Source organism: Moorella humiferrea (genome assembly GCF_039233145.1).
GTDB lineage: Bacteria > Bacillota > DSM-521 > Neomoorellales > Neomoorellaceae > Neomoorella > Neomoorella humiferrea.
The window spans coordinates 1-112520 of record NZ_CP136419.1 but is presented as its reverse complement, the minus strand read 5'-3'; the positions used below and the strand labels follow the sequence as shown (position 1 = coordinate 112520).

At 53.5% G+C, this 112520-nt stretch carries 118 protein-coding genes, 8 tRNA genes, 1 other RNA gene, 2 riboswitches and 1 other annotated feature (1 of these 130 running past the window's edge); of the genes, 16 read left to right on the top strand and 111 right to left on the bottom strand.

The genetic code is table 11. The annotated features are described in order from the left end of the window. Both MHFGQ_RS00635 and MHFGQ_RS00630 read right to left on the bottom strand, forming a co-directional pair. Window positions 1-645 carry the 5' portion of a phosphosulfolactate synthase gene (locus MHFGQ_RS00635; protein WP_245907815.1) on the bottom strand. The gene continues 228 nt to the left of window position 1, outside the view, so 645 of the gene's 873 nt are visible here — the first part of the coding sequence; its start codon is at window positions 643-645; its stop codon lies beyond the left edge, outside the window. A gap of 121 nt (window positions 646-766) precedes the next feature. Then, on the bottom strand, window positions 767-1045 hold the full coding sequence (locus MHFGQ_RS00630) for a YqhV family protein (RefSeq protein WP_106005045.1): 279 nt from the start codon (window positions 1043-1045) through the stop codon (window positions 767-769). Between the two features lie 76 nt (window positions 1046-1121). Between MHFGQ_RS00630 and MHFGQ_RS00625 the strand changes: the two genes are divergently transcribed. Next, entirely contained in the window at window positions 1122-2336 is a 1215-nt protein-coding gene (locus MHFGQ_RS00625) for an MFS transporter (protein ID WP_106005044.1), read from the top strand. A gap of 39 nt (window positions 2337-2375) precedes the next feature. On the opposite strand, the gene phoU is transcribed toward MHFGQ_RS00625, so the two are convergent. The 12 genes from phoU to MHFGQ_RS00565 all read right to left on the bottom strand — a co-directional run bounded on the left by phoU (window position 2376) and on the right by MHFGQ_RS00565 (window position 14422). Beyond that, window positions 2376-3056: a phosphate signaling complex protein PhoU gene (gene phoU, locus MHFGQ_RS00620; protein ID WP_106005043.1), complete on the bottom strand. Its 681-nt coding sequence runs from the start codon at window positions 3054-3056 to the stop codon at window positions 2376-2378. A gap of 20 nt (window positions 3057-3076) precedes the next feature. Continuing rightward, window positions 3077-3835: a phosphate ABC transporter ATP-binding protein PstB gene (pstB, locus tag MHFGQ_RS00615; RefSeq protein ID WP_106005042.1), complete on the bottom strand. Its 759-nt coding sequence runs from the start codon at window positions 3833-3835 to the stop codon at window positions 3077-3079. A gap of 101 nt (window positions 3836-3936) precedes the next feature. Next, window positions 3937-5133: a dihydropteroate synthase gene (gene folP, locus MHFGQ_RS00610; protein ID WP_106005041.1), complete on the bottom strand. Its 1197-nt coding sequence runs from the start codon at window positions 5131-5133 to the stop codon at window positions 3937-3939. Window positions 5134-5232: 99 nt separating this feature from the next. Then, window positions 5233-6903 (bottom strand): formate--tetrahydrofolate ligase, encoded by a 1671-nt coding sequence (locus MHFGQ_RS00605; protein WP_170066223.1) that lies wholly within the window; start codon window positions 6901-6903, stop codon window positions 5233-5235. 231 nt (window positions 6904-7134) lie between these two features. Beyond that, complete coding sequence (locus MHFGQ_RS00600; protein WP_106005039.1) at window positions 7135-7644, bottom strand: transcription repressor NadR; 510 nt, start codon at window positions 7642-7644, stop codon at window positions 7135-7137. 52 nt (window positions 7645-7696) lie between these two features. Next, window positions 7697-8116 carry a nucleoside-diphosphate kinase gene (ndk, locus tag MHFGQ_RS00595; RefSeq protein ID WP_170066212.1) on the bottom strand — a complete coding sequence of 140 codons (420 nt, stop codon included), beginning with the start codon at window positions 8114-8116 and terminating at the stop codon, window positions 7697-7699. Continuing rightward, window positions 8116-10053, bottom strand: coding sequence for an ATP-dependent zinc metalloprotease FtsH (ftsH, locus tag MHFGQ_RS00590; protein WP_106005037.1), 1938 nt, complete (start codon window positions 10051-10053; stop codon window positions 8116-8118). The genes ndk and ftsH overlap by 1 nt, the downstream gene beginning before the upstream one ends. A gap of 89 nt (window positions 10054-10142) precedes the next feature. After that, window positions 10143-11513, bottom strand: a complete 1371-nt coding sequence (tilS, locus tag MHFGQ_RS00585) for a tRNA lysidine(34) synthetase TilS (protein WP_106005036.1) — start codon at window positions 11511-11513, stop codon at window positions 10143-10145. 97 nt (window positions 11514-11610) lie between these two features. Then, window positions 11611-13635, bottom strand: coding sequence for a SpoIIE family protein phosphatase (locus MHFGQ_RS00580; protein WP_106005035.1), 2025 nt, complete (start codon window positions 13633-13635; stop codon window positions 11611-11613). 139 nt (window positions 13636-13774) lie between these two features. Next, window positions 13775-13849, bottom strand: a tRNA-Glu gene (locus tag MHFGQ_RS00575). Window positions 13850-13856: 7 nt separating this feature from the next. Continuing rightward, window positions 13857-13933: transfer RNA gene (locus MHFGQ_RS00570), tRNA-Met, on the bottom strand. A 57-nt stretch (window positions 13934-13990) separates the two neighbouring features. Next, window positions 13991-14422 carry a DMT family transporter gene (locus tag MHFGQ_RS00565; RefSeq protein ID WP_106005034.1) on the bottom strand — a complete coding sequence of 144 codons (432 nt, stop codon included), beginning with the start codon at window positions 14420-14422 and terminating at the stop codon, window positions 13991-13993. Window positions 14423-14573: 151 nt separating this feature from the next. On the opposite strand from MHFGQ_RS00565, the gene MHFGQ_RS00560 reads away from it, so the two are divergent. Then, window positions 14574-15509 (top strand): L,D-transpeptidase family protein, encoded by a 936-nt coding sequence (locus tag MHFGQ_RS00560; RefSeq protein ID WP_170066211.1) that lies wholly within the window; start codon window positions 14574-14576, stop codon window positions 15507-15509. Here MHFGQ_RS00560 and MHFGQ_RS00555 read toward each other — a convergent pair. The 17 genes from MHFGQ_RS00555 to MHFGQ_RS00475 form a co-directional block, all read right to left on the bottom strand. Continuing rightward, the gene (locus MHFGQ_RS00555; RefSeq protein ID WP_106005033.1) at window positions 15484-15885 is read right to left on the bottom strand and encodes a hypothetical protein; all 402 of its coding nucleotides are present in this window, start codon (window positions 15883-15885) and stop codon (window positions 15484-15486) included. The two genes, MHFGQ_RS00560 and MHFGQ_RS00555, sit on opposite strands and share 26 nt — an antisense overlap. Continuing rightward, the gene (locus MHFGQ_RS00550) at window positions 15864-16784 is read right to left on the bottom strand and encodes a phosphatase (RefSeq protein WP_106005032.1); all 921 of its coding nucleotides are present in this window, start codon (window positions 16782-16784) and stop codon (window positions 15864-15866) included. Before MHFGQ_RS00550 ends, MHFGQ_RS00555 begins: the two co-directional genes overlap by 22 nt. A gap of 45 nt (window positions 16785-16829) precedes the next feature. After that, window positions 16830-17225 (bottom strand): S1 RNA-binding domain-containing protein, encoded by a 396-nt coding sequence (locus MHFGQ_RS00545; protein WP_106005031.1) that lies wholly within the window; start codon window positions 17223-17225, stop codon window positions 16830-16832. A gap of 84 nt (window positions 17226-17309) precedes the next feature. Continuing rightward, window positions 17310-17654, bottom strand: a complete 345-nt coding sequence (locus MHFGQ_RS00540; RefSeq protein ID WP_106005030.1) for an FtsB family cell division protein — start codon at window positions 17652-17654, stop codon at window positions 17310-17312. Then, a complete protein-coding gene (locus tag MHFGQ_RS00535; RefSeq protein ID WP_106005029.1) occupies window positions 17647-17871 on the bottom strand; it encodes an RNA polymerase sigma factor in 225 nt (74 codons plus the stop codon). The genes MHFGQ_RS00540 and MHFGQ_RS00535 overlap by 8 nt, the downstream gene beginning before the upstream one ends. A gap of 104 nt (window positions 17872-17975) precedes the next feature. After that, window positions 17976-18413 (bottom strand): spore cortex biosynthesis protein YabQ, encoded by a 438-nt coding sequence (yabQ, locus tag MHFGQ_RS00530; protein WP_106005028.1) that lies wholly within the window; start codon window positions 18411-18413, stop codon window positions 17976-17978. Then, complete coding sequence (gene yabP, locus MHFGQ_RS00525) at window positions 18410-18676, bottom strand: sporulation protein YabP (RefSeq protein WP_106005027.1); 267 nt, start codon at window positions 18674-18676, stop codon at window positions 18410-18412. Before yabP ends, yabQ begins: the two co-directional genes overlap by 4 nt. A gap of 71 nt (window positions 18677-18747) precedes the next feature. Beyond that, entirely contained in the window at window positions 18748-19671 is a 924-nt protein-coding gene (locus MHFGQ_RS00520) for a SpoIID/LytB domain-containing protein (protein ID WP_106005026.1), read from the bottom strand. A 53-nt stretch (window positions 19672-19724) separates the two neighbouring features. Further along, complete coding sequence (locus MHFGQ_RS00515) at window positions 19725-19994, bottom strand: RNA-binding S4 domain-containing protein (protein WP_106005025.1); 270 nt, start codon at window positions 19992-19994, stop codon at window positions 19725-19727. Window positions 19995-20047: 53 nt separating this feature from the next. After that, window positions 20048-20323 (bottom strand): HU family DNA-binding protein, encoded by a 276-nt coding sequence (locus MHFGQ_RS00510; protein WP_106005024.1) that lies wholly within the window; start codon window positions 20321-20323, stop codon window positions 20048-20050. 69 nt (window positions 20324-20392) lie between these two features. Then, the gene (gene mazG, locus MHFGQ_RS00505; RefSeq protein WP_106005023.1) at window positions 20393-21865 is read right to left on the bottom strand and encodes a nucleoside triphosphate pyrophosphohydrolase; all 1473 of its coding nucleotides are present in this window, start codon (window positions 21863-21865) and stop codon (window positions 20393-20395) included. A gap of 83 nt (window positions 21866-21948) precedes the next feature. After that, window positions 21949-22500 (bottom strand): stage V sporulation protein T, encoded by a 552-nt coding sequence (spoVT, locus tag MHFGQ_RS00500; RefSeq protein ID WP_106005022.1) that lies wholly within the window; start codon window positions 22498-22500, stop codon window positions 21949-21951. Between the two features lie 154 nt (window positions 22501-22654). Then, on the bottom strand, window positions 22655-23527 hold the full coding sequence (locus tag MHFGQ_RS00495; RefSeq protein WP_106005021.1) for a mechanosensitive ion channel family protein: 873 nt from the start codon (window positions 23525-23527) through the stop codon (window positions 22655-22657). A gap of 15 nt (window positions 23528-23542) precedes the next feature. Further along, window positions 23543-27094, bottom strand: coding sequence for a transcription-repair coupling factor (gene mfd / locus MHFGQ_RS00490; protein WP_106005020.1), 3552 nt, complete (start codon window positions 27092-27094; stop codon window positions 23543-23545). 141 nt (window positions 27095-27235) lie between these two features. Then, window positions 27236-27661 (bottom strand): hypothetical protein, encoded by a 426-nt coding sequence (locus MHFGQ_RS00485; RefSeq protein ID WP_106005019.1) that lies wholly within the window; start codon window positions 27659-27661, stop codon window positions 27236-27238. Further along, on the bottom strand, window positions 27658-28227 hold the full coding sequence (gene pth / locus MHFGQ_RS00480; protein ID WP_245907817.1) for an aminoacyl-tRNA hydrolase: 570 nt from the start codon (window positions 28225-28227) through the stop codon (window positions 27658-27660). The genes MHFGQ_RS00485 and pth overlap by 4 nt, the downstream gene beginning before the upstream one ends. A gap of 34 nt (window positions 28228-28261) precedes the next feature. Then, window positions 28262-28879, bottom strand: a complete 618-nt coding sequence (locus MHFGQ_RS00475) for a 50S ribosomal protein L25/general stress protein Ctc (RefSeq protein WP_106005017.1) — start codon at window positions 28877-28879, stop codon at window positions 28262-28264. Between the two features lie 101 nt (window positions 28880-28980). Here MHFGQ_RS00475 and MHFGQ_RS00470 point away from each other — a divergent pair, with 101 nt between their 5' ends. Beyond that, on the top strand, window positions 28981-29640 hold the full coding sequence (locus MHFGQ_RS00470; protein ID WP_106005016.1) for a PRC-barrel domain-containing protein: 660 nt from the start codon (window positions 28981-28983) through the stop codon (window positions 29638-29640). Here MHFGQ_RS00470 and MHFGQ_RS00465 read toward each other — a convergent pair. The 5 genes from MHFGQ_RS00465 to ispE all read right to left on the bottom strand — a co-directional run bounded on the left by MHFGQ_RS00465 (window position 29637) and on the right by ispE (window position 34430). After that, complete coding sequence (locus MHFGQ_RS00465) at window positions 29637-30584, bottom strand: ribose-phosphate diphosphokinase (RefSeq protein ID WP_170066210.1); 948 nt, start codon at window positions 30582-30584, stop codon at window positions 29637-29639. The two genes, MHFGQ_RS00470 and MHFGQ_RS00465, sit on opposite strands and share 4 nt — an antisense overlap. 76 nt (window positions 30585-30660) lie before the next feature. Next, a complete protein-coding gene (glmU, locus tag MHFGQ_RS00460) occupies window positions 30661-32028 on the bottom strand; it encodes a bifunctional UDP-N-acetylglucosamine diphosphorylase/glucosamine-1-phosphate N-acetyltransferase GlmU (protein ID WP_106005014.1) in 1368 nt (455 codons plus the stop codon). Window positions 32029-32052: 24 nt separating this feature from the next. Next, a complete protein-coding gene (locus tag MHFGQ_RS00455) occupies window positions 32053-32796 on the bottom strand; it encodes a nucleotidyltransferase family protein (RefSeq protein WP_106005013.1) in 744 nt (247 codons plus the stop codon). A 12-nt stretch (window positions 32797-32808) separates the two neighbouring features. Continuing rightward, window positions 32809-33507 carry an FCD domain-containing protein gene (locus MHFGQ_RS00450; protein ID WP_106005094.1) on the bottom strand — a complete coding sequence of 233 codons (699 nt, stop codon included), beginning with the start codon at window positions 33505-33507 and terminating at the stop codon, window positions 32809-32811. Between the two features lie 65 nt (window positions 33508-33572). Then, complete coding sequence (gene ispE, locus MHFGQ_RS00445) at window positions 33573-34430, bottom strand: 4-(cytidine 5'-diphospho)-2-C-methyl-D-erythritol kinase (protein WP_106005012.1); 858 nt, start codon at window positions 34428-34430, stop codon at window positions 33573-33575. Between the two features lie 96 nt (window positions 34431-34526). On the opposite strand from ispE, the gene MHFGQ_RS00440 reads away from it, so the two are divergent. After that, entirely contained in the window at window positions 34527-34805 is a 279-nt protein-coding gene (locus MHFGQ_RS00440; RefSeq protein WP_106005011.1) for a late competence development ComFB family protein, read from the top strand. 3 nt (window positions 34806-34808) lie between these two features. On the opposite strand, the gene MHFGQ_RS00435 is transcribed toward MHFGQ_RS00440, so the two are convergent. The 5 genes from MHFGQ_RS00435 to MHFGQ_RS00415 form a co-directional block, all read right to left on the bottom strand. Further along, on the bottom strand, window positions 34809-35498 hold the full coding sequence (locus MHFGQ_RS00435) for a response regulator (RefSeq protein ID WP_422392993.1): 690 nt from the start codon (window positions 35496-35498) through the stop codon (window positions 34809-34811). A 62-nt stretch (window positions 35499-35560) separates the two neighbouring features. Next, window positions 35561-36628 (bottom strand): ABC transporter ATP-binding protein, encoded by a 1068-nt coding sequence (locus tag MHFGQ_RS00430; protein ID WP_106005009.1) that lies wholly within the window; start codon window positions 36626-36628, stop codon window positions 35561-35563. Window positions 36629-36646: 18 nt separating this feature from the next. Next, on the bottom strand, window positions 36647-37366 hold the full coding sequence (locus MHFGQ_RS00425; RefSeq protein WP_106005093.1) for an ABC transporter permease: 720 nt from the start codon (window positions 37364-37366) through the stop codon (window positions 36647-36649). 12 nt (window positions 37367-37378) lie between these two features. After that, window positions 37379-38302: a substrate-binding domain-containing protein gene (locus MHFGQ_RS00420; protein ID WP_106005008.1), complete on the bottom strand. Its 924-nt coding sequence runs from the start codon at window positions 38300-38302 to the stop codon at window positions 37379-37381. A gap of 58 nt (window positions 38303-38360) precedes the next feature. Next, entirely contained in the window at window positions 38361-38690 is a 330-nt protein-coding gene (locus MHFGQ_RS00415) for a winged helix-turn-helix domain-containing protein (RefSeq protein ID WP_106005007.1), read from the bottom strand. Between the two features lie 204 nt (window positions 38691-38894). Here MHFGQ_RS00415 and MHFGQ_RS00410 point away from each other — a divergent pair, with 204 nt between their 5' ends. The 6 genes from MHFGQ_RS00410 to MHFGQ_RS00385 all read left to right on the top strand — a co-directional run bounded on the left by MHFGQ_RS00410 (window position 38895) and on the right by MHFGQ_RS00385 (window position 47053). Next, entirely contained in the window at window positions 38895-40172 is a 1278-nt protein-coding gene (locus MHFGQ_RS00410) for a DUF4829 domain-containing protein (protein ID WP_106005006.1), read from the top strand. 133 nt (window positions 40173-40305) lie between these two features. Continuing rightward, window positions 40306-43824, top strand: a complete 3519-nt coding sequence (gene nifJ / locus MHFGQ_RS00405) for a pyruvate:ferredoxin (flavodoxin) oxidoreductase (protein WP_106005005.1) — start codon at window positions 40306-40308, stop codon at window positions 43822-43824. 141 nt (window positions 43825-43965) lie between these two features. Then, window positions 43966-44694: a glycosyltransferase gene (locus MHFGQ_RS00400; RefSeq protein WP_106005004.1), complete on the top strand. Its 729-nt coding sequence runs from the start codon at window positions 43966-43968 to the stop codon at window positions 44692-44694. Window positions 44695-44731: 37 nt separating this feature from the next. Further along, entirely contained in the window at window positions 44732-45193 is a 462-nt protein-coding gene (locus tag MHFGQ_RS00395) for a hypothetical protein (protein ID WP_106005003.1), read from the top strand. Window positions 45194-45254: 61 nt separating this feature from the next. Continuing rightward, on the top strand, window positions 45255-46373 hold the full coding sequence (locus MHFGQ_RS00390) for a glycosyltransferase family 4 protein (protein WP_106005002.1): 1119 nt from the start codon (window positions 45255-45257) through the stop codon (window positions 46371-46373). 23 nt (window positions 46374-46396) lie between these two features. Then, window positions 46397-47053 (top strand): hypothetical protein, encoded by a 657-nt coding sequence (locus MHFGQ_RS00385; protein WP_106005001.1) that lies wholly within the window; start codon window positions 46397-46399, stop codon window positions 47051-47053. Here the strand turns inward: MHFGQ_RS00385 and MHFGQ_RS00380 are convergent. From MHFGQ_RS00380 to yabG, 14 genes are all read right to left on the bottom strand, one after another. Next, entirely contained in the window at window positions 46974-47996 is a 1023-nt protein-coding gene (locus tag MHFGQ_RS00380; protein WP_106005000.1) for a 3-hydroxyacyl-CoA dehydrogenase family protein, read from the bottom strand. The two genes, MHFGQ_RS00385 and MHFGQ_RS00380, sit on opposite strands and share 80 nt — an antisense overlap. A 123-nt stretch (window positions 47997-48119) precedes the next feature. Beyond that, complete coding sequence (locus MHFGQ_RS00375; protein ID WP_170066208.1) at window positions 48120-49928, bottom strand: DUF342 domain-containing protein; 1809 nt, start codon at window positions 49926-49928, stop codon at window positions 48120-48122. Window positions 49929-49934: 6 nt separating this feature from the next. Further along, window positions 49935-50258, bottom strand: a complete 324-nt coding sequence (locus MHFGQ_RS00370; RefSeq protein WP_245907814.1) for an STAS domain-containing protein — start codon at window positions 50256-50258, stop codon at window positions 49935-49937. Continuing rightward, window positions 50236-50973 carry a PP2C family protein-serine/threonine phosphatase gene (locus MHFGQ_RS00365; protein ID WP_106004998.1) on the bottom strand — a complete coding sequence of 246 codons (738 nt, stop codon included), beginning with the start codon at window positions 50971-50973 and terminating at the stop codon, window positions 50236-50238. Before MHFGQ_RS00365 ends, MHFGQ_RS00370 begins: the two co-directional genes overlap by 23 nt. Then, window positions 50974-51303 (bottom strand): STAS domain-containing protein, encoded by a 330-nt coding sequence (locus MHFGQ_RS00360; RefSeq protein ID WP_106004997.1) that lies wholly within the window; start codon window positions 51301-51303, stop codon window positions 50974-50976. Window positions 51304-51328: 25 nt separating this feature from the next. After that, complete coding sequence (locus MHFGQ_RS00355; protein WP_106004996.1) at window positions 51329-52594, bottom strand: ATP-binding protein; 1266 nt, start codon at window positions 52592-52594, stop codon at window positions 51329-51331. Window positions 52595-52614: 20 nt separating this feature from the next. Beyond that, window positions 52615-53394, bottom strand: coding sequence for an HD domain-containing phosphohydrolase (locus MHFGQ_RS00350; RefSeq protein ID WP_106004995.1), 780 nt, complete (start codon window positions 53392-53394; stop codon window positions 52615-52617). Between the two features lie 115 nt (window positions 53395-53509). After that, a riboswitch (cyclic di-GMP riboswitch) is annotated at window positions 53510-53597 on the bottom strand. Window positions 53598-54262: 665 nt separating this feature from the next. Beyond that, window positions 54263-54451: a ferritin-like domain-containing protein gene (locus MHFGQ_RS00345; protein WP_245907813.1), complete on the bottom strand. Its 189-nt coding sequence runs from the start codon at window positions 54449-54451 to the stop codon at window positions 54263-54265. A gap of 44 nt (window positions 54452-54495) precedes the next feature. Continuing rightward, window positions 54496-54774, bottom strand: coding sequence for a 4Fe-4S dicluster domain-containing protein (locus MHFGQ_RS00340; protein WP_106004993.1), 279 nt, complete (start codon window positions 54772-54774; stop codon window positions 54496-54498). Continuing rightward, on the bottom strand, window positions 54774-56072 hold the full coding sequence (locus MHFGQ_RS00335; protein ID WP_106004992.1) for an FAD-dependent oxidoreductase: 1299 nt from the start codon (window positions 56070-56072) through the stop codon (window positions 54774-54776). Before MHFGQ_RS00335 ends, MHFGQ_RS00340 begins: the two co-directional genes overlap by 1 nt. A gap of 19 nt (window positions 56073-56091) precedes the next feature. Further along, entirely contained in the window at window positions 56092-57141 is a 1050-nt protein-coding gene (locus tag MHFGQ_RS00330; RefSeq protein WP_106004991.1) for an electron transfer flavoprotein subunit alpha/FixB family protein, read from the bottom strand. A gap of 13 nt (window positions 57142-57154) precedes the next feature. Further along, window positions 57155-57964 carry an electron transfer flavoprotein subunit beta/FixA family protein gene (locus MHFGQ_RS00325; protein WP_170066221.1) on the bottom strand — a complete coding sequence of 270 codons (810 nt, stop codon included), beginning with the start codon at window positions 57962-57964 and terminating at the stop codon, window positions 57155-57157. 98 nt (window positions 57965-58062) lie between these two features. Next, the gene (locus tag MHFGQ_RS00320) at window positions 58063-58338 is read right to left on the bottom strand and encodes a Veg family protein (protein ID WP_106004990.1); all 276 of its coding nucleotides are present in this window, start codon (window positions 58336-58338) and stop codon (window positions 58063-58065) included. 142 nt (window positions 58339-58480) lie between these two features. Further along, a complete protein-coding gene (yabG, locus tag MHFGQ_RS00315; RefSeq protein WP_106004989.1) occupies window positions 58481-59392 on the bottom strand; it encodes a sporulation peptidase YabG in 912 nt (303 codons plus the stop codon). Between the two features lie 210 nt (window positions 59393-59602). On the opposite strand from yabG, the gene MHFGQ_RS00310 reads away from it, so the two are divergent. Then, window positions 59603-60388 carry a LysM peptidoglycan-binding domain-containing protein gene (locus MHFGQ_RS00310; protein WP_106004988.1) on the top strand — a complete coding sequence of 262 codons (786 nt, stop codon included), beginning with the start codon at window positions 59603-59605 and terminating at the stop codon, window positions 60386-60388. Window positions 60389-60480: 92 nt separating this feature from the next. On the opposite strand, the gene MHFGQ_RS00305 is transcribed toward MHFGQ_RS00310, so the two are convergent. From MHFGQ_RS00305 to metG, 6 genes are all read right to left on the bottom strand, one after another. Beyond that, window positions 60481-60957 (bottom strand): ribonuclease H-like YkuK family protein, encoded by a 477-nt coding sequence (locus MHFGQ_RS00305; protein WP_211292870.1) that lies wholly within the window; start codon window positions 60955-60957, stop codon window positions 60481-60483. 5 nt (window positions 60958-60962) lie between these two features. After that, window positions 60963-61844 carry a 16S rRNA (adenine(1518)-N(6)/adenine(1519)-N(6))-dimethyltransferase RsmA gene (rsmA, locus tag MHFGQ_RS00300; RefSeq protein WP_106004986.1) on the bottom strand — a complete coding sequence of 294 codons (882 nt, stop codon included), beginning with the start codon at window positions 61842-61844 and terminating at the stop codon, window positions 60963-60965. A gap of 94 nt (window positions 61845-61938) precedes the next feature. Next, window positions 61939-62940: a 3D domain-containing protein gene (locus tag MHFGQ_RS00295; protein WP_170066207.1), complete on the bottom strand. Its 1002-nt coding sequence runs from the start codon at window positions 62938-62940 to the stop codon at window positions 61939-61941. A gap of 67 nt (window positions 62941-63007) precedes the next feature. After that, window positions 63008-63994 (bottom strand): 3D domain-containing protein, encoded by a 987-nt coding sequence (locus MHFGQ_RS00290; RefSeq protein ID WP_277997011.1) that lies wholly within the window; start codon window positions 63992-63994, stop codon window positions 63008-63010. A gap of 92 nt (window positions 63995-64086) precedes the next feature. Next, complete coding sequence (locus MHFGQ_RS00285; protein ID WP_106004985.1) at window positions 64087-64857, bottom strand: TatD family hydrolase; 771 nt, start codon at window positions 64855-64857, stop codon at window positions 64087-64089. Between the two features lie 11 nt (window positions 64858-64868). Continuing rightward, the gene (gene metG, locus MHFGQ_RS00280; protein WP_106004984.1) at window positions 64869-66824 is read right to left on the bottom strand and encodes a methionine--tRNA ligase; all 1956 of its coding nucleotides are present in this window, start codon (window positions 66822-66824) and stop codon (window positions 64869-64871) included. Window positions 66825-67010: 186 nt separating this feature from the next. On the opposite strand from metG, the gene MHFGQ_RS00275 reads away from it, so the two are divergent. Then, the gene (locus MHFGQ_RS00275; protein WP_106004983.1) at window positions 67011-67268 is read left to right on the top strand and encodes an AbrB/MazE/SpoVT family DNA-binding domain-containing protein; all 258 of its coding nucleotides are present in this window, start codon (window positions 67011-67013) and stop codon (window positions 67266-67268) included. Between the two features lie 45 nt (window positions 67269-67313). On the opposite strand, the gene rsmI is transcribed toward MHFGQ_RS00275, so the two are convergent. The 40 genes from rsmI to MHFGQ_RS00075 form a co-directional block, all read right to left on the bottom strand. Further along, the gene (gene rsmI / locus MHFGQ_RS00270) at window positions 67314-68147 is read right to left on the bottom strand and encodes a 16S rRNA (cytidine(1402)-2'-O)-methyltransferase (protein WP_106004982.1); all 834 of its coding nucleotides are present in this window, start codon (window positions 68145-68147) and stop codon (window positions 67314-67316) included. After that, window positions 68140-68460 carry an initiation control protein YabA gene (locus MHFGQ_RS00265; RefSeq protein ID WP_106004981.1) on the bottom strand — a complete coding sequence of 107 codons (321 nt, stop codon included), beginning with the start codon at window positions 68458-68460 and terminating at the stop codon, window positions 68140-68142. Before MHFGQ_RS00265 ends, rsmI begins: the two co-directional genes overlap by 8 nt. After that, entirely contained in the window at window positions 68450-69262 is an 813-nt protein-coding gene (locus tag MHFGQ_RS00260; RefSeq protein WP_277997010.1) for a PSP1 domain-containing protein, read from the bottom strand. The genes MHFGQ_RS00265 and MHFGQ_RS00260 overlap by 11 nt, the downstream gene beginning before the upstream one ends. Beyond that, complete coding sequence (gene holB, locus MHFGQ_RS00255) at window positions 69231-70118, bottom strand: DNA polymerase III subunit delta' (protein WP_106004980.1); 888 nt, start codon at window positions 70116-70118, stop codon at window positions 69231-69233. The genes MHFGQ_RS00260 and holB overlap by 32 nt, the downstream gene beginning before the upstream one ends. Further along, window positions 70119-70766, bottom strand: a complete 648-nt coding sequence (gene tmk / locus MHFGQ_RS00250) for a dTMP kinase (RefSeq protein WP_106004979.1) — start codon at window positions 70764-70766, stop codon at window positions 70119-70121. A 26-nt stretch (window positions 70767-70792) separates the two neighbouring features. Then, entirely contained in the window at window positions 70793-72175 is a 1383-nt protein-coding gene (locus tag MHFGQ_RS00245) for an aminotransferase class I/II-fold pyridoxal phosphate-dependent enzyme (protein ID WP_170066206.1), read from the bottom strand. Window positions 72176-72263: 88 nt separating this feature from the next. Next, window positions 72264-73040 carry a polysaccharide deacetylase family protein gene (locus MHFGQ_RS00240; protein WP_106004978.1) on the bottom strand — a complete coding sequence of 259 codons (777 nt, stop codon included), beginning with the start codon at window positions 73038-73040 and terminating at the stop codon, window positions 72264-72266. A gap of 93 nt (window positions 73041-73133) precedes the next feature. Further along, window positions 73134-74429: a (Fe-S)-binding protein gene (locus MHFGQ_RS00235; protein WP_106004977.1), complete on the bottom strand. Its 1296-nt coding sequence runs from the start codon at window positions 74427-74429 to the stop codon at window positions 73134-73136. Window positions 74430-74447: 18 nt separating this feature from the next. Then, window positions 74448-75806, bottom strand: coding sequence for an FAD-binding oxidoreductase (locus MHFGQ_RS00230; protein ID WP_106004976.1), 1359 nt, complete (start codon window positions 75804-75806; stop codon window positions 74448-74450). Window positions 75807-75819: 13 nt separating this feature from the next. Further along, window positions 75820-77214: an FAD-binding oxidoreductase gene (locus MHFGQ_RS00225; protein ID WP_106004975.1), complete on the bottom strand. Its 1395-nt coding sequence runs from the start codon at window positions 77212-77214 to the stop codon at window positions 75820-75822. Window positions 77215-77537: 323 nt separating this feature from the next. Then, window positions 77538-78458 (bottom strand): methionyl-tRNA formyltransferase, encoded by a 921-nt coding sequence (fmt, locus tag MHFGQ_RS00220; protein ID WP_170066205.1) that lies wholly within the window; start codon window positions 78456-78458, stop codon window positions 77538-77540. Window positions 78459-78652: 194 nt separating this feature from the next. Then, a complete protein-coding gene (locus tag MHFGQ_RS00215; protein ID WP_106004973.1) occupies window positions 78653-79576 on the bottom strand; it encodes a copper amine oxidase N-terminal domain-containing protein in 924 nt (307 codons plus the stop codon). 92 nt (window positions 79577-79668) lie between these two features. Continuing rightward, a riboswitch (cyclic di-GMP riboswitch) is annotated at window positions 79669-79756 on the bottom strand. An 89-nt stretch (window positions 79757-79845) separates the two neighbouring features. Further along, complete coding sequence (locus tag MHFGQ_RS00210) at window positions 79846-80124, bottom strand: 4Fe-4S dicluster domain-containing protein (RefSeq protein ID WP_106004972.1); 279 nt, start codon at window positions 80122-80124, stop codon at window positions 79846-79848. Window positions 80125-80138: 14 nt separating this feature from the next. After that, the gene (locus MHFGQ_RS00205; RefSeq protein WP_106004971.1) at window positions 80139-80732 is read right to left on the bottom strand and encodes a 2-oxoacid:acceptor oxidoreductase family protein; all 594 of its coding nucleotides are present in this window, start codon (window positions 80730-80732) and stop codon (window positions 80139-80141) included. Continuing rightward, window positions 80722-81510: a thiamine pyrophosphate-dependent enzyme gene (locus tag MHFGQ_RS00200; protein ID WP_106004970.1), complete on the bottom strand. Its 789-nt coding sequence runs from the start codon at window positions 81508-81510 to the stop codon at window positions 80722-80724. The genes MHFGQ_RS00205 and MHFGQ_RS00200 overlap by 11 nt, the downstream gene beginning before the upstream one ends. Beyond that, window positions 81510-82601: a ferredoxin oxidoreductase gene (locus MHFGQ_RS00195; protein WP_106004969.1), complete on the bottom strand. Its 1092-nt coding sequence runs from the start codon at window positions 82599-82601 to the stop codon at window positions 81510-81512. Before MHFGQ_RS00195 ends, MHFGQ_RS00200 begins: the two co-directional genes overlap by 1 nt. 26 nt (window positions 82602-82627) lie before the next feature. Then, window positions 82628-83332 (bottom strand): hypothetical protein, encoded by a 705-nt coding sequence (locus MHFGQ_RS00190; protein WP_245907811.1) that lies wholly within the window; start codon window positions 83330-83332, stop codon window positions 82628-82630. A 57-nt stretch (window positions 83333-83389) separates the two neighbouring features. Next, complete coding sequence (locus tag MHFGQ_RS00185) at window positions 83390-83665, bottom strand: pro-sigmaK processing inhibitor BofA family protein (RefSeq protein ID WP_106004968.1); 276 nt, start codon at window positions 83663-83665, stop codon at window positions 83390-83392. Next, window positions 83655-83864 carry a DUF2508 family protein gene (locus MHFGQ_RS00180; protein ID WP_106004967.1) on the bottom strand — a complete coding sequence of 70 codons (210 nt, stop codon included), beginning with the start codon at window positions 83862-83864 and terminating at the stop codon, window positions 83655-83657. Before MHFGQ_RS00180 ends, MHFGQ_RS00185 begins: the two co-directional genes overlap by 11 nt. Window positions 83865-83930: 66 nt before the next feature. Next, a complete protein-coding gene (gene recR, locus MHFGQ_RS00175) occupies window positions 83931-84530 on the bottom strand; it encodes a recombination mediator RecR (protein WP_106004966.1) in 600 nt (199 codons plus the stop codon). 3 nt (window positions 84531-84533) lie between these two features. Further along, entirely contained in the window at window positions 84534-84842 is a 309-nt protein-coding gene (locus tag MHFGQ_RS00170; protein ID WP_422879831.1) for a YbaB/EbfC family nucleoid-associated protein, read from the bottom strand. Between the two features lie 23 nt (window positions 84843-84865). Continuing rightward, the gene (gene dnaX / locus MHFGQ_RS00165; RefSeq protein WP_106004964.1) at window positions 84866-86518 is read right to left on the bottom strand and encodes a DNA polymerase III subunit gamma/tau; all 1653 of its coding nucleotides are present in this window, start codon (window positions 86516-86518) and stop codon (window positions 84866-84868) included. A gap of 92 nt (window positions 86519-86610) precedes the next feature. Next, window positions 86611-86875: signal recognition particle sRNA large type (gene ffs / locus MHFGQ_RS00160), an RNA gene on the bottom strand. Between the two features lie 21 nt (window positions 86876-86896). Continuing rightward, window positions 86897-86992 (bottom strand) — tRNA-Ser (locus MHFGQ_RS00155). Between the two features lie 141 nt (window positions 86993-87133). Then, window positions 87134-87229, bottom strand: a tRNA-Ser gene (locus MHFGQ_RS00150). Next, entirely contained in the window at window positions 87216-87671 is a 456-nt protein-coding gene (tadA, locus tag MHFGQ_RS00145) for a tRNA adenosine(34) deaminase TadA (protein WP_106004963.1), read from the bottom strand. Before tadA ends, MHFGQ_RS00150 begins: the two co-directional genes overlap by 14 nt. A 23-nt stretch (window positions 87672-87694) precedes the next feature. After that, a tRNA-Arg gene (locus MHFGQ_RS00140) sits at window positions 87695-87771 on the bottom strand. A gap of 12 nt (window positions 87772-87783) precedes the next feature. After that, a tRNA-Arg gene (locus tag MHFGQ_RS00135) sits at window positions 87784-87860 on the bottom strand. 78 nt (window positions 87861-87938) lie between these two features. Then, window positions 87939-88697 carry an energy-coupling factor ABC transporter ATP-binding protein gene (locus MHFGQ_RS00130; protein WP_106004962.1) on the bottom strand — a complete coding sequence of 253 codons (759 nt, stop codon included), beginning with the start codon at window positions 88695-88697 and terminating at the stop codon, window positions 87939-87941. Further along, window positions 88698-89510 carry a cobalt ECF transporter T component CbiQ gene (gene cbiQ / locus MHFGQ_RS00125; RefSeq protein WP_106004961.1) on the bottom strand — a complete coding sequence of 271 codons (813 nt, stop codon included), beginning with the start codon at window positions 89508-89510 and terminating at the stop codon, window positions 88698-88700. A gap of 31 nt (window positions 89511-89541) precedes the next feature. Beyond that, entirely contained in the window at window positions 89542-90594 is a 1053-nt protein-coding gene (locus MHFGQ_RS00120; RefSeq protein WP_106004960.1) for an energy-coupling factor ABC transporter permease, read from the bottom strand. Window positions 90595-90797: 203 nt separating this feature from the next. Further along, window positions 90798-90893 (bottom strand) — tRNA-Ser (locus MHFGQ_RS00115). A gap of 14 nt (window positions 90894-90907) precedes the next feature. Next, window positions 90908-90998, bottom strand: a tRNA-Ser gene (locus tag MHFGQ_RS00110). An 85-nt stretch (window positions 90999-91083) separates the two neighbouring features. Beyond that, on the bottom strand, window positions 91084-91608 hold the full coding sequence (locus MHFGQ_RS00105; RefSeq protein ID WP_106004959.1) for a DoxX family membrane protein: 525 nt from the start codon (window positions 91606-91608) through the stop codon (window positions 91084-91086). 111 nt (window positions 91609-91719) lie between these two features. Further along, window positions 91720-92376: a response regulator gene (locus tag MHFGQ_RS00100; protein WP_106004958.1), complete on the bottom strand. Its 657-nt coding sequence runs from the start codon at window positions 92374-92376 to the stop codon at window positions 91720-91722. After that, on the bottom strand, window positions 92373-93806 hold the full coding sequence (locus MHFGQ_RS00095; RefSeq protein WP_106004957.1) for a sensor histidine kinase: 1434 nt from the start codon (window positions 93804-93806) through the stop codon (window positions 92373-92375). Before MHFGQ_RS00095 ends, MHFGQ_RS00100 begins: the two co-directional genes overlap by 4 nt. A 3-nt stretch (window positions 93807-93809) precedes the next feature. Then, entirely contained in the window at window positions 93810-95093 is a 1284-nt protein-coding gene (gene serS, locus MHFGQ_RS00090) for a serine--tRNA ligase (protein ID WP_106005085.1), read from the bottom strand. Between the two features lie 117 nt (window positions 95094-95210). After that, window positions 95211-96788 (bottom strand): phosphoglycerate dehydrogenase, encoded by a 1578-nt coding sequence (gene serA, locus MHFGQ_RS00085; protein WP_106004956.1) that lies wholly within the window; start codon window positions 96786-96788, stop codon window positions 95211-95213. Between the two features lie 8 nt (window positions 96789-96796). Continuing rightward, window positions 96797-97945 (bottom strand): pyridoxal-phosphate-dependent aminotransferase family protein, encoded by a 1149-nt coding sequence (locus MHFGQ_RS00080; RefSeq protein WP_106004955.1) that lies wholly within the window; start codon window positions 97943-97945, stop codon window positions 96797-96799. A 70-nt stretch (window positions 97946-98015) separates the two neighbouring features. Further along, window positions 98016-98249, bottom strand: a binding site (T-box leader). 99 nt (window positions 98250-98348) lie between these two features. After that, window positions 98349-98963 carry a class I SAM-dependent methyltransferase gene (locus MHFGQ_RS00075; RefSeq protein ID WP_106004954.1) on the bottom strand — a complete coding sequence of 205 codons (615 nt, stop codon included), beginning with the start codon at window positions 98961-98963 and terminating at the stop codon, window positions 98349-98351. 164 nt (window positions 98964-99127) lie between these two features. Here MHFGQ_RS00075 and MHFGQ_RS00070 point away from each other — a divergent pair, with 164 nt between their 5' ends. The 3 genes from MHFGQ_RS00070 (at window position 99128) to MHFGQ_RS00060 (ending at window position 101014) form a co-directional block, all read left to right on the top strand. After that, complete coding sequence (locus tag MHFGQ_RS00070; RefSeq protein WP_106004953.1) at window positions 99128-99373, top strand: ribbon-helix-helix protein, CopG family; 246 nt, start codon at window positions 99128-99130, stop codon at window positions 99371-99373. Then, complete coding sequence (locus MHFGQ_RS00065; RefSeq protein WP_106004952.1) at window positions 99370-99771, top strand: type II toxin-antitoxin system VapC family toxin; 402 nt, start codon at window positions 99370-99372, stop codon at window positions 99769-99771. The genes MHFGQ_RS00070 and MHFGQ_RS00065 overlap by 4 nt, the downstream gene beginning before the upstream one ends. A gap of 79 nt (window positions 99772-99850) precedes the next feature. Next, entirely contained in the window at window positions 99851-101014 is a 1164-nt protein-coding gene (locus tag MHFGQ_RS00060; protein ID WP_106005084.1) for a pyridoxal phosphate-dependent aminotransferase, read from the top strand. A gap of 16 nt (window positions 101015-101030) precedes the next feature. On the opposite strand, the gene MHFGQ_RS00055 is transcribed toward MHFGQ_RS00060, so the two are convergent. Then, the gene (locus tag MHFGQ_RS00055) at window positions 101031-102050 is read right to left on the bottom strand and encodes a carbohydrate kinase family protein (RefSeq protein ID WP_170066204.1); all 1020 of its coding nucleotides are present in this window, start codon (window positions 102048-102050) and stop codon (window positions 101031-101033) included. Between the two features lie 124 nt (window positions 102051-102174). Between MHFGQ_RS00055 and MHFGQ_RS00050 the strand changes: the two genes are divergently transcribed. Next, the gene (locus MHFGQ_RS00050; RefSeq protein ID WP_106004950.1) at window positions 102175-102312 is read left to right on the top strand and encodes an AbrB/MazE/SpoVT family DNA-binding domain-containing protein; all 138 of its coding nucleotides are present in this window, start codon (window positions 102175-102177) and stop codon (window positions 102310-102312) included. Between the two features lie 18 nt (window positions 102313-102330). Here MHFGQ_RS00050 and pdxT read toward each other — a convergent pair whose 3' ends face one another. The 9 genes from pdxT to dnaA all read right to left on the bottom strand — a co-directional run bounded on the left by pdxT (window position 102331) and on the right by dnaA (window position 112520). Further along, window positions 102331-102897: a pyridoxal 5'-phosphate synthase glutaminase subunit PdxT gene (gene pdxT, locus MHFGQ_RS00045; RefSeq protein WP_106004772.1), complete on the bottom strand. Its 567-nt coding sequence runs from the start codon at window positions 102895-102897 to the stop codon at window positions 102331-102333. Between the two features lie 24 nt (window positions 102898-102921). Continuing rightward, window positions 102922-103809 (bottom strand): pyridoxal 5'-phosphate synthase lyase subunit PdxS, encoded by an 888-nt coding sequence (pdxS, locus tag MHFGQ_RS00040; RefSeq protein ID WP_343105514.1) that lies wholly within the window; start codon window positions 103807-103809, stop codon window positions 102922-102924. Window positions 103810-103932: 123 nt separating this feature from the next. After that, window positions 103933-106302, bottom strand: coding sequence for a DNA gyrase subunit A (gyrA, locus tag MHFGQ_RS00035; RefSeq protein ID WP_245907831.1), 2370 nt, complete (start codon window positions 106300-106302; stop codon window positions 103933-103935). Between the two features lie 94 nt (window positions 106303-106396). Next, window positions 106397-108301 (bottom strand): DNA topoisomerase (ATP-hydrolyzing) subunit B, encoded by a 1905-nt coding sequence (gene gyrB, locus MHFGQ_RS00030; protein WP_106005325.1) that lies wholly within the window; start codon window positions 108299-108301, stop codon window positions 106397-106399. Window positions 108302-108379: 78 nt separating this feature from the next. Continuing rightward, a complete protein-coding gene (remB, locus tag MHFGQ_RS00025; RefSeq protein ID WP_106005324.1) occupies window positions 108380-108604 on the bottom strand; it encodes an extracellular matrix regulator RemB in 225 nt (74 codons plus the stop codon). Between the two features lie 29 nt (window positions 108605-108633). Then, window positions 108634-109737, bottom strand: a complete 1104-nt coding sequence (recF, locus tag MHFGQ_RS00020) for a DNA replication/repair protein RecF (protein ID WP_170066259.1) — start codon at window positions 109735-109737, stop codon at window positions 108634-108636. Further along, the gene (locus MHFGQ_RS00015) at window positions 109700-109927 is read right to left on the bottom strand and encodes an RNA-binding S4 domain-containing protein (protein WP_106005322.1); all 228 of its coding nucleotides are present in this window, start codon (window positions 109925-109927) and stop codon (window positions 109700-109702) included. The genes recF and MHFGQ_RS00015 overlap by 38 nt, the downstream gene beginning before the upstream one ends. Continuing rightward, the gene (dnaN, locus tag MHFGQ_RS00010; protein WP_106005321.1) at window positions 109920-111077 is read right to left on the bottom strand and encodes a DNA polymerase III subunit beta; all 1158 of its coding nucleotides are present in this window, start codon (window positions 111075-111077) and stop codon (window positions 109920-109922) included. Before dnaN ends, MHFGQ_RS00015 begins: the two co-directional genes overlap by 8 nt. Before the next feature lie 114 nt (window positions 111078-111191). Beyond that, window positions 111192-112520: a chromosomal replication initiator protein DnaA gene (dnaA, locus tag MHFGQ_RS00005; protein ID WP_106005334.1), complete on the bottom strand. Its 1329-nt coding sequence runs from the start codon at window positions 112518-112520 to the stop codon at window positions 111192-111194.

The following is a 112520-nucleotide window of genomic DNA, read 5'->3' as shown; positions in this document are numbered from 1 at the left end:
CAGGGTTTCTTCTTTAACTACGCCATTTTTGTCGTAAATCACTACGCCTTGGCCCGTTTCCCTGCCTTCAACAATGACGTAGTCGGCTCCTGCTTCCACATCGGTGGCCATCAGGTTTAAAATCTTGATTTCGCCCACGGCATCCCGGGGATCTTTTTTGCCCACTTCGGTAATTACGCCAAAACCTGCCTCCCGCGCCCGGGCCACGGCATCATAACGTTGGGCCAAACTCATATTAATAGTACCATCGGAAACTTCAATAAAGGTGTATCCCAGTTCTCCGGCAGTTTTAAGATACAGTTCAAGTCTTCCCTGAAGGACGGCCACCTCAAAAAAAGTCCCTCCGGGGAAAATTTCCACTCCGTACGACCGCGCCAGGCGTATCTTTTCCCGCAAAATGGGCGCTGGATAAAACACGGACGTACCGAAACCCAGTTTAATAAAATCAATATAAGGCGCCGCCACCTCCAATAAATCCCCAAACTCCGTCAGGCCCAAGCCTTTATCGATGACCATGGTTAATCCCACATGCCTCGGTTTCTGCCGGCGTCCCCCGATGGGAAATTCTAGAACGCCGCTCCAGGCACCTTCATTCATCATACCATCCACTAACCTTGGCTTCCAGCGCCTGCTCCTATCCTGCATGGTTCCACCCCTTCGCGCTTATTTTTAATCTGGCTTTTTTATCTTTATGCCTTAACCGGAAGGGGGGTACCACAGGGAACGGCGGTACATTTTCACAGGTATGATGACTGTTGCCCCACCATTACTGCTGCCTGACGCCGTAAAAGATAAGACCTACTCCGACGATAATAGTTACCATTTTGGCCGGTGCTATTTTACCGGCCAGACCCCAGAGACCTAAAGCCATCACCGTCATCATTACCGTCGGACCCACAAGGGCCAGGACGGCGTTAATTTTTAAGGCGGCGTCTACACGGTTCAGTTTGAGCATCAAGACCGCCGCCATGAGCTCTATCATGCTAGATAAAAGGCGCAGCACCGCCATGGCCAGCACATGTTTATCAGCTAAAAAGAAAAACATGGCATCTCCTCCCATTATTTTTTATGCGCAGATGAGGCAAAATAGAAGAAGCGTATCCAGGGAGGTTTGCCGATATATGCGGTCAGCTATGAAATTGCCCTTTGCCATTTTGTGTGCCGTTCCTTTTATTATGGTCCTCGGCAACTCTATGCTGGTGCCCCTGCTCCCCCTTATGCGTTCTGCTTTAAACGTCAGCCTGGTGCAGATAAGCCTGCTCATTACGGCCTTCTCCCTTCCCGCCGGTCTTGTTATACCCTTTGCCGGTTTTCTTTCCGATGCCTATGGCCGTAAACCCATAATGGCTCCCGCCCTCATCCTTTACGGCCTCGGCGGTCTTCTGGCGGGTCTGGCTGCCTGGCTGGCGACTTCTCCTTATTATTTAATCCTGGGAAGCCGCATCCTTCAGGGCATAGGCGCCGGGGGCACTTATCAGCTGGCCATGGCCCTAACCGGGGACATCTTTCAAAGTAAGGAGCGCACTAAAGCCCTGGGGTTACTGGAGGCCGCCAACGGCCTGGGCAAGGTGGTCAGCCCCATAGCCGGCGCCTTAATTGGTCTCATTTCATGGTTTGCCCCTTTTTTTGTATACGGCATCCTGGCCATCCCTGCGGGCCTTGCCGTTTGGTTTATTGTCAAAGAACCGGAGCAAAAAACAGGAGGAATAACTTTTAAAACATATTTTCATAATTTGGGCCAGATTTTACAGAACAGGGGGCTTTCCCTCCTGGCATGCATACTGGCGGGGATGGTCGTTCTCTTTATTTTGTTTGGAGTTTTGAGTTATATTTCCGATGTTCTGGAAACTGACTATGACGTCCGTGGTCTGCGTACCGGTTTAATCATCGCCGTACCCGTAGCCGCTATGGCCTTAACATCATATCTTTCCGGTAATTATCTGCAGCAAATGGCAGGCGGCAGCCTGAAACCGGCCATTGTCGCCGGCCTTCTCGTGGATGCGGGAGCCCTGGCGGTGATGGGCTTTATAAATAACATTTATGTGTTCTTCCCGGCCATGGTTGCCATGGGCATCGGTACGGGGGTAGTTTTGCCGTCAGTTAATACTTTAATAACCAGTATCAGTTCCAAAGAAAGGGGCGGCATTACCTGTCTTTACGGTTCCATGCGTTTTCTGGGGGTGGCCCTGGGGCCGCCGGTCTTCGGACTGGCCTTGACCTGGAGGATGCCCCTTTTCCTCGGCGCCGCTTTGCTGGTGGGTGTAATCGCTGTTTTAGCCTCCTTTTATATCCATGCGGAAAAAATGCTGCCTCCCCAATTGCTTCCCAGTCATTAAAAAACCCGGGCCATATTTTACCCGGGTTTTTTAATCCCTTTAATCGTTTAATTCCTTCCTTTCACCCGTGGCCAGGTAGATAGCCTCTTCGGCAATATTGGTGGCATGATCGGCTATCCTTTCTAAATAGCGGCTGACGAAAAGCAGATAGGTTGCCTGGGTAATGGTTTTGGGGTCTTCCATCATGAACACGAGCAGTTCCCGAAAAACCTGGTTGTGCAGCATATCGATCTGGTCGTCTGCCCTGGCTACTGTGTAGGCCAGCTCCGTGTCTTCACGCACATAGGCATCCAGGGCCTGCTTAACCATTAACTGGGACAGCTCCGCCATCCGCGGAATATCGATTAAGGGTTTGATTAAGGGCTGACCGGTTTCCATAATACGCTGGGCCACGCGGGCGATGTCCACGGAATAATCGGCCATGCGCTCTAAGTCGGTTATGATTTTAAAACCGGCAGCTATTTTGCGCAAATCCTTGGCCATGGGCTGCTGGGTGGCAATGAGCTTCAAACACTGCTCCTCAATCTTCAACTCCATTTCGTCAACTACGACATCGCCCTCCACTACTTCGGCGGCCATCCGGGCATCCTGACGGGCCAGACATTCTACCGATTTAGCAATAGTTTGTTCCACGATGCTCCCCATGCGTAAAATATTCTGCTGCAATTCTTCCAGGGAATGTTGAAAACCTTGCCGCATAGTGAAGGTCTTTTCTCCCATTCGTTTTCACCTCCCTTATATCAACCGAAACGGCCGGTGATATAATCTTCGGTACGCTGGTCCCGCGGCCTGGTAAAAATAATCTCCGTATCATCGTATTCGATCATTTCCCCGTCAAGGAAAAAGGCCGTGTAGTCGGAAACGCGGGCCGCCTGCTGCATATTATGGGTTACTATCACAATGGTGTAACTTTCCTTTAAAACCCGTATCAACTCTTCAATTTTTAAAGTTGAAATGGGGTCCAGGGCCGATGAAGGTTCATCCATGAGGACGACCTCCGGCTCTACGGCTAAAAGTCTGGCTATACACAGGCGCTGCTGCTGTCCGCCGGACAAACCTAGCGCCGGCCGGTGGAGACGGTCGGCCACTTCATCCCATAATGCCGCCCTTTTAAGACTTCTTTCTACGATTGCATCGAGTTGTTCTTTCCTTTTAATGCCGTGAATCCGGGGACCGTACGCTACATTGTCGTAAATGGACATAGGGAAGGGATTGGGCTGCTGAAATACCATGCCCACTCGCCTGCGCAGGCTTATAGGATCTACATCGGGCGCGTAGATGTTTTCCCCATCCAGAAGAACTTCTCCGGAGATTTTCACTCCTTCAATAAGGTCGTTTAAACGGTTTAACGTGCGTAAAAAAGTGGATTTACCGCACCCCGAAGGGCCGATCAGAGCCGTAACGGAATTAGGTTTTATCTCCATACTGATATCCTTTAAGGCCCACTTGGTTCCATAATAAAAATTAAGGTTTGTTACCTTAACTTTGGGGCGAAACATCGCGTTTCTACCTCCCCCGGGGAGCAAAGGTGTAGACCTAAAACCATTGTAACGCAGGCATTCTTAAGGAGCAATAAAAAAACCTTTAATTTTGGTTTAACTTAAGCCCGCCGTACAACGGCGTCGGTCATCCTGGCCACCCGCAGCATGGCTCTTACGTCATGAACGCGGACGATGTCCACCCCCTGGGATATCCCCAGGGCCACTGTGGCCGCCGTACCCTCTAAACGCTGATCCACCGGCAGATCGAGGACTTTCCCGATCATCGATTTACGCGAAGTTCCCAGGAGCACGGGTTTCCCCAGCACTTTAAGTTCCCGTAAACGTCCCATAACCTCCAGGTTCTGCTGCAGATCTTTGCCAAAGCCGATGCCGGGATCGACGATGATGTTTTCAGGAGGGACGCCGTTGTCTTCCAGAAGGCGGATGCCGGTCCTTAAAAACGACAAAATGTCAAACATTAAATCGTTGTAGGTTGTCCCTTCCTGGTTATGCATAATGACTACCGGCGCCCGGTAGCGACCGCAAACGGATGCCATATGGGCATCAGCCCGGCAGCCCCAGATATCGTTAATGATGTCTACCCCCAAATCCAGGGCCCGTCTGGCCGTAACCGCCTTATAGGTATCTACAGAAATGGGAACTTTGATCTCCGCCACCAGGCGCTTTAAAACCGGCTCCAGGCGCCGCCATTCTTCCTCGGCGTCTATCGGCCTGTGGCCGGGCCGGGTTGATTCTCCTCCGACATCGATGATATCGGCGCCCTCTTCCACCAGGCGGTGGGCATGCTCCACGGCCGCGCCGGGGTCATAGAAGCGCCCTCCGTCCGAAAAGGAGTCGGGCGTCACATTGAGTATTCCCATGATCAAGGTCCGCCGCCCGATAATTAGGGGTCCACGCGGGCACTTTATTTCACGGATTTCACCCCGCCCTTCCCATGCTTTCAGGGCCTCGCGGATGGCGATGGCCAGTCTATTCAGACCGAAATACTGTTCTTTAAGCTTGTCGGCCAAAAGTTCCAGCTGGCGGGCGGTGGCAAAGAGAAGGACATCTGTCCTTTCAACAGACCAACCGGCCACACCCGCGGCCATGGCCGCCTCTCCACCCCTGGCCAGCATTTCCTGTTTTAAAATATTGGCTGCCCTGGCCGGTACGTCCTTTAACTTAAGGCAGTAGTAAAGGGCCTTGGGCGTCATCAGCTCAATGCCCCGCCCCTCGACGCCGATGTCAGCCATCAGACGCCTGGCCGTAGTGCCGTCCGGTATTTCTATTATCTCGATATCTTCCTGCCAAGCCATTCATAATCCACTCCTCTATCCTAAATTATACCACCCGACCGATGAAGCAAAAACCCCACCACATGGGTGGGGGAGATACTTTCAAGCGGTGTTTCTTTTTTAGAATAGGCCGGTAATTACACCGTCGGCATCGATATCGATGCTGCAGGCCGCCGGGCGCTTCGGCAAACCGGGCATGGTCATGATGGCCCCGGTTATGGGAACGATGAAACCCGCCCCCGCCGACAGCCTTACCTCACGAACGGTAATGGTAAAGTTCTGCGGCCTGCCGAGTTTGGTCATGTCATCCGAAAAGGAATACTGGGTTTTGGCCATGACCACGGGAAGATTGCCGTAACCCATTGCTTCATAGCGTTCAATGGCCTTGTCGGCTTCCGCTGTATAGTTGACGCCGTCGGCACCGTAAATTTCCGTGGCGATTTTATGGATCTTTTCCTTTATGCCCAGTTCCAGTTCATAGAGGGGACGGAAATTCGAAGGCTTGGTTTCAATGGTGCTGAGGACCTTCTGGGCTAACTCGAGGCCCCCGGCACCGCCCCTGGCCCATACTTCGGATATGGCCACTTCCGCGCCGGCTTTGCGGCATAGTTCAAAAAGGAGATCCAGTTCGGCGCGGGTATCGGTGGGGAATACGTTAATGGCCACAACCGCCGGTACGCCGAACTTGCCTACATTTTCAATATGTTTTTCCAGATTGGCAAATCCCTGACGCAGGGCCTCCAGATTTTCTGCGGCCAGCTCCCCTTTAGGCACGCCACCGTGCATCTTTAAGGCGCGGACGGTAGCCACGATTACCGTGGCGTCCGGCTTTAAACCGGCATAACGGCATTTAACATCAAAAAACTTCTCCGCGCCCAGGTCGGCGCCGAATCCGGCTTCCGTCACCACATAGTCGGCCAGCTTCAAAGCCGTCCTGGTAGCTACAATACTATTACATCCGTGGGCGATGTTGGCGAAGGGACCGCCGTGGACGAAGGCCGGGGTGTTCTCCAGGGTTTGGACCAGGTTGGGTTTGATGGCGTCCTTCATCAAAAGGGCCATGGACCCCTGGGCCTCCAGATCGCCGGCGGTTACGGGCTTACCGTCGTAAGTGTAACCCACAACAATGCGGCGGAAACGTTCCTTCAGATCCATGAGGTCGCTGGCCAAACAAAGGCAGGCCATGACCTCCGAAGCAACGGAAATATCAAAGCCCGTTTCCCGCGGCACGCCGTTGGCCTTGCCTCCCAATCCGATGACGATGTGGCGCAGGGCGCGGTCGTTAAGATCGATGACCCGCCGCCAGGTGACGGTACGGGGATCAATGTTTAAGGCATTTCCCTGCTGCAGGTGGTTGTCTACCATGGCGGCCAGGAGGTTGTGGGCATAAGTAACGGCATGAATGTCGCCTGTAAAGTGCAAATTTATATCTTCCATGGGAACAACCTGGGCGTATCCACCGCCGGCCGCCCCTCCTTTAATACCAAAGCTGGGCCCCAAGGAGGGTTCCCGCAGACACACCATCACCTTTTTACCCAAACGGGCAAGGGCGTCCGTAAGGCCCACACTGGTTGTCGTTTTGCCTTCGCCAGCAGGTGTCGGCGTTATGGCGGTAACTAGAATTAGCTTCCCGTCCGGTTTATTTTTAAGACGTTTATACACATCAAGGGAGATTTTGGCCTTGTATTTACCGTAGAGTTCCACCTCATCTTCCTCGATCCCCAGGGCCCGGGCCAGTTCCATTACCGGCTTCATTTTCGCCGCCTGGGCGATTTCGATGTCGCTGGGTATTTTGGCCAAACTGACCACTCCTCTCGTTTCAATAAAATGAACATCCACCTCGGTGGATATTAGTAAAATTCTACACAAAAGCCAACTTTCCTGCCTGATCGTCCATTATGATAATATTTACAACTTAAATCTAAAACGACGTATCTTTTTACTTATAATAATAACCCTTGTTTAATAAAAAATAAATTGTTATTTTTTTACTTAATACACCTTAACCAAGGCAAAATTAATCTATTTTATAAGGAAACCTTCTTGAGCCAGCTTTTCTGCGATTATATCTAAAACTTCTTCCCGGGGTGCTTCCACCGTATGGAGATGGACGCCGCTCTCCGTCAGGGTGTAAAGGGGCTGAGCCCCGCTCTCCTTTAAATCGCCAATAAATTTTTGTACGTCAAAGCGGGAGGCGATCATAAGGTAGCCCCGAATTTCGCCGTAAAGGGGATGTTCAACGATCACATCAATTACCTTGCCGCCACAATCAACTATTACCTGGAGTTCCCTCTCAATGGCTTCGAAGCCATGCAGGCAGGGAAAAATACGCCGGCTTCTGTTGTTCACGTCGGGCAGAAGATACCCCTGGGGGGTGGCTAAAATATTGACTCCCGCGGCCCGCATCACGGCCACGTCCTGAACAATAACCTGGCGGCTGACGCCCAGGAGGGCAGCCAGTTCGGTACCCTTCCGGGGCTGCTCGCTGTTTAAAAGCTGTAAAAGCCTCTGACGTCGTTCTTGAGTTTTCATGCCCTAACCCCTCCGTCCACCCCTATAAAGAAAAGGGCCGGGCTATTCCGGCCTATTTATCAGTCAACTCGGCTGGGCTGAAGAAAAGGGCTATCTCCCGTTCGGCACTCGCCGGGGAATCTGAGCCGTGGATGACGTTTTGCCCTACTTCCAGGGCAAAATCGCCGCGAATGGTACCGGGAGGAGCATCCTGAGGATTGGTGGGACCCATCATCCGTCGCAGGCCGGCAATAACCCCAGGTCCTTCCAGTACCATGGCCACTACAGGGCCAGATGTAATGTGGTCGACTAGTGCTCCATAAAAAGGTTTACCCTGGTGCTCGGCATAATGCCTGGCAGCCATTTCCGGGGTTAAACGCAGCATCTTCAGGGCGACAATCCGGTACCCTTTCCTTTCAATCCTTTGAATTATGGCCCCGACGAGGCCCCTTGCGACCCCTTCGGGCTTAATCATGGCAAAGGTGCGTTCCACTACCATACTCCTTTCAAGCAGTGAAAATAGTTTAGTTTAATCACCGGCTCCTTGGCAGGAGTGCCGCCACCGGCCTCTGGAGGTTTGTTGTCTCCCTCCGGCAGCTTGCTGTTGTCTTCCTGGGGCCGGTGCTCCTGATTGTAGGCCTCGATTATTGCCGTGAATTCTTCGGCTTCCAGGGTTTCTTTTTCCATGAGAGCCCGGGCCACAAGATGCAACTCATCCATGTGTTTCTGGAGTATCTCTTTAGCCCGGTTGTAACATTCGTCGATAATATGACGGGCCTCCTTGTCGATGGAAAAGGCCACTGCCTCGCTGTAATTGCGGTCCCTGGCTATATCACGGCCTAAAAAGACGGTTTCCTGTCTGCGGCCGAAGGTCAGGGGCCCAAGTTCATCAGACATGCCGAACTCGGTAATCATTTTACGTACTAGCTCGGTGGCCCTTTCTAAATCATTCTGGGCTCCCGTACTGATTTCTTTGAGCACCAGCGCTTCGGCCACCCTGCCGCCTAAAAGCATCGTTACCTGGTCTAAAATCTGGGATTTCGTCATATAGCGGCGGTCTTCTTTGGGAAGGAGCAGGGTATAGCCCCCGGCCCGACCCCGGGGTATTATTGACACTTTGTGCAAAGGATCGGTATGGGGCAGGTAATGCCCCAGCAGGGCGTGACCGGCTTCGTGGAAGGCTACCAGCCGTTTTTCGTAATCGCTAATGACCCGGGACTTTTTCTCCGGACCGGCTATCACCCGTTCAATGGCGTCTTCCATCTCATCCATGCCGATCTTCTTCTTGCCGCGTCTGGCGGCCAGCAGGGCCGCCTCGTTGACCATGTTGGCCAAATCGGCCCCGGTAAATCCGGGGGTACGCCGCGCCAAAACGTCAAGGTCGACATCCTCGGCCAGAGGTTTACCGCGGACATGGACCTTTAATATCTCTTTCCGGCCCACGACATCGGGCACGTCAACAACGATTTGGCGGTCAAAACGGCCCGGCCGCAAGAGCGCCGGATCGAGTATATCGGGGCGGTTGGTGGCCGCGATGATAATAATCCCCTCGTTGGCACTAAACCCGTCCATTTCCACCAGGAGCTGGTTTAAAGTCTGCTCCCGCTCATCATGGCCGCCGCCTAAACCGGCACCCCGCTGGCGCCCCACGGCATCGATCTCATCGATAAAGACGATGCACGGTGAATTTTTCTTGGCCTGCTCGAAGAGATCCCGCACCCTGGAGGCACCCACGCCTACAAACATTTCTACAAAATCAGAACCGCTGATGCTGAAAAAAGGTACGCCGGCTTCCCCGGCGACGGCCCGGGCCAAGAGGGTTTTCCCCGTTCCCGGAGGCCCATATAGCAAAACGCCTTTGGGAATCCTTGCCCCCAGTTCATTAAACTTGCGGGGATTTTTGAGAAACTCGACTACCTCTTCCAGCTCTTCCTTGGCCTCATCGGCACCGGCGACGTCATTGAAGGTGACTTTTCGCTTCTCATCAGTATGCAGCCGCGCCCGGCTTTTGCCAAACTGCATCACCCGCGAGCCGCCGCCCTGGGTCTGCTGCATCATAAAAACCACCAGCCCTACCAAAAGGAGAATGGGCAGCAGGCTCCCCAAAAGATTGGTCCACCAAGGCGGCTGCGGCGGCAGTTGGGCCTTGACGGTGACGTTTTTGGCGGTAAGTCTGTCAATTAAATTCACGGATGCAGGAGCGTTAACTGTAAACCGGGTGTTGTTTTTCAATATGCCGTCTATTTTAATGATACTATCGTGGGGCGTCAAGGTGACCTCTTGAACCTGACCCTGGTCTACCGCCTGGAAAAAACGTGTTAAGTCCCACTCTTCGATGGTGCGTTCGGTGGGTGTCGACAACCTTATTATAGAAACAGCCAGGAGTACAATCAGCAAATATACGGCCAGGTTCTTAAAAATGCGATTCAAAGATTCATCCTCCTCTTAAGCCGCCCTGCATCTTATAGATATATATTGTAGCATATGGTAAATTTAATTGCAATTTGGGATTTATTTATTTACGGCCAGGGTTCTAACTTTAGATGCAGGGCCCGGCGGGTAGCCGGTGTAATTTTAAAATCATCGGCCAGACGAAGACCGGCCACCCATGCAATGTGCTCCCCGCATACAATAACAGGTACCAAGCGGCGTCTGGCTACAGGAAAACGTATGTCACTAAAAAAATCTTGGAGTTTTTTTCTCCCGACCATGCCCAGGGGATGAAATTTGTCTCCCGGCCGCCAGTTGCGCACTATCAGCGGTCGGTGAATTTTATCCCAGTCCAGCCAGGCTTCATCTTCCCCGCCAGAAAAAACAGAAGGCGGCGCGGTAACCTCAGCTCGAATGGCCCAGCCGGCTTCCGGTATGGGAGTCAAACCAGGAACCTGCAGATAATGGAAAAAACCATCGAACCGCGCCTTTTCCTGCGGTAAAATAAAGACCAGCTCTGTTTCCCGGGCTTCCACCTTAAGATGCCCCGGCCAGGAGATGACGCCTCCCCTTAAGGCCGCTTCCCTCGCCCCTTCTACCTGTTCAAAGTCAACCGTCCTGCCCAGCGCGGACGCCGCTAGGCGTAAAACCCGGCGCTGCAGGCCCACAGGCATGGTGAGCATTTTCTGCCGGTTCAAGACCAGATTTTTACCGTCGCGGTCCTTTTCCTTCAACAGACCGTTAAAGGCTTCTTTAGCCAAACCGGCTAAAATTTCTTCTTCCTCCTGCAAGATTACTGCCGTACGGCTTAAAGCCCGGATAATGGCCGGGTTGAATTCCCGGGCTAAAAAGGGTAATAATAGATGACGAATTTTATTACGCCGCAGGGTAAGGTCCTCATTGGTAAAGTCCCGGCGCGGATTTATTCCTTGCCGCTGACAGTATTCCTCTATCTCCTCACGGGAAATAAAAAGCAACGGCCTTATAATCTGGCCGCGCCGGGGAACCATGGCTTTTAGTCCTGTCAGCCCGCTACCCCTGAGTAAATTCAAAAGAACCGTTTCGGCCTGGTCGTCGGCCTGATGGCCGACGGCAATTTTAGTGGCCCCAACGGCCGCCGCCACTTCCTGAAGGAAGCTATATCTGACCTCCCGGGCCGCTTCTTCAAGGGAAAGATGTTTGGCGCGCTGGTAGGCGGCTACATCCCGTCCCTCTATGGTAGCTTCCAAACCCCATTCTGCCGCCAGTTTACGGACGTACTCGGCATCGGCTTCCGCATCCGGGCGTAGGCAGTGGTTTAAATGGGCTACGTGTAAAGTGCAGCAAAATTCTTCCCGCAGCGTGTTTAGCACGTGCAACAGGGCCAGGGAATCCGGCCCTCCCGATACCCCCACCACTACCTTATCCCCGGGTTCGAGGAGTTCATAACGTCTAATTGTCTGCCGGACACGTTCCAACATGAATTTCTACCTTAAAAACCTTCATTTACTAACATATTTCGGCACAACTATCATTTTTCCTGCCTCATCTGGTGAGTTTTTCCTTAAATATTCTTTCTTATACACCAATCCTTTCAATACGGGCAACTATAATCGCCATATCATCCCTGGGCCTGCCGTTTGCCAGGGCGCGGGCTTGCTTTAACAACCGATCGGCTATTTCCTGCGGCCGACCCTCTCCGGCCCGCTGCAGGGCTTTGACCAGCCATTTTTCCTTTTCGTTTATCTCGCGATGGGCTTCCAGAACGCCGTCGCTCACCATGACGAGCAAATCGCCCTCCTGGAGTTCTTCGTATACCGGTTCAATCCGTATCTCCTCCAAAATACCGGCCGGCAGCGAAGGGCTGCCGCAAGTCTTAACTGTGCCGTCCCGCAGAATAAAGGTCGGGCAGGCCCCCAGTTTGTAAAATTCTGCCGCGCCGGTACAACAGTTGATTAAAGCCACATCGCAAGTAGTAAAGGCTTCTCTGGTCGCCCTTAAAAGCAAGATCATATTAAGTGCCTGCAGGGTTTTGTCCGGCGGGAAACCGGCCGCCAAGAGGTCGCGTACCAATTCTACGGTCGTAGCGCTCATTTCGGCAGCCTCGCGTCCAGCGCCCATCCCATCTGCAAGTACTAAAAGCTGTTTCTCCGCCTCCAGCTTTGCCGACATAAATGTATCGCCACAAACGTCTGCCTGGTACCGAGGTATGGTTGCCGTTCCCACAACTAATTTTAGCCGTTGTTCTTCCGCCTCCCCTTCCTCAACGCCGGTCGTAATGAGAGACGCCAGGGTGTCAAAGGTATTGGCCAGCCAGTCGGCCAGGGCGTTTTCTGCCGCAAGTCCCTTTAATTTAACGGCCTCATGGGTCAACGCCGCCAATAATTCCCGGGTGCGGCCGCAACGCGACGCCAACCATTCAGGAATGTCCGCCGAAGTAAGGGTACCATGGTCGCCTTTTTGCAGTAAATCCTGTAATAGGGTTAACATCTGCATGCCTTCCAATTCCCAGCAGACCTTGCCGGCCGGACATCCCCGGCAAGTCGCTCCGGCCACCTGTCTTACGGTCACCTCAGGACTTTCCGCAAAGCCCGTAAACTTTAAACTGCGGGCCATACCTTTTAAGGCCGTTTTTAAGGCTTCATGTCGCCCATACCCGGAAGACCCGGCCGGCACTATGGCCGGCGGTGCAAAATACCGCTCTATATTATTTATCAAAGTGGAAGGGGTCATCATTAAGGCCAGGGCCACCACCACGCCTTCCTTTAACGCCGTCAAAACATTGTCTTGTCCCAGGAAATAATTGGCTAAAAGAAGATGGGCCAAAAGAAAGCCCCCAACGACCCCCACTTTACCCATTGTCTTCAAAGAACCTGCAATTAAACCGGCAAAGGCCAGAAGACCGGCCAGGGCCGGAGGCACTATCTGGGCAAGGCTGGGCAAGAAGCCCACCGCCGCTCCCGCCGCCGCTCCCGCCCCCGGGCCTCCCGCCAGGGCCGCCAGTAAAATTATGTAGCGGCTGATGGTGCCCTGCAGGGAGAGGTCAAAAAGATGTAAACCTTGAAAGCCGAGGAGTACTCCCAGAAGAAAAAGTCCCACACCCAAGTAGCGTTCCTCATGCCGCGAGGTCACGGCGGCATGGAGGAAGGCACAGCTCAAGCCCCAGGAAAGAAGGGCCTCAAAAATTATCTGCACCCACCCGTAAAAAGAAGGTTGCGAGAAAGTCAGGCTTAAACCTTTGACCAGGATGACGGCAGCCGGCGCCACGGTGCCCTGGGTCAGGACGCCCGCCTTGCGCAGGACGGGATAAATACTAAAAATGACGCCCAGTAACAGATAAAGAAACGCGGAGGTGTAGATAGTTCCGGGGTTACCGAACCATGCGCCTGTCGTGGCAATTGCAACCGCGGGCCAAAGAAGACGCGGTCGTCTTCCGGCGACGGCAACCACCGCAGCGGGGCCGAAGGGAAAAATTTCCCCCAACAGGGCACCCCGCGCCTGAAAAAATACGGTACATAAGAAAAGCAGATCCAGACCCAGGCGGACAGCCCCCGTAAGCTCGATTTCCTTCCGGTAAAATTGAACGCCAGCCCGTTCGGACATAAAACCACCATCCTTACCATTTCCTGGTCTTTATTATATATCTTTCCATCCAGGAAATTTTGTCAAGTCAAGGTAAGGATAGTGGGTATTTTTTCGACAAAATAAAAACCCACCCATTTATGGGTGGTTTCCGTAGTAATGGTGGCCCGTAGGGGATTCGAACCCCTGTTACCGGCTTGAAAGACCGGTGTCTTAACCCCTTGACTAACGGGCCATGAAAATGGTAGCGGTGGTAGGATTCGAACCTACGACACTGCGGGTATGAACCGCATGCTCTAACCAGCTGAGCTACACCGCCATGCAACAGATATTATGCCTAAATCTCTCCCTTTTGTCAAGGGGTAAGTAACGGGCTTCAATTAAGCATCAAGCGGGCGCCGGCGGCGAGGAGGACCAAGCCGGCGGCCTTCCACCAGGTGAAGGGCATTTTCTCCAGGCCGAATAAACCAAAATGGTCAATCAATAGGGCCGTGGATACCTGACCGACAATAATGGCCGTCGTGGCCAGGGCCACGCCCACCTTGGGGATGCTGGCCACCACCCCGTAAGTTATCACTACGCCGATAAGCCCCCCCAGCCAAAGATACCAGGGGCATTGAAACAGCTTGCCTAAACTGCCGTTACTTAAAGGAGTAAAAAGAAGGATTAATACTGCCAGGGTGGCCGTAAGGTGAACAATCAGTGTCGCCTGTAAAAGCCCGATGATTTTTCCTAAAGCGGCATTTAAAGAACCCTGAAAAGCCATGGCTATACCCGCGACAAGGGCCAAAAAAAGGGCCGCCAGCATTAGAACTCCCTTCCCTTTTCGTTTAAATTTAATTTGCCCCGAACCGCGGAAGGATAAACCAGGGAAGTATAAAACGTATAGGAAAAAATCTCGGGAAATACTATAGAAGGGGTTCTGCTAAAATATTTTCAACTACGGCGAGGGAAAAAAGTTGAATTTAAAAGTACGTTGTTTGGCTTTTTTTTCGGCCGTCACGTTTGTGTTTTTAATCTGGATGCTGCCGGAGGCACTGGCCCACCCCTTATGTGGCTGCTTTTTTCAAGAAGAGCGATTGCTAAAGCTCACCCAACCTCCCCTGGAAGGCCCGGATGTCCAGCTCCTTCAGCTGCGCCTGGCCCGACTCGGCTATTACTTCGGTCCTTTAACCGGCGTTTATGACACTATCACCCAACGGGCCGTCGTCAACTTTCAAAAGGAGCATGGGTTGACAACTGTTGGTGTAGTTGATTCAGCCACCTGGTTGGCCCTGGACGAAAAATCTTTAAGTTCCAGGGTTTCCGTCGCCAGGCCCGCCCCGCCCAAGGGCAAAAAACTTAAAGTCGTCGTCGATACCGACCGCCTTCTCCTAAGCATAATGGTCGACGATCAGGTCTTTAGCCAATATCCGGTCGCCATAGGAAAATATACCAGTCCTTCGCCGGTAGGGGAATGGAAAATAATCGACAAGGCCTATGAAAGCGGGGGCGTCTTCGGCACCCGCTGGATGGGACTAAATGTACCCTGGGGCAATTACGGCATTCACGGGACAAACCGTCCCTGGTCCATCGGCTGGGCGGCTTCGGCAGGCTGTTTTCGCATGTATAATGAAGATATCGAAGAAATTTTTCCCTGGCTGCCCGTCGGTACGCCGGTAATAGTTAAAGGCCCCTATATCCAACCCACCGCCCCCTTGAAACCGGGCGCCAGCGCCCCGGAAGTTGTGACCCTCCAGGCAAGGCTGCGGGAAAAGGGTTTTTACCTCTTTGGTCCCACCGACGGCGATTACGGTTTAATGACTGAACTCGCAGTAAAAGAATTCCAGCTTTTCCACGGCTTAAAGGTCACCGGCACGGCCGATATCGCTACTTTACAGGCTTTGGGTTTTTAAGTCGCCGGAGTAATACCTTGATGACGCCGGCCACCGCCCGGCGGCCGTTAGCCGCCAAAAGCGCCAGTTCCGCAGGGGCGGCTTTATCTATATGTACTCCGGCCACTACCACGGCCGGCATCTGCAACCGGGCGGCCATTTGGGCCGCCGCCGGTCGTGCCAGTTCATCGTCTTTATGGCCCAAAACGGCCAAAACGGAAGTGGTGGCGCTGGTTTTGTCTCCCTTTAAACTCGGCCGCGGCAGCCCCAGGGCTACGGCGCCCACATGGTATTTGGTCCCGCCCATAAGGAAGGCGATATAACCTTCCATAAGCGGATAGACGCGACAAAAAACCCTGTATCGCCCTTTACCGGCTATATAGGTAAACGACTGCAACCTTTTCCATCCTTTCCTCCGTCTTTGGTGGCGTAGTTAAGAATTAGCCCCCATAACAGGTCGGCTTCGCTGGCCACCACACCTTCCGCCCCAAGGCCTTCGAGGATTATTTCCAATATGAGCAACCCGGCAACGATAATATCGGCCCGTTCCGGCTGCAGGCCCGGAAGAAGGCGTCTTTGCGATAAGGGCATTGCCTCCAGACGGCTTCGCCAGTCTTTCACCCGGGCGGTAGTTAAAAAAGTACCATGGACCCGCTCCGGCAGGTAGGGTTCCAGGCCTAGCTCCATAGCCGCCGCTGTAGTTATGGTACCCCCGGTACCTATAATGCGGTCACGACTGACCCCACGGGCCCGTAAAAGGACCGGGGCCAGGGCGGCCGCAATCATTTCCCTGGTCATCGCCGTTTCCGTCGCGCGAACGGCACCGACTCTCACGCTAAAAAGCTGCAGCCGTCCCCCATCCATCCAGCTCAGTTCTGTACTACCGCCTCCTATATCAATCACCAGGGGATTCTTTCCGGCGTCTTCGAACCCCGCCAGAGCGCCTTCGTAGGCCAAACGGGCCTCAGTCTCCCCGTCAATCACCGTTAATTCCAGACCAGCCCGTCTTTTCACCGTGCTACGTAAAAAATCAAGGTTACGGGCTTCCCGGGCCGCACTGGTGGCAATGCATATTATTGCCGCAGGCTGCCACTCCCGGGCCACGGCGGCCAATTCGGCCACGGCCGCCGCCGTTCGTATAACTGCTTCTTCCTGGAGCCATCCATTTACCGCTCCAGCCAGCAACCTGGTGCTGCGCAGTGCCGTTCGTACGGGATACACTTTGGCCTCCCGCACTTCGCCAACCATTAGACGCACGGAATTAGAACCCACGTCCAAAGCTGCATAATACGCCACAACCTTTCACCTGCACAATATAAAGGGCACCCTTTGGTGCCCTGATCATTGTCTTGCACTTCTCCCCCCGCGCCTTGCTTCCGTATGCCGCCTTAAATCCTGCAACCGTTCGTCGCTTTCCTTCAAAAAGCGGGCGAGCTTATCCTCAAAGGAGGTCGAGGCGGCGGCGCGACGGCGGCGGTTCTCCCGTCGGTTTTCGTTGTAATTGGGATCCGCCTGTTTAATTGAGAGTCCGATTTTGCCGTTTTCATCAATGTTGATGACTTTAACCTTAACCCGATCCCTCTCCTTCAGGAAATCTTTGACGTCCTTCACATAGGTATCGGCCACCTCGGAAATATGGACCAGGCCCGTAAGGCCTCCTGGCAGTTCAACAAAGGCACCGAACCGGGTGATCCCGCTGACCACTCCTTCTACCACGGTGCCTACGGCGATGGACATGCGGGTGTTATTCCTCCTATTTTTTAAAAGTCTATCTAATTATATGCAATAGTTAAGAAATTTGTCAATAACCTGGAGGAATTTTTAATCGCGAAATTCTTGCCCGGGGCGGGGAGGTATGTAGGGCCGGACTTGTCCCGGCACGGCCGTTATCACCACTGTTTCCCCGGGTTTAACCAAACCGAGTTCTTCCCGGGCCAGGCGTTCAATATAATCATTATCGTTTAATTCTCGGATTTGTTCCCGCAGACGATTGCCTTCCGCCTCTAAAAGGGCTTTTTGCTCGCTATAAGATTTAATTTGCAGGTTAGTTTGATATAAAGCAACACCCAGACGTATAAAGGAAAAAAAGAAGTATAAAGTTAACATTCCGGCGGCAATAACCCGCCAGTTTAAAGACCGTTTTGGCAAGCGGACTACTTTACCCATCTTCTTCACCCGTAAATATGCCTAAAGTTTCACCCGGAATAACGATAACTACCTGGTAGCCCTTCGTCCGGGCGCGATGGTAAAGGGTGGCCACGCTGCTAATGCTTAGATTTAAACGGCGGGCCACTTCTTCATTGCTTAGACCCATCTCCTTCAAGGTCACCACCTGGCGTTCACGAAAACTCAATTTTTCAGCTCCACGAATTTCAATCTGCACGTCCTTATCCCCGGATTTGTCCACAGTTTATGCACAATCTGTGGACAAATATTGTACATAATTATATTCTCCCTCCGGTAAAAAAATCCTGCCATGGAGAAAAATTATTCTAATGGGTGCGGCGGCCGGTGCCGGTGAAAAAGGGACGTCAGTCTATAAACAATCCGCCCCGGAATAATAACGATAAAAAACACCCCTGTAATAAGGCGTCGCCCGCCGGCCATGACTTTGCCCAGTAAGCGGCCACTGCGGTAAAGCCAGGGACGTACACTCCCGCTTAAAAATAAACTATAGGAGGTTACGCCCATGCCCAAACCCAGAAAAACGTAGGCCCGCATTTCGCCCCAATTGATGAACATCAACAAGGCAAAGGTAAAAACGGTTAAAATCAACCAAAATACGGCATCTCCCAAATGGCTTGTCATTCCCCGCGGACGCCAAAAATAGCGGCCGACGCGGTAACAATCAAAAAGAAAGGCCAGAAGGAGCCCGCCGCCGCCCAGCGCCATAAATATCTGCCACTGTTCCGGCAAAGGGATCATCGGAGGAGGCGCTGGAGAATGTTTTTTCCCCGGGCGCCCTTCCCCTCGCTGTAAGAAAAATTGTTTACCATTCCCTCGGCTTCAAGGTTGCCGGTTTCCAGATTCAAACTGCTGATGTTAAAGTCTTTGCCCTTTACCGTCAAAAGGCCCATGGTGGTTTCCAGGAGTATTTCTTCTTCATCATAATTCAATACATGAAGAACGCCGCTTATCATGAGTTTTTGCCGGTTGACTATGGTGATCTGGTGCTGCCCGTCGGCCATGCGCCCATTCCCCCTCTATTTATTTTTATGAGGAATGGGAGCAAAAATGAAATAAAAAAGCCGGCGGCCGCCTACCAGGCCTTCACCAGCTCCACGTCTTTGAAAAAGTATTTAATGATCTCCTGGGGTGATTTGCCTTGTTCCGCCAGTGCCCTGGCCCCCCACTGGCTCATTCCTACACCATGTCCGTACCCTTGTCCCTTGAAGGTCACCCGGCCGCCGTCGGCGGTAATGCCTGTAATGAGGGTTGAGCGCAGGCGATCGTTGCCCAGGGCCAAGCGCAGTGCGGGCGCATCAACCGTCAATCTCCCCACCTTAAACTTGGTGGCCCGTCCCGAGGGACCTTTGGCCTCAATATTTACCGATGTAAACGGTCCCGGATCCTGCCCCGTCAGCTTCCTTACCGCAGCGGCTATCTCGGCATTGGTAAAGGTCGCCGTCCAGCTTTTATTTTCCGGTGTGGTTATGGCCATTCCCGGGTCAGGAACGCTTTGAATGTACGGGGCCGGTTCTCTGTTAAAGTTGAGGCCTTCTACCGCCGAAGCCGCCGTCCGCGGGCCGCCGGAAGCATAAAACCAGGCATTGACATAATCTCCTTTATACTTAATAACCTGGCCCCTGGTCATTTCCACCGCCCGGCGCACGTTGTCATTGACCCTCGTTGGGTCGTATGCTTGAAACTCCTCAACGCTGGTGGAGGCGTCGGTGCTGTGGGCTTTAACACCGCCTTCTTGGATCTTCTTCATGGTAAAGGTCCGGGCAAGGATTGCCTGGGCCGCCAGGGCATTAAGGGGCCATGTTGGTTCCATTTCGGCCGCCACTACGCCGGGAAGGTATTCCTCTATTTTCATCCGTTTAACTTCGCCCGTTTGATTAATATAAAGGGAAATGGTGGGTTCCTCCGCCGCCGGTCGCCTGGCCGGTGCCCGGCACCCCTCCAAGACAGCACTTAACAATAACAGGGTCGCTATCAACGTTCCAATCTTACGCCGCAATGTTTATCGCTCCTGCCTTTTTATTTTTTAGTATAGGCAGAAGCCCTCCACGGCTATGCATTCCCCGTATCATCTCTTCCCTCGGCGAGGACGCGGTAAATTTCTTTGGCGCGGTCGGCGGGTATATTTTCCGGCGTCGCCAATATCTCTATAGTCTGCCATCGGTTTCCCAATTTTAATGTGATGACGTCTCCCGGTTTGACCTCCGTGCCGGCCTTGGCCGGCCGGCGGTTCACTTCTACGCCGCCGCCGTCGCAGACCTCTTTGGCCAATGTGCGCCGTTTAATTAAACGGGATACCTTTAAAAATTTATCAAGGCGCATTTTTTAAACCCCCACATAGAAAAATCAGGCATAGCGCCTGATTTCCCTTACTTTTATTTGGCCACAGCTTCTTTCAAGGCTTTGCCGGGCTTGAATACCGGCACCCGCGTGGCCGCTATCTTAATTTCCTCGCCGGTGCGCGGGTTGCGTCCCACGCGAGCGGCCCTTTCTTTGACCTCGAAGGTGCCAAAACCGACAAGCTGCACCTTATCGCCCTGGGCCAGGGCTTCTTCGATACTGGCGAGGACGGCGCCGACAACCTTTTCTGCCTCTTTCTTAGTAAGGTCGGCCTTTTCCGCCACGCTGGCCACTAGATCCACCTTGTTCAATAGTTATCCCTCCTGTATCGGGTATACCCTTGTTCACATTAATTCGCTATAATCCAACAATCTCCTGCATTAACCCTTATTTTCCTTAACTTTTTTTGCCTCTTCCCATAAGTTATCCATTTCAGCAAGGGAAAGCTTTTCTAATTCCAAGCCTTTCTGCCGCGCCTTCTCCTCGATGTATTGAAAGCGTTCCATAAATCTGGCAACACTGGCCTGCAGGGCCTCCTCAGGCTCAACCCCGAGCCAGCGGGCCAGATTTACCAGGGCAAATAATACATCCCCCAATTCCGCAGTCCGTTCCGCGGCGCCCGCTCCCTTCGCGGCCTCTCTCAGCTCTTCAAGCTCTTCTTCCACCTTCGACCAAACGCCTGCCGCGTCTTCCCAGTCAAATCCCACCCGGGCTGCCTGTTCCTGAACCTTTAAAGCCTTCAAGAGGGCCGGCAGTCCCCGCGGTACACTCAGCAAAGATGGGGTCTTCAGACCATCTTTTTGTTTTTCGGCCATTTTAATCTTATCCCAGCGGGCCAAAACTTCTCCGGATGTATTTACGCTAATGGTACCAAAAACGTGGGGATGGCGCCGGCGCATTTTGGTGCATATAGTTTCCAGACAGTCGGCCAGGGTAAAATCGCCCCGCTCTTCAGCCAAACGGGCATGAAAGACTATCTGTAGCAGTAAGTCTCCCAACTCCTCGCAAAGTTTATGCATGTCGGCGGCCTCGATGGCTTCCAGCACTTCGTAGGTTTCTTCCACCAGATAGCGTTTTAAAGAGTGGTGATCCTGTTCCCGGTCCCAGGGACAACCTTCTTTCCCGCGCAGGCGAGCCATAATCTCCTTTAACCCGGCAAGGGTTCGCTCCCGCCCCTTGATAAAGGGCGGTAGATAGACGCTGGTAAGGTGATCGATCCAGGGCAGTCTGTCAAGGGCGTACAAGGGCACGATTTCCACCCGCTCCCCTTCGGGCAGACCGGCTCCCCGTACCACCGTCACCGGGTATTCGTCTGGATAAAGCTCCATAAGGGTCAGCTTGGTATCTGAAGCAACCTGCTGACTGTAAACCTGGGTGATAATCAAGCCCAGCCCCGGATCCAGGCCGTCGACGTTTAACGTCAGGGCGTCAACAACGGTCAATCCCAGGGTGGGGTCCAACTTTAAAGTGGCATAAAGGGCATCCAGGCAGCTCATGGCCGGAACTACCCGGGTATCTATTCCCGCCTGCCGGGCGCTTTCTAAAATAAGGGTTACGCTTTTTTCGGCTACCATGGGGTGCCCCGGCACGACATAGGCCACCCGCAGGTTTGAGGCTTCCTGGATTACGACGGATGCGATCTGGCGGTAAAGCTCGTCAAAATTTCTGGCGTGTTCGTATAAGGCATCAAAGGTCTGCCACTTAAAACCGCCTTCTTTTAAAGCCGACACCGCCGGATGTCGCTCCGTCCTTAAAAAAATCCTATCTACTTCCTGTAATATTTTCATAAGCGCCGGCGGCACCTGGGCCGGATCCCCGGGCCCCATACCGGCAATTACTATTCCGCCCGACATTGTTCTCAGCTCCACAGGAAAAGTATACCGTATTATTGTACCACAACGCCGGGAAAAAAAGAAAGCGGCGTCTTTACGCCGCCTTATTGTTCCATTTGTTTGGCCAGAAAACCCGCCGCCGTCTCGGCCAATTTTAGTTCCATATCCCCCATTTTTACCCCAGGCTCCCGGGAACAGATAATCACGGCCCCTATGGGATCGCCTTCGGCAATTATGGGCGCTATAACCTCAGCCGTAAATTTATATGCCTCCCCTTCTCCGTCAATGGGCAACCATTCTTCTGTGGGCGAGTTTATGAGCACGGGTTTGCGCTCTTCCATAACCTTTTCCACTGCCGGCCCGATGGGCTTATCCAGGAATTCCTTTTTGGGGGCACCGGCCACCGCAATAATATTGTCCCGGTCGGCAATACAGGCTATATGCCCGATGGCTTCATGAAGGGAATCGGCGTATTCCTTGGCAAAATCTCCAAGCTCACCAATGGGCGAATATTTTTTTAAAATTACTTCGCCTTCGCGGTCGACGAAGATTTCCAAGGGATCACCTTCGCGAATCCGCAGGGTGCGCCTGATTTCCTTGGGTATTACCACGCGTCCTAGATCGTCAATGCGTCGTACAATGCCTGTCGCTTTCACTGCTGTCTATCCCCCCTTTACCCTCCTTTAGGGTGCCCTTTTCTAAGGATTAGCTTTCACTGTTAGTATATAATCAGCACGGAAGGTTTATTCATTTTTTCCCTGCCTTTTCTAGAACTGGTACCATGGATAAAAGGCCGCACCCAGGGAAATACTAGAATTCATTATTGCGACCGCCGAGATAAACCCTGGCCGGATAAGCAAGACGGATACCGTTGTCCCGGCAGGCCTGCCAAACCTTTTCCCGTAAAGTTTTCTCCACCACCCACAAAGAACCCGGCTTGGTCAGGGCGGTAATGGTAAACTGGCCTCCTTTATCCGATTTATCAATATCCGTGACACCATGGACATGGGGTGGCTCCACCGGGCCGTCCGGCCCTTGAATGAGTTCATCGGCCAGTTCAAATGCCGCCTCGCGGCAAACTTCTTCCAGTACCTCCCGTATTTTACGGGGATCCTCTTCAAAGGGAAAGGTGGCCGTAACGATGGCCCGCATTTCTTCCCGGTTGTAATTCCGCACCGTCTTAATCTCGCTGTTGGCGATGTAAAACTTTTTGCCGCTCCATTCCCGGATTGTGGTCAGGCGCAGCCCCAGTTCCTCCACCGTACCCGACACCTGGCCGTTGATTTCTACAAAATCGCCTACATGAAACTGGTCTTCAAAAATGATGAAAAAGCCCGTAATCAGGTCCTTTACCAGGCTCTGGGCGCCGAAGCCAACCGCCAGACCCAAAACGCCGGCCCCGGCAATTATGGGAGTAATATCTACAAATTGTTCCAGGATCAGCATCACGGCCACGGCATAAACGAGATATCGCAGCGCCGACGTCAACAGGGTTTCCAGGGTTTTTTCTTTATGTGGATCCCGCTTCCTGCCCTTAAAAAAGCGGCGAATAAGACTCGTGGCCAGATTGAGGGCAACGAGGGCGGCCAGGGCAATAAGCGCCGCCCAAAAAAGCTTTTCAAGGAATATCAGCATGCGCGGCTTTAAACCAAGCCACAAGGCATACCAGTTTACATTCGGCATCTTCCCCACCCCTTTTTAACCAGCCGCTTCGGCCACCAAGTATTTAATGCGGGTTAAAACGTCCTCTAACAGGGTCAGGAGTCCCTGCTGGTCGAGGCCGGCCGTCCGCACCTTGATGGTTAAACCGCCTGCGGAAGAAAATGTGAGCTTGCGGGGAAAATGTTGGGTCAGGTGCATCAGCTTTTCTCCCCGCAAGTTATGGGTGTGGCCGAAATGCAGTTCCACCTCCCGGCCGTTCTGGTGAACGCCGGCGACGCCGACCTCCCTGGCTAAAAGGCGAACCCTGCTAAGGCTGATGAGGTTTTCCGCCGCAGCCGGAGGCCTGCCGAAACGATCTTCCATTTCCTCGGCAATGGCCTCGACCTGGGATAAATCCCCGGCCGCCATCAGGCGTTGATAAAATTCCATTTTTAAAGCATCGTCGGGAATATAGTCGTCGCTTAAGAAAGTATCTACATGTAGTTCTACTGACGCAGGAGGAGGCCCTTCTTTTTCCTGGAGCAAAATCTCGCCGCGCTGGCGTTTTAATTTTTGGACCGCTTCTTCTAATAATTGGCAATAAAGGTCAAAGCCTACGGCAAGCATATGACCATGCTGTTCCGGCCCTAGAAGGTTGCCCGCTCCCCGTATCTGAAGATCCCTCAGGGCGATTTTATATCCCGAACCGAGGGCCGTAAATTCCCTTATGGCCGCCAAACGCTTTTCGGCCACCTCTCCCAAAACCTTATCCGGACGGTAGGTAAAGTAGGCGTATGCCAAACGGCTGCTGCGGCCTACACGCCCCCGGAGCTGGTATAGTTGGGCCAGGCCAAAGCAGTCGCTCTCATCGACGATCAGGGTGTTGACGTTGGGAATATCAAGGCCGTTTTCTACAATGGTAGTACAAACAAGAACGTCGTAACGCCCCTCGATAAAATCAAGCATGACCCTTTCCAGTTCCCTTTCCTCCATCTGGCCGTGGGCCACCGCCACCCTGGCCTCCGGCACCAATTGCTGGACGTGGTAGGCAAAACGATCGATGTCCATTACCCTGTTGTGAACAAAATATACCTGACCACCACGGTCCAGTTCCCGCCGAATGGCCTCGCGTACCAGCTCCGGGCTGTACTCCACCACATAGGTCTGGACAGGAAAGCGGTCTTCCGGCGGCGTCTCGATAAGGCTCATGTTGCGGACCCCGGCCAGGGCCATATGCAAGGTGCGGGGGATGGGAGTGGCCGTCATGGTGAGAACGTCGACGCTGTAACGCAGTTTTTTCAATTTTTCTTTGTGGGCCACACCGAAGCGCTGCTCTTCATCAATAATTACCAGGCCTAAATCCTTAAAGGCAACGTCTTTGGACAGTAAACGGTGGGTACCGATGATAATATCTATTTCGCCCTTCTTTAAGGCCTTGATCACCCTTTTCTGCTCAGCGGGTGAGGAAAAGCGGCTTAATACGGCTATTTTCACAGGAAAATTTTCAAAACGCCCTTTAAAGGTGTTGTAGTGCTGCTGGGCGAGGATGGTCGTCGGCACCAGTACGGCTACCTGCTTGCCGTCCATGACGGCTTTAAAAGCCGCCCGCATGGCCACCTCGGTCTTGCCGTACCCAACGTCCCCGCACAGCAGGCGATCCATGGGCCGGGGCTGTTCCATGTCGGCCTTGACCTCAGCGATGGCTTTGAGCTGGTCCGGCGTCTCAGTATAAGGAAAAGCCTCTTCAAATTCCCGCTGCCAGGGGGTATCAGGGGAAAAGGCATAACCCGGCATGGCCTCCCTTTTAGCGTAAATATCCAGTAATTCTTCGGCCATGGCCTGGACTGCTTCCTGAACGCGGCTTTTAACTTTATGCCATTCATTACCTCCCAGGCGGTACAGACGGGGAACATGACCCTCGGCACCCACATACTTTTGCACCAGGGAGATTTGTTCGACGGGTACGTAAAGACGGTCCTGACCGGCGTATTGAATGAGGAGATAATCCTTCTTAACCCCGCCTACTTCCAGCTGCTTTAATCCCAGATAGCGTCCAATGCCGTGATGGACGTGAACGACGTAATCACCTTCCCGAAGATCCTGGAAAGAGGTTATTTTCGTCCCTTCTCCGGCCGGCTTGACTCGCCTTGGCCTCTTTACCCCACCGTAAATCTCCGCATCGCCCAGGACGGCCAGACCCATCTCCGGCCAGGTAAAACCCTGATGCAGGCGCCCGGTAACAAAAAGTACCTGGCCCTTTTCCGGAACAGTGGCCACGTCGTTGACGTTCTGGCTCATGATGTTCCCCTCGGACAGGGCCTGGCGCAGGCCCGCCATGCGTTCCGGTTCGGGAACCATAAAAATTATGCGATAGCCCTGGCGCCGCCAGCGACTCAGCTCATCCAGCAAAAGATGCATTCGCCCTTGAAAAGCCGGAACGGGCTGTGCCGTAACACCCAGGAGCTGACGAGGGCTGGTACCCGGTGCCCGCCTGGGTAAAATGGAAAAATAAAGGCGCTGGTAACGACTAAAAAGATGCACCAGCTCGTGGCCTTCCATATAGGCCTGCCCCTGTAGGGGCAGGGCCATGCCACCGGTCAACATCTCCGTAAAAATACCCAGGCGCTGTTGCTCTCGCCGTTGTATTTCTTCAAAAATGCGCGCCGGGTCGTCGAAAACCAACAGCGGGGTCCGGGGAAAGTAGTCGAAAAGGGTGGCCAGGCGCGGATAAAAAGCCGCCTGAAGCTGTTCTATGCCTTCAGGCCAGTCGCCCATTTCCAGGCGCTCTGCCATTTTCTCAAACCTTTGCTTTAATTCCCGGGCCGCCTGGGGCTGGCGGCGGCGTAAGGCAGCATGGACTTCCTCAAATTCCGCCTTAAGAGTGGCCATCCCAGGTTCTATATCGGCCGGAGGCAAAACCTCGCGGGCGGGACCTATAGTTACGGAGCGCGTCTCCGCTACCGAAAGCTGTGTTTCCGGATTAAAGAAACGTAAAGAGTCTATTTCGTCGCCGAATAATTCCAGACGCACCGGCTCGGCAGAACCCACCGGATAAACGTCAATAACGCCGCCCCGTACGGCCATATGGCCGGGCGCACTTACTACCTCTTGCCGCCGGTAGCCCAGGGAAACTAATTTTTCCAAAAGAACCTCGCGGTTGATGGTCTGTCCGACTTCCAACGATATGAGGGCGTCTTTTAGGGTTTCAGGCGGCGGCAATTTCTGCAAAAGGGCGTCTACCGGTACAATCACCAGCTCGATTTTTCCCGTAAGGACATGGTGCAAAACATGTAAACGCTGGTCAGAAAGTTCGGGACTGTGGGTATAGACTTCGAGGGGCAGAAGTTCCCGCGCCGGAAAATAGTCAACCCTGGCCGCCGTCAAGAAAGAGGTAATATCGGCTGCCAGCTTCCCCGCTTCATCGCTACCCGCCGTTACACAAACAACGGGACGACAGTCCGCAAGCAGGGCCGCCAGCCATACCCCCTTTAATCCTTCCGGCAGGCCGTAGAGCTGCTGCTCCGCCAAACCCTGCTCCAAACCTTTAATTATGCTGTGAAATTGGGAACTTTCTCTGACAATTTGCAATATACCATAATGATTATACATTTATCTTACACTCCAATTGCCAATTAGCACCCTAAATACAAGCCCCTACCTATTAATAAAAGGCCCTTTCCCAGGGCCTTTTATTTTCTAACTTTCATTCCTGCTATTATTATATTCTGTTCCCCGGAAATAAGTCAAGGTTTATAGTTTTCGCCCAAAATAATGCAGGGATAAAATAAACCTGTTCCAGGCCATGTGGACGAGGACGCTCCCCACCAGGGCCCCTTCAGGTCTAGAGGTTGCGGCCAAAACCGCAGAGGCCGCCAGGCCGAAAAGGGTATGCCCCGCCACCGCGGCCAGGGCGGGTTTTAAATAACTGCCCCTGCCTGAACGTAAAGATCCGGTAAGCTCCCAGCAGGCTTCGACGCAGCCGAAAACAAAATGTACGCCGGCCAGGGGGGCTCCCGTCATAAAAGATAAAGCGGTTTTTAACGCCTCTTCTCCTAATGGGCCTAAAAAAGCAAGAACGGGTCTTCCTCCCGGACCCAGCCGTAGAAGAAGATTGTTTACCACCAATGCCGTCCCGGCGGCAAGAAAACCAGCCGCAAAGGTTTGCCAAAAGATCATAATCTGCGGTTAAAAAGATTCATGCCCTCTTCTAAAGTTCCGCCTTCCAGGAGAAAACGAAGGGCTGCTGCCGCCCGCCGGAGGGCGGGAGCCACCAGGGACCATTCATCCCTGCTGAAGGGCTGCAGGACATAATCAACTACATCTTGCCCAGCCGGCGGCCGGCCGATACCTATCTTTAACCTGGGTACGGCTGTTGTCCCCAGGGCGGCGATGATTGATTGTAAACCGCGATGGCCGCCCGAGCTCCCCTTAGCCCTGATACGCATCATTCCCAGAGACAGATCCAGATCGTCGTGGACAACTATCAACTCCTCCGGAATGATGCCGTACCACCGGACCAAAGGCGCCACGGCCTCGCCGCTGTTGTTCATATAAGTAAGGGGTTTAACCAGGAGAACCTCCCTGCCAGCAACGTTTCCCCCACCGACCAGGGCCCGGTGCTTGTCTGTCTTAAATGCGATTCCTAATTCGTCGGCAAGGAGATCGACCGCCATGAAACCGGCGTTATGGCGGGTTGCCTCATACTGGGGCCCGGGATTGCCCAGGCCCACAACCATCTGCACAGGCAAATCAGCGCCTCCAAAACCGTATGTTTCTCTATTCTGCAGCCTGCGTTTCTCCATCAGGCGCCGCGTCTTCTTCCGCTTCTACGGCCCGGGTGCTCACTATGGTGGCAATTACGGCGTCGGGTTCGGTAAGGATTTTTACCCCCCGCGGCGCTTTAATATCGGCAACCGATAAGTGTTCGCCAACATCCAGGTCGCTGATGTCTATCGTAAGGGTTTCCGGCAAGTCGGCAGGAAGGGCCTCCACTTCTACCTCCCGCAGGCCGTACTGGAGGATGCCGCCGTTTCGAACACCCCGAGCCTCTCCTTCCAAAACGATGGGGACGGTGGCCCTAATCTCTTCGTCCAGGGAAATTTGATGAAAATCGATATGGATAATTTCGCCTTTGATGGGATGGCGCTGGACCTCCCTGACCATTGCCGTGAATTCCCTTGCCTGCCCTTGACCGCCGATTATTACTTTAAGCAGGGCACTCCCGCCTTCCCGGTCCAGAACCCTTTCCAGCTCTTTGCGGGGAACTGCCAGGGGAAGGTTGCCCACCTTTTTACCGTAAATAACACCCGGCACCTTACCCTGCCGCCGCATACGTCCGGCCGTCTGTTTTCCAGTGTCAGGCCTCACTTCAGCATTGATTGTCTGCACCTGCATATTACCAACTCCTTTCAGCATTTAAAGTTTAGCCCAACTGGAAACAGCATAAACCCCATATTATATGAATAAGCATGTTATAAGCCGGGAGGTGAAAAGGGATGTTTTATACCAGCAAAAAGCTTACCGGAATGCCCGTAGTCAGCCTGGCGGACGGCCATCAGCTGGGACGGATCAAGCGCCTTTTAATCGACCCGCAAAAACTGGCCATCGTCGCTTTTACCGTTGAACGAAAAGGATGGTTCAAAGAACAACCAGTAATTCCCTATAACCACGTCAAAAGCGTAGGCAACCATGCCGTTACCGTTGATCAGGCCAGTGCCGTGGTGAAGTTAAGTTCCCTGCCCGAACTGGAGGCCCTGGCCAGGCATCCCCTGCCCATTTTGGGCGCCAGGGTGATTACGGAGGAAGGCACCGTATTGGGAACCGTTGAAGACTTCCGCTTCGACCCCCAGGACGGCAAGATCTACTATCTAGACATTAAAAGCGGTTTGCTCCATGGGAGTAAAAGCCTGGAAACTGCGCAAATCGTTACCTGCGGCAGGGACGCCATCATAGCCCGGGCCGGGGCCGAAGAAACGCTAAAAAAGCCTGCCGGTCTGCTAAACATCCAATGGCAGGATACCGCCGCCGGAGCCGGTAAGGCCCTTCAAGAAGCCCGTACCTTCACCCGCCGGGCAACGGAAACCCTCAACCGCTACTGCCGTAACCTCCCCTTCGGACGTAAAAATAACAAGGATGTCCCCCCTGAAGGGAGCTAATCGAAAAGTTTGCTCACAGACAGGTCCTTGTGGATGCGGATAATGGCTTCGCCGAGTAAAGGGGCCACCGATAGACGGCGCAACTTTTCGATTTCCTTGTTTTCCGGTACGGGGATGGTATTGCAGACAACTACTTCTTCTAAAGGGGCAGCTGCCAGACGTTCCCGGGCCGGTCCCGATAAAACGGGGTGGGTACAGCAGGCGTAGACAGCCCTGGCCCCGTGCTCCAGCAAAGCCTTTGCCCCCAGGCAGATGGTCCCGGCGGTGTCGATGAGGTCATCAATCATGATGACCGTTTTATTTTTCACGTCACCGATGAGGTTCATGATTTCTGCCACATTGGGAGCCGGCCGCCGTTTATCGATAATAGCAATCTCGGCGCCGATGCGCTCGGCAAAATTCCGCGCCCTAGTGACACCGCCAAGATCGGGGGAAACGACTACGGCCCGATCAAAACCTTTACTATTGAAATAATCGGCCAGGATCGGCACCGCCGTCAGGTGGTCAACGGGGATGTCAAAAAAGCCCTGGATTGCCGCCGCATGGAGGTCCATGGTAAGGACTCTGTCGGCGCCGGCGGCGGTAATTAAATTGGCGACAAGTTTGGCCGAAATGGGATCCCGCGCCCTGGTTTTGCGTTCCTGGCGGGCATAACCGTAATAGGGAACCACTGCGGTAATGCGCCAGGCCGAAGCGCGGCGCAATGCGTCGATTAAAATTAAAAGTTCCATTAGATTATCGTTGACGGGCTCACAGGTGGGTTGAATGACGAAAACATCCTCCCCCCGGACGCTTTCGTCAATGGCAATGCTGATTTCACCGTCGCTGAAACGGCTAACCTTGGCCGCGCCAAGGGGTACTCCCAGGTAGGCGCCGATCTCCCTGGCCAGCTCGGGGTTAGCGTTGCCGCTAAAAATTTTTAACCGTGCGCTCTCTGTTTCCATTTTACTGTAAATAACCTCCAAATTCAGGGGAAGGGTTTAACGTGTATTTTACTTCGCCTTTATTGGCGTTTTTCCTTCATTTTTTCTCTATCTTTTTACCCCTGTAAGGCAAATTAACTTGTCTTTCCCGGGCCAGGGCCAATGCCCCGGGCGGTACATCTTCGGTAATGGTAGAACCGGCACCTACAACGGCCCCCGCACCCACCTTCACCGGAGCGACCAGGTTGGTGTTGCTGCCGATAAAGACTCCGTCCTCAATTACTGTAGGCCATTTCTTGCTGCCGTCATAATTGCAGGTGATGGTCCCGGCGCCGATGTTTACTTCCTTCCCCACGGTGGCATCGCCCAAATAGGTCAGGTGCGGCACCTTGGAGCCCCGGCCCACCCGTGAAGCTTTAATCTCGACAAAATCACCTACCTTGACGCCGGCTTCTAAAACGGTTCCCGGCCGCAGGTAGGCAAAGGGACCTACCTGACAGCCGGGGCCTATAACGCTTTCCAGAACTACGGCATGGCTAATGGTGCTGCCCTCGCCCACCCGGCTGTCCCTAATAGTCGTCCCGGGGCCCAGAAAACAACCGGCGCCGATAATAGTATTCCCCTCCAGGAAGGTTCCTGGATAAATAATTGTATCCTTTTCAATTGTTACCGTGACGTCGATATATGTCGTTGCCGGATCGACAATAGTTACCCCGGCCTGCATATGGGCTTGATTTATCCGTCGCCGCAAAATGGCCGCGGCTTCTGCCAGCTGGACGCGATCGTTTACCCCCAGCACTTCTTCTTCATCTTCAACGGTGACCGCCTCTATTGACAGTCCCCGGGCTTGAGCCAGGGCTACGACATCAGTAAGGTAGTATTCGCCTTGATCATTATCCGGTTTTAATTGCTGCAGGGCAGGCCAGATAAAATCCGCCTTAAAACAGTAGATGCCCGTATTTATTTCCTTAATCGCTTTTTCCTCCGGAGCGGCGTCCCTTTCTTCGACAATGGCCTTTACCCTTCCTTCCTCATCGCGAACAATGCGTCCGTACCCTTGGGGATTTGCCAACCGCGCCGTTAAAAGGGTTGCAGTCGCTCCGGTGACAAAATGATGGTGTAGGAGCTTTTTCAAGGTCGTCCCCCTGATTAGGGGGGTATCACCGCAGAGGACCAGTATGTCATTGGCATTTCCGACGGCGCCCTGGGCTTGAGCCAGGGCATGACCCGTACCCAGCTGTCGTTCCTGGAAGGCGTATTTCTGCCCGGCACCAAGGGCGGCCTTTATTTCTTCGGCGCCATGGCCAATGACAATGACGTTCTCCTCAACGCCCGCTTCTCCGGCAGCGGCCATGACATGCTCGACCAGGCTGCGTCCGGCTATCCTGTGGAGGACCTTGGGCAGGCGCGAACGCATACGTTTTCCCTGGCCGGCGGCCAGGATAACGGCAACAACTGCGGCCATAGGCTCTCCTCCCCCTTCATGTTCTTACTTTTTAGTGGAGCACGTCGCCGGCCCACTGCCTAAGACCCTTCTGGCAAGCTGCAGATCGCTTTCTTTATCGACGTCGATGCCGATTTCCGGATGGGGGGAAATTATAGCCGCTCCCCTGGCACCCAGCAGGCGGGAAAACTCCTTTTCAGCCTCAGCTATGGTTAGGCGACGGGTTAAAAATTTTATGATAAACCCCAAACCCGCCAGGCGGCTTAAGGCAAGGGGGCTTTTACGCAACCTCACCAGTTCCTGGCTCTTCCTGGCGCAATCAGGTAAAATCGCCGCCCGGATTAATACCATGTTTCCCCCGGTAAAAATCCCATCTCGTAGACGGACGTAAGTGCGTTTAACGCCGGGATAGCTTGCTTCATTGCGCTCGCGGCTGACTATGGGATAATAAAAATCGGCCCTCCGTCGGCGGCAGCGCTCCAAAAAATCCTGCACGGCCTCCGGTTTTAAAAGAGGAATGTCGGCGGTTACCAGAAGCAGCCACTCGGCATCAGGAAAAAGGGCGGCTCCGTTCAGGGCGCTCTCCACGGCCGTCTTCCCGGCAGGTACGAGGGTCACCCCCGCGGGAAGGACTGCGGTAAGCTCCTGGGGACCCGATACAACTAACCGACGGATACAACCCGAATATTGAAGGGCTTCTAGCACCCAGAGAATCATGGGTCGGGAACCAACAGGTAACAGGGCCCGGCCTTCCCGGTCCCCCGCGAGGACGATGGCATCTACCTGCAAAATTATCCTCCCCTATTTTCGTGGGTTGCTGCTGGACCGCATTTCTTCCCTAATGGCTTCCATCATCCGGTTTTCGGCATTTTCAATGTGTTCCAGGGCCAGACGGCGGGCCAATTCTACATTGCGGGCCGTAATGGCTTCCACCAGCTGCTTATGCTCTTCCAGGGTTTCCCGCATACGGCCGGGAGTACCCAGGGAAGTGGTGCGGAAACGCTGGATTTGTTCCCGCAAATTATTAATTATCTGTACCAGGCGGTCATTGCGGCTGGCCCGGTACAAGACGTCGTGAAATTGGGTATCTACTTCAATTAAGGTTTCCAAATCGTCCTTGGCTACGCAATCGGCCACCTTTATCAACAGGCGTTCCAGCTCGTCCAGTTCTTCATCGGTTATGCGTTCGCAGGCCAGGGCGGCGGCCAGGGATTCCAGCGCCGACCGAATTTCAAAAACATCGGCGATATCTTTGGTGGAAAGATCCGCCACATATGCTCCCTTGCGCGGGAGCATGACAACGAAACCCTCCAGCTCCAGCTTGCGGATGGCCTCTCTGACGGGTGTCCGGCTGACGCCCAGTTCTTCCGCCAGCTGAACTTCCATCAGTCTCTCCCCGGCCTTCAACTGACCGTTGATAATGGCCTCCCGCAGGGTTTCAAATACTATTTCCCGTAAGGGTTTGTAATTTTCCAGCTTGCCGTTAAGAATATTTTTCATTCTACCACCCTTGTTAATGCCGTTTATCAAGCTTACACCCCCTCGTCCCCGGGGTTATATCCTACTTACAGGGTGCAGGTGACTATTGTTTGAGGGTAAATCCTTCGCAGCCGGGCAGCGATCTGTTGGGCCGTCTCCTTATCGGGGGCCACACCGAAAACCGTGGGACCGCTGCCGCACATGACGGCCCGTTCCGCCCCGGCCTCCATAAGCTTTAATTTTATATCCTTTACCTCCGGATACAGACGGCAGGTTATTGTTTCGAGGTCGTTACCCAGGGAATCGATGAGCAGCTTCCGGTCGCCCGCCTTTATGGCCTCCAGGATCCTCCCTTCATTGGGAGGTTCCGGATTCTCCCCGGGGGGATCGGTATCCCAGTGCCGGTATACCGCGGCGGTGCTTACCCCGAAGGAAGGCTTCACCAGTACCAACCACAACCGGGGCGGCGACGGCAACAGGCTTAACTCATCACCCCTGCCCCGACCCAGGGCAGTGCCGCCCAGCACACAAAAGGGGACGTCCGCTCCCACCTCTGCTCCCAGCCGCACCAGCTGTCCCGGCGTTAATCCCAGGTTGAAAAGGTAGTTTATTCCCACCAGCGTGGCTGCAGCGTCACTGCTGCCCCCTCCCAGGCCGGCCGCAATGGGAATTTTCTTTGTAAGGATGATACGTATTCCTGAAAAACCGTATCGCCGTTTAAGCAAGGCGGCCGCCCGGTAAATCAAATTATCTTTCCCCGTAGGCAGGGAAGCTCCTTTGACTTCAATAGCGATGCCTTCCGCCTCTCGGTTTAACTCCAGTGTATCCTGGAGGGCGATGCTTTGAAAAATGGTGCTTAAATTGTGATAACCGTCGGGACGGCGGTCTAGAACCTTAAGAGTCAAATTTATTTTACCATAAGCCCGCACCTTAAGGGCATCCAAAAAAAGGCATCTCCTTTTATTACTAATTTTCCTCCGGGACAAAAGCAGGAAGAACGGCCGACCGGGGCGAATATTTAGGCCCTGGAGGTGCAAAAAATGACCAAGGAAATATTTTTAAAAAACTATATGGAAGACTGCGTCTGGGAACTGTTGGATCAGGTCCTCGCCCAGGATCCCGAAGCCTGCCGCTGCGATACCTGCCGGTATGATATCGTAGCCCTGGCTTTGAATCATTTACCGCCCCGCTATGTGGTCAGGGAAAAGGGAGAAATTTATTCCAAACTGGCCATGCTTGAAGCCCAGCACCGGGCTGATATCTACCGCGCCCTTACCGAGGCCTTGATGAAGGTCAAGGAATCGCCCCGCCACGATTAACCGTCAGTCGCGAAACTTGTACCCCACCCCACGAACCGTAAGGATATACCGCGGGTTGCTGGGGTTTTCTTCTATTTTTTCCCGCAGATGGCGAATATGCACATCGATTGTTCGCATATCGCCGTAATAGTCCCCCTCCCACAGGCGTTCCAGCAGTGCCTCCCGGGTGAATACCCGGCCCCTATTGGCCGCCAGCAAATACAGGAGCTGATACTCCTTTAATGTTAAGTCTACAGGTTTCCCTTTAACAGTGACTACATGGCCGGCGGGATTAATTACCACGTCGTCCACGGCGATTATTTCTTCCTTTTGCTGCATGTTGCTTTCCGCCCGGCGCAAAATGGCGCGGACCCGGGCCACCAGCTCCCGGGGGCTAAAGGGTTTGGTAAGATAATCGTCCGCCCCCAGCTCCAGCCCCAGAACCCGATCGATCTCTTCCCGGCGTGCCGTAAGCATGAGAATAGGGGTATTGCCGCGGGCCCTCAGGCTGCGGCATACTTCAAACCCGTCGACCTTCGGCAACATAACATCTAATATAATGAGGTCGGGCTTTTCCGTCTCTGCCTTGGCCAGGGCCTCCGCTCCGTCGCCGGCCGTAACGGTAGTAAAACCTGCCTGCTGCAAATTGTAGGCTACCAGTTCCACTATGGCCGGTTCATCATCAACGATCAGGATTTTCGGCACCGCTTTCACCACCTTTAGCGCTTATTATAACTTAAATCATTTAACACCGACAAGGAGAGGGTATTAAAAAATTATGCCGGGATTAAATGCACCGCATCAGGAGGAAAGGCGGCTAAAACCTCTTTGCCCGGGGTGAGGCCTTCCTGCCGCAGCTGATGGATTCCCGTCTCAGCCACCAGGGGGATGCCGCAGTCCAGCTCAATGCGACAGAGGCTACCCCGGGGAACTATACGCCTTATACAGCCCCGCAGGACGTTGGCCGCCGGCGCCGAAGTATCGGGGGCTTGAAGGGTTATTTCTTCCGGCCTCAGGCAGGCCACCACTCGCCCGTTTAAGCGCGTACCGGCCAACAGGGTTACCCCTCCCTGCAGGCGCACCCTGACGGTACCCCCCTGCAACCAGGCCTCACCCGGAAGGATGTTGCTTATACCGACGAGGCCGGCCAGTTCAATGCTTGCCGGACGGCGGAGGATATGGCCGGGAGTACCGCGCTGGATGATGCGCCCCCCCTGAAGGGCCGCCACATGATCGGCCAAAAAGGGCAGCTCGGTAAAATCATGGGTAACGAAAACGGCCGTAATGCCCGTCTGCCTCAATATATAATGGAGTTCTTCTATAAGGGAACTCCTGGTGGGAAGATCCAGGGCGGCAAAGGGTTCATCCAAAAAAAGGACCTGGGGTTCCAGAACAAAGGCACGGGCCAGGCTGACCCGCTGGGCTTCGCCTCCGGAAAGGCAACGCGCCGGTCGGTCGGCGAGATTGCCGATGCGGAAAACCTCCAACCAGTGTTCGACCTTATCCTTGATAACCGACCGGGGATATCCCCGGAACCGCAGGCCTAAAGCCACGTTATTAAATACAGTTGTATCCAGCAATAAAGCTTCTTGAAAGACTACCGCCATTCTACGCCGCCAGAAGAGGGCACGGCGATAATCAATTTTATGGCCATCATAAAAAACCCTTCCCCTGTCCGGTTCTTCTAGCAGGGCCATAACCTCGAGGAGGGTGCTTTTGCCGGCTCCATTGGGTCCGATCAATGCCCATACCTCACTGCCCCTAACGACCAGTTCATCCACCGCCAGGACCTCGCGCCCGCCTTTCTGCACGCGTATCCCTTCCAGTCTAATTTCGATACCCATGGAACCCCTCCAAAAATGTTATTTAACCCTCCCGTTACCGGGTACACCGCGGGCCTTCTGTTGAAGAAAGGTAAGGAAGGCCGTTATGCTAAAGGCCAGACCAAGAAGGATAAAGCCCAGGGCCATGGCGAGATCGAAATGGCCCCTGGATACCTCCATCACCGTAGCCGTGGTCAGGACCCTCGTGTGGTGCATAATGTTACCGCCGACCATGGAAGCCGCCCCCACCTCGGAGACGACGGCACCGAACCCGGCGATGACGGCCGCCAGAAGGCCCAGGCGGGCCTCTCTGATGATTGTCCAGTAAAGCTGCCAGGGTGAGGCCCCCATCGCCATAATCTGGGCCTGGAGCTTGGCGGGCAGCTGCTGAACGGCCGCCATGGACAGGCCGGTAACCATGGGTGTGGCAATGAAGGCCTGGGCAATTACCATGGCCGTCGGGGTATAGATGAGGCCCAGCCGCCCCAGGGGGCCGCTGCGCCAGAGGAGAAAACTAACCCACAGCCCGACGACTACCGGCGGCAGGCCCATGCCGGTATTGACCAGGCTGACCACCAGCCGCCTCCCGGGAAACTCCTTTAAAGCCAAAAAAATACCTAAAGGTACGCCTATAATCACGCTGATAACCGTAGCCAATCCGCATACCTTAAGGGTTAAATACACTATTTCCAGGACTTCGGGATCAAGGGTAAAAAGAAGGCGGAAGGCCTGTACCAAGCCCCGCCAGACTGCCTCCACCATTCTACCCCCTTATTGCCCCAAGGAAGCTTCGTCTTTCCCTGCGTCGGGGAAGAAAAGGGGCTGGCCGAATTTATCTCTGCCAAAGTCGCCGATTACTTTTTGAGTCTCCGGATCGGTCATAAAGTCTACGAAGGCCTGGGCCCCGTCGCTGTTAAGGGTTATACCCGGAAATTTATCTGGGTTGACCTGCATAACATGATAGATATTTAGTAAAGCCCTGTCCCCTTCCACCATAACCTCCAATTTAAGGTTTTTTTGCAGGGCGAGATAAGTGCCACGATCTGTGAGGGTATAGCCACCCTTTTCGGAAGCGATATTTAAAGTCTGCCCCATGCCGGAACCGGCTTCCTGGTACCATTTACCTTCAGGTTTTATGCCTGCCTTCTGCCAGATTTTTTTCTCCATTTTGTGGGTGCCAGAATCGTCACCCCGGGAAATAAATAGAGCCTTACCGGCGGCAATCTGCTTAAAAGCCCCATCCGCCTTTTTAATCCCCCTAATCCCGGCCGGATCTTCCGGCGGCCCGACGATAATGAAATCGTTGTGCATCACCAGACGACGGTTGATCACCGTCCCCTTTGCCACTAGCTCCATTTCCGCCTCCGGAGCGTGGACGAGGAGGACATCGGCATTGCCCTGTTCACCCATGGCCAGCGCCTGTCCCGTACCTACGGCATTGGGCTTAACGATATAGCCGGTTTTTTTCTCAAACATAGGAATGAGGACGTCGAGCAGCCCGGTATCCATTGTGCTGGTTGTGGTGGCCAGAATTATTTCTTTTTTTTGAGCCGATTCTTTTCCGCTGGTTCCACCAACTGTAGAAGCGGCCTGATTGTTTCCCTGCCCAGCATTTCGGCTGCAGCCGCCCGCTATAACCGCCAGCAGAAAAGCAAAAATAAGTAAAGCAACGGTACGTCTCTTACTTTTATACATACATCGTTCCTTCTCTCATTATGTTTTATTTAGCATAACGACGGTATAAAAAATAACCTTAACAACCAAAGTAGCGTTGAAAAGCCGCTTCGATGGCCTCTCCGGCCTCGTATTTAAACTGCCTGAAACGCTGCAAAAACCACTTGCCAGCAGGAGTCAGTTCGGCGCCGCCGCCCGTCTCACCTCCCACCCTTGTATAAATCAGCTTTTCTCCCAGGCGCCCTTCCGCCTTCTTTACCTGGCCCCAGGCCTGCCGGTAGGACATCTTTAGTTTGCGGGCCGCCTGGTTAATGGAACCCCTTCGCTCGATTTCCTGGAGGAGTTCAAAAAGCCCTTCGCCAAAAACGTGTTCATCGTCTTCCAACCACAACTTATAACGTACGCGCATTTTCCCACCTCGATAAACTAATTAAATTATAAATTTCCAGAAAAACATAGTCAAGGTTTTAGCCCATCAAACCTATTTGCAGCAACCGCCTTTAGGTGTACAATAGCTCTTGGTGGAAGTATAAATCCTATTTTCCAGTGGGGAACCTTATTTGGAGAGAGACGTCTATATAAGATAGGCACTTCTATACAAAGGGGTATTGGTATGCGAAAAAGTTTGCCCGTCCTCCTGTTGCTCTTAATTTTACTAAACCTTTCCGGCTGCCAGTCCCGCAAAGAAACGGCGGCTGCGTTTAAAGAATTTCAAAATGAAATTACCGGCATAGAAGTCTATGCGACCGAAAAGCCCGGCGAGGAACCGCGTCAGATAATAAACCTTGTCGACAGGCAGTTGACCCAACGCTTTTTAAACCTTCTCGGCCCACTACCCAAAACAGAACCTCCACCTGAGGATTGGAAGGGGAAAAAAGACTACCTTGCCTTTAAATATAACAAAAACGGTGAAATAGCCGTCAGCAAACGTTACCCTTTCTGGCACCAGGATAATGCCCCCGGTTATCTGGAACTGGAAGACGGCTGGCATCAGGTAGCGGCAGAATTTTATACCAAGCTGGCACCCCTTGCCGAATATACCGAAGCCTCCAGCGATATCGATCCTCAAGATGCCGCCTTTTTAAAACAATACGGCTGGACCATCTTTTACAAAATTAAAACCTATACCGGCCGTCTCCCTGATAAATTCATCCATGAATCCGGGGAATATCCCGTATCCCTTTACTATGCCTACAACAATGAGTTAAGCAGGGATGTCGGCCTTGACATCACCCCCTACCTGGGTAAAACGGTCACCGTCAATCTTTATAAAATCGAAGAGCCCCTACCCCCTTTTATGGAGCCGCGCCGGGATGCCAACCGGGCCGTCATTGTTAAGGACGGGATTAAAATAATTGGAGCCTGGCTCGATGCCGGACGCCATGATGCCTTCGCGTGTTCTCTTAAGGGGCGCCGTTTGGAGGAAATTACCGGCAAAAGTTGGGGGGAGTGGGTCGACCAGTATATCGACCACCAAAATCCCCAGGAAAAGCTGATCAGCCAGATGTCTCCGGAAAAAGTCATTGAAACCTATTACGAGGCCATTAACAACAATGATCCCCGTACTGCCCACGCGACAGAAACGCGCCGCCGCCTGGTAAGTTACTTGTTCCGCAATATGGACAACAACCGCTTGTATAATTACTCCTACGCAACTAACGATGCCGATGAGATCGGCAACATCACCCGGGCCAGGATAATTCGCATCCAGCCCATAAACGATCCTGCCACAGCAGGCCGGGATGACGTAAAAAAATTTATGGTAGAAGTCGACCTCAACGTACGCAGGGTAGTGACCTACGACAGCGGCAGGCGCATACTGTTTTTTACCCTGCGGCAGGAGACGCCTACTACTGGGTGGCGCATCGACACCATTGGTACAGGTCCTTAAACCTAGCAAGTGCTTAATTGGTATATTGCATACTTGGTATTGACCGTTTAAAGCTCTAATGATAGATTAATAGAGGAATAAAATATAGGGACCAGGGGTATAGTTAAATTTTTGGTGAAGGAGAATGCCCAATATGTCCAAGCAACCATTTGATGGCAACACAGCTGCCGCCCATGTGGCATACGCCATGTCCGAGGTGGCGACCATTTACCCCATTACGCCTTCCTCGCCCATGGCCGAAATTGCTGATGAATGGGCCGCCTACGGTCGTAAAAACATTTTCGGTAAGCCCCTGAGGGTAATAGAAATGCAGTCGGAGGCTGGTGCTGCCGGTGCCGTCCACGGTTCCCTGGTCGGCGGCGCCCTGACCACCACCTTTACTGCCTCCCAGGGATTACTCTTGATGATCCCCAATATGTACAAGATCGCCGGTGAGTTATTGCCTACGGTATTCCACGTTGCCGCCCGGGCCCTCTCCACCCACGCCCTGTCCATCTTCGGCGACCACGCCGACGTTATGGCCGCCCGCCAGACGGGGTTTGCCATGCTTGCCTCTGCTTCGGTGCAGGAAGTCATGGATCTGGCCCTCGTCGCCCATCTGGCGACCCTGAAGGCCAGGGTGCCCTTTGTGCATTTCTTTGATGGGTTCCGAACCTCCCACGAGATTCAAAAAATCGACGTCATTGAATATGAAGATATGGCCAAACTGGTGGACTGGGAGGCCATCCGCGCCTTCCGCGCCCGCGCCTTGAATCCGGAGCATCCCCACCAGCGGGGTACGGCCCAAAACCCGGATATCTACTTCCAGCAGAGGGAAGCCGCCAACCCTTACTACCTGGCCACGCCCGGCATAGTCGCCCAGGTCATGGAACAGGTCGGGGGCCTGACCGGACGCTACTATCATCTCTTTGACTATGTCGGCGCCCCGGACGCCGAACGGGTCATCGTTTCCATGGGTTCGTCCTGCGAAGTCATCGAAGAAACCGTTAATTACCTGGTGGACAAGGGTGAAAAAATCGGCCTTATCAAAGTACGTCTTTACAGGCCCTTCTCGGCCGAGCATTTCCTGAAAGTACTGCCGGCCACTGTCCAAAGGATAGCCGTCCTGGATCGCACGAAGGAACCCGGCGCTGCCGGCGAACCCCTGTATGAAGACGTCCGTTCGGTCCTGGCCGAAAACGGCAAGAACATCCTCGTCGTCGGCGGCCGCTACGGCCTCGGGTCTAAAGAATTTTCACCTTCCATGGTGAAGGCCGTCTTTGACAACCTGGCGGCGGATACGCCCAAGAATCATTTCACCGTCGGCATTACCGACGACGTCACCAATACTTCCCTGGAAATTAAAGAGTATATCGATACGACGCCCAAAGGAACTTTCCGCTGCAAATTCTTCGGCCTGGGTTCCGACGGTACCGTTGGCGCCAACAAAAACTCCATTAAAATTATTAGCGATCATACCGATCTTTATGCCCAGGGCTACTTTGAGTACGACGCCAAAAAGTCGGGTGGTGTGACCATTTCCCACCTGCGCTTCGGCTCCCAGCCCATTAAATCGTGTTATTTAATCGATCAGGCGGATCTGATCGCCTGTCATAACCCGTCTTATGTAACCAAGTACGATCTCCTGGACAACATCAAAGAAGGTGGCATTTTCCTCCTGAATTCACCATGGAGCGCCGCGGAAATGGAAACCCGCCTGCCGGCTTCATTGAAGCGGGCCATTGCCACCAAGAAAGTGCGCTTCTACAATATCGACGCCGTAAAGGTAGCCCAGGAAGTCGGCCTCGGCGGCCGCATCAACACCATCATGCAGGTCGCCTTCTTCAAGATTGCCAACGTCATCCCGGTCGATGACGCCATCAAATATATCAAGGAGTCCATCGTTAAAACCTACGGTAAGAAGGGCGAACGCATCGTTAACATGAACCTGGCGGCAGTGGATCGCGCCCTGGAAGGTCTGGAAGAAATCAAGTACCCGGCTTCCTGGGCCCAGGCCCTGGACGAGGCCGCAGCCACCACACCGGCTGATGAACCTGAATTCATCCGCAAGGTCGTCCGGCCGATAATGGCCCTCAAGGGCGATCAATTGCCGGTCAGCACCTTTACTCCCGATGGCGTCTTCCCCACCGGTACCACCAAATATGAAAAACGGGGCATTGCCGTCAATGTTCCCAAATGGATACCGGAAAACTGCATCCAGTGCAACCAGTGCTCCCTGGTATGCCCCCATGCGGCCATCCGGCCTTACCTGGCCCGCCCCGAGGATCTGGCCAATGCGCCAGCGGCCTTCGTCACTAAAGACGCCATCGGCAAGGAAGCTGCCGGCTTGAAGTTCCGCATCCAGGTATCACCCCTGGACTGCACGGGTTGCGGCAACTGTGCCGACGTCTGCCCGGCCAAAGTCAAGGCCTTGACCATGGTACCCCTCGATGAAGTGGCGGTCGTGGAAAACGAAAACTTCAAATTCGCCGAGGAGCTGCCGGATCTTAAGGTCGGCTTCAACCCGGCCACTGTTAAGGGAAGCCAGTTCCGTAGGCCCCTACTGGAGTTCTCCGGTGCCTGCGCCGGATGCGGTGAAACGCCTTACGTCAAGCTCGTCACCCAGCTATTCGGCGACCGGATGATTATCGCCAATGCCACCGGCTGTTCCTCCATCTGGGGCGGCAGCGCGCCCACCTGCCCCTACACCGTGAACAAAGAGGGCCATGGACCGGCCTGGGCCAGCTCCCTGTTTGAGGACAATGCCGAATTCGGTTACGGCATCAGCCTGGCGGTAGAAAGACGCCGGGAAGAATTGACCGATGTCATCACGAGGGTCCTGGAAGCCCCGGTAAGCTCCGCCTTCAAAGCCGCCTGCGAAGCCTGGCTGGCCGGTAAAGACGACGCCGATCGTTCCCGGGAAACCGGCGATCAAATTAAAGCCCTCCTGCCGGAAGAGATCAAACAGGCCGACGGTGGGGTTAAAGAGCTGCTCCTGGCCGTTGACAGCCTGAAGGATTACCTGACGAAAAAATCCATCTGGATCATCGGCGGTGACGGCTGGGCCTACGATATCGGTTACGGCGGTTTGGACCATGTTCTCGCCAGCGGCGCCAATGTCAACATCCTGGTCCTGGATACCGAGGTCTACTCCAACACGGGCGGCCAGTCCTCCAAGGCCACCCAGACCGGTGCCGTGGCCAGGTTTGCCGCCGGCGGCAAATATACCAAGAAGAAGGACCTCGGCCTTATGGCCATGTCCTACGGTTATGTCTACGTGGCTTCCGTAGCCATGGGAGCCAGCCATACCCAGCTGATTAAGGCCCTGGTGGAAGCCGAAAAATACGACGGCACTTCCCTGATAATTGCCTACGCGCCGTGCATTAACCACGGTATCGACATGAGCCACAGCCAGCTGGAAGCCAAGAAGGCGGTGGAGGCCGGTTACTGGCCCCTGTACCGTTACAATCCGGAACTCCTGAAAGAAGGGAAGAACCCCTTCATCCTCGACTACAAGACGCCCAAGGGCAGCATTCGGGACTTCCTGATGGGCGAAATTCGTTACACTTCCCTTATGACACAGTTCCCGGAGAAGGCCGAAGAGCTCTTTGCCAAGGCCGAAGCCGACGCCAAGGCCCGGCTGGAATACTACAAGAGACTGGCAGAAGGTTAAACCCGTCGAAAAAGCCTGCGAAAAGGGTTCCCCCTTTTCGCAGGCTTTTCTTTTTTGCGGCCGGCGGGCAATTCACCCAACGGGAGTGGGAAGCATAAAAATTTAAGGGCGTCGACCTACAAGGGAAGGAGGCGAAGGGTAATGCCTAAGCTCACTGCCATGATGATCGTCTACAATGAAGCCGACCGCTACTTAGAACGTTGCCTGCGGTCTTTAACCACTTATGCAGACGAGATCGTCGTCCTGGACGACGGTTCTACCGATGCCACCCCGGAAATATGCTTAAGTTTCCCTCTTGTTAAGCTTTACCGCCGCGAAACTTCCCTTTTTCTCCTCGATGAATCGCGGTTACGCCATGAACTCTGGACTTACGCCGTTGCCGGCAATCCCGAATGGATCCTGGCCCTTGATGCCGACGAGTTGCTGGAAGCTAGGGCGGCCTATGAACTCCCCTATCTCCTTAAGCAAAAACTCTTTTCCGCCGTCAGCTTCCGCCTTTTCGACTGTTGGGGTGGCGAAGACTATTACCGCGTTGACGGCCTGTGGAATCCGTGGTTGAGGGGTTTTGCTATTTACCTGGTAAAGTACCAACCCCATCTCTCGTCGGAATGGCCGCCGTTACCGTTTCACTGCGGCCGCCTGCCCCTGGCCTACCGTCGCCTGCCTCACCTGGAAAGTGACCTTAGGATTAAACACCTGGGATGGGCCAACCCGGCGGAACTCCGGCTGAAATATGAACGCGCCGTTAGCCGGGATCCAGATTGCCTGTATCTGCCCCGGGAGCATTACGAAAGCATCCTCTGGCCTCCCGAAAAAATACACCTTGAAAAATGGTGCGAAGGGGTTACCATCCCTTACCGTAAATCATAAGTTATTACAACAAAGGTAATAAAAGGAGTGATGGGTTATGCCCCTAACCGTCAGCGCCACCGCAGCGGGTAATACGGTAGGAACGGCCGACGTGGCATTGAGCCTCAGCCCGACGACGGCCCTCTTTTCACCGGCCAACCTGGTGCCGGGCCAATCCGTCGGATCGCCCCAGCTCCAGGTGTCCAATACCGGCACCGTAGATGAATACTACTTTATATTTGCCGACTGGCAGGGGATTAGCCCTACCACGGCCACGGAAGCCCAGATTCTTGCCGACCGCCTGAACATCTATATCGAAGCAAGTCCTTCCACCGTCCTTTATGACGGCCCCCTTTCCGGCCTTTATAACCAACCTGCCGGCGGTCGCCTCCTTGTTTCACCCCAGGACGACCTGTTGACCTTCGTCGTCAGCCTTCCGGAAACCGTCGGCAATATCGTGCAAAACCTGGATTTAAGCGTTGATCTCGTCTTTACCGCCCAGGCTTCACCCCTGGTCTAGGAAAAGCCCGGCGCTGGCCGGGCTTGAATCTCCTAAAATTGGCCCCAGGAAGGTGACAGATATGGTTGCAAAAAAAGTGGCCCTCCTGACCACCAATTTCTTTAATCCAGCGGGCGAGCGAATTATCATGGGTGGGGCCGAACGTTACCAAGTGGATCTCTGCCGCCTGCTTAAAGAAATGGGCTTTTACGTCGAGGTCTGGCAGATCGGCAGCGGCTGGACCAGAGAATTCGATGGCATACGGATTCGCAGCATCCCGGTAACAAAAAGTGAATACTATACCTTCCCCGACCTAACCACCGCCTTTTATGAAAACTCCATGGCCTTTGATTACGCCATCTACTTTATCCTCACCCTGGCTTACCCGGTGGCCAGGGAAAAAAGCATAGCCATCAGCCATGGGGTATTCTGGGATTGGCCGGGTTTTGACCTGGTGGCCGGTAAACCCGAAAGCCGCCAGGAATGGCTGCGGCGCCTGGGTATCGCCCTGGCAGGCCCCTCTAAACTAGTATCCGTTGATACCAATACCATTAACTTTTTTAACGCTACCCTACCCGGCTTTTATCATAAATGGGAGTACATCCCCAACTATGTTGATACTGACCTCTTTCGTCCGTCGGAAGAAGAGCAAGCCGGTACGGATACTGTTCGCATCCTTTTTCCCCGTCGTCTGGTCCCCGTGAGGGGTGTCAACGAGACCATGCGGGCGGCAGAAAAACTGCTCTCCCGCTACCCCTGGCTTGAGTTTCACTTCTGCGGCCGCGGCCATAATGATAATGCCGAAAAACTCATGGCCCAGTGGGCAGCCGGTCGGGAGCGCTGTTTCTACTACTGGAAACCCCTGGAGATGATGCCGGAAATTTACCGGCAGGCCGATATTGTCCTGATCCCCTCCCGCTCAACTGAAGGCACCAGCCTGGCTGCCCTGGAAGCCATGGCCTGCGGTAAGCCGGTAATTGCCGGGCTGGCGGGCGGTCTAAGCGACATCATCATCCACGGCTATAACGGTTATTTAATTAAGCCGACTGTAGAAAACCTGGTGGCAGCCATTGAAGATCTGGCCCTAGATAAGGACAAGAGAAAGCTGATGGGCCGGCGTGCCCGGGAAGTAGCCCTGACCTTTGACCGGAAAATATGGGCCGAGCGCTGGGCCAAGGTTATGGGGGAGGTATTTCGCTAGGTTTTGCAAGCGGGTGGTGGCAGATGCCGTTCACGGCTCCCAGTGTGGCCAATAAAGGCAACCTGTTCCGCATTGGGCCCAGGATCGATATTCAGGTGGCGGTAGGGGAGCTTGTGACCTTCAATATTCTCCAGGATACCCTAATGCTGATCCCCGCCCGCGAATTACAGCCGGTTAGGCCCGGCCAGCTACTTGTCCCTGGCTGGCCGGGCTGGCAGGAGGGTGCCCGGCAAACTTTTCCCTACCGCGTTGAGTTAATTGCGGCTAAAAGGGTGCTGGCTTCGACCTGGCGTGCAGACGACAACTTCCTTGTCAGACCTTATATCCCGACCGGTCCGGCGACCGGCGTGCCGGTAAAGATCCTCACCTGCACGATAAAAAACATTGTGCCCCAGGGACGATTGCTCCCCCTATCCCCGGGCGATCAGGCCATTGCCGTGGCTTGCTACTCTTATGAAGTCGAAGTAGTTTATGCCGATAGGGCCGGCAGGACGTTCACCCTTATCCTGCAATCCGGCCCCCGCCGCCAACAGGCCGTCGTCTACCCGGCCTCCGGCTACCTGGAGGTAAATGTTACGATCCAATGTTTGGGCAGCAGGATTATCTCCCCGGTCGTTCCCCCGCCCGGGCCGCCTCCGCCATATAAGCCGCTGCGGCTTTGGCTGGAAACGCGGGTATAAACCCTAAATCTTCCTTCATCCGCTTAATCAGGTCTTCTTCCCTGGCTTTCTTAACGGCAGCTACCCGTTCATCCTGCCAGTCGTAAAAGCCGCGGCCGGTCTTTATCCCCAGTTCTCCCCGCTCTACTTTTTCCTTGAGAAGTTGTGACGGCCCTCTTTCGTGGCAGAGGTCCTGGTTAAGGTAAGACTGGATGCTATAAAACACATCCAGGCCTCCAAGGTCCGCGCTTTCCAGGGGGCCGGTGACCGCGAGACGCCGACCGAAACCGTATTTAACGGCCGCATCTACATCCTCCGGCGTCGCCCAACCCTGTTCGACGATGTACAGGGCCTCGCGCAGGAGGGCGAGCTGCAGGCGGTTGCCCACAAATCCGGGCACGGCCTTTTTGACTTTAATGGGCTTCCTGCCCAGCCTGATTACCAGGGCCCTAGCCAGTTCCACGGTAGCATCAGACGTTTTTTCTCCCCGGACAATCTCTACCAGGGGGAGTAAATGTGGTGGATTCCAGAAGTGGGTAACAATAACCCTTTCCGGCCGCCTGGTTAATGCCGCCAGCTCTGTGGGGTCCAGGCCGGATGTGGTTGAAGCCAGGATGGCGTGAGGCGGGGCCAGGGCATCGAGTTCTTGAAATAGCCCCTGCTTCACGGCCAGGTTTTCCACCACGGCTTCAATGACAAAATCGGCCCCTGCAGCGGCCTCAGCAAGGGTCGTAACCCCTTTAATGTTTTCCATTACCCCTTCAATGCGAAAGTCATCTACAAGACCGTTCCTTGCCAGCAACTCCAGGCCGGAGCGTATCTGGCTGAAGCCACGCTCCAGGCTGGCATCACTGCGGCCAAAAAGCCGCACTTGATAACCTGCCAGGGCGCATAATAAAGCAATGCCGTGGCCCATGGTGCCGGTGCCTAAAACGGTTATTCCCTTGATGTCTTCCAGTTGCATGATATCCCTTCTTCATCCCAGTCTAGCTATCGCGAGAACGCATTAATAATTCTTCCTCCACCCTTGATTTCCTCCTGCAAGTAAAAACCCCCTTCAGGGGGTTTTGTATCCGGCTAGCTTCTATCAGGCTGGAATATTACGCCTGGCCAGATTTCCTTCCCGGTCAAGCCATAGCTGCACTCCCCATTCTTCCTGAACAAAACTATACTGACGGGAACCTATACGGATGGAAGTATTCTCAAAAGCATGATCTATGGTCACAGTAGCCCCGGCCTGGGTTTCGACCCTGGTGCTCGTACCGGTACGGGAGCCCAGTTCCTTAATATAAACGTCACCCTGGGCCTGGATCTCCCCACCGCGGAACACACCATGCACAGCTACCGCTTTCCCGGCCTGCAACCTGGAATGATAACAGCCATCACCTAGTACTTTAATGTTACCGGTGGCTATAACGGTTGAGTTAATGGCGTAGTGAATTATAATGTCGGACGCACCTTGAGGCGGTGTATTAATCTCATCCCGCCAGGTTATAATTTCTTTCAACATTGATTCCAGTTGTTCTAAACTGTTGATGGCCAATGGTGTCCTTACCAGACGTTCCAGTTCATTTATCAATGCCGTCGAACTATTCATTGATATAGCAGGAAGGCTGTAGGCTTCCTTTTTTAGTAATTCTACCGCCGCAGGAAGCTCGCGAAATTTCTTCTCTAAAAGCAATAATACCAGGGGACCAATACCACCTTTAAGGTCATCCTTTTTAAAGGAAGGATGATGGAAAAGCTGGGTAGCAGCGGCTACAAATTGCTCCAGGATGGCAGCAACCCTGGCAAGTATCGCGCCGCATTTCTGTTGCAAAGCCCCCGTACTCCCGGCGGCCAGCAGGGAAGAAAAAACGTTGCCGCCTACCTCAATTAAGCCCCCGGCCCGGACCATGGCCCTGGATACAGCGCCCTCTATATAAATATTACCGCCAGCCTCAACACTCATTCCTTCTTCAACCTGGCCGGCAATCATTACATCACCGGTGAAAGAAATGTTTCCCGAGGTAATATCAACATTACCAGGGTGCATGAGGGCAGGGAGCACACTGATAACAACCCGCCCTTTAACCCCCCTTGCCACGGGGCGGCCGGCTATGGTAGCAATGACCTCCAAACCATCTTTGCTTAAAACAGCGCCGGAACCGGCTGTCATTTGAATATCCCTGGGCTCGGGGGGCACGATTATTTCCCCCGTTACCGCCTTCCCCGGCCGCCCAACTTCAGCCGGATGTTTCCTGGCCAGGACCATTCCGGCCTCAACCGCGGTGAAACGAAATCTTTCCCGGAAGTTCACCGTCTCTTCTTCTCCGACTGCTACTGGAACCTTTTGCTGGGTAGTAAAAAATAATTCTACCGTGGCGTCTTTACCTGGTACGGGGGGTTGCCCCCGGGCAATAATTAAGGTACCCTCGGTTGAGGCTTCAAGTCCCCGGGCACAGGCCTGCCAATCGATACCATATTTGATACCCTGACGCCCCATCTCTCTGGTTAAATCTTCCAGAGTAAAAGGTTTATAGAACTCCTCCTGCTCCAGGACCTCCAGGTATAAAACCCGCGCCGGTAGCAGGTCCCGCACTTGCCGCCGGACTAACACCCAGGGTTTTACCTGTAAAAGTGCCTCCTGTTTATCCGCACTAACCTTTATCTGCCAGTATCCTTCCCTCCTTTCATCCAGAACGATTATTTCCACCCTATCCTTCTCATTTACAGGCGTCGGTTCGCTTCGTTCTTCCCCGTTTACTACTAGGCGCAACCCCGGGCAGGGCACGATCACCGGATAAGGGCCTCCGGGCGGGTGTTTTATTACCAGCTGTCCGTTTATTACGGCCGCCCTGGGTGCCACGCCATTTTCCCCGGGTTGTTCAAGGGCTCCAGTCTTTAAAGATTCCACATGCAATCACTCCCCTCCACTTTGAGGGGTGCCTTTAAGGGTTTCTAAGACGCGAAAAAAGCCAATTATTTCCAGGTCATGGCGAATATTTGCGGGGATATGGGTAATTTTTAAAACGCGGTTCTGCCGGCTCAACAACCTGGCCTGGTTGAGAAGCATCCCGGCACCAGAGGAATCCATAAACTGCAGGTCCTTAAGAACTACCTCCACCACGGGAGCCTCCTGCCTTGCAATCTCTTGCTGCAGCTGGGCAACATTGCTGTAGTCCAATTCTCCCGCTACCAGCAGGGTGGCCTTTTCCTTTTCTTTATTTACCTTGATCTCCAACACACTCACCCCCCCTTTCCAGGTCTTTCTTAAGTATTACCAGGGTTACATCATCCCTTTGCTGCCTGCAGCCGGTAAAGGTAAACAAGTCATTTAAGATAACCTCCCGGAGTTCAACTGCATCCAGGCAAGTATTGGCGGCAACTATCTCTTCAAGGCGATTTAAACCATAATTTTGACCATTGGCATCGCGGGCTTCTACCAGGCCATCGGTATACAAGATAACTACATCGCCGCAAGACAGGACAACTTGTTCCGGTCGAGTACCCTGGTATTCTTCCAGGAAACCCAGGGCCACCCCCCTTACCCGGGGTACGTGGATATTACGGCCTGAAAATATTACCGGAGACGGGTGTCCGGCGCTGAGGCAGGTTAAACAATTATGCTGCCGTTCATAAGAAATAAGGCACAGGGTGGCAAAGGAACCGGCGCGATGCAGCCGCTTTCCTCCGATTGCAGCCAGCTGATTTATGATTTCCAATAGGGACAGATCTTTCCTGGTACAGGCATGTAAGATTGTACAAAGCTCCTTCATCTGCCCGGCGGCACGCATACCTTTGCCCATTACATCTCCGATAGCAACAATAAGTTGGTCTTCACCCAGGGGAATAAAATCAAAAAAGTCGCCGCCTTCCAGGTCTGCTGGAATACTACACCCGGCACCCTGTATACCGGCATGTATTATTTGTTTCCCCTTGCCACCGGTATCCAGGGACATTTAATATTCACCCCCGGTTACCTTGCTCTGATCGCTACAATCTAAAAGTTCTTCCATACCTACGAGCCGGAAAACTTCGGCAATCTCCGGACAGGGGTTAATAACCCGTACCTCACCCCCCTTCATTGACCACCGGCGCTGTATTTCTAATAAACCCCTGAGACCTGTAGAATCTATAAAGGATACCCCTGCCAGGTTTATTTCCAATTGCCGCTCTCCTTCCTGCACTTCTGCTGCTTGCTCCAGCTTGGCCAGTGTTTCCATGTCTAACTCCCCTTTAAGGTTTAAACAGCGCCCATTATCGCCCTTGGTCACAGTGATTGCCAGCATAATATCGCTCCTTCTCTTTCTTTACTTAAGAAGCTGGAGAACAGATTTCTTTATCTTCACCTGCTGATTGATGGAAATCCAGAACCAGGGTGGTTCCCCTGGAACCGGTAGTTAGATAAACTTTATCAGCATAATAAAGCATTAAAGTAAACCCGCAACCAAGAGAATTTTGGGTGGAGTAATGTCGCATTAAAGCCGCTTTGGGTAAATCTTTTATCTTAATTCCCTGGCCCTGGTCTTGAATAATTATCCGGATGGTCGCATCCGTCTGCCGGACCACCCATTCACCACCCGTAGCATGTTTTAAGGTATTGGTCAAAGCCTCCGTTAAAGATAAAGCCATGCCGTGCGCACGGGCGCTAAAAGCCGCGGGTAACAGACTGCATAACTTGTTGCGAGCCAAAGCTATGTCAGCAGCCTTGTTAACTACTCCCCTTGCCAGTTCCTTCCCCTGGGATAATACAGCTACCATTTCTTCTGAAGTCAAAAGCTGCAGGCGCCCATTGGTGACGGCAGCCACGGCTTCCCGGTAGGCCACCATCTCCTGGCGGCGCATCTGCCTTTCCTTTTCAATAATTTCGGTAAGATCAAAGGCCACCAGGCCCCCTGCCCGGGAGTCAAGGGGTATCCCGTGCAGGTCATAAATCCTTTTACCGTCTTCACTTACTATTACTTCCCGGCAATGGGTTCCCCGGTCTATTGCCTGGCGCATTAAATTTTCTATTGCCGGCAGGGGCAGTTCCAGGTCAGCCTGTCCTGTCAGATGGCGAAACCGCCCCTTTTCGTAACGCATCACCTTGCCCAACCGCATGGCGTTAAAAATCTCCGAGCTTTCTAACTCGGCACGCAGTCGTTCTTTAACCAGCTCCTGTAAATGGGCGGGAACTAATTGGGATACTTGCTCAATGAAGTCCCCGGTGCTATCCGTCAGCAAACGGTATTCTTCATTACCCAGGCGGCTGGCTGTTTCCTCACCCCGGTAAACAGCTAAAATGTCAAAAAGGTGGATGTTGCCCTTGCCCCTGGTGGGTACCCCTGCAACATCCAGGCTGAGATGCTGCTGTAAATAAATTCGATATTGACCGGGAACGGGAGCTTGGGTTTCCAGGCCCAGTTCCATGGTATTCAATACGAGGATACGGCCAGCATAACGTTTACCATCGGCGGCAACCAGGCTAATGCCTATGGGCACCGGTGGCTTCCGGCGTAAAGGGCCGGGACTCATGAAATAATCGCAATCGACGCAAGAACGATTTGGGGTCTTGCGGGTACACTGGCTACACTCCTGCACACCTGCCCCCCTCCACTGCTCTAGTTTTTAGTCAGGTTTAAAAATTCTCTTTCTCCCATAAAGAGAGGTTTTTCCTTTCTTTTCCCTTCTTGTAACTTATAAATGCTTAACACCAACTTGTCCAACCAGTGACTTTGGGCAATTATTAAAGGATGGGTAAGATCGCCGTAAATCTTAATTAACCTCGCGAGCCATTCTTTTTCTACTTCGATTTGCCTGGCAAGGGTGCGGGGTTCCTGGTAGGTTGCCGGTTCGTAGGTGGCCTTTTGCCTTAAGACGGTTAATATGTCCGGGTCAAATTGCAATCCTTTCCCGCTATGTATTTCCATCAGGGCTTCACTAATTGCAATCGCCTTACGATATGGGCGCGACGCCGTCATGGCATCCAAAGCGTCGGCGATGGTTACTATCCTGGCCAGCAGGGGGATCTGTTCATATTTAAGGCCGGCATAACCGTTTCCATTCCACCATTCATGATGGTAGCGAATAACTGCTACCACCTCATCGTTGCCCCCTCTTTGTTCCACCCAGTCGGCCCCATAGTCGGTATGCTTTTTCATCTGCCCCCATTCTGCCTCTGTCAGTGGCCCCGGTTTCGTCAATATCTCCAAACTTACATGCATTTTGCCGGCATCATGCAAGAGGGCACCCGTTAACACGTCCTGGCAATGACGGGCTTCTATTCCCAGCTCCATGGCTATCCTTAAGGCAAAGTTGGCCACCGCAGCTGAGTGTAAGTACAGGGCCGGCCAGTACCGGCGAATCTCTAGTAAAATTTTGGTAACCATATCCCTTTGCATAAACCCGCCCCCCGCCTTCCTTCCATCTAGAAATAGCAAAGGCAGCCACGAGCAATTTGCCTGGCTGCCCTTTAAACCCTTTAAAAGTTAAGGAAAAATTAAAAACCGACTTTAAAGTGGCAGCCTGGCAGTCATACCAACATAGTGGCTACAGACCCATGGCTTTGCGTCCCACCCTTTCGAGTGGTTTGCCCTTAAACACTTTAATTTATTTGCTTTAAGAGATAGATATCTCTTAGGGAACCCTGGGAGCGAGGGAGAAGGAACGGTGACGGTAGTCCAATCACCCCCGGATATTTCTCCCAAAAAATTACATGGAAATTTTCGTTCCTGGAGGTGTTATGGAAGGTAACAGTGGAGAGGTTGGAAGGAATGTTATTGGCAATAATTTTAAGGGGGCTAATAGAGGGGAGATCTTTTTCCAAATATTTACAATCAAGGCATATAATCCCCCCCCCCCCCCCCCCATTGGCTATTTTTGTTTTTTATGTTAATTTCTGTTATACACTTTGCCAGCACAGAAATTATCCTCCAATCAGTTGCTATAATATTTTTTATTCGACCTCGCTCAACAAATTCCTTCTCTTAGGAAAAAGTAATGTCAATTTACCCCTGCCGCAAATTGCTAGTTATCTTACCTTCTGAGTGCCCAGGGCCTTCTCCAGGTCAAGAATATGTTCCTGCTCCACTACGGCAATTTTCCTGATGACCTGGGCGACGTCGTACAATTTTAAGGCTTCCAGTTGTTCAATACGCTGCAGTTAACGGTTCGGGGCGTCATACTCGACCCCCAGTCCTGGCGCAACATTTCGACGTCATTGAGGGAGATTTTGATTTCCTGCACCTGGACCGTCGGGATGCCGCCAAGTTACTGGATTTTGTCACTCAGCTTTACGGCATGTTCGTGTTCATCCCGGGCATGCTGAAGCCCTTCATCAATAATGGCCACATACTGGGGAGCGGTAAGCATGCTGGCGTGCTGGATATACTGGATCATGGCTGCATATTCCCAGGACAGGTCCAGGTTGAGGAGCTTGATGATCTGCTCGATGGTCACGGGAACACTTCTATAGTTTTCCTAGCAAAGCTGCCCATGAAAGTTTATCCATATTTATAAAGGATGCCGAAGCCGCCGCGGGGATAACGCCAGTCGATGTTATCATGGGCACAGCCATAGCGGCAGGTGCCGCATTCCACACAACCCTCGTAGGCCGTTTCGATCCTCTCCTCCCTGTCATTCCAAACATATACCCGGGCCGGACAAATAAAGGTGCATGGCTTGCCTTCACAGTGACGGCAAACTTCCCGGTCTTTGATCCTTAAGTGAGGGTGTTTATCCGTCTGGTAGCGGTTGAGGAAAAGTTTATCTTCCAGGCGCATCATCCCATCACCTTCCAGAGGCGGTAAAGGTCCCCGGCCAGTTGTATACGGCTGCGTTCGGCCGTAATTTCCCTCCAAATGCGCTTCTGCTTTTCCCGCTTGGGTACATTGTCGACGGTCAAGAACTCCCTGGCCGCCCGGGAAAGGAGTTGGGGGTAAAGGATGAAAAAGTGGGGATTTTGGTCAAAGAAAAAGGGAGCATCTTGATACTTTTTTAGATCTTGCAAGACAAAGCTCTCCTCCAGCATATCTCGGTAGCGCGCTAGGGTGGCCGCGCTGTAGTCGCCCTTTTCCCGGGCGGCCAGGACGGCCTGCGCCGCCAGCAATCCGGAAGTCATGGCAAGATTCGACCCCTCGCGGTGGATGCCGTTGACCAGCATGGCGGCGTCGCCGACCACCAGAACGCCGTTACCATAGAGCCTGGGAATGGCCCGGTAGCCGCCTTCAGGAATCAGGTGGGCCTGGTATTCCCTAATCTCGCCGCCGCTCAACAACCGCCGGATCATGGGATGACTTTTTAAGTGCTCCAGGAGATCGTTGGGGTTTAAACGCCGCCGGATGAGGCTCGAAAGGAGAACACCCACCCCTACGGATAGGGAGTCTTTGTTGGTATAGATAAAGGCCGTGCCCATCATGCCCTTGGTGGCGTCTCCCAAAAGTTCGATGGTACAACCCTGGCCTTCTTCCAGGTTAAAGCGGTCTTCAATCTTTTCCCGGGGCAGAGCAATGATTTCTTTCACGGCTACAGCCAGCTGGTTGGTATTGGTGCCGTCTTTTTTCAGGCCTGCTTTTTGGGTTAAAAGGGAGTTGGCGCCTTCGGCGATTATTACCACATCGGCACGGACGTCACCTTCGGCCCGTCCCGTCTTCACCCCTACGACGCGGTCCTTCTCCCAGAGGAGGTCCTCGACAACGGTTTCATTGATCAAGAGGGCCCCGGCCGCCACAGCCTGTGCCGCCAGCCAGCGGTCGAAGCGGGCCCTTAAAACGGTAAAGGCGTTGTACGGCTCGGCGCCAAAGACAGTATTTTTATACCCCAGGGTCAGGGCCGCGTCATCAGTCAGCAACCACAAGCGCTGTTCAACCACCGGCCGCTCTAGGGGCGCCTCACGGTAAAACCCGGGAACCACCGCTTCGGTGGGGTGGCGGTAAAGGACCCCGCCCATAACGTTCTTGCTTCCCGGATGCTCGCCGCGTTCGAAAATAACTACCTCCACCCCGGCCCGGGCCAGGACAATGGCCGCCGCCAGGCCCGCGGGCCCGGCTCCGACTACGACTGCCTCAAACCTTAAAGCCATAATCTTGCCCCCTGCACACTTAATATGAACCGGAACCTTCCGCCCCGGGGGCTCTACCCGGCCCCGGTGCCGGATCCAGACGAAGACGAAATTCCGCCGTTAAAGCCGGAACTACTTCCCGGAAATCGCCGACGATGCCATAGGTGGCAATTTTAAAAATGGGGGCATCAGGGTCATTGTTAACGGCCACGATGACATCGGCGCCCTGCATACCCACCAGGTGCTGGATGGCCCCGGAAATGCCGATGGCAAAATAAATCTTCGGGCGCACCGTGACTCCCGTCTGTCCTACCTGATACTCCGGAGGCAGCCACCCGGCTTCTACCGCCGCCCTGGACGCAGCCAGGGTGCCGCCCAGGACACCTGCCAGTTCTTCCAGAAGGGCAAAATTCTCTTTCGACCCAACACCGCGCCCGCCGGCGACGATAATCTCCGCCCGATCGAGATAGACGGCTTTATTTTTTTCGGTAATAATTTCGATAACCTCGGCCCGGGCCTCATCTGCATCAAAGGTCACATCCACCCGCACCAGTTCGCCCCGGCGGCCCTCCCGGCGGGACGGCATGGGCATGACCCGTGGTCGCACCGTGGCCATCTGGGGGCGGTGACGGCGGCAGAGAATGGTGGCCATAACGTTGCCGCCAAAGGCCGGCCGAGTCTGCTCTAAAAACCGCGTCTCCGGCTGGATGGCGAGGCCGGTGCAGTCCGCCGTAAGCCCGGTGCCCAGGGCGGTGGCCACGGCTCCCGATAGATCCCGACCAAGGCTGGTGGCCCCTAGAAGAAGGATTTCCGGCTGGTATTCTTTAACAGCCTGGACCAGGGCGCGGGCATAAGGAGCTGTACGATAGAACTGAAGAACAGGATCCTCGATTAAGTAAACCTTGTCCGCGCCGTAAGCCCATACCTCGGATACCAGATGTTTTACTTCATGTCCTAAAAGTACACCGGCGAGTTCCCCCTCCAGGTTATCGGCCAGGGTACGCCCTGCTCCCAGCAGTTCCCAGGAAACGGGAGCGACTTCCCCCGCCAGCTGTTCAATAAAAACCCATACGCCTTGAAACTTGGACAAGGCTGTCCCTCCATTATCTGTCGGCTACGACCTTGGTCTTAACGAGCTTTTCTACAAGCGCCGCTGCCGCTTCCTGTGGTTTACCGGGAATTATCTCCCCACCGGGCCGCGCCGGTGGGGCAAAGATGCGCCAGACAGACGTCGGCGAACCTTTGAGGCCGATTTGGGCCGGGTCTAGTTCGAGGTCGTCTTTACCCCAGGTGATAATGTCCGCCCTGGCGGCCCTGACTAAGGCCGGAAGTGATGCATAGTGCAGTTCATTTATTTCCTTGACTACCGTGAGAAGGGCAGGCAGACGACCGCGGACGATTTCCCTTTTCCCTTCGAGCTTGCGTTGAACCTGAATATAACCCTGTTCTAAATCTATAGCGTCGATGGCCATACAATAGGTCAACTGGGTAAAGCCAAGTCTCGTAGCTATTCCCGGCCCTACCTGGGCCGTATCACCGTCAATGGCCTGCTTCCCGCATAAAACCAGATTTACCGGCAACATCTTATCAATCCTTTTAATGGCCTGGGCGAGTATATAACTGGTGGCCAGGGTGTCGGAACCAGCAAAGGCCCGATCGGTAAGGAGAATGCCCTCGTCGGCTCCCATGGCGAGTGCCCGGCGCAGCACCTCTTCGGCCTGGGGCGGTCCCATGGAAAGGGCCGTGACCCTGCCACCGTATTTTTCCTTTAATTGTACCGCTGCTTCCACGGCATGGGCATCGTAGGGGTTGATAACGGCCGGGACGCCGGCCCGAACCAGGGTATTGGTCCGGGGGTCAATCCTGACTTCGGTCGTATCCGGTACCTGCTTGACGCAGACCACCATGTGCAGCAAAAAACCACCCCTGTTGCTATTATGGGGTGGGGTAAAACAAAGTATACGGCTATTTTAAAAATAAAAAGCCGTCAGGTTTACCCTGACAGCTCCTTTTATCCCCTGGTGCCGAGTCTTTTGATGCCGTTCTCGCCTTCTATCGTAAGTTCTACAGTATTGGTCAAAACGTCAGTATAGCTGAAGGATATCCGCCGTTCCGGGCTTCTGCTTTCTTCCAACCGGATCACGAAGATATTCGGGTAAGTCTTTTCCAGTATACCGGTTTTCTCCAGGATCTTCTTTCGCCCCCGGTTGGCCCTCAGCCTCACCTTCTGGCCCACCCGGGCCTCCAGATCTTCTCTGATAGTCGCCAGAACTTCCTTGCCAGCCAAAAAAGACCACCCTCTTTCCGCGTATACTTTATTATACAACGGAAAGAGGCAGAAGTCAAGTTATTAGTTTATTTTACTAGAGAAACAGGCCCATTGTCAAGGGTAATTATGGTATAATTTCACCTTTGTTGCCGATAAAACTTCAATAAGAGGCCGTTGGATAACCGAGACGCAATTTGCCTTTAATCTCTATGCCGCCAATTCCATCGGTACCCGTAATCGTATCTTTAATTATATCGGCAGGGACCAGGGTTTTATCGATGGAGGTATAGGCAATGCGCTCCACCACAAAAACCGGATCGTAGGCGTGGATCAAGACACGTCGCGGCGAACTCGCAAAGGTGGCCCCGGCTTCAAGGAGGGCCTCATAATGGGACTGGCAGGCCCCGGCAAAAATAACCAGGTCGTCATGGGTGGGGCGTAACATCCTGGCCACCCGGACCGCAGCGACAAAGTGTTTTGAATGGCGGTAACTGTCAAGATCCGTATAATTAATATCCTTTTCCCGCAACAATCCGTCGTGGCCGGTAAGAACCAGGATATCGGGGGTATATTCCTTTAAAAGCGCTTCTACTTTATTAGCCTGACTCTCTTCCGGCAAACAAACGCCCCGGGCCGGTATTTTCAACTGTGCATAAGCGTGGAGGCATTTATCGAGGTATTCTTCGTCACCGTCAATATGCAACACCCGGCCCGGTACCTCAAAAAAACCATCACCGGATGAAACTGCCTTTTTCTCCGGCTCGCCTTCACCCTTTAAAAAAACATCCCCACGCAGGATATGGGCTTCCCTTTCGGCCTCGCGGCGCTGCAAAATTTTGCGAAAGCAAAGGCTGTGTTTTTGTATATCGCAATGGCGGTAACGAAGTACTGCCTCGGCCGGCTGCACCTCTAGATCTTCCAGGGGAGCGTCGGCCACCAGTCTGACGTCTAGCCCCTTTAAAATCGCCGTAGTTTTGCCCGTGTCCGTTATGATAATGGACTTAACTTTAAAAAAAATATCTTTGCCATATTTTTTACGTGCTACAATGTCTCCGGGCTTTATCTTCTGCAACTTTCTCCCCCCCTATAGGCCCTGGATCATTTTATTTTATGCCCAGGGAAACAACAAAGTGCGTCCTTCTTTTTGTGATTATGTTTAGTTACCATAATACTCCGCCGCTGGTAACTATTTTGCAATGACAGGGGGTGGTAAATTAAAGTATAATGGAAACGTCCTGGATGATAGACATAGAGATAAAATAATGAAATTTAAAAGGAGTTGATGGCAATTTTTAAGGTTTTTCTATCTCTTTTACGGCCGTTTTTCCTGGCCTCCCTCCTGCTCTTCGGCATTCCTGCCTTTGCCGGTACGGCAGCCGCCGCCACCTACACCGTCCAGCCCGGCGACACCCTCTATCTCATCGGCCAGCGCTACGGGATCAGCGCCTGGGAACTGCAGCAGGCAAATGGTCTAAGTAGTACCTGGATCTATCCCGGGCAAACCCTGTGGGTACCCGACAGCGGAAGCAGTACTTACGTAGTTAAGGCCGGCGATACCCTTTACCTCATCGGCCAGCGCTACGGCCTCTCCTACCAACAAATCATGGCCGCCAACAACCTTACAAGCGATATCATCTATCCAGGGCAGATTTTACGCATCCCTACCAATTCAAACCAACCCGTCGCTTCCCGGGGTACAAGCAGTAACTATACCGCCAGCGATCTAGACCTCCTCGCCCATCTGGTCTATGGCGAAGCCCGGGGCGAACCTTATGCCGGACAGGTAGCCGTTGCCGCGGTAGTAATAAACCGCACTAAGGACGGACGTTTTCCCAGTACCATCGCCGGCGTCATCTATGACCCCGATGCCTTTACCTGCGTTAATGACGGGCAGTTCTACCTGGCGCCGGATGCCACCGCCTATCAGGCCGCCCGTGACGCCCTGCGGGGCTATGACCCCAGTGGCGGTGCCCTTTATTTCTGGAATCCGGCCAAAGTTCCAGCGTCTTCATGGGTCTGGACGCGAACCATCATCACCCAAATAGGCAACCACGTCTTTGCTCGTTAAAACTATCTTCAAATGTCAAAAGGGGTGGCCAGAGCCTGCATGGCAAGGCTCCTGCCACCCCTTTTTTATATGAGCAACGCAAAGGGCCGTCTTTAGCCGCTTTTAGTAAATCTGTCGGCCACCTTTGAAGCACCGCAGGAATAAGGTTTAATCTTGGCCGTAAAGCCGCTGCCGACCACCATACCGACGATCTCCCGAATTAAATCCTTGGTGTCGCCGTTGGGCCCAATGTCCAGATGGATTTCCAGGTTGAGGTCGGCATGACCGCTGGCTGTCAGTTTCTGGGCGATGAAATTGGCCGTTTCCAGGCTTAAAGCCGTTTCAAAAAAGATCTTCTGGCGCAGCGAAGTAATCTTACGCTGGTACCTTTTTTTATAATAATAGCGGGCTCCCTTGCCCACCTGATGGATTATTACGGCCGTCACGAAACACGTACGAAGCCGTGCCTGGGAATCCGTGCCGATAATGATTTTATACTGGGCCTCCGGGTTGCCTTCGACAAACTGCATCATATCAGCAAACATTTCTTCAGCCGTCAGGCGTCCTCTGGTAGGACTGATATAGTACACCGTTGTCACCTTCTTTCTACCCGCCTTTGCAAGGCGTTGCTTAAACGGGCAAATTCTTCAATACTCAGAGTCTCACCCCGCCGCCTTGGATCGATCCCGGCATCCGTCATGGCCTTGAGTACCAAATCGCGTTCCCATCCCAGGCCGCCCAGGGAATTTAATAAAGTCTTGCGCCGCTGGTTAAAGGCGGCCCGCACAACGCGAAAAAAGAAATCCTCATTATCAACCTGCACCGGCGGCGTTGTCCGCGGGCGCATTTTGACGACTACAGAATCAACTTCCGGCCGCGGATAAAACACGGTGCGTGGAACCTTCAGGATGGCGGCTGCTTCGGTATAATACTGGACGGCAATGCTCAGGGCCCCGTATTCCTTACTACCGGGCGCGGCCAGCATCCGGCCGCCTACCTCCGCCTGCACCATTAAAACGAGGAGATTGATGCGGAATTTACCGGTCAACAGATGCATGAGGATGGGGGTGGTTATATAATAAGGAAGGTTGGCCACCAGCTTATAAGTGGGCAACCTTCCTCCGGCGTTTTCTAAAAATCCGGCCACCAGCTCGTCAAAATTAACCTTCAGGGCATCGCCGGCCACCAGGCGCACATTCCCTTTATCCCGCAGGTTTTCCCTTAAAACCTCTAATAAATCGCGGTCGATTTCCACGGCGATCACCAGGCCCCCACGGTAAGCCAGTTCCTGGGTAAGGGCTCCCAGGCCGGGGCCTATTTCAACAACGATGTCGTATGGATTAAGTTCTGCGACCGCGGCGATCTTGCGGACGATGTTGCTGTCGACAAGAAAATTCTGCCCCCGGGATTTGCGGGGTACCAGACCCTTTTCCCGGAGGAGGGCCAGGGTTCTCCCCGGCGATGCTACGGTTTCCACCCCTATCCCTCCATAATGGTATTATACTACATCTGTCCCCGGCATTACAAATACATGTAAATGGAAAAAAAGAAAAACCACCCTTTCTGGTGGTTCATCGGAGGATGTATACCTTTACCCGGCGTACGCCCCAGCGCGCCGCGGCTGCTTCCGTATCCACGAAAACGTCGATGCGATTTCCCTTAATGGCGCTGCCTACATCCTGGGCCACGCCGAACCCGTATCCTTCCACATAGAGCCTGCTGCCCAGGGGAATTACATTGGGATCCACGGCAACGGTGCCCACCCGTGGATACACGCCTGTGGCCGTACGAGATCCCGTATGGGTATATGCCGTGGCTACGGCCCACATTACCCTTTCGAAGCGAAATTCGTAACCCCCGCGGGAGGCGGTATCTAAAGCCCCCACGGCCATTATCTCCGGGACCGGTTCCTTTATAACTTGCGTCCCTATCAGCTCACGACCGGTTTCCTGACCGTCTTCATAGACAACCCTGTAGGTTTCTTCTATTAAGCCCTTTTGCCCCTTCTGGACAACCCTTGTTAGGCCTTTTTCTAGACTGCCGTCGAGTCGCCGTTCCACCTTGTAGTCTATTTCTCGTTTTACAGTTTCCTCGTTATAAGTAATCCGCACAACTTTAATCGTATCCCCCGCCTTTACCGTGGCGGCCAGATCGGGAGTAACGCGATCTTCTGGCCGGACAGTTACCCCCGCCTTCTCTAATACCGCGGCTGCAGTGTCTGATACCGTTAAAATTGTCCTCTCCTGGCCGTCGGCAATTACCTTTATCGGAACGGCCCTCTTAACCGCAATCACCATTCCCCTGGCTATCGGCGCGTCCGGCGCCGGAAGAACTTCATCCCCCGGCTGCAGTTCTATCCGCTGTTCCTTTAAGAGTTCCCCCACGTTACCGGCAAAAGTTCTAACTGTTACCTCCCGGTCGTCTATCTGGAGGCTCACCTGCTTCCAGGCATAGTTCATAACACCCCAACCGGTACCGGTAAAGAGAATTAATACCGCCGTCAGGAGCCACAGCCAGTTTCGTCGGCGTCTATAATCGTTCTTCTGGCGCCAGGCCGCAATCCACCCGTCCATGGGTCACCTCCGCGGGGCTAATTTTGTATTTAAGTACTTCGACACGGGGACAGGAAAATCCTCCCCACTATTGCCCCAAAATACGCACGGTTACCTGGCGCCGTCCCCACTGAATGGCTTCGGCCTCGCTGTCTAAAAATACGTCGATGCGGTTGCCTTTAATTAGGCCGCCGGTATCCTGGGCAACAGCATATCCGTAACCTTCCACATAAAGTTTCGTCCCCAGGGGGATGACCCGGGGATCGACGGCAACTATGCCCCTGTAAGGCCAGATGCCGGTAGCCGTCCGGTTACCGGTATGGGTATATGCCGTGGCTATAACCTTGAGGGTATCACCGGCCCTGGCCGCCGTAACGGCGGGATAGGCGCGGCTGCCGTAGGCCACTACCCGCGGCTGGGGCTGGACTTCCATCCAGGACCCCAGGAGGCGGCGCTCAACCTCGACGCCGTTTTCCTTCTTAACCTGGTACTGATAACAGCGAACGCCGGGCTGCCCTTCCTGAATGACCTTCTCATGCCCCGGCGCCAAAGTCCGCTCCGGCCTGCGCACCAGGGGAGGCGGGACCGTTTCCCTGGTGACTTCCGTAGTATTTTCCACCCTGATGACGCGGATATACTGGAAAGGATTATTGCTTCCTAGATTGCTCTCTATCCTGTCTTCAGGCCCAAGGGTTATACCTTCCTGGAACAGGACCGCGGCAGCCGTCGGCAAAGGTACCTGGGGCCATAGATTGCACCCGGCGATCTCCGCCGCCACCGGCACCCCGCCAGCCACAACCAGCTTCAACCCCGGCCAGAACCAGGCGCCGGGTAGAGGTAAAACCCAATCCCCCAGGCGTATTTCGCCGTCATTAAATTCGGCAATTTCACCAAAAAACCACTGACTAATATTCACCTGCCGGGCGTCGCCTCTATCAAATATATCAACGCGACTGCCGGTCCATCCGGCAGTAAATAATGTCTGTATTCCTAAAAGAAGGCACACCAACCCCAGCAGTAACTTTCTCCGACCGATGGCAGGCCGCCGGCCGGAAGGAAGTGATATTTTTATCACGTTCCCCCTCCTTCCATATTTTGCCGGCTATAGCCTTGCCAGAATATTCGCCTTTTATACCCGTTAAAAAATCCTGCCTTTCAAGGCAGGATCTAAAGGCCGAAGAGCCTGCGGGCGTTGGCCGCAGTGGCTTCCGCAACGGCCTCAAAGGGAAGTCCGCGGGTGACGGCTACGGCTTCCACCACCAGTTTTACATAGGCCGGTTCATTGCGCTTGCCGCGATGGGGTTCAGGGGTAAGGTAGGGGCAGTCGGTTTCGACAAGAAGGCGGTCCATGGGCACCCGTCCTGCTATTTCCCGCAGTCTGGCTGCATTTTTAAAGGTCACCGGGCCGGCCAAGGAAATATAAAAGCCCATATCCAGGCACTCCCGGGCCATTTCCCAGCTACCGGAAAAACAGTGGAGAACCCCTCCTGCCGGAAAAGGAGCAGCCTTTTTTAAAATACGCAGGGTATCGCCGTGGGCGTCGCGGTCATGGACGATTACCGGCAGGCGTAGTGTACGGGCCAGGTCCAAATGCCAGCGAAAGACTTCTTGCTGACGCTGCCGCGGGGAAAGGTTTCGATAATAATCGAGGCCCGTTTCCCCAATGGCCACCACCCGGGCGTCCCGCGCCAGGCCACCTATTACCGCCTCCGCCTCAGAATCAAAGGTCGCCGCATCATGGGGATGGACGGCCACGGCGGCATAGATAAAGGGCCAGGTATGGGCCTGTTCCACCGCCCGCCGCGATGAAGGGACGTCATAGCCCACATTGATTACGGCCGCCACGCCGGCCTCCTTTAAACGCCCCAGCACGGCATTAAGGTCGCCGGCAAAGGCCGGATCGTTAAGGTGGGCATGGGAATCGATTAATGCCGGCAAATCTCTACACCCTACCGCACCGGAGTGCCGTCTTTAATTTCCCGCTCCGGCGTAATCAGGCTTAAACCCTCATCGTCCACTGCCGCCAGGACCATCCCCTGGGAGAGTATACCCCGCAGTTTGGCCGGTTTCAAATTGGCCACGATGACCACCTTTTTGCCCACCAGCTCTTCTGGCCGGTAATAACGGGCGATGCCGGCCACGATGGTACGGCGCTCATTGCCGACTTTGACTTCCAGCTTCAAAAGCTTGTCGGCATTGGCCACCTTCTCGGCCGCCAGTACTTCTGCCACCCTTAGTTTTATGCGGGCGAATTCTTCAATGGTTATCTCTTCGTCTCCCGCCGCAGCTTCCTGGGTTTCATTTACGGCAGGCGACGTTGCCGCCCCTTTTTCCTGTTCCGTCATCGTTTCTTCCCCTTCTTCCTTCTTTATTTCAATGCGCGGAAAGAGGGCCGGACCCCTTTTCACCCGTATGCCGGCCGGTATGCCTCCCCAGACGGCGAGGCTCTCCCAGGTGTGGGCCGCCGGGAGATCGACTAGACCCAGTTGCTCCCATACTCGCGGCGGTACCCCGGGCATAAAGGGGCCCACCATAACCGTCGCCTGACGTATGGCTTCGGCCAGGTTATAAAGGACCGTATTGAGACGCGGCCTTTTTAAAGGGTCTTTGGCCAGGGCCCAGGGCGCCGTCTCTTCGATATATTTATTGGCTCTGTTGACTAGGCGCCAAATGGCCGTTAAGGCCCGGGCAAACTCAAAATTGTTCAGGGCCGCATCTACTTCGTCCGGCACAAGCCTTGCCGTGGCTATCAAATCATCATCGAGGGGTTCCGGAGCTGCAGGCGACTCGATTATACCGCCGTTAAATTTTTCGATCATGGCCGTCGTCCGGCTCAACAAATTGCCAAAGTCATTGGCCAGATCGGTGTTGATGCGGTTGATTAAGGCCTCTTCGCTGTAATAACCGTCGGCGCCGTAGGGCATTTCCCGCAGGAGAAAATAGCGAATGGCATCGGCACCGTAGCGGTCGATAAGCACCATGGGATCGACCACATTGCCTTTGGACTTGGACATCTTGCCGCCGTCTACCAGGAGCCAACCGTGGCCGAAAACCTGCCGGGGCGGTTCGATGCCGGCGGCCATTAGAATAATGGGCCAGATTACGGTATGAAAGCGGACGATGTCTTTGCCCACCAGGTGTACGGCGGCCGGCCAGTATTTATGAAAGAGATGGTCGTCCTCCGTACCGTATCCCAGGGCGGAAATATAATTGGTGAGGGCGTCAAACCAGACGTAGATAACATGCCTCGGATCCATGGGGACCGGTATGCCCCAGTCAAAGGTGGTCCGGGAAATACACAAATCTTCCAGCCCGCTTTCGATGAAGCTGATCATTTCATTGCGCCGGGAAGCGGGCTGGATAAATTCAGGGTGTTCTTTGATATACTTTAGCAAGCGGTCGGCATATTTGCTCATCCGGAAGAAATAGCTCTCTTCCTTGACCAGCTCGACCGGTCGTCCGCAATCGGGACAATTGCCATCCACCAGTTGACGTTCCGTCCAGAAGGTTTCACACGGGGTGCAGTACCATCCCTCGTAGGTGGACTTATAAATATCTCCCTGATCATAAATTTTTTGCAGCAGATACTGGACCACCCGCTTGTGCCGCGGCTCTGTGGTGCGAATAAAGTCGTTATAAGAAATATTAAGACGTCGCCACAGTTCCTGAAAGGTGGCTACAATCCCATCTACATATTTTTTAGGCGGCATACCCGCTTCCCGCGCCTTACGCTGGATCTTCTGACCGTGTTCATCGGAGCCCGTCAAAAAATAGACGTCGTAACCCCTCAGGCGTTTGTAGCGGGCCAGGGTGTCGGCCATGGTGGTTGTCAGGGCATGACCGATATGCAATTTATCGCTGGGATAATAGATAGGGGTGGTGACGTAAAAAACCTTGTCCCCCATATCCCGTCGTCCCCTTTCGGCAAATTCAGGTGTATTATATTAAAAAAAAGAGCAAGTTGTCAAGTTTTGACTATAATGGCGCCAGAAGGCTATTTTTCTGGCCAAATTATGGTTGACTATTACTGGAAACGCTGGTACCATATAGACAGGTTGTCGAAACATGTTGAAATAGAGGAGGGGAGAGCCATGATTAAGTCGACCGGTGTTGTCCGTAAAGTGGACGAGCTCGGCCGGGTCGTCATTCCCATTGAGTTGCGGCGTACCCTCGGCATCGACGAAAAGGATGCGCTGGAGATTTACGTCGACAACGAAAAGATCATCCTTAAAAAGTATCAACCCGGCTGTGTTTTCTGCGGCAACGCGGAGGATACCGTCAATTTCCACGGTAAAAACGTCTGCCGCGCCTGCCTGGAAGCCATGAGCCAGCAGGCCAAGGCCGTCTAAAAAAGGTACATGACTTGCAAAAGAGGGCGCCCCGGGCGCCTTTTTTTATTTTTGGCGTTCTTCCAAACAGGCGCGATAAATTTCCCGCCGTGACCGGCCGTAGCGCCTGGCTATCATAGCCATGGCCGCTTTGCGCTCAACCCCAGCTTCCTCCAGCTCTTTGACTTCTGCCGCCGCCCGGGCTGGATCGTACTGGAACGAGGCCGATGGGGCAGCCCCGGCCACCACCAGGGTTATCTCCCCGCGGGGCGGGTTAGCCTGGAAAAAAGCTATCGCTTCCGAAAGCATCCCCCTCCATATCGTCTCAAACATTTTGGTGAGCTCCCGCCCGACGGCAACCCTGCGGTCCCCTAGGGCCGCCAGCAAATCATCAAGGGTATTAACCAGGCGGTGGGGGGCTTCATAAAAAATCAGGGTCCGCTCTTCCGCCGCCAGAGCGATCAGCCTCTCCCGCCTTTCCTTCCCCTTCCGGGGTAGAAAGCCTTCAAAAACAAAACGGGAGGTCGGTAGCCCCGAAGCCACCAGGGCGGCCAGGGCGGCGTTGGGACCGGGTATGGGGACCACGTTGATCCCGGCGTCTATAGCCTCCCGCACCAGCTCTTCACCAGGATCGCTGATGCCCGGCATTCCGGCGTCAGAAACCAGGGCCAGTTTTTTACCTTCCAGCAGCATTTTTAATAGATAAGGCGTTTTGCTCCTCAAGTTGTGGCGATGATAGCTCGTCAAAGGTGTATGCAGATTATAATGGGCCAAAAGTTCCCGGGTGCGCCGGGTATCTTCGGCGGCGATTAAATCGACTTCTCCCAATATCTTTAAAGCCCGCAGGGTAATGTCCTCCAGGTTACCGATGGGGGTAGCCACCAAATAAAGGTTAGCCATGGGAAGGCATCCCCTTTTTTTTCTCCAGAAAACTCAAGCAGAAAAGGCAGCCCTCACCATCCCGCACCCGGGCAAAATGGGGAGGACACACGTGAAACCCTTCTTCATAAAAACGCAGCAAACTTTGATAACCGCCTTCCCCGGCCTGTTCGGCAATCATTATCGTTCTAAGGCGCTGGTTTTCCTCTTCCAGGGATCGGGCCAGAGCCCGCAGGCGCCGTACTTCCTTCATAACTTCACCTAGATGGGCTTCCAATTCCGCCAGGGCAACGGCGAGGGTGCCTTCATTGGTAATAGCGAAATTACCGCTCATTTTCTTCTCTCCCAATGTCTTTCAGGGAAAATTCCATGGTGCCTTGCTCAGGAAGCTCCACAAAGACCGTTCCTTTAAGGACGTTGTGCCCCGCCACCCGCCCGGGTCCGGCGGGCGTCTGGACCGTTGTGCCGCACGGAGGAAAATGACGCCGTGCCTCTTCATAAACCTCGTTTTCATAGCGCAGACAGCACATGAGCCTCCCGCAGAGACCCGAAATTTTACTCGGATTTAAAGACAGGTTCTGCTCTTTGGCCATGCGAATGGAAACGGGGTCGAATTCCCCCAGAAAAGTGGCGCAGCAAACCGGTCGGCCGCAGCAGCCCAGCCCTCCCAGGAGTTTGGCTTCATCCCGAACGCCTATCTGACGCAATTCGATTCTGGTACGAAAAATGGCCGCCAGGCTTTTGACCAGTTCGCGGAAATCGACCCGCCCTTCGGCCGTAAAATAGAAAACGATCTTGCTGACGTCAAAGGTGAACTCCACATCTATCAACTTCATGGGCAAGCCATGCTCGGCGATTTTCTGCCGGCAGATGGCAAATGCCTCTTTCTCCTTTTCCTGATTTATACGCACCTGTTCAATATCGGCGGCCGTCGCCCGACGTATCACCGGCCGCAAGGGCTGCACGATTTGTTTTTCATCGACCTGGCGCGGCGGGATGACCACCTCGCCGAACTCCAATCCCCGGGCTGTTTCCACGATTACGGCATCGCCTTTCTTTAACTCCAGGTTCCCGGGGTCGAAGTAATATATTTTACCGGCCTTTTTAAAGCGCACGCCTATAACCGTAACTATCACCCCTCACCTCCCCTGTCTTTATTTCAAGAAGATTAAACATTAAAGCTTCCAGTATCAGGCGGCGGTTGCCGTTATGGTCTACAGCCGCCCGGCATTCCTGAATTAAGCGGTAACAGTGCCACAGTTGTCTCGGTGTCATGGACGACGGCAAAAAACCTTCCGGTCGCAATAATAGTTTTTCCGTACCGGTCATTTGCCAGACAAGCTGATCGCGGCAGGCCAGTGACATAGCTTCGAGGATGCCTTTGAGGTCCTCTTCTTTTTCCAGGTCCGGCAGGATTTCCTGCGCCATTGCCCTCAAATCGGCCCCCATTAGGCGCTGCCAATAGTTAATGCCGGCAAAGGCTTCCTCTTCCTCATCCTTTAAATGCAATTCTTGACAGCGAGACCGGATGGTGGCCGGCAGCAAATCCGGCCGTTTTGCCAGTAAAATGAGGTAAGCTCCTTGCGGCGGCTCCTCCAGGGTTTTCAGCAGACAGTTGGCCGCCGCTTCAGTCATGGTTTCGGCTCCAGCCAAAACGGCTACCCGTGCTCCTCCCTGGAAGGAACGTAAGGCCAGGCGCCTTTCCAGTTCACGAATCTGCTCTATTTTCAACGTGGCCCCCTGGGGGCGAACAAGATGGAAGTCGGGGTGGTTACCACCCGCCATCTGCCGGCAGGAGCGGCAGCAGCCGCACGGTTCTTCACCTGAGGGCTCGCGGCAGTTCAAGACCGCGGCCAAGTACTCGGCCAGTTCTATCCGGGCTTCCTCATCCCCGCCGGTAAAGAGATAGGCATGGGCCACCTTACCCTTCTTCAAGGCCTGCTGCAGCTGCCGGCGGGCGTTGACAAAGGCGGGGGATTTTTCTGTCGCCATTTAACCGTCCCTCCCTTTTACGCGCGCCTCCAACCAGGGTTCCACCACCCCTTTAATGCGCCTCCAGACGTCTTCAGGCGTACCCCTGCCGTCAATGAGGCGGATGCGTTCCGGCTCCAGCCGCCATAATTCCAGGTAGCCCCGCCGCACCCGCCGGTGAAATTCCAGTTCTTCTCCTTCCAGGCGGTCCACGTCTCTTTTTTGCCGGAGCCGTGCCAAACCAACTTCCACCGGCACATCGATTAAAAGGGTAAGGTCAGGCAGTAATCCCCCCGTCGCCCATTCGTTCACCCGGCGCACCATTTCTATATCCAGGCGGCGCCCGTACCCCTGATAGGCCACGGTAGAATCAATGAAGCGGTCGCAGAGGACAACCTCACCGGACGCCAGGGCGGGCCGGATGCGCATGGCGACGTGCTGGGCGCGGGCGGCGGCATAGAGTAAAATTTCGGCACGACCGTCTATGGGAGTGTATGCCGGTTCCAGCAGCAGCCGCCTGATGGCTTCCGCCAGGGGGGTGCCCCCCGGTTCCCGGGTGCAGACAACGGCCATGCCCTGTCCATGAAAAAAATGTTCCAAATACTTTATCTGGGTGGTCTTTCCGGCCCCATCGGGGCCTTCCAGGGTGATAAAAAGGCCGCCGGGCAAGCAATGTCACCTTCTTCATCAACATCTTAATGGTCTACTATCCAAACCCTGCCCTCTTCGCCCCGGAATGAGGCCAAAACGGTGAGCACCCCTTCATCCAGCACCTCTCCGGGAACGACCAAAGCCGTACCCGGAGGGCAGGGAGCGATCAGCTCGGCGCAAATCCGGTCGCGGGCCTCCTTCAAGGATACTTCACGACGGGGAGCCAGCCAGGCCTCTCGCGGCGTTAGAACCTGCCGGGGACGGCCTGTCCAGGGATGGAACAGCCGTTTCCCTTGCTCCCCACCCCCCGCCGGCAATACTTTTGCCGCCCGCACCAGGGCCTGAAAGAGGGAGGCGATTTTGTCCCACCCGTCGCCGGGGGTGATGATAAGCAGGATATAATCCGGGCCGGCCAGCTCAACTTCCTGACCGGCCCGCCGTAAATAGGCCGCCGCCTCAATGCCACCGGTACCAAAGGCGGTCGCCGGTATTACCAGGCGGGTGACGTCCAGGCCGGCTGCCGCCGCTCCCCGCACGTCCTCGGATTCAAGGCAAGGTATGCCGGCAGCCGCCAGTTTCTGCCGCAACTGCAGCACCCTGTCGACGGTCCGGCTCCAGTCCCGTCGTCCCCGTTCCTCCGCCAGCAGCCGGGAAGTGTCCAGGGAAGCCAGGAGAAGATAGGAAGGGCTCGTGGTCTGTATAAGGTTCAGGGAAGCCGCCACTGTCTCCGCCGCCTCCCCCTGGCGCAAGTGCAACATGGCCGCCTGGGTGAGGGCCCCCATGGTCTTGTGGGTACTCTGGACCACATAATCTCCGCCCAAGGCCAAAGGAGCGGGCGGCAACCGCGGCTCCAGACCGAAGTGGGCCCCGTGGGCGGCATCGACTAAAACGGCCAGGCCATGGGCGTGGGCCAGATCTATCAACTCCCGGGTGCGGGGAACGATCCCCTCGTAGGTTGGATGAACCAGGATGAGCAGCCGCGCCCGGGGATGGTCTTTCAAGGTCCGGGCCAGGGCCGCCGGCGTCACTCCCAGGGGAACGACAGGCGAGGCCAGCCATTCCTCCGGCAAATAAACCGGCCTGGCTCCGCTTAAAATTAACCCGCTAAAAACGGCACGGTGGGCATAACGGGGTAAAATAACCTCGTCACCGGGGCGGCAGGTGGCCATAATTACAGCCATCAACCCGCTGCTGGCACCGTTGACCAAAAAAAAGGTCCGCGCCGCACCGTAAAAGGCCGCGGCCTTCTCCTGGGCCTTACGGATGGCTCCTGCTGGACAGGCCAGATTGTCCAGTCCAGGGACTTCGGTGAGGTCCAGAGCCAGGGTTTCCTCCCCCAGGGTTTGGCGCCACCCAGGCCAAGTATAGGCCCCGTTTTTATGCCCGGGGGTATGCCAGGAATTAAGGCGTCGACGCCTGTAATTCAAAAGCGCCTCCCAGAGAGGCGCCCGCCCTTGGGTCTTCACGGTTTTATTGTAACACACATCACCTTTCTGCAAAATATTTTTTCCAACCTCACTGCCCGGGATGCTGGACGCCGGCGTGGTCAATATAATAATCTCCCTTGATAATCAGTTCCCCCACCGGCACAACCTGGTAACCGTCGGCCTTGAGCCTTTCCAGCAGGGGACCCAGCACGTCGGCTGTATAGCGGCCGTTATTGTGGAAAAGGACGATAGACCCCGGCTTTATATTTTTCAATACCCGCTCCAGGATGGCCGTCGCCGTCATATGTTCCTGCCAATCAAGGGAATCTACATCCCATTGGATGACCCGGTACCCCAGGCGCTCGGCGGTCCGGATTACCGCATCGTTATAATCGCCGAAGGGCGGCCGGAAGAGTTCCGCCTTGTATCCCGTGATCTCCTGTACCTTCTTACTGTTTTCCTGGAGCTCCCGCTCCATTTCTGCCTCGCTCAAAGCGGTAAAATGGGGATGGGTGGCCGAATGAAGGCCGATTTCATGGCCGGCGGCGGCGATCTGTTTGGCTATATCGGGATATTTTTCCAGCCAGATATTAGTTAGAAAAAAAGTTGTACGCACATTATGCTGCTTTAAAGTGGCCAAAAGTTTCGGTGTATACTCGGCCCCCCACGTCGCGTCAAAGGAAAGGGCCACCTTTTTTTCCTTTGTGGCGACGCTATAAATGGGCAGCAGTCTTTTGCTCCGCCCAGCAACTGTGGCCAGGGGCTGATAATCGGCGAACCTGGCTCCCAGGTAAAGTCCGAGGAAAAATATAAATGCCGGAAGCAGGAAGTTTAACAACCGGCGTTGGCGCCACAACAGGATCATCTCCTCACCCCCCAAGATGATCCTATTCAGCCCTGCCGGGGTGTATGAAATAAAAAAGCCCCCTGCCGCAGGCAGGAGGCAAAATCTTTTTATCTAACCGGCCTTGGCGCCGCTTTTGGCCGACCGGTTCTGGTAGGCCTGATCTAAAAGCTGCATAACGTGGACGGCCCGGGCCGAAAGCTTGTGGACGTCCAGGCCGTGGGCCAACTGCATCAGGCAGGCCGGACAGGAAGTAGCCAGATATTGTGCTCCGGTCTTTTTAAAGTTGCCCATCTTGCGGGCCAAAATCCGCTGGGACAGTTCGTAATGGGTGACGTTATAAGAGCCGGCGCCGCCGCAGCACCAGTCGGCCTCGTTCATCTCTACAAATTTAACCCCAGGTATGCTTTTCAGAATCTGGCGCGGCTGTTCTTTGATCTTCATACCGCGGACGGCGTGGCACGGGTCGTGATAAGTCACCGTAGCGTTGACCGGCCCCATTTCTTTCTTAAACCCTACTTCCGCGAGATACTGGGAAGCTTCCCTCACTTTGGCAGAAAACTCCTGGGCCAGAGGACCATACTGGGGATCGTCTTTTAGGAGTTCGGCGTAATAATGGAGGCCGTGGGCGCAGCTGGCGCAGTCGGTTACTATCGCTTCGACATCATGGCGTTTAAAGGAATCCAGGTTTTCTTTGGCCAGCTTAATTTGCATCTCCGTCTCGCCGTAGGCTTCATGGGGAATGCCGCAGCAGTTAGACTCCGGCACCACCACCTCGATATCGTTTTCCTGCAAAACCCTCAATGTGGCTTCGGCGATTTGGGGGAAGAAGTTGTTCATCATGCAGCCGGCAAAATAGGCCACTTTGTGGCGTGGTTTTGCCGGTTTCTTTAAAACTTCCGGCAGGCGTTCCCTTAAAGTTCGGGCCGGAACGTCGGGAAGCAGTCCTTCGGCCTTACCCAGGGAGCCCAACAGTCCCAGAAAACCGGTATGACGGGCAAGCCACCTGGCGCCACTACGCTGGTAAAACCGCAGGGCTTTGGCCCCCAGGGTAAGACGTCTCTGCCTGGCCAGCACCCCGTGTAAAGCCATGCGGATGGGGAAGGGATTGCCGTTGGCTTTGGTAATCTCTGCCCGAGCGGCTTTTACCAGGGTATCGGTGATCACCGAGGATGGGCAGGCGGCGGCGCAGGCGCCGCAGAGAAGACAAGAATAAATATGGTGGTTTATCTCTTTCTCTTTTGTTAAGTCAAAATGTCCTTCCATGGACTGGCGCATTAAGCGATTACGACCCCGGGCCAGGGAGAACTCCTCTCCGGTCACTTTATAGGTAGGGCATACCTCTTCACAGAAACCGCAGCGGTTACAACGGACGATATCTTCTTCATACTGCCGAAATGTCTTTACCATTCCCTGTTCCTCCTCGCTTCAGGATACCGCCCTGCTGTTATTGGTAACATAGGCCAGGACCTTGCTGTTCGGAGCCATAATCCCCTTGGGGTCAAAGGCCGCCTTAATCCGGGAGAGCAATTCCATGATGGCCTTACCCCGTGCCTCGACCCAGCGTCGCGTTAAAGATAAGTCCTCAGTGTTGTCGACCACCAACAGGCCCCCCAGATTTTCTGCCAGGGAAGCCAGGGTATTCACTATCCCCTGGACACCGGCATAGGTTTCGGGCGCCGCATCCAACAAAATATGGACGTGGCCGTTGCCGAAATGGGAAATCAATGCCGAACCTTTACGGCTCCGGTCCAGTTCTTCCCGCGCCCGGGTTATAAATTCTTCCAAGGCCGTAAAGGGTACGGCCGCGCTGACCATTACTGCTCCCGTATTGCCAGCAAAAGCGGGGAACAACTGCCGGCGTGCCCGCCAGGCCGCTACCGCTTTCTCACCTTCGAGGATGCTGGCCCCGGAAAATTGTTTTTTAACATAGTCCACCTGGGTGTCTACCTGCTCGCGGAAGCCGCTATAACTGACAAGAACACCCGCCCCCTTGCCCGGCGGCTGCCAACCGGCCCGGGCCAAGACGGCCATGGCATTATCGTCCAGCAATTCCAGGGAGAGGGGCAATGTCTCATTGCGGATAATGCGAGCCGCCCCAATAGCTTCCTTCAACTGCTTGAAGGATAAAAAGACCGTCGTCTCTTTTTCCGGCACGGGACGCAGCTTCAACATGGCCTTGGTGATAATGCCCAGGGAACCCCACGAACCGGCAAGAAAACGGGTGTTGTCGTAATCCTGCACGTTTTTAACGGTTTTCCCACCGGTCCGAATAATTTCGCCGGTAGGTAAAACGACCTCCAACCCCAATATATGGAATTTAACGTCACCGTATCCCAGTTTACTGGGACCCGAAGCCCCGGCGGCTATACACCCGCCTACGGTGCAGGTATCCGGTTCAACAGGCTCAACCGGCCAAAAGAGGTTGTGAGTCCTTAATGTTTTCTGCAATTCACCTAAAGGAATACCTGCTTCCACATAAGCAGTCATATTCTCATAATCATATTCAATGATCTTGTTCATCCGGGTGAGGTTGATTACCAATCCCCCATTAAGGGATAACAACCCGCGCCCGGCCATGGTTCCGGCCCCCCAGGGCACTACGGGTAGACCCTCTTCTCCGGCAAGCCGCAAAATATCGGCTACCTGCCGGCTGTCCTCCGGATACACGACGGCTTCCGGAGCGGAATTTTTGCTTAAGCTGTGCAGGTTCCTTACTTCCGCATCCAACCGGCAGTTGTCGCTACCCACGATTTTTTCCAGCTTTTGAACGATTTCTTGCCGCATGCTGTCGTCCTCCTCAGGCCGCCGTATCGTTGTCCGGTACGGTTTTACCGGCATTCAAAATGTCGTAGGGATCAAAGGCCAGACGTTCCCGGCGCAGGAAATTAATTTCTTCCGGATTGAAGGCCCAGCGTACAAATTCCAGCTTGGCTAAACCAATGCCGTGCTCGCCGGAAAGGGTGCCTCCCAATTCCAGGGCCTTTTTAAACAGGGCGGCCCTGACTTTTTCCACCCTTTCCATTTGTTCTTTATTCCGCTCATCGAAAAGGACCAGGGGATGCAGGTTGCCGTCACCGGCATGGGCTAGCATGCCGATGGCCAAATCGTATTCCTTGCTTAAACGGTTCACTTCCTTAAGGATTTCCGGCAGTTTGGTTCGCGGTACGGTGGCGTCTTCCATATCATAGTTGGGGGCAAGACGACCGATGGCACCGATGGCCATCCGCCTGGCCGTCCATAGATCGTCCCTCTCCTTGGCGTTCTTGGCCAGCTTCACGTCAACAGCCCCTTTTTCACGGCAGATCTGCATGATCTGCTGGGCCTGACGGTCGAGGCCGGCATCCCAACCGTCCACTTCAATTAAAAGAATTGCCCCTGCCTCTATCGGCAGGCCGATGTGCAGCCAGTCTTCAACGGCATTGATGATTTTATTGTCCATAAGTTCCAAAGTACAGGGTATAATACCGTGGGCGATAATGGCAGACACCGATTCACCGGCGTCTTCAAGGGTATTGTATATTGCCAACATAGTGCGGTTGGCGCGCGGCGCCGGCGACAGTTTGCAGATTATCTTGGTGGCAATGCCCAGGTTGCCTTCTGAACCGATCAACAGGGCATTAAGGTTAAGCTCCTGGGCTATCGGTTCCACCTTGCCGCCTAGTTGTACAATTTCCCCGTTGGACAAAACTAGTTCCATGCCGATAATATAATCTTTGGTAAGGCCGTACTTAATGCCGCGCATACCGCCCGAATTTTCTCCCAGGTTGCCGCCCATGGTCGACACCTTCTGGCTGGCAGGATCGGGCATGTAAACCAGGCCGTAAGGGGCGACGGCCTTCTGCAACTCCATATTGGTCACGCCCGGTTCTACAACCGCCACGCGATTTTCCGGATCGATTTCCAGGATACGGTTCATCCTGGTCATGACGATAACTATGCCTCCACGCTGGGGCACGGCGCCGCCGCTCAAGCAAGTACCCCCGCCGCGGGGAGTCACGGGAATTTTTTTGCTGCTGGCCAGCTTCAGAATGGCCGCGATCTGCTGGGCATTCTGAACATAGACTACTACTTCCGGCGACCCGTAAACCAGGGAGGCGTCATACATGTAGGTATTTAATGACACTTTGGAGGTCAACACATTATCTTTCCCGACAATTCTTACCAATTCGTTCAGGGTTGATTGATCGATCATTAATTAACCCCTCTCCCTTCCCCTTTTTAAAAATCTTGACCAAGGCCATAATTTTATAGCTAACACCGCTTAAAACGGTGGACCCAGGGTAAGATAATAAAGTTTTTAGCTTCTCTTTTACCGCCCCCAGTCTATTTTGTTAATAATATCACAAAGAGTTAATATTCATTTATTTAAATCTATCAGTAGCTTTGAACAGGTGTCAAGAATTCTCTGGCTTATAAAACCCTTCAGGCCGACGAAAAAAAACCGGTCTGAAGGTCTTTCACCATTTTTCGTAAACTAGCTTCCTGTCTTATGGTCTAACCAGCAGACAGGAAAAATTACAGCAGTTCTTCCCCCTTTACGACTTCGGCTTCGGTCACAAAGCCTCCGGCCGGTATTTTTTCCATATTGCCGCCATACTGCACCCGCCGCACCAGGAGGGCTCCATCTCCAGTTGCTACGGCGAACCCTTCTTCAGGTATTACATCAATTATCCTGCCCGGTGCACCACACCCGCTAATGGGAGAGGCCTCCCATATTTTCAACTTTTCTCCCCGGAAGGTCGTCCAGGCCCCCGGGCTGGGGTTGGAACCGCGGATTAAATTGTAAATCTTCTGCGTGCTTTGCCGCCAATCAATCCTTACATCCGCCTCTTTTATCACCGGTTGATAGGAAGCCAGGCTTTCATCCTGGGGTACAGGGTTTGCCTTCCCTTCCCGGATCAAGCGGACGGCTTCGGCCACCATTTGCACGCCTAAGGGATAAAGTTTTTCAAAATATAGGGATTTCACCGTATCATCGGGATCGATGGCCACTTTTCGCTGCAGGATTATCGGTCCGGTATCGATGCCGGCATCTATTTGGTGGATGGTGACGCCCGTTTCCGTTTCACCGTTGATAATGGCCCAGTTCATGGCGCTGCCGCCACGGTATTTGGGCAGCAGTGAAGGATGATAATTAATGCCGCCGTGGGTGGCCAGATCGATCATGGCCTTGGGGACGATATCGGTTACAAAGGCCAGTACCAGCAAATCAGGTCTTAGGTTTTCAACCCATTTCAGGGCTTCCGGCTCCTTCAAACGTGCCGGCTGCAAGAGGGGCAGGCCGCGCTCCAGGGCCAGCTCTTTAACCGGGTTAGGCCCTTTTTGCCCCGGCCGGTCCGGTACGGTAAGGACGCCGACTACTTCTTCCCCCTGATCAAGGAGGGCCTTAAGGCAGTCTTTGCCAAAAGGAGCCTGACCGATAAAAACGATACGCAAAAAATTTTCCCCTCCCTTTTCCTTTACCCCTGCAGGGTAGCCAGGGGTTTCTCTTTCTCCAATTTTAATATATCCTTAACACATTGAACCTGTCAATGATTTTATGGGGCCGCCGTCCGGCCGCCCCATGCTTTACCTCCAGTTATTGCACAATAAAACCCCTCACCTAATAAGGCAGGGGTTTTATTGCCGCTTTAAGCGGCAGGTATTGAGGAGGTCGTTGGAACTGGCGCTGGATTGGAAGGAAGAGTTGTCGTACCAGTACTATTTGTATTGTCAGCGGTGGGTACTGTTTCCGTAGAGGTCGATACTTCTGTTGTAGTCGAATTGGTACTCGATGATGTTTCCGGAGCCGTTGATGTCGGTGATTCCGTCGTCTCTCCTGTACCTTCTTCAACATCAATATCGCCAGTTTCTATGTCGCTATCATTATTGTCGCCAACATCGATGTCGCCAGTGGCGTCATTATAATTTACTTTTTCTTTAAATACTTCACTTAAGAACCTCAAGGGCACAAAAGTACGGTTGCTAATTAATAGAGCCGGAACATCTAAATTCATTTTTGTTCCATTAACCGTTACTTCCGTGCTGCCAAGGATAAGTACTACGGTAACCCCATTTTTGGTTATGGTTACGGTATTGGTTGCCTCATCCCAGTTAACAGTTGCACCCAGGCCTTCCGTAACCGCCCTGACAGGGATCAGAGTGCGGCCGGATTTAATTACTGGCGGTACATCAAATTTTATCTCTTTATTTTTTACCCGAATCCGGCCTCGGAATTTTTCCAAACCTTCATTTTGGACTTCTTCTGTTATCTGTTCCCTTTTCCTATTTTGATCTTTTAGCCCCTTACTACTTGTAATCCCGGACTCTTCTTGCATCTCTCTTTCTTGCTGGTTCACTTCAGTTTCTAATTTGCTATCGTCTTTTAAATTGCTATCTTCCCTTTCAACCCCGGCGTTAACATAAGACCGATAATCAGTCTTCCCTGCGGCGGCCGCCCCATAATGGCTAGCTTTATGACTACTGTTACCCTTGCCCGGATAAGCGTAAGCTATACCGGCATATAAGAATAGGCCGGCCATGGCCACCACACCAATTAGTTTTTTGTACTTCATTCAACTTACCTCCTTCGAAAACTCCTAAAAAAATTAGACAACCCGCATTAACCGGAGTTGCCCATAATCGTTAGCCAATTACGTATGATTTACCCGGCAACCCGGCTGCCATGACCTGTTAAGGTTTTAGGCCCGTGGCTTTGCGCCCCTGCCTTTCGGTCAGGTTCGCCTTTTGCGGTTTTCATTAATATTAATCGTCACTTTTAATTATTTCTTGACCGTCGTGACCCCCGCAGGATGACGGCTTTCGCCGCAGGTTAGCCGGCATTTCACGATTGACCTGGAGTATCCCGCCCCCTGCCGTCGCGCCTTTCGATCCAGATAGCGGCATCGGGGCAAACGAGCTGGCACTTTTTACAGGCTATGCAGGGTTTGCCGTGACCGGGCTCTACCACCGGGGTGCCGAAGGCCCCCAGTTGTTTAGCCCAGCCGATAGTATCTACTGGGCACTTCTCGATACAGAGGCCGCAGCCCTTGCACAGGGCTGGAAACAGGTGAAATATCCCTTTACCGTTTTCTGTGGTAATGGCCTTAAAAACTGAGCTCAAAATCCTTCGCCCCTTTAAACATTCGTACGTTTACTGCTAACTCCTTGCTTCTGCCTGCCAATATCGTAGCCTCGCGCCAGGGCGCGGTAGTTTAGCTCCCTAAGATTCGGGTCCTGGGCAAACTTGTGGCCCAACTGGCGTTCCAGGGCCTGTTGTACATCTTCTACTTTCAAAAAACCCGTGATGCCTACCAGCACTCCCAGGATGATAACGTTAAAGACACGGGGATGCATTTCCTCCTGGGCTATGAATAGGGCCGGGACGGCCAGACGCCTCTGTTTTTCCCCGTAAACCCGCCGCACGTCGTCTTCCAGACCGCCCTCATAAACCAGTAAAGTCTTCTCGCCTACATACTGCCGTACCCGTTCCACGGCCCGGGTGCTCAAAGCTACCACTATATCGCCGGTAGTAAATTTAGGCGCACTCACCGGCTCCCTGCTTATCTGGACAAAGGCCACCGAAACGCCGCCCCGCTGCTCCACGCCGAAATTGGGGATATACAGGGCCTGGAAGCCGGCCCGATAGGACGCTTCGGTGATGATCTCGGCCGCCGCCTGCACCCCCTGCCCGCCTTCCCCGGCTAGGGCGATTTTAAGATTAAAGTCCACGGGGAGGCACCTCCCGCAAGCGTCCGGACGGTTTTTCGTCCGGCGTCCTGAATTCCCCGATAGGAAAATAAGCCGTCATTTCTTCTTCCACAAAACGCCAGGTAGCTGCGGCATTGGTGTGCCAGTTGGTAGGACAGGACGACAGGGCCTCGATAAAGGCGATGCCTCGGCCTTCCACCTGGTTCTGCAGGCCCTTCTGGATAAAGTTTTTTAACTGGACGATATTGGCGATGCTCCCCCGGGCTACGTAGGCCCCCGGCGGGGCGATGGCCGCCACCAGTTCCGGTCCCAGGATGGGCCGTCCGGTGAGGCCGGCGTCGCGGCCGTAGGGGGTTGTTTCCGTCTTCTGGCCCGGCAGGGTAGTCGGGGCCATCTGGCCGCCAGTCATGGCGTAAACGGTGTTGTTGACCACGATAATGGTCACCAGGTCGTTGCGGGCGGCGCTGCTGACCAGGTGCTGGGCGCCGATGGCGTAGGCGCCGCCGTCGCCCATGTAGGAAACAACTACTAATTCCGGCCGCGCCCGTTTGATGCCCACCAGTACCGGCGTAGTGCGGCCGTGGTGGGTCTGGACGGTGTCCAGGTTGAAAAAGTCCCAAGAAAGGAGAGAACAGCCGATGTCGCACCCGAAAATAGTGCGTTCCTGGATACCAAGGGCGTCGATGGCTTCGCCCAGGGCCTTGAGGACAATGCCGTGGCCGCAACCGGGACAAAATTTGTGGGGCTTGGTTTCCAGCCGCCAGACCCGGGGCATTTGCGGTTGGACGGCGATGGCCATTAGATCAGCTCCTTTTCATGGACAAATTCCACTATTTCTTCCAGTGTTATTCCCATTCCCGGGCGCAGGTACCCGGTGACCGGCGTAGATATACCGTAAAGCCCGGCCTGGACCTGTCTTTTCAGCTGGCCGTAGGCCGATTCTACCACCAGGATATGGCGGGCCCGGCCGGCCAGGGGCCTTAAAGGTTCCGCCGGAAAGGGCCGTAAGGTGATGGGGCGGAAATAGCCAGCTTTGTAACCCCTTTCCCGCAAGACGGCAACGGCCGCCCGGGCGGCCCGGGAAACGACCCCGTGGGCGATAATCAGCAGTTCGGCGTCATCGACGGCATATACGTCCCACTCCATCACCTGGGGCGCCACAGAATCGTAGGCCTTTATGGCTTTCATCAATACTTCGTAAAGCTCTTCTTCCAGGTTGTAGGTATTGCGCAGGTGGGCCGGTTCGCGTTCTTCTCCCGGCAGGCCCGGCAGACCAACCATGGGGCGGCACGGTTCCATAGTAATGCCCCGGGTTTCGGGATCAAAAATGGTTACCGGCTCCCGCATTTTTGATTGATATCCGTCCCCCAGGACAAAGGTGGGAAAACGATATTTCCAGGCGCTGTTAAAGGCTTTAATTGTATACAAAAACAGCTCGTCATGGGAAGAAGGGGAATAAACGATGCGCAAGCCCTCGCCGTTGCCGCCGAAGCAGGTGAGGTTTAGTTCCTGCTGGGAGTAGATTACCGTGGCCGTGGACGGCCCGCCGCGCTGGGTCACCACCACCACCGTGGGCAGGCGCATCATTTCGGCCATGGCCATGGCCTCCTGCATGAGGACGTTGCCCGGCCCTGCAGTAGCTGTAAAGGCCCTTTTTCCTGCTAATACACCCCCTACGGTGGCAAAACCGGCAGAAATTTCATCTTCTGTCTGGAGAAATCCGCGTCCGTATTTCGGAGCCATCCTCGTCCAATAGTGCATGATTTCATTTTGCGGCGTGATGGGATAGCCGTACATGATGTCGGCTCCGGCGGCCAGGGCCGCCCAGGCCACCACTTCGTTGCCGGTCATAAAGGCCCGCTCCTCGCCTGTAATGGGCCTAGTTGCCATATAAAAACACCTCGTCGTATTAATTTTCACCAGAATGCCCGGGGCATGAAGCGTTTAATCGGCCGCAAGGGATTACCGCAGCAATCCTGCGTACCCATAAGGGGGACCAGGTCAAACATTACGGCCGTGGCCACTACCGGAAGGTTCAACTCCCTGGCCGCGGCGGTTACCTTCCTTGCCCCGGCCTGGATGAGTTCCACCGTCGTTGCCTCGCCCCGATGGGTGTTATTCAACAACCCATCCACCCGTCCTAATGAACGGACGTGGTCAATAATATCTTCTACCGTAGCCGTTGCTGGCCGGGCCGTATTAATTACCGCCAGGATTTGCAGTTCAGGGGAAGTAGAAACTCCCTCCAGCAAATTAAGTATTTTGGCTCCGGCCGTGCCGTAGCCGGCATCGATGATTACGTCCCCTTCCCGGTACAGGGCCCAGCGGACGGCCGGGTGTAAGATAGTCCCCGCCTCACCCCAACCGGTCACCTGCCCCGTCTCCCAGGCTAAAACTTCTATCCCTATTTCTTCCAGCTCGGTTTTTAAAGGACGAAGGGTATAACACGGTTCTACGGTATCCAGATCGGCAAGGGTGACCCGGCGCCCCTGCTCCCGTAAAAAAACGGCCCGGTTTACGGCATTCTCCGATTTGCCGCTGCCGTACTCCCCTAAATATGCCTCGACTATCCGCGTCTTCTTCATTCCGGTAGTTATTATGCTTCCGTCCCCAAATTGCATACTAAATCCCCAAAATAAAAAAGCCCGGCTTTAAACCGGACGTAATCCTTTTAATCTCTAAGATCCCAGGACCAGGCGCAGAAAGATCAGTAAAAGAAGGCCGGGCAGGCCTAAAAAACCGGCGATTATGACGGTAAGCCAGTTCAGGGGGATGAAAAAATTAAAATGGGCACCGAAAAAATTGAAAGCCCAGAGGAGAAGGAGACCGAAAAAGGAGTTAATAATAATCTTAAAGACCCACCGTAGGGGTTTTAATAAAAGGCTGCCTACAAGATAAAAGAGAAAAAGCAAAAATATTCCCGCCAGAATCAACTGGACAACATCAGCACCCATATTCTCCACTCCTTGCCAGCTTCCACAGGTACATATATTTCCGTTCCGCAGCCTCCATCATGTAAATTGCCTGATCGACCAAATACGGATCGGTTACCTCGGCGAAAAGCCGCTCGGCCGCCCACCATTCTTCCTTAGCTTCTCTGATGGCATCGGCCAGCTGTTCTAACTTCCCTTCAAAAGCCCCCTTCTGCTGCATGCGGTACCCTCCCCAACTGCCCTTTGCCTATAACATATGCAGCTGGGAATAATTTCTTGCCTGTTTTTATTCCATCTCGCGGCGGCCGCTGAAGGCCCGGGCCAAGGTAACCTCGTCGGCATATTCTAAATCGCTTCCCACCGGCAGGCCGTAAGCAAGACGGGTAACCTTCACAGCCAAAGGCTTTAACAACTTGGCCAGGTAAAGGGCGGTAGCCTCCCCTTCCACATCAGCATTGGTGGCCAGAACTACTTCTTTAATTTTACCGTCGTGCAGGCGTCGTAAAAGCCCTTTTATTTTTAACTGTTCCGGCCCGATGCCGTCCACGGGTGAAATGGCTCCCTGCAAAACGTGATATAAACCCCTGTACTGGCGGGTCTTTTCCAGGGCTACTATGTCCCTGGCCTCCTCCACCACACAGATAATGGTTTGATCCCTCTCGGGATCAGTGCAAAGATGGCAGGGATCCCGGTCGGTCAAGTTGCCGCATACAGAACAGTAATGGATTTTCCGGCGTGCCTCAAGAATGGCCGCGGCCAAGCTTTCCGCTTCCTCCGCCGGTGCGTTGAGGAGATAAAAGGCCAGCCGCTGGGCAGTCTTAGGTCCCACTCCCGGCAGTTTGCCCAGGGCCGTAATAAGTTTGTTCAAGGAATCTGGATAAAACATAGGTTAAAACCCCGGCAGGCGCATGTTTCCGGTAATTTTACCCATTTCTTTGGCCACCATTTCCTGGGATTGGCGCAGGGCTTCATTGACGGCAGCAAGGATGAGATCCTGCAGCATCTCAACATCCTCGGGGTCGACGGCATCCGGATCGATTTTAATGCTCACTATTTCCTGGCGACCGTTGGCCGTCACCACTACGGCACCACCACCGGCGGCGGCCTCCACCGTTCTTTCTCCCAGTTCGTCCTGGAGTTTGGCAATCTGGGCCTGCATCTTTTGCATCTGCTTCATCATTTTGTTGAGATTGTTCATGCCCACGTTTTGTATCCTCCCTTTCAATCTTTAATCTCCACTTTATCGGGACCGAAATATTCTACCAGTTTGTCCAAAACTTCTTGACTCGCCCTTTGTTCAATCGGGCTCCCCGCCGTAATATTTAGTTTAAAGGGACGGCCGAAAACCTTGGCCAGAACTTTTTCCACCCTCTGCCTATTGGCTTCTTGTTCCAGCATACTCCGATGAAAATCCGTTCTTACCTCCAGGGTAAGGGTATCTTCTACAACGGCTATGGGTTCCCCCGCCCGCAGATATGCCTGAAGATGCACGCTCTCCCGCCGGGCTGCCGCCAGGACTTCCTGCCATCTTTGTCGCACGGCAGTCAAATCCAACAGCGGAAACGGTTCTTTTTTGCCGGCGGTACGTACTTCTTCACCCTTTCTCCGGTCCAATTGTTGCGGGTTCCGCCGGTTTTGTTCGTGAAGAGAACCTGTTCCGGCCGTCGCAGCCTCGCCCATCGACCCGGACAATCTTTTTCTGCCTGAAGGGCTACCTTCCAGGGCGGCCAGACGTTTTTCCAATTCATTAACACGGCGGATTAATTCATCCAGGGAAGGACCAGGGGAGAGGAGAAAGCCGGTTAAAGTCATCTCCAGAAGGATGCGCGGCTGGTTGTTCCAGCGAAGACCGGCAACACCTTCCTGCAGCCGTTCCATAAGTTCCAAAAGGCGCCGGGAAGTAAATTTTTGAGCCTGGGCGACAACCTGTTCCACTTCTTCCGGTAAGAGCCCGGTAAACTCCCCCGCCCCGGAGTCCATTTGCAGAAGCAGCAGGTTACGGGCATGTTCCAGGAGATCTTCCAGAAGCCGCTGGGGCTCAATTCCCGAACCCAGGGCTTCGTCAATGAGGTGCAGCATTCTTTGGCTTTCACCGGCAGCCAGGGCGTCCGTGATGGCCAGCAGAGTATCCAGGCGGGCCGTTCCCAGGACGGTGGCGACCTGTTCCGCGGTAACGATGTTGCCGGTACTGGTCGCCAAGACCTGGTCCAGCAGGCTTAAGGCATCGCGTAAACCCCCGGCAGCCTTCCGCGCCAAAAGGCTTAAAGCCGCCCCTTCAATCTGTACATTGTTGGCCTCTGCTACCTGCTGCAGGCGCCCGGTGATGGCGGTAGCCGTCAAGGGGTGAAAGTCAAAGCGCTGGCAACGAGAAAGGATGGTCGGCAGTACTTTGCGCGGCTCAGTGGTAGCCAGGATAAAAAGGGCATGGGCCGGCGGTTCTTCCAGGGTTTTCAGGAGGGCGTTAAAGGCCTCCGGCGTCAGCATGTGGACTTCGTCGATGATATAGACTTTATAACGACCCTCCACCGGTCCTAAAGGAATCTTTTCGATCAATTCCCGGATTTCATCGATGCCGCGGTTGGAAGCGGCGTCGATTTCCAGGACGTCGAGGGAATTGCCGGCATTAATGCGCAGGCAATTGGGGCACTCGTTGCAGGGTTCTCCTTCCCGGGGAGCCCGGCAGTTGACGGCTTTGGCCAAAATTTTGGCCGTGCTGGTCTTACCCGTACCCCGGGGTCCGCAGAATAGGTAGGCGTGGACCAAACGCTGGCTACGCAGGGCGTTGAGCAGGGTGCGGGTGACGTGTTCCTGCCCCACTACCTCGGCAAAGGTACGCGGTCGCCACTGCCGGTATAAGGCCTGATAGTGAACCACGATTTCCTCACCTTCTTCCGGTGAAGGCAAAATGAATATATAAAAAGGGATTATTCCCCGCTCGAATAATCCCTTTTTGTCTCATTAGGTGACCGTGCACCCACTGTTGAACATGGCCTCCGGGCGTTACCGGTGCAGGTAACTCCAACCAGGCACTCCCGCGGCACCCGAGGGGGCTCACTTACCGCTGCTTCCTCCCGGACCTGACGGGGTTCATGAGTCCTCGTCGCGCAGGACCCGGTTATCTTCGCCCCTTACACCAGCCGGACCCCACAGGTCAGGCCCGCCAGTGGGACTTCGACCCCGCTATAGCGGTTTGCGGGTTACAGGGCACCGCTACCTCCCCGTCTAGCACGGTCAAAGCTATAAAAATTAAAATGGCGGAGAGAGTGGGATTCGAACCCACGAGACGGGTTTGTGACCCGTCTACTCGCTCTCCAGGCGAGCGCCTTCGACCAACTCAGCCATCTCTCCGCGTCAAATTTAGCGTTTGTTGATATAAAAATTATACAGCCACGGGCGGCCGAATGCAAGCCGCATCAATTGAACAAGTCAAGTTATTTAAGTTAAAGGGGAGGGCCTTTATAACGGCAACACCCCTTAATTAACTTTTTCTGGCGGAGAGAGTGGGATTCGAACCCACGAGGCGACCTCTTCAGCCGCCTACTCGATTTCGAGTCGAGCGCCTTCAACCAGCTCAGCCATCTCTCCGCACTTCTTGGAAAAAACTTTTTATTAACTGCCGGCATTCGTCCTCACGAATGCCGGAGATAACCTCCAACTGATGGTCAAAGTGGCGGTTTTCCACAAGATTAATTACGGAATCGACCGCCCCGGCCTTAAAATCCGGAGCACCGTATACCAGCCTCTTTACCCTGGCCTGGACCAGGGCACCGGCACACATGGGGCACGGTTCCAGGGTAACATAGATGGTCACCCCATCCAGCCGCCAGTTGCCCCGGCTTCGGGCTGCTTCCCGCAGAGCGATTATTTCGGCATGGGCCGTTGGATCGGCCCACGTCTCCCTGCGGTTGCCGGCCCGGGCGATGATGCGGCCCTCTTCTACCACCACGGCCCCTATGGGTACTTCTCCCAGCTCAAGGGCTTTAAGGGCCTCGGCCAGGGCTTCCCCCATATAGAAATGGTGGTCCACATGGGACCCCCTCACTGGTATTCTGGTGCGCCTGGAGGGACTCGAACCCCCGGCACGCGGTTTAGGAAACCGCTGCTCTATCCACCTGAGCTACAGACGCACGAATAAAAAATGGCGCGCCCGGAGGGACTCGAACCCCCAACCTCCTGGTTCGTAGCCAGTTACTCTATCCCGTTGAGCTACGGGCGCATAAATTTTTTCAGTTGCAGAGTTTATTGTAGCAGAGATAAAAGGGTTAGTCAAGGGTACCTAATTTATTCTCAGGAATCAGTCTTTTTTTGCGCCGCAAACCGGACATCCCAGTAAACCCAGAGGTAACTCCAGCCCACATTCCTCCATCAATGCGGCATCGCTAATAATTTTCTCTGTCCGGCCGTCAGCCATTATCCTCCCGTCCTTCAAAACAATCGTTCTTTCGCAAAGCTCAAAAACCATGTCCAGATCGTGGGTAGCAATTATCTTCGTATGGGTAAAACCTTTTAGGAGAATTATTAAACGGCGCCTTGAGCGCGGATCAAGGGAGGACGTCGGCTCATCCATAACCAGAATATCAGGGTTCATGGCCAGAACTGTGGCGATGGCAGCCGCACGCTTTTCACCGCCGGAAAGCTTGTACGGAGGTCTATCCTTTAAATGTAGAATTCCAACGGTGTCGAGGGAGGCAACTACCCTCTTTTCAACCTCTTCCTCGGGTAATTTTAAATTTCGCGGTCCAAAGGCTACATCATCATAAACGGTAGGCATAAATAACTGGTCATCCGGGTCTTGAAAAACCATCCCCACCCTTTGTCGAATCAAAGGCAGTGTTTTCCTGGTTACTGGTATTTCACCTATCCTGATCTCTCCTTCCTCCGGAAACAGTACCCCGACCAGGTGCAACAACAAAGTCGACTTGCCCGCACCATTGGCCCCAATAATCGCTACGGACTGCCCATGGGTAATCCGGAAAGCAACTCCGTTCAAGGCCTGGTGCCCATCGGGATATTTATATTTTAAGTTAATCGCTTGTATAATATGGTGGCTCATTTATTTCTTTGCTCCCATCATTAACCATCCCAGTATCTCCGAAATATTGTACCGGCGAATTAATATAAAAGCTAAACTCCATCCGGCGAGGTACAGGAGGTCGCCGGCGCTAATTCCTTTTTCTCTACCGGTATGGTATTCTCCTGCAAATCCCCGACAGCACATCGAACGGTAAACGCGTTGGGCCCTTTCCATGGACTTGATAAGTAAATGTCCCGTTAAAGGACCCCAATCCCTGAATTTGATGCCCTTTTCACCCGCAGAGCGTAACGAATAGGCGCGTACCATTCTCCCAGCTTCCTCATCCAATACCGCTATATACCTGTACGTTAGCAAAAGCTGGGTAATAAACACGCCGGGTATTCTTATTATTCCTAGTGCCGAAGTGATTTTCGGCATCCCGGTAGTGGCGACAAGAATAAGGGCCGCAGTTATTGTCAATATGCCTTTAAGCAATATTGAAAAAAAAGAAATCCAGCCCCCCGAAACGACAATCCATGGCAGTACCAGTACGGGAGTTTTATCATATATAGGATTAAAAATACCTATACCGATTATAAAAGGCAAAGCAGGAATCACCCTTTTAAAAATGGGGACTGCGGGGATATCTGCCAATGCCATAATAATAACGGGATAGAAGATAAGAGGAAGCATACTGCTTAAATCGTAATTATTAAAGGAGACGGTTACCAAAAGATAAACGCCTGTTGTTAATAATTTCATAAGGGGATGCACGTTGTGGATAATAGATTTTTTTGCTGCCAATTCATCAAGGAATCTTATGTTATAAAATGCCGGTACCGGATCGGCCATCGCTATCAAAAACCCCTTTTACGCTTTTAATCTAAACAAACCTCTGCCCTTTTCCTCTTTTAACCGTTCTTATTATAAGGCCTGTTGCTGCTGCCAAAATTAGGGTCATTGCCCCGCCGACCAGTCCCGATACGCTGGTACCTGCATCTACAGCCGGCCACATACCTTCGTCCCCCAGCGCGCCCCCAGCCGCTTCCCCGGCATTATTTTTAAAACCGTAGTCAGGGAAAAAGGCAATTTTTTCCTGAAGGTAAGCCAGGGCTTGATGAACGCCATCTGGTGCTTCGAGTTCCTCTTTACCGGTAGCATTAAGCAGGGACCATTCTAGCCCGTCTGGATATGTCGAGGCAAACCAGGAAAAAACACCACCGGTTATAACGGCCGCGACGGCAAGGACGGTAAGGACTTTTTTGATGGTAATACCGCCCAGCAACTCCCCCGTCGCCGCCTTCTCCAATATTTCCGGGCGGGTTTTCCAAATGTAGGTAACCACGGCAGCGGTGATGAGGCCTTCTACCACACCGATGGCAAGGTGGATGGGCTGCATTAACATGACAAATGTGCCAAAGGGCAAATTCGTAATACCCGATAGAAGGGTTTCCAGGACGACGCTAAATGAACCGAGTTGCAGGCCGACTATTGCCGCCAGCAATGAGCCGGCAAATATACGGCGGGTCGTGTAACCTCTGCGAACCATAGTTTTATAAATCAAGGGATAGGCAATAAAACATGTATAGAAGCCGAGATTGAATATGTTACATCCCATAGCAAGCAGACCACCGTCGGCAAAAAACAGCCCTTGAATGATTAATACGGAAGCCATGGTCAAAAAACCGGCATAAGGGCCCAGGAGTATAGCCAGAAGCAGTCCTCCGCCCAGGTGGCCGCTGGAACCGGTACCGGGAATGGTAAAGTTAATCATTTGGGCCGCAAACACAAAGGCGCCCAGCACCCCCATCAAAGGCACCTTTTGTTCATCCAATTCCCCCTGTACTTTTTTTATTGAATAGGCGGCTACTCCTGCCGTAACCGCCCACATAGTGCCGCCTACGGCGGGTGAAAGGAGAGCATCTGCCATATGCATAACCTTTACCTCCTAATATTTTAAATTAAACAACCGGGCCCGGAATTAATTTGGGTAGAAAAAAATAAACCATGGAAGAGTCGTTATGACCTCCATGGTCATATTGCAACCTTCATGGTTGCCCTTAAAAAAAATATACAACAAGTTATATTCAAGCGCAAGCAAAAAAATAAAACCGGAGCCCTTGGCACCGGTTTATTTTCTGGCGGAGAGAGTGGGATTCGAACCCACGGTACAGGTTTTAGACCCGTACAATCGCTTAGCAGGCGATCGCCTTCGACCTACTCGGCCATCTCTCCACGCTTTTTTCTATTGGCGGAGGGGGTGGGATTCGAACCCACGGTGCCCGTAAGAGCATCACTGGTTTTCAAGACCAGCTCCTTAAACCGCTCGGACACCCCTCCTTATAACTCGCAAGGTTAGTATAACACAATCCCGCCCTACTGTCAATTAAAGCCCCGGCTTTAAACCGGGGCTTTAAATTTTTACTTATGACTTATGCGCCGCGGCCGGCTCGCCCAGCTTTTCTTTGTTACGCTGCCAGTAATTCAATACCAAGCGATCAATGCCGTAATAGTAAGCGGAACTCCCGGCCAACAAGAGGAGGATGGCTACCGTGTACAGTACCGGATTGGTGCTGGCGCTACCGGCAAGCATAAAATTGAGGTTCATAAAAGCGCTTATGAACAACGAAAATACCGTAGCCGCACCCAGGATGAGGGCAATACCCGTCAAAATTTCGCCGATAACTACCAGCTTGGCAAACCACGTATAATGGCCGCCGTTTAATAAAGAACGAATAAATGCTTCATACCAACCGTACTTGATGGCCGGAGTGGTGTTGGGCAGAGCGCCTACGGCCTTGGCCCAGAAACCCTTCAACGCTTCGCCAGTCTGCATCCATTTCGGATCGGGAAATTTATGCAGACCGGCCTCCAGCCATTGCCAACCCAACCAAATACGCAAAAGCGTCCACACAATGCTGAAGCGCTTATCGCGTAAAATGGTACGCATCTCCCTTCTCTCCCTTCGTGATAGTTTCCATGTTTACTATAACCCAAGGGAGAGGGGGAACAAATTAGGAGGCGATCCTATTTTTCTTCTCGGTTCTAAAACCTAGATGGCCTATAGTTTTAGAATACCCTTTTTAATGGCATACTTAACGAGTTCTACCCTGTCATGGAGCCCTAACTTCTGCATCAGGTTGGCCCGATGGGCCTGAACGGTTTTGACGCTTATAAACAGCCGCCTGGCTATCTCGGCATTGGTAAGGCCTTCCGCGACAAGGCGCAGGACCTCCATTTCCCGTTCGGTCAATTCTACCTCGCTACCGTCATTCTCTTCGCCCTGCGGTAAACCTTCCTGCAGGCCCTCGACGACCTGGCGGGCAATCTGGGGATCGAGATAGGCCTCCCCTTTTGCAACAAGGCGAATGGCCTGGGTGAGTTCTTCAATACCTGCCCTTTTTAAAACATAACCCTTGGCGCCGGCACTTAAAGCGCGAAAGATTAGGTGGCGGTCGTCAAACATGCTTAAAACTACTACTTTCAATTCCGGTCGCCTTTGCAACAGTTCTTTAGTCGCCTCTATCCCGTTGGGGCCATTGCCCAGCTGCAGGTCCATAACCACCACTTCCGGTCGGACTTTGTCAACCTGTTCCATCAGTTCGGCGGCGCTTCCCGCTTCCCCCGCAACTTCGATATCATTTTCTTTGCTAAGAAGGGCACGCAGACCCTCCCGGACAACGGCATGGTCGTCGACCAGCATCACGCGGATGGTCATGGCCTTCCTCCCTGTTCATCACCGCCGTAAGGCAGCCAGAAGGTTACGGCCGTCCCCCTGCCGGGTGAAGATTCGATGTCCAGCCATCCCCCGGCCAGGGCCGCCCGCTCATTTAGGTTTTTAAGCCCATGACCGCCGCCGGGGGCCGTCGTCAAAAAGCCTTTACCGTTGTCGGCAATTTTGACCCTAAAGCCGTCGCTTTCCAGATCGATATCCACCCATACCTGGCTGGCCCCGGCGTGACGGGTTATATTGCTTAATATCTCAAGCATCATGTAGTAAAGGTGTTCCCGCTGTTCGCCGTCCAAAACGGCAGCCCTGTTTCCCCTGACCTTAACTTTAATGTCGCCTTTCACGAAGGCTTCCCCCATCACTTTATCAACTAAGGCCACGGGGTCGGGGGGAAGTTCTCGCCCCAGGTCCAGCCCGGCAAGATATTGGCGTAAATCAGCTATTACCTTTTCTGCCTGTTGGGAAAGCTCAAACATCCTGGCGGCGACCTTCGAGGGTTCGTCTGCCAGGAGGAGACGACAGTGTTGCAACCCTAAGGCCAGGGCATAAATGGATTGTATAATGCCGTCATGGAGGTCACGCCGGATCTTTTCCCTTTCCCGCCATATCATTTCCCTTTCCCGGGATTTTTCGCGTTCATACCTTTCTTCGGCGTCGTACACGTCCAGAAGACGAAAAATAAAAAAGGCCACCAGAATGCTGCTAAAGATGCGCAGGGCCTGGGCCGGCAGTCCCAAACGCATCATAAAATCGGTATTAAAGACGTTGGCGGGGAAAAAGGGAGCCGGAGGTACGAGAAGCCCGCCGCCGACGGTATAAAGAAACAGAGCTGATGCGGCGCCATTGAGAAAGAACTTCAAGGATTTTTGCCTTAAATGGCGCAGCTCGTCCCCCTGGGCCAGGATGGCCAGGCCACTTATCAGCGCCCCCGGGGTCGCTAGCATATAACGGGCGGCAATTTCTATCAGAATAAACCAGACATTGACATCCCTATTTACGCCGGGAAAGGTAAGGGCGGCATAAAAAAGCCATCCCCCAAAGGCCGCGATAGGTATAATTTTTCTCCAGGAAGGCCAATGCCTGATATCTCCAAGGAGATTGACGCCAAAATAAAGCAGAAAAAGGTATGATAAACCCAGGAGCAGGACATGCCCCCCGTTAAAAATAATACCCCTAAATGTGCGGCAGTCTTCCATGACAACAGCGGTAGGTATAAAGTTGTATCCCCACTCCACTATACCGTGGAATATGCCGAAAAAGGCCAGGCAGGGCAGACACCTGCCCAGGCGCAAATTGCTCCCCCGACGGGCCTTCAGGAGGATGCCGAAGCCCATGAGAAAAAAGGAGAGGCCGTATATAAAGAACAGTAAATTCCACTGCCAGTTTTCCTTGGTCAGAAAGTGGAGGGAGGGGTTCATTTTTTAAGCCCCTTCCGGTCGGATAACCTCCAGACCGCCCATATAGTGCCTTAAGGCTTTGGGTATAATGACCGAACCGTCTTCTTGCTGGTAGTTCTCAAGGATGGCCGCCACCGTGCGCCCTACGGCAACCCCTGATCCGTTTAAAGTATGAACATAGCGAGGTTTTTCCTTTGGGCTTGGACGAAAACGGATGTCGGCCCGCCGCGCCTGAAAGTCCTCAAAATTGCTGCACGAGGATATCTCCCGGTAAGTACCGGCGCTGGGCAGCCACACTTCCAGGTCGTAGGTTTTGGCCGCCGAAAAGCCGAGGTCCCCGGCGCAGAGAACCACTACCCGGTAGGGAAGGCCCAAAAGCTGCAATACTTCTTCGGCATCCCGTGTCAGTTTTTCCAGTTCTTCATAGGATTCTTCAGGCCGGGTAAATTTCACAAGCTCTACCTTGTTAAACTGGTGCTGGCGGATAAGACCCCGGGTATCCCTTCCGGCAGCCCCGGCTTCGGCCCGGAAACATGCGCTGTAGGCCACGTGATAAATGGGTAATTCTTCACCGTTTAAAATCTCACCCCGGTATAAATTGGTAACGGGCACCTCGGCAGTTGGTATGAGATAGTAATCTGTGCCCTCTACATGAAACATGTCCTGGGCAAATTTAGGCAACTGGCCGGTACCGATCATGCTGGCACTGTTGACTAAATAGGGCGGGAAAATTTCCGTATACCCGTGCTTTATAGTATGAAGGTCCAGCATAAAGTTGATCAGCGCCCTCTCCAGACGCGCCCCCGCACCGCGGTAAAAAACGAACCGCGCCCCGGCCACCTTACTGCCGCGCTCAAAATCGATGATCCCCAGCCTTTCCCCGATCTCCCAGTGGGGCCGGGGTTCAAAGTCGAACCGGGGTATATCGCCCCAGTGGCGTACCGTCTTGTTATCGGCGTCGCTTTGTCCATCAGGCACAGTGTCATGGGGAATGTTGGGTATCCTCAAAAGTTCTTGCTCTAGCTCTTCCTCGACGGCGCGAAGTTCTGCATCCAGTTCTTTAATGCGGTCGCTGACCTCGCGCATGGCGACAATTAATTCCTCGGCGTCCTCCCCCTTCTTTTTAAGGCGGGCAATTTCTGCCGAAACCTGGTTGCGTTTGCTCTTTAAAGCTTCGGCCTCCACCAAGATGCTGCGCCGCCGCCCGTCAAGTTGTAAAAACCTCTCCAAACCGGCTTCCAGACCCCGGCGGGCCAAGCCCCGGGCCACCTTTTCCGGTTCCTGACGTATAAATTTTATATCCAGCAAAATATCGCTCCCCTTTCTTTTTATGGTGGATAATCCTGCCACTATTATGCCACGTTTAGCGGCCGGTAGCAAACCCGCCCGAAAAATTTAAGGGGGCCAAGCCCCCTTATCTACCATTTACAGGTGAATGTAGCGCACATCCAAAACGCCGTCTACCCGGCGAATGGCCTGCAGGGCTTCCCGCGGCACTTCGTTGTCGACGCTGATGAGCATTACCGCTTCGCCGCCGATTTCCTGCCGTCCCACCTGCATACCGGCGATATTTATCTTATGATCTCCTATCACCATGGCCACGGGGCCTACTATCCGCGGCCGATCTATATGGGGCACTACCAGCATGTGACCCGAGGGGCTGGCGTCCACACTGTAGCCGTCCAGGTTGACCACACGAGGTTCTCCGGACTGGTTGACGGTACCCGCCAGACGGTGGCTCTCCCGCCGCCCCTCTACTTTAACGCTGATGAGATTGGCAAAATACTCCATTTCTCTACTCTTCTTTTCCCGGATGCGGATGCCCCGCTTCTTGGCCACCAGGGGAGCGTTGACGTAGTTGACAGCATCGGCCAGGAGGGGGCGCAATAAGCCCTTAAGGAAAGAGCTGGTCAGGGGCGCCAGATCGTACTGGGCCAATTCGCCGTTGTAGCATATCTCAGCGGCAATAATGGGGCTTTCCATAAGCTGGGCCAGGAAGCCGCCCAGTTTTTCCGCCAGCTGCAAATAAGGTCTTAAGACTTCGGCCACATGCCCCCTGACCACTGGGATGTTGACTGCGTTTAACACCGGTTCGCCTCTAAGGCAGCGTACAATATCGTGGGCTACTTCGACGGCAACGGCCACCTGGGCTTCTTCCGTAGAAGCACCCAAGTGGGGGGTGACAATAACATTGTCCAGTTCCAGGAGGGGGCTTTTCTTTAGGGGCTCTTCTTCAAAAACGTCCAAGGCCGCACCGGCTAAATGACCGCTTTTCAAGGCTTCATAAAGGGCTTCTTCATCGATAATGCCGCCCCTGGCCACATTGAGCACCCTTGCACCGGGTTTTAGTAGAGCCAATTCTTCCCGTCCCAGGAGATGCTTCGTTTCCTTGGTTAACGGCAGGTGAACGGTAACAAAGTCAGCGTTCTTGAGCAAATCCTCCAGGGATGCCAGCTCGACTTCCAGCCGGGCGGCCTGTTCGGGATCGACGTACGGGTCATAGGCCATAACCTTCATTTCCATACCGCGGGCGCGGCGGGCCACCTCCCGCCCTATTTTGCCAAGGCCCACGATACCCAGGGTTTTGCCCCGCAGCTCCACGCCTACATACTTCTTTTTTTCCCAGATTCCCTGCTTTAAAGCGGCATTGGCCTGAGGAATGTTGCGGGCCAGGGCCAGCATCATGGCCATGGTATGCTCGGCGGCCGCCACGGTATTGCCTTCGGGGGCGTTGACCACAACGATGCCCCGTTCGGTGGCGGCGCCTACGTCTATATTATCGGTCCCCACCCCGGCCCTGCCGATGATCTTTAACCTTTTGGCGGCGTTGATGGCTGCCGCCGTCACCCTGGTAGCGCTGCGGACGATTAAGGCGTCATAATCGCGGATGGCATCTTTCAGCTCTTCCTCGTTCATCTTGCCTTGGGCAGTAACTTCCAGGCCGGCCTCCCGCAAGATGTTAAGGCCGCGTTCGTCGATTCCGTCCAGGGCTAATACGCGCATTGCGTTTATCACCTCCCTAATACAGCTCCGGCCGCCGCCACGGCCGCGCCCCGTTCTACCGGTACACCAGCATCAAAAAGGACGTTTTCCAGGGCCGCCAGGCCGGCCAGGATGTCGCTATAACTTACATAACCCAAATGACCGATCCGGAATACCCTATCCTTTACCTCACCCTGTCCGCCGGCCACCACTACACCGAATTTCTCCCTGAGGGGGGCGATAATATCCGCCGGCTTCATGCCTTCAGGAACACAGACTGCCGTAACGGCGGGTGAGGCTACCTCGTCCTCGGCCAGGAGCTTCAGCCCCAGGGCGCGAACTCCGGCCCGTACCATATCCCGCATGAGGGCGTGGCGGGCGAAGCTGCCGACCAGGGTTTCCTCCTTAACCAGGCGCAGAGATTCCTGTAGCCCGTAAAGGAGGGATACGCCTGGCGTAAAGGGCGTCTGCCCCTTTAGCCCGGAGTTTCTCGCCTTTTTGATGTCCAGATAAAAACGATGGTTGGAGCATTTTTCTGCCGCCTGCCAGGCACGGTCGTTTACGGCTAGCATCGTTAAGCCCGGAGGCAGCATAAAGGCCTTCTGGGAACCGGCGATTACAACGTCAATGTTCCAGGCATCCATGGGCAGGTCGGCAGCTATCAGCCCGCTGATGCTGTCCACGATGAGGAGGGCCGGATGGTTTCCCCGGGCGCGGCTGATGGCCTGGATGTCGTTCAAAACCCCCGTCGAAGTTTCATTATGCTGGATGAGGACGGCCTTAATTTTATGTTCCTTGTCGGCTGCGAGGCGTTCGGCAACGATTTCGGGATCGGCGGCCCGGCCGTAGGGAAAGGCCAAAACTTCCGTTTCCACGCCAAAGGCACGGCAAATCTGAATGAAACGCTCGCCAAAAGCACCAATGGTTACGGCAAGCACCTTTTCCCCGGGGGAAATGAGGTTGGCTACGGCTGCTTCCATGCCACCGGTACCCGAAGCTGTTAAAATGACCACCTCTGAACGGGTCTGGAAAACATCCTTTAACCCTTCCGTAACTTCTTCCCACAGCGCTTTGAACTCAGGACCGCGGTGGTTTATAGCCGGCCGGGCCATGGCCAGGGCCACCTGGGGCGGTACCGGCGTCGGCCCGGGCAAAAGTAAAATCTGCTTTTCAGTCATAAAGAACACCCCTCCCAATCTCTTGCAGTAGAATAATTTAGCAGCTAAAATAAAAACTCTCGTCCCCATTGTAAGGGACGAGAGTTTCACCCGCGGTGCCACCCTAATTGACCAGGTAGTTTAAAACCATACCTGGCCCCCTCTGCATGCGTAACGGACATGACCGCCCCGACTTGTTCCCTCAAGGGATTTCTCGCCGGGTACTCAGGGGTGCCTCTCGACAGCCTCCGGGCTGGTTCCCACCGACCACCAGCTCTCTCGCCAACCGGAGTGGGCTGCCGACACTCCCCCTCATCGCTTTGGCATCAATTAATTTGTAAAATATATTAGCATACCGTGGCCAGGAGCGCAAGGGTGAAAGAGATATTTTAACAAACTCTTAAAGAAAGCTGCCGGCAAAACTTTAAATTTCCCGGGGATGCCCGACAATTAATTTAACGATCTTTCCCGCAAGATCATCCTCCCGGTCAATCTCGATACCGGCTCTACTGACGTTGGCTACTGTACGGCGGTTAATGTTGGACCCGATTAGATACAGGAACAGCGGGTTCAAGGCATCCATCAAGGGGCCGAGGAACCAGTGCTCGCTGCGCACATGCTCCAGGAGGATGATCCTGCCATCCGGGCGGCAAACCCGGCGTACTTCCTTTAACCCTTGCACCGGATCGGGTACTGTACAAAAAACGCAGGTAGCTACCACCGTGTCAAAACTGGCGTCTCCAAATTCCAGGTGCTGGACATCCATTTCCTTTAAATCCACCGGTGCCCCGGCCAGATGGAGCTTTTGCCTGGCCCGGGCCAGCATCCCGGGGCTGAAATCAATGGCCGTCACCCGGCATCCAGGTGGGTAAAATGGGAAATTGGCTCCTGTACCTACCCCAACTTCCAGCACCCGGCCCCGGGCTTCCTGCCACACCCGCCGGCGCCATTCTTTGGGGATCATCCGGTCCATCCAATCATAAAAAAGCGCCGTGCGGTTATAGCGCTTTTTGATTATTTCCGTTAGTTCTCTGGCCACTTTTTCATCACCAAAATTATTATACCACCATGGATTCGCCAGTATCTACAAATAGCTAAATAGACGCATAAATGGTAACACCTGCTCTACCTTTTGTCAAAATGGTTCATCATGATAACATTATTATGCTTACATTTAATCATTATGGAGGGATGATATAACAAATGATCCGTACGCAAATCCAGCTCACGGAAGAACAATATCATGCCCTGAAAAAAATGGCTGCTGTCAAAAAAATATCCATGGCGGAATTAATCCGGCTCGGCGTCGATCAGGTCCTGGCCGGTAGCAATCCTGGCCAAAACGAACGAATTCAGAGGGCTATAAAGGCAGCAGGGCGTTTCCGTTCCGGTGTTAAGGACCTCTCTCGCAATCATGATGCCTATTTAACGGGGGCTTTTGCAGAATGAATGTTTATCTTGATACTTCAGCTTTTTTAGCCATCCTCGATGCTGACGATGAGAATCATGCCGCTGCCAAAAAAATATGGGAAAATCTTCTAACCAGTGGTGTTCCGATGATTTGCAGCAGTTACGTTCTCGTAGAAACATATGCCCTGGTACAGCGGCGGCTGGGGATGGAAGCTTTGCGGGTATTTCACGAAGATATTCTTCCCCTGCTGCAAGTAGAATGGATTGACGCCGAGTTGCACCAGTGGGGTGCCAATGCCGTTTTGACCGCCAACAGGAGAAATTTGAGCCTGGTAGATGCCGTTAGCTTTGCTGTGATGCGTAAACTGGGTATTAAAAAGGCATTTGCTTTTGACAGAAATTTTCTTGAGCAGGGATTTGAAAATATTAGCCAATGATATGTTGGCGGGCAGGATTCCTGCATCTCATGGCGAAAAAGTTAACATTACCCATTATTTTAAAGAAGCAGGGAAGTATATGCCTGACAGGGAAAAAGATATTGCCACCCGGGCCAGGGAAATGCCGCCCTTTATCGTCATGGACATCCTGGAAAAGGCCAAAGAAATGGAAGCCCGGGGTGAGAACATCATCCACCTGGAAATCGGCGAACCGGATTTTGACACTCCGGAACCCATCAAAGAAGCCGCCCGGCGGGCCCTGCGTGACGGTGACACCCACTACACCCACAGCCTGGGCAAGCCGGAGCTGCGGGAAGAAATCGCCCGCTACTACCAGCGGAAATACGGGGTCAGCATCTCGCCCGACCAGGTCGTCGTTACATCCGGCACCTCACCGGCCATGCTCCTGACCTTTAGCGTCCTCCTGAAGCAGGGGGACGAGGTCATCCTCCCCGATCCGTACTATGCCTGCTACCCCAATTTTATACGTTACGCCGGCGGGCAGCCGGTCTTTATCCCGGTACAAGAAGAAGACGGCTTCAAGTACCGCCTTCCCCCTGTCCAGGCGAGTATTGGCCCCAGGACCAAGGCTATTCTTATCAATTCTCCCGCCAATCCCACCGGCACCGTCTTTACGGCGGACGAATTAGCAGCCCTGGCCGGCCTGGGACCATACATCATTGCCGACGAAATCTACCACGGCCTGGTTTACGAAGGCCGGGAGCATACCATCCTGGAGTTTACCGACCGGGCCTTTGTCATCAACGGGTTTTCCAAGCTCTACGCCATGACCGGCTGGCGCCTGGGTTACGTTATCGCGCCGCCGGAGTTCGTCCGCCCTTTACAAAAGCTGCAGCAGAACCTCTTTATCTGCGCCGGTTCCTTCGTCCAAGCCGCCGGCATCGCTGCCCTGCGGGAATGCGACGAACACGTGGCGCACATGGTCGCTACTTACGACGAGCGCCGCCGTTACCTGTTGAGCCGCCTCAAAGCCATGGGCCTGGCCACCCGGGTCGAGCCTACCGGTGCCTTCTACGCCCTGGCCAACGTCAAGAAATATACCGACGCTTCCTATTCCTTCGCCTTTGAAATATTAGAAAAAGCCCGGGTAGCCGTCACCCCGGGCATCGACTTCGGCCGCAACTGCGAAGGATATATACGTATTTCCTACGCCAATTCCCTGGAAAACATCAAAGAAGGCCTGGACCGGCTGGAACGTTTCCTGGCCGGGAAAAAGGCGTAAAGCTGCCTATGCCCATTTAGTTTTCTTTCCTGCTAATACCATTACCTGTTCCTTGCGATGCTAATTTTTCCACTTCTCCTCTGATAGGCAAAGCCGGCATTACCCCCGGGCGGGTGCAGGTAAGGGCCGCGGCGGCATTGCCCCAGCGACCCAGCCGCTCCAGCCAGGCTGAATCCAGGACCCCGGGGTCCATCCCCTGCTGAATACCTTCGGCCAGAACTACCAGCATGCCTGCCATAAAGGCATCACCGGCGCCGGTAGTATCGACAACATGTACCGGTAAGGCCGGCAGTTGAATTTTTCTTTCTCTCCCGGCCAGCAAAGCGCCATGCTCCCCTAAGGTGACAGCTACCAGGCGGGGGCCCCTGGCCAGCAGGGCCATGGCCCCGGCGGCCAGTGTTTCTGCTTTCGCACCTAATAAAAAGCGCAGTTCCCCGTCATTCAGCTTGACTATGTCGGCCAGTTTTACCGCTTCTAGAAGCTCCTGCCTGGCTTTTGCGGCGTCCGGCCAGAGGGAAAGGCGCAGATTGGGGTCAAAGGATATGACCGCTCCGGCCGCCCTGGCCAGCCGCACCGCCTCCAGGGTGGCGCTTCTGGCCGGTTCCACCGCCAGAGATACAGAGCTGAAGTGGAGGATGCGGGTGTCCGCAAGCACCTCTTGCGGCAACTCGACGGGGGCGAGCCTGGTATCTGCCGTACCGTGCCGGAAGAAAACAAACTCCGGCACCGCCCTTTCGTTCAGGGCCACAAAAACCAGGGTGGTGTTGGCCGCGTCATCGCGCAGCAGGCCGCGGGTATCCACACCGTTCTCCTCCAGGACCTTCTGCAAATGGTCTCCGAAAGCGTCCCGGCCCACCTTGCCGATGAAACCGGCCCGTCCCCCCAGGCGGGCCACCCCAACGGCCACATTGGCCGGCCCGCCGCCGGCGGCGCGGTGGAAATCGGTCACTTCCGCGAGGGGGCAGTTGCTCTGTTTGCCAACAAAATCGATTAAAATCTCGCCTATGGAGACGACGTCCAGGATTTTTGTTTGCATGAATTCCTTCCTCCAGGGTGATAGAATTTTTGCCGGAACCATAGTAGCCTACCTTTCTTGATATTGCTTTACTAGGTATGATAGACTATGGCGAGTAAAGGAGTTGGTAAGGAGGGGAGCGCTTATGGAAACACGCATTTCTTCCAAAGGACAAATAACCATACCTTCAGAGATTCGCCGCCAGTTAAAAATTCATACTGGTGATGCCCTGCTGGTCAAAGCGTTCGGGGAAAACCATATTATAGGGCGCATAGAAAAATAGAGGGCTGATATCGCCCTCTTATTTTATCATCTCCAGGAAATAGCGATGTATCCGCAGATCGTTGGTCAGTTCCGGGTGAAAGGCCGTCGCCAGGAGGTTTCCCTGTCTGGCCATTACGCTTTTACCCATAAAGGTGGCCAGGGATTCGGCCGGGGGCTCTACCTCCTCAAGGTAGGGTGCGCGGATAAAGACGGCACGAAATGGTTTTTCACCCAGGACCGGAATATCCAGATCAACTTCAAAGCTGTCCACCTGGCGGCCGAAGGCATTACGTTTCACCTTTACGTTCATCAGTCCCAGCCGCGGCTGGTCGCTGCCGATTATATCCCTGGCCAAAAGTACCATTCCGGCGCAGGTGCCGAACACGGGCATACCCCCCGCTGCCAGTTCGCGGATGGGTTCTAAAAGATTGAATTCTACCAGGAGTTTACCGATTGTTGTGCTTTCGCCGCCGGGAATAATCAGGCCGTCTATACCTTCGAGATGTCTCTCCCGCCGGACTTCTATGCCTTCAACACCCAGGGACGCCAGGGAGGTAATATGCTCCCGAAAGGCGCCCTGCATGGCCAGCACACCGATCTTCATTTTTATCTCGCCTCGCTGTTTAATTTACCAACCTCGTTCCTGCATGCGTTCTTCTTTTCTGATGGTGGCAATATCCAGACCCGGCATGGCTTCCCCCAGGTCCTTCGATATCTCGGCCAGGACTTCCGGTTCCCGGAAGTGGGTGGTGGCCGCAACTATTGCCCGCGCCCGTTTCATGGGGTCGCTGGATTTAAAGATGCCGGAACCTACAAAAATGCCGTCGGCCCCTAGCTGCATCATTAATGCGGCGTCGGCCGGGGTGGCGATGCCGCCGGCGGCAAAGTTGACTACCGGCAGCCGCCCCAGTTCCTTGACTTGCTTGACCAGTTCATAGGGGGCCTGGATTTCTTTAGCAAAGGTCATCAACTCTTCGTCGGGTAGGTTCTGCACCCGCCGGATCTCGCTCATCACCCGGCGCATATGCCGCACGGCCTCTACGACGTTGCCGGTGCCGGGCTCGCCCTTGGTGCGGATCATGGCCGCCCCTTCGCCGATTCTCCTTAAGGCTTCGCCGAGGTTACGGGCGCCGCAGACAAAGGGCACCTTGAATTCATGTTTATTGATATGGAACTCTTCGTCGGCCGGAGTTAAAACTTCGCTTTCGTCAATGTAATCGACACCCAGGGCCTCTAAAATCTGGGCTTCTACGAAGTGGCCGATTCTAGCTTTGGCCATCACCGGGATGGTTACGGCGTCCATAATGCGCAGGATAATCGTCGGGTCGGCCATGCGGGCCACCCCGCCGGCGGCACGGATATCGGCCGGTACCCGTTCCAGGGCCATGACGGCGCAGGCGCCGGCTTCTTCGGCTATTTTTGCCTGTTCCGGAGTGGTTACGTCCATAATGACGCCGCCTTTGAGCATCTCCGCCAGGCCTTTCTTTACCGTCCATGTTCCTTTTTCTGCTGCCATTTTTCTTCCCCCCATTGCTCCACTCTGCGACCCTTCAGGTTGATAACTTCATTCTACTACAGGGTCATTGCTTAAGCAATAACCTTTAAACATGATCTTATTTTCAGGGTTATAATTTAAATATTATTGAACGCGGGCTATGGCCACCACCCGATCATTGGGATCCAACCGCATCAATGTGACGCCCTGGGTATTACGGCCCTGCCGGGAGATGTCTTCCACTCCCAGGCGAATGAGGATTCCTTCGGCCGATATCAACATCAGCTCTTCGTCAGGCATGACAACGGCCACTGCCGCCACCGGACCCGTCCTGTCGGTAACATTCATAGTTATAATCCCTTTTCCTCCCCTGCCCTGGGGACGGTATTCTTCCAGAGGTGTCCGCTTGCCAAAGCCTTTGGCGGAAACGACGACCAGTTCCGCATCTTCCTTTACCCGGACCAGTCCGACAACTTCGTCATCGTCGGCAAGGGTTATGCCCTTCACGCCGTGGGCGGTACGCCCCATGGGACGCACCTCCCCTTCGTTAAAACGTATGGCCTTACCCTGACGCGTAACCATCATTACCTCATGGCTGCCTTCTGTCCGCAGGACGCCGATGAGCTCGTCGCCTTCTTCCAAACCTATGGCGATCAAACCGTCCCGGCGGGACGAACGGTATTCGCCAAGATGGGTTTTCTTTACCGTTCCCTTCCTGGTGGCCATAAAGAGGTAGGCGTCTTCATCCAGGTCGCGGATAGGAATGACGGTGGTGATAGATTCACCTTTGTTTAAGTAAATCAAATTAACGACAGGTGTGCCCCGTGCCTGGCGACCGGCTTCGGGTATTTCATGACCCCTTAAATGAAAAACCCTGCCGTGATTTGTAAAGAAAAGAAGATAATGATGGGTGGTAGTGACAAAAATGTCCTGGACGAAGTCTTCTTCCCTGGTGCCCATGGCCTGGATGCCGCGGCCGCCCCGTTTCTGGCTGCGGTAAGTGTCTACCGGCTGACGCTTGATATAGCCGCGCCGGGTCAAGGTGACGACGATGTCTTCACGGGCAACAAGGTCTTCTAATTCTAAGTTTTCTTCCTCAAGTACGATCTGGGTGCGGCGGGGATCGCCGAATTTATTTTTAAGCTCCAGCAGTTCCTCCCGGATAATGCCGTAGACCATAGCTTCTTTACTTAAAACTTCTTTTAGATAGGCGATGCGCTTCTGTAATTCCTGCCATTCTTCTTCGAGTTTTTCTCTCTCCAGGGCCGTCAACCGTCCCAGACGCATATCAACAATGGCTTTCGCCTGTCTGTCGCTTAAAGTAAAACGCTCCATCAAACCACGGCAGGCTTCCGGTTCATTGGGCGACCGGCGGATTATTTTGATCACTTCATCTAAAAATTGGATGGCGATGCGCAAACCGGCCACTATATGGGCCCGGGCTTCGGCCTGGTTCAAAAGGTAGCGGGTACGCCGGACCACTACCTCTTTCTGATGTTCCAGGTAGTGGACCAGCATCTCTTTAAGGTTAAGGATTTGAGGCCGGCCGTTCACCAGGGCCAGCATAATGACGCCGAAATTCTCCTGCATCTGGGTGTGCTTATAAAGCTGGTTGAGGATGACCCGGGGCTGGACGTCACGGCGCAGCTCGATGACGATGCGCATTCCCGTCCGATCGGATTCGTCCCGCAGGTCGGTAATACCGTCGATTTTTTTCTCCCGTACCAGCTCGCCGATGGTTTCCACCAGGCGGGCCTTATTGACCTGGTAGGGAATCTCCGTCACGACAATTTGGCTCTTGCCGTTGCTTAAGGTTTCCACCTGGGCCTTGGCGCGGATCTTGATACTGCCCCGGCCGGTCCGGTAGGCGTTTCTTATCCCTTCACGGCCGATTATAAGGCCACCCGTAGGAAAATCGGGTCCCTTGATGATCTTTGTTAAATCTTTAAGGTCGGCCTCCGGATTATCTATTAAGAAAACTAAGGCGTCGATGACTTCCCCCAGATTGTGGGGCGGAATGTTGGTGGCCATACCGACGGCAATACCGGCCGAGCCGTTGACTAAAAGCTGGGGTATCCGCGCCGGCAGCACCACCGGTTCTTTGAGGCTCCCGTCATAGTTGTCAATAAAGTCGACGGTTTCTTTATCGATATCGGCCAGCATGGCCAGGGCAATTTTGGACAGCCTGGCCTCGGTATAACGCATGGCTGCGGCGGAATCGCCGTCTATGGAACCGAAGTTGCCGTGGCCGTCTACTAAAGGGTAACGGCAGGCAAAATCCTGGGCCAGGCGTACCATAGTTTCATAAACGGCGGCATCCCCGTGGGGATGATACCGAGCCAGCACCGTACCAACGACGACCGCCGACTTTTTATGGGGCCTGTCCGGCGTCAATCCTTCCTCGTACATGGCATAAAGGATACGCCGATGGACAGGCTTTAAGCCGTCGCGGACATCCGGGAGTGCCCGTCCTACAATGACGCTCATGGCATAGTCAATGTAGGACCGCTTCATTTCCTCTTCCAGGTTGACTTCTAAAATTTTACCGCCCTCTTGTAAGGCCAAAAACTTTCCACCTCTTTCAAAAAAAAGGGGTCAGACCCCCTTCCTAAATATCAAGGTTTCTGACTTCATGGGCATGACGCTGGATAAACTCCCGCCGCGGTTCTACCCTATCGCCCATCAGAATGTTAAAAATGGCATCGGCGGCGGCGGCATCCTCCAGGTTTACCCGTAAAAGCGTACGGGTTTCCGGGTTCATGGTAGTTTCCCAGAGCTGTTCGGCGTTCATTTCACCCAAACCTTTATAACGCTGTATTTCCCATTTTTCCCCGGCATGATTTTGTAAAAACCTTTCCAGTTCGGCGTCGTTGTAGAGATAATGCTGCACTTTGCCCCGGGAAACTTTATATAACGGCGGCTGGGCGATATAGATATATCCTTCGGTGATTAACGGTCGCATGTAGCGGTAAAAAAAGGTGAGCAATAACGTCCGAATATGGGAACCGTCGACGTCGGCGTCGGCCATGAGGATAGTTTTATGGTAACGAACCTTGTTAATGTTGAAATCGTCGCCGATGCCCGTACCCAGGGCCGTGATGATGGTGCGGATTTCTTCGTTATTTAAAATTTTATCCAACCGAGCCTTTTCAACGTTTAATATCTTACCCCTTAAAGGCAGGATGGCCTGGAAGCGGCGGTCGCGCCCCTGTTTGGCCGAGCCCCCGGCGGAATCACCCTCAACCAGGAAAAGTTCGGCCACCGCCGGGTCTTTATTGGTGCAGTCGGCCAATTTCCCGGGTAAAGAGGTTATTTCCAGGGCGTTTTTGCGCCGCGTCAGCTCCCGCGCTTTACGGGCGGCTTCCCTGGCCCGGAAGGCGTTTAAGGCTTTATCGACAATACGGCGCGCGATGGTAGGGTTTTCTTCTAGGTAGGCGCTTAAATGTTCTGCCACCAGGGCATCGACAATACCCCGGACTTCCGTATTTCCCAGCTTGGTTTTGGTCTGGCCTTCAAATTGGGGTTCTAAAACCTTGACACTGATAACCGCCGTTAAGCCTTCCCGAATGTCTTCGCCGGCCAGGTTGTTCTCGTTTTCTTTTAAAATGTTAAATTTGCGGGCATAATCGTTGATCACCCGCGTCAGGGCCGTTTTAAACCCGATTTCGTGGCTGCCGCCCTCGGTGGTGTTGATGTTGTTGGCATAAGAAAGAATTAATTCATTGTAACCGTCGTTATACTGCAGGGCTATTTCAACCTGAACGTCATCCTTTTCCCCGCTAAAATAGAGGGGTTTATTGAAAAGAACCCCCTTGTTTTTATTTAAATGACGGACAAAATCGATTAAGCCCCCGGTATGATAATAGGTGTCCTCAAATTCCTTTCTCTCGTCGCGAAAGATTATTTTAATACCGCGGTTCAAAAAGGATAATTCCTGCAGACGCCTGGCTATTATTTCATCCTGGAAAACTATATCTTCAAAGATTTCCCGATCGGGGAAAAAGGTGACGCTGGTGCCCGTACCCTTGGCCTTGCCTACGACTTTGAGCTCCGATACCTTTTTGCCCCGGCGATATTCCTGTTGATAAATTTTTCCATCACGTTTTACTTTAATCTCCAGCCATTCGGACAGGGCGTTGACTACAGAAAGGCCTACTCCATGCAGACCTCCAGCTACCTTGTAGCCGTTGCCTCCAAATTTGCCCCCGGCGTGGAGCATGGTAAGGGCCACCTCCACGGCCGGTAGGCCCGTCTTCTCATGGATGTCTACCGGTATACCACGGCCGTTGTCGGTAACGGTAAGGCTGCCGTCTTTATGAATAACAACTTCTACACGATCACAGAATCCCGCCAGGGCTTCGTCAATGCTGTTATCTACCAGTTCAAAAACCAGCTGATGCAGGCCCCGGACTCCGGTGTTGCCTATATACATGCCGGGACGTCGCCGGACGGCTTCCAAACCTTCTAAAACCTGTATTTGACTGGCATCATATTCGGTGTGTACCTGTTCCATTTTTTCCTCCCGGGTTAAACTTCCCTGACAAATATAGCATATAAGCAAGTTTTTCTTCAAGCCGGGCCGGAAATACGTCTATTCCTCAAGGTTTGCGGGGAAGGAAGCGGCCCTTTTCATTAAGGTGCCCGAGGAAATAGTTGAAAAATATATGTTTTTATCGGTGATGATGCACGATTTGTAGCCTTCGGCAGACGTAAGAATACCCTCATTAATTGTGGAACGGGCTGTAGTGTTAAGGTTTAAAATGGCTATGATTTCTTTAAAGGGAACAACTACCTCATTACCGATGTGCAGGTACATATATACCGCCTCCACCATTGTTCATTATCTCATTTTTGTTCCAAAATTAACCTTCCGTCACTATTGAGCTGCCAGATAGCTGCCCCATCAAGAAGAACGGAAGGAAGGTTTGACAATTCAGTGGTGGTTATAAAGGATTGGCCGGCAGAAAATAAAAGTTCCAAAAGGGCCTCCCGGCGTCTTAAGTCAAGCTCGGAAAAAACGTCGTCCATCAATAGGGCCGGCTTTTTACCCAGGACCTCAAAAAATACCATTGTTTCGGCTATTTTTAGTGCCAGAACGGCCGCCCGCTGCTGCCCCTGGGAAGCAAAATGGCGGGCATCACGGTTTCCGATGGAAAAAGAAAAATCATCCCGATGGGGACCCCAAAGGCTTAAACCCGCCTGGATTTCCCTTTCCCGGCCGGATTTAAATTTAGCCATCCACTCATCCATACTGCCTACGTTAGGACGATAAACGAGGGCTAAATCTTCCCTTCCTCCCATTTTTTTGTAGATATCTGCCGCCAGGGTTGCAAGGGAATTAATAAAGGCATGGCGCTGCTGGATAATAGCCGTACCGATATTTATGAGCTGAAGGGTCCAGGGTTCAAGTTCCTGTAATTTTGCCCTTTCGTCTTTAACGGCATGCAGAAGTCTATTGCGTTGCAATAAAAGGCGGCGATACAACTGGAGATTGCGACAGTAAATGCGATCTAAGGTACTTATCTCCCGATCTAAAAATTGCCGGCGCAGTACGGGTGCCCCTTTTAAAAGGAGAAGGTCGTCGGGGCCAAAATAAATAACAGGAAAAATACCTAATAGATCTATGAGGCGGTTGGTTTGACCGTTAATTGTTAACTCTTTATGGCCGTCACGGTAAATAATATTGATATCTACTTTGATTTTTTCCTGGTTATAAAGACAACAGCCGCTTATTTGAAAAAAGCTTTCTTCCCACGTTACCAGAAAACGGTCCTGTTGCTGCCTAAAGGATCGGGCAAAGCTAAGATAGGCGATAGCTTCCAGAAGATTGGTTTTCCCGACACCATTTGGTCCGTAGATTATATTTAAACCAGGTTCACAGTGCCAGAGAAGACTACGGTAGCTGCGGAAATTAATCAGCTGAATGTCTGCTAACCTTGTATCTGGCACCTTGAATCTCCACCTCATCGCCGGGCTTTAACAGGTGGCTGCGGCGCGTCTCTACTCTACCGTTAACCTTAACCAGTCCTTGCCTTATAAAGACTTTTGCCTGGCCCCCGGTCGCCGCTATATTGGCCCATTTTAAAAACTGGTCGAGCCTTATGGAGGAAGTGGTGATGGGAAAGATACGATTAGCCATGATATTCCCTTTCCGGCACCGTTGTATTTATTCTTATCGGCAGAATGAGGCAGAAATAATTATCCTGGCCTTCGGGTTTAACTACAATCGGTTTTAACGGCGAGGAGAGCTCGAGGACTACTTCCTCGCTGTCTAGTATGCGCAATGTTTCCAGTAGATAACGGCCGTTTAAGGCAAGGGTTAACGGTTCTCCGTCAATTTGTGCCGATAATTCTTCCTCCAGGTGACCTACTTCTGCGGCTTCGCTTTTTATTTTAAAAGTTTCACCGATCTGCAGGATTATTATATGGGAGCGCGCTTTTACTTCATCCCTGGCGAGAAGGACAGCACGTTCGGTTGTTTCTAATAATTCCCTGGTAGACATTTTTATCCTGGTTGTATAAGATTGAGGAATTACTTGTTGGTAATGGGGAAATTTTCCATCAAGGAGACGGGCATAAAGTTTTAAATTATCATGACAGGCGAATATTTGGGCAGAACCTATGGTTATTTGGACGGTACCCTCTTCTCCTGGAAGAAGCCGGGCAAGTTCATTTAAGGATCGGCTACTAATAAGGGCGTTTATTTCATCGTCGGTCTTAATAGTCGATGAAACAAAAGATCCCCTGTAAAGGGCGAGACGATGGGTGTCGGTGGCCACCAGGTTAAATTGTTGGGCTTTTGGGTTTACTTCAAGGAGAATGCCGCTAAAAATACTGCGCAAGTCTTCGCTGCTGCTGGCAATACTTACTTTGCGTATGGCATCTTTCAATGTTTTAATATCTATTTCTAGAGTTGTTTCCCCTTCAATTTCCGGGAAAGAAGGATATTGGTTTGGATCGAGGCTATTTAAATGGACTCTTGACTGCATGTAGGTTAACTCTACCGTATTGTCGGCAAGAAGTTGGATTGTTACGTTTGTAGGTGGTAGACGCCGTACCATTTCAGTAAAAATCCGGGCCGGCAGAAGAATTTCTCCCGGTATTATAACTTCAACGGGAAAACTATATATAATGCCTAAATCGAGATCCGTTCCCTGGAGGGTAAGCATATTTTCGTCTGCCTGGAATAAAATACCCGTAAGGGCAGTCATTGTAGTTGTTGAAGCTACAGCGCGATGAACTTTTTGGACCGCCTGCAGCAGTTGGGGTTGGGAACAGGAAACGTGCATAAATGCTTCCTCCATCATCATCTTAAAAATAAATAAGTAGTCGTAGTAATAGGGCCTGTGGATATGTTGAAAGGTGAGAAAAAGGTAAATAAGAAAAGCTTTTGTGGTTGTGCATTACTGGTTCCTTATTTCCTGTATAAGTTGTGATATTGTTTGCGCAAGGGATGGATCGTTTTTAAGATCGTCACGGATCTTGGTATAGGCATGGAGAACGGTGGTATGATCCCTGCCGCCAAAGGCTTCGCCTATTTGGGGTAAGGAAGCATCCATCAACTCCCTGGCGAGGTACATGGCGATTTGCCTTGGGTAGGCAACGGTACGGTTGCGCTTTTTGGCTTTTAAGTCTTCCTGTTTGATATTGAAATAACGCGCCACCACTTCCTGTATCAGGTTTATGGTTACAGGTTTCGGACGTGATAGATTTAAGGCATCTTTTAAAAGCCTTTCCGCCATGTCGACGGTGATTTCTTCTTTGGTAAAGGCGGCATAGGCAGCAACCCTGAGCAGGGCCCCTTCCAGTTCGCGGATGTTGGAATCGATCTTTTGGGCCATAAAAAACATTACGTCGTCAGGAATGCTTATATTTTCTGCCGCGGCTTTTTTCCGTAGAATAGCCATCCTCGTTTCCAGGTCGGGGGGTTGAATATCGGTGATCAGGCCCCATTCAAAGCGGGAGCGCAGGCGGTCTTCCAGCGTAGGGATTTCCTTTGGCGGACGGTCGCTGGAAATTACTATCTGCTTGTTGGCTTCGTATAGGTGGTTGAAGGTATGGAAAAACTCGACCTGGGTACTCTCTTTTTTAGCTAAAAACTGGATGTCGTCGATGAGGAGGACGTCAATATTGCGGTACTTGGCGCGAAATTCCTCCGTTTGCTCGTCACGGATGGCATTTATAAGATCATTGGTAAATCTTTCGGAGGAAATATAAAGTACGCGATAATTAGGTAAATGCTTAAGCACATGGTGGCCGATGGCCTGCATGAGATGGGTTTTCCCTAAACCAACGCCGCCGTATATAAAAAGCGGGTTATAAGAATTTGCCGGGCTTTCCGCTACGGCCAGGCAGGCTGCATGGGCAAAACGATTGCTATTACCGACGACAAAGGTGTCAAAGGTGTATTTAGGATTAAGGCGGGGCAAGTCGTCGTTGTCTATTTCCCCACTTGCGGGTGAAAAATCGCATGAAGGAGAAAAACAGATTACCTGGATGTTAATGGGTTCCCGGCCCAGGACTTTCTGCAGGGCTTCCTGCACCAGTGGATAATAACGACTCTGAATGTAGTCGCGGGCAAATTCGTTAGCTGCGGCGAGTACAAGGGTATTACCCTGCATAGTAACCGGCCGGGCATCGAAAAACCATGCTTCAAGGGCGGGAAGGCTTATTTTTTTCTCTAAAATAGATAAAACCTGCTGCCAGGCTAGATCAAGTTGATTGGATGGCAA

What these genes read in the sequence shown, in the direction of transcription:
- MHFGQ_RS00470 (WP_106005016.1), top strand. Translation starts at nt 28,981, where the DNA reads ATGTTTTATACCAGCAAAAAGCTTACCGGAATGCCCGTAGTCAGCCTG.
- MHFGQ_RS00440 (WP_106005011.1), top strand. Translation starts at nt 34,527, where the DNA reads ATGACCAAGGAAATATTTTTAAAAAACTATATGGAAGACTGCGTCTGG.
- MHFGQ_RS00565 (WP_106005034.1), bottom strand. Translation starts at nt 14,422, where the DNA reads ATGCTGGCGGCCCTTTTTTTGGCCCTTGTCGCGGGTATAGCCATGGCT.
- MHFGQ_RS00105 (WP_106004959.1), bottom strand. Translation starts at nt 91,608, where the DNA reads ATGCGTACCATTTTACGCGATAAGCGCTTCAGCATTGTGTGGACGCTT.
- MHFGQ_RS00275 (WP_106004983.1), top strand. Translation starts at nt 67,011, where the DNA reads ATGATTAAGTCGACCGGTGTTGTCCGTAAAGTGGACGAGCTCGGCCGG.
- MHFGQ_RS00485 (WP_106005019.1), bottom strand. Translation starts at nt 27,661, where the DNA reads ATGATCTTTTGGCAAACCTTTGCGGCTGGTTTTCTTGCCGCCGGGACG.
- MHFGQ_RS00365 (WP_106004998.1), bottom strand. Translation starts at nt 50,973, where the DNA reads ATGTCCCTGGATACCGGTGGCAAGGGGAAACAAATAATACATGCCGGT.
- glmU (WP_106005014.1), bottom strand. Translation starts at nt 32,028, where the DNA reads ATGGCCGCAGTTGTTGCCGTTATCCTGGCCGCCGGCCAGGGAAAACGT.
- MHFGQ_RS00050 (WP_106004950.1), top strand. Translation starts at nt 102,175, where the DNA reads ATGGAAACACGCATTTCTTCCAAAGGACAAATAACCATACCTTCAGAG.
- MHFGQ_RS00450 (WP_106005094.1), bottom strand. Translation starts at nt 33,507, where the DNA reads ATGAAAAATATTCTTAACGGCAAGCTGGAAAATTACAAACCCTTACGG.
- MHFGQ_RS00310 (WP_106004988.1), top strand. Translation starts at nt 59,603, where the DNA reads ATGGCAATTTTTAAGGTTTTTCTATCTCTTTTACGGCCGTTTTTCCTG.
- MHFGQ_RS00170 (WP_422879831.1), bottom strand. Translation starts at nt 84,842, where the DNA reads ATGAACAATCTCAACAAAATGATGAAGCAGATGCAAAAGATGCAGGCC.
- recR (WP_106004966.1), bottom strand. Translation starts at nt 84,530, where the DNA reads ATGTTTTATCCAGATTCCTTGAACAAACTTATTACGGCCCTGGGCAAA.
- MHFGQ_RS00400 (WP_106005004.1), top strand. Translation starts at nt 43,966, where the DNA reads ATGCCTAAGCTCACTGCCATGATGATCGTCTACAATGAAGCCGACCGC.
- MHFGQ_RS00545 (WP_106005031.1), bottom strand. Translation starts at nt 17,225, where the DNA reads ATGTCCATCGCCGTAGGCACCGTGGTAGAAGGAGTGGTCAGCGGGATC.
- gyrB (WP_106005325.1), bottom strand. Translation starts at nt 108,301, where the DNA reads ATGGAACAGGTACACACCGAATATGATGCCAGTCAAATACAGGTTTTA.
- serA (WP_106004956.1), bottom strand. Translation starts at nt 96,788, where the DNA reads ATGCGCGTATTAGCCCTGGACGGAATCGACGAACGCGGCCTTAACATC.
- MHFGQ_RS00200 (WP_106004970.1), bottom strand. Translation starts at nt 81,510, where the DNA reads ATGGCCATCGCCGTCCAACCGCAAATGCCCCGGGTCTGGCGGCTGGAA.
- yabQ (WP_106005028.1), bottom strand. Translation starts at nt 18,413, where the DNA reads ATGATCCCTTTGCCGGAACAGTGGCAGATATTTATGGCGCTGGGCGGC.
- holB (WP_106004980.1), bottom strand. Translation starts at nt 70,118, where the DNA reads ATGGCGACAGAAAAATCCCCCGCCTTTGTCAACGCCCGCCGGCAGCTG.
- MHFGQ_RS00430 (WP_106005009.1), bottom strand. Translation starts at nt 36,628, where the DNA reads ATGGGTATCGAAATTAGACTGGAAGGGATACGCGTGCAGAAAGGCGGG.
- MHFGQ_RS00230 (WP_106004976.1), bottom strand. Translation starts at nt 75,806, where the DNA reads ATGCGGCAAGAAATCGTTCAAAAGCTGGAAAAAATCGTGGGTAGCGAC.
- nifJ (WP_106005005.1), top strand. Translation starts at nt 40,306, where the DNA reads ATGTCCAAGCAACCATTTGATGGCAACACAGCTGCCGCCCATGTGGCA.
- MHFGQ_RS00190 (WP_245907811.1), bottom strand. Translation starts at nt 83,332, where the DNA reads ATGCAATTTGGGGACGGAAGCATAATAACTACCGGAATGAAGAAGACG.
- MHFGQ_RS00515 (WP_106005025.1), bottom strand. Translation starts at nt 19,994, where the DNA reads ATGCGCCTTGATAAATTTTTAAAGGTATCCCGTTTAATTAAACGGCGC.
- MHFGQ_RS00390 (WP_106005002.1), top strand. Translation starts at nt 45,255, where the DNA reads ATGGTTGCAAAAAAAGTGGCCCTCCTGACCACCAATTTCTTTAATCCA.
- MHFGQ_RS00060 (WP_106005084.1), top strand. Translation starts at nt 99,851, where the DNA reads ATGCCTGACAGGGAAAAAGATATTGCCACCCGGGCCAGGGAAATGCCG.
- MHFGQ_RS00120 (WP_106004960.1), bottom strand. Translation starts at nt 90,594, where the DNA reads ATGCATATGGCAGATGCTCTCCTTTCACCCGCCGTAGGCGGCACTATG.
- MHFGQ_RS00055 (WP_170066204.1), bottom strand. Translation starts at nt 102,050, where the DNA reads ATGCAAACAAAAATCCTGGACGTCGTCTCCATAGGCGAGATTTTAATC.
- metG (WP_106004984.1), bottom strand. Translation starts at nt 66,824, where the DNA reads ATGGGGGACAAGGTTTTTTACGTCACCACCCCTATCTATTATCCCAGC.
- MHFGQ_RS00100 (WP_106004958.1), bottom strand. Translation starts at nt 92,376, where the DNA reads ATGACCATCCGCGTGATGCTGGTCGACGACCATGCCGTTGTCCGGGAG.
- MHFGQ_RS00380 (WP_106005000.1), bottom strand. Translation starts at nt 47,996, where the DNA reads ATGCAACTGGAAGACATCAAGGGAATAACCGTTTTAGGCACCGGCACC.
- MHFGQ_RS00240 (WP_106004978.1), bottom strand. Translation starts at nt 73,040, where the DNA reads ATGATCCTGTTGTGGCGCCAACGCCGGTTGTTAAACTTCCTGCTTCCG.
- pdxT (WP_106004772.1), bottom strand. Translation starts at nt 102,897, where the DNA reads ATGAAGATCGGTGTGCTGGCCATGCAGGGCGCCTTTCGGGAGCATATT.
- MHFGQ_RS00625 (WP_106005044.1), top strand. Translation starts at nt 1,122, where the DNA reads ATGCGGTCAGCTATGAAATTGCCCTTTGCCATTTTGTGTGCCGTTCCT.
- MHFGQ_RS00065 (WP_106004952.1), top strand. Translation starts at nt 99,370, where the DNA reads ATGAATGTTTATCTTGATACTTCAGCTTTTTTAGCCATCCTCGATGCT.
- mazG (WP_106005023.1), bottom strand. Translation starts at nt 21,865, where the DNA reads ATGTCGGGCGGAATAGTAATTGCCGGTATGGGGCCCGGGGATCCGGCC.
- tilS (WP_106005036.1), bottom strand. Translation starts at nt 11,513, where the DNA reads ATGTTGGAACGTGTCCGGCAGACAATTAGACGTTATGAACTCCTCGAA.
- MHFGQ_RS00410 (WP_106005006.1), top strand. Translation starts at nt 38,895, where the DNA reads ATGCGAAAAAGTTTGCCCGTCCTCCTGTTGCTCTTAATTTTACTAAAC.
- MHFGQ_RS00295 (WP_170066207.1), bottom strand. Translation starts at nt 62,940, where the DNA reads ATGGACGGGTGGATTGCGGCCTGGCGCCAGAAGAACGATTATAGACGC.
- folP (WP_106005041.1), bottom strand. Translation starts at nt 5,133, where the DNA reads ATGGCTTGGCAGGAAGATATCGAGATAATAGAAATACCGGACGGCACT.
- MHFGQ_RS00335 (WP_106004992.1), bottom strand. Translation starts at nt 56,072, where the DNA reads ATGGCTTTAAGGTTTGAGGCAGTCGTAGTCGGAGCCGGGCCCGCGGGC.
- MHFGQ_RS00070 (WP_106004953.1), top strand. Translation starts at nt 99,128, where the DNA reads ATGATCCGTACGCAAATCCAGCTCACGGAAGAACAATATCATGCCCTG.
- pdxS (WP_343105514.1), bottom strand. Translation starts at nt 103,809, where the DNA reads ATGGCAGCAGAAAAAGGAACATGGACGGTAAAGAAAGGCCTGGCGGAG.
- pstB (WP_106005042.1), bottom strand. Translation starts at nt 3,835, where the DNA reads ATGTTTCGCCCCAAAGTTAAGGTAACAAACCTTAATTTTTATTATGGA.
- MHFGQ_RS00195 (WP_106004969.1), bottom strand. Translation starts at nt 82,601, where the DNA reads ATGGCAACTAGGCCCATTACAGGCGAGGAGCGGGCCTTTATGACCGGC.
- dnaN (WP_106005321.1), bottom strand. Translation starts at nt 111,077, where the DNA reads ATGCACGTTTCCTGTTCCCAACCCCAACTGCTGCAGGCGGTCCAAAAA.
- MHFGQ_RS00580 (WP_106005035.1), bottom strand. Translation starts at nt 13,635, where the DNA reads ATGTCCGAACGGGCTGGCGTTCAATTTTACCGGAAGGAAATCGAGCTT.
- cbiQ (WP_106004961.1), bottom strand. Translation starts at nt 89,510, where the DNA reads ATGGCCGATCCGGTACCGGCATTTTATAACATAAGATTCCTTGATGAA.
- MHFGQ_RS00130 (WP_106004962.1), bottom strand. Translation starts at nt 88,697, where the DNA reads ATGAGCCACCATATTATACAAGCGATTAACTTAAAATATAAATATCCC.
- rsmI (WP_106004982.1), bottom strand. Translation starts at nt 68,147, where the DNA reads ATGGCTAACCTTTATTTGGTGGCTACCCCCATCGGTAACCTGGAGGAC.
- mfd (WP_106005020.1), bottom strand. Translation starts at nt 27,094, where the DNA reads ATGTATAATCATTATGGTATATTGCAAATTGTCAGAGAAAGTTCCCAA.
- MHFGQ_RS00095 (WP_106004957.1), bottom strand. Translation starts at nt 93,806, where the DNA reads ATGAACCCCTCCCTCCACTTTCTGACCAAGGAAAACTGGCAGTGGAAT.
- MHFGQ_RS00475 (WP_106005017.1), bottom strand. Translation starts at nt 28,879, where the DNA reads ATGCAGGTGCAGACAATCAATGCTGAAGTGAGGCCTGACACTGGAAAA.
- yabP (WP_106005027.1), bottom strand. Translation starts at nt 18,676, where the DNA reads ATGGCCGACGGGCAGCACCAGATCACCATAGTCAACCGGCAAAAACTC.
- MHFGQ_RS00495 (WP_106005021.1), bottom strand. Translation starts at nt 23,527, where the DNA reads ATGCCGAATGTAAACTGGTATGCCTTGTGGCTTGGTTTAAAGCCGCGC.
- MHFGQ_RS00395 (WP_106005003.1), top strand. Translation starts at nt 44,732, where the DNA reads ATGCCCCTAACCGTCAGCGCCACCGCAGCGGGTAATACGGTAGGAACG.
- MHFGQ_RS00385 (WP_106005001.1), top strand. Translation starts at nt 46,397, where the DNA reads ATGCCGTTCACGGCTCCCAGTGTGGCCAATAAAGGCAACCTGTTCCGC.
- MHFGQ_RS00180 (WP_106004967.1), bottom strand. Translation starts at nt 83,864, where the DNA reads ATGCAGCAGAAGGGGGCTTTTGAAGGGAAGTTAGAACAGCTGGCCGAT.
- MHFGQ_RS00015 (WP_106005322.1), bottom strand. Translation starts at nt 109,927, where the DNA reads ATGGCTAATCGTATCTTTCCCATCACCACTTCCTCCATAAGGCTCGAC.
- MHFGQ_RS00225 (WP_106004975.1), bottom strand. Translation starts at nt 77,214, where the DNA reads ATGATCGATCAATCAACCCTGAACGAATTGGTAAGAATTGTCGGGAAA.
- MHFGQ_RS00415 (WP_106005007.1), bottom strand. Translation starts at nt 38,690, where the DNA reads ATGCGCGTACGTTATAAGTTGTGGTTGGAAGACGATGAACACGTTTTT.
- MHFGQ_RS00235 (WP_106004977.1), bottom strand. Translation starts at nt 74,429, where the DNA reads ATGGTAAAGACATTTCGGCAGTATGAAGAAGATATCGTCCGTTGTAAC.
- MHFGQ_RS00080 (WP_106004955.1), bottom strand. Translation starts at nt 97,945, where the DNA reads ATGACTGAAAAGCAGATTTTACTTTTGCCCGGGCCGACGCCGGTACCG.
- gyrA (WP_245907831.1), bottom strand. Translation starts at nt 106,302, where the DNA reads ATGAAGCGGTCCTACATTGACTATGCCATGAGCGTCATTGTAGGACGG.
- MHFGQ_RS00350 (WP_106004995.1), bottom strand. Translation starts at nt 53,394, where the DNA reads ATGCAAAGGGATATGGTTACCAAAATTTTACTAGAGATTCGCCGGTAC.
- MHFGQ_RS00185 (WP_106004968.1), bottom strand. Translation starts at nt 83,665, where the DNA reads ATGGGTGCTGATGTTGTCCAGTTGATTCTGGCGGGAATATTTTTGCTT.
- remB (WP_106005324.1), bottom strand. Translation starts at nt 108,604, where the DNA reads ATGTACCTGCACATCGGTAATGAGGTAGTTGTTCCCTTTAAAGAAATC.
- MHFGQ_RS00340 (WP_106004993.1), bottom strand. Translation starts at nt 54,774, where the DNA reads ATGCGCCTGGAAGATAAACTTTTCCTCAACCGCTACCAGACGGATAAA.
- MHFGQ_RS00420 (WP_106005008.1), bottom strand. Translation starts at nt 38,302, where the DNA reads ATGTATAAAAGTAAGAGACGTACCGTTGCTTTACTTATTTTTGCTTTT.
- MHFGQ_RS00215 (WP_106004973.1), bottom strand. Translation starts at nt 79,576, where the DNA reads ATGAAGTACAAAAAACTAATTGGTGTGGTGGCCATGGCCGGCCTATTC.
- MHFGQ_RS00360 (WP_106004997.1), bottom strand. Translation starts at nt 51,303, where the DNA reads ATGCTGGCAATCACTGTGACCAAGGGCGATAATGGGCGCTGTTTAAAC.
- phoU (WP_106005043.1), bottom strand. Translation starts at nt 3,056, where the DNA reads ATGGGAGAAAAGACCTTCACTATGCGGCAAGGTTTTCAACATTCCCTG.
- MHFGQ_RS00540 (WP_106005030.1), bottom strand. Translation starts at nt 17,654, where the DNA reads ATGGGTAAAGTAGTCCGCTTGCCAAAACGGTCTTTAAACTGGCGGGTT.
- MHFGQ_RS00630 (WP_106005045.1), bottom strand. Translation starts at nt 1,045, where the DNA reads ATGTTTTTCTTTTTAGCTGATAAACATGTGCTGGCCATGGCGGTGCTG.
- MHFGQ_RS00600 (WP_106005039.1), bottom strand. Translation starts at nt 7,644, where the DNA reads ATGAAAACTCAAGAACGACGTCAGAGGCTTTTACAGCTTTTAAACAGC.
- MHFGQ_RS00265 (WP_106004981.1), bottom strand. Translation starts at nt 68,460, where the DNA reads ATGAGCGGTAATTTCGCTATTACCAATGAAGGCACCCTCGCCGTTGCC.
- MHFGQ_RS00465 (WP_170066210.1), bottom strand. Translation starts at nt 30,584, where the DNA reads ATGGAAACAGAGAGCGCACGGTTAAAAATTTTTAGCGGCAACGCTAAC.